This window comes from Pararhodobacter aggregans (assembly GCF_003075525.1).
Classification (GTDB): Bacteria; Pseudomonadota; Alphaproteobacteria; order Rhodobacterales; family Rhodobacteraceae; genus Pararhodobacter; species Pararhodobacter aggregans.
The window spans coordinates 1-112820 of record NZ_QDDR01000010.1; the positions used below are offsets into that span (position 1 = coordinate 1).

Below are 112820 nucleotides of genomic sequence, written 5' to 3' on the forward strand. Positions count from 1 at the left end.
CCGCCCGCCCTTCGTCTTTGTTCCAGAAATATCCTCGGGGTTTCCAAAGGGGGGCGTGCCCCCCTTTGGGCGGGGGGTGCGGGGGGCGGCAGCCCCCCGCCTCCGGTCGCCCGACGCCCAGACGCCCAGGGCGTCGGGGCCGAGGGCGAAACCCCTCCTCCTCTGGACCTTCGCCGCGCCGGGGTGTTTAACTCGCGCAGCATGACAGAGGGAGAGGCATGATGGCCGTCGGTTCGCGCATCCGCACCTGGTTCGAGGGAAGCTGGCACGAGGGCGATGTCCCGGTGATGAAGGCCGCCGATCACGGCGCCTGGCTGGGCAGCACGGTTTTCGACGGCGCCCGCTACGTGGACGGGCTGACCCCCGACCTCGACCTGCATCTGGCCCGCGTCAACCGCTCGGCCGAGGCGCTGATGATCCAGCCCTCGATGAGCGTCGAGCAGATGCTGGACATCACCCGTGAGGGGCTCGAAGGTTTCGCGCCTGCCGTCTATATCCGGCCGATGTACTGGTCGGTCCACGGCGGCCCCTCGGGCGTGCTGGCGACTTATGGCGACACCGGCTTCGCGCTCTGCCTCGAAGCCATCCCCATGGCGCCCGAGGAGGCGACGACCACGCTGACCACCACCCGCTTCCGCCGCCCGACGCTCGACGTGGCGGTCACCAATGCCAAGGCCGGCTGCCTCTATCCCAACAACGCAAGGATGCTGGCCGAGGCCAATGCCAAGGGCTTCGGCAACGCGCTGGTGCAAGACAGCAACGGCAATGTCGCGGAATCGGCCACGGCGAATGTGTTCATGGTCAAGGATGGCGAGGTCTTCACCCCCATCGCCAACGGCACCTTCCTCAGCGGCATCACCCGCGCCCGCCACATCAAGAACCTGCGCGCCGATGGCGTCACGGTGCATGAGGCGGTGCTCACCCTCGACGATTTCCGCGGCGCGGACGAGGTGTTCCTGTCGGGCAACATGTCCAAGGTCACCCCGGTCAGCGCCTTCGACGACGTGACCTATGCCATCGGCCCCGTCACCCGCCGCACGCGGCAGCTCTACTGGGATTGGGCGGCCTCGGCCCGGTGAGGGAACGCTCGCGCCTCTTCCGACGGGTGCGGATCCTCTACCGGGGGCGGACCGAATACGCCAAGCGCTTCCGCTACGGGCTGATCGTCTTCGACGTCGCCTCGATCCTCTATTTCATCATCGCCGCCGCCCTGCCCTATTCGGGCTGGGTGACGGCGATCAACCTCGGGCTCGGGCTGGTGATCCTGCTCGATTTCCTGGCCCGGCTCTGGGTCGACGACAACCGGCGGCGCATGCTGCTCAGGATCTACACCATCGCCGATATCGTGGTGCTGCTGTCGCTGCTCGTCGCGCCCTTCCTCAGCCATGACATCACCTTCCTCAGGATCCTGCGGGGCTTGCGGCTCCTGCATTCCTATCACCTGATCACCGACCTCAGGCGCGACTGGAAACTGTTCCGCCGGCACGAGGAGACCTTCGTCGCGGGCCTGCATCTGTTCGTTTTCCTGTTCGTGACGACCTCGCTGGCCTTCGCCCTGTTCTTTCCGGCCCATACCGGCTTTGCCGCCTATGTCGACGCGCTCTATTTCACCGTCGCCACGCTCACGACCACGGGCTTTGGCGACATCACCCTGCACACGACCGGCGGGAAACTCTTCTCTGTGGCGGTCATGGTGGTGGGCGTGGCGCTCTTCGTGCAATTCGCCCGCGCCCTCTTCCAGCCGCCCAAGGTGCGCTACGAATGCCCGACCTGCGGCCTCAACCGCCACGATCCCGACGCCGTTCATTGCAAGCATTGCGGCGAACAGCTGAAGATCACGACATCCGGCTATCGCGACTGACCGCCCACCCCGCCCGACGCCCGCCGCTTCTGGACAGCCCGCGGAGCATCCGCCAATATGGCCCGACCAACCGGAGACACTGAATGCGCAAGTTCCTCGTCGTGCTGGACGACAGCCGCGAATGCCTGAACGCGATCCGCTTCGCCGCACTCCGGGCTGCCCATACCGGCGGCGGCGTCACCATCCTGTCGGTCATCCCGCCCGAGGAATTCCAGCACTGGATCGGCGTGGCCGACCTGATGCGCGAGGAAGCGCGCGAGCGCATCGAGGCTCATTTCGAGGTCTTCGCCAAATGGATGCGCGACAAACACGGGATCCAGCCCGACCTGGTGATCCGCGAGGGCAAGCCCGTGGACGAGATCCTGGGCCTGATCGAGGAAGACCCCGAGATCGGGATCCTGGTCCTCGGCGCGGGTTCGGACCGGGCGGGCCCCGGCCCGCTGGTCACGCAGCTGAGCCGCAACTCGGGCTCGCTGCCGGTGCCGATCACCATCGTGCCCGGCACCATGGACAAGGCCCGGATGGAAAAGATCGCCTGATCAGCGCCAGCGCTCCAGCCTGAGACCCGCATCCCGCCCCTCGCCGAACCCCGCCTCGGGGCCGAGGCCGGTGGCGGGGTCGAGGAAGCGCTCGGCCTCGGCCTCGGCCTTCAGATGCCGGTCCAGGAACGCCGCGGCGAAATGCTGGGCGATGGCGTTCATCCGCACCGAGTCCCAGACCGCATCGGCGTAATGCAGGAAGGGCGCCCAGCCCAGCTTGGCGCTCAGCGCGTGGCTTTCCACGGGCGCGGGGATCGGCGCCGCGGCATTGTGGCCCGCGTTGAGGAAGGTCAGCAGCAGACCCCGCGCCGACTCGGCAATGCCGCGCATCCCGTCATAGCCCGAGGTCTCGTCCCGGTCCCCGGCCATCACCAGCACCGGCAACCCCGCCAGCGCGCCAAGACCCGCGGGCGACCAGAGCCCGTGGCTGTTACCGAAGGGACCGATGGCGATGACCGCTTTCAGCGCCTCGGGCGGCGGCGGTGCGGCACCTTCCAGATGGCCGGCCAGCAGGTCATGGGGCGGCGCATGCTCATGATCGCGGACGGCGGGGGCAAGCCCCGCCCCCGCCGTCACCAGCGCCCCGTAGCCGCCCATGGAATAGCCGATGATCGCCGCCTCGGCCCCGGCGTTCGGTAACTCCGCCAGCGCGCCCAGCAGGAAGCGCTGGTCGAGCGGCCGGTGGTGCAGCGTCGCGCCGAACGGGCCCTGATCCTCGTAGGTGCTGTCGGGATGGTCGGCGGCCGCCACCAGATACCCGCGCGAGGCCAGAGCCTCGGCCAGATGCGCCAGCAGGTAGCGGTTGCCCGGATAGCCATGCGAGATCAGCACCAGCGGAAACCGGCCCGGCGCCGGATTGGCATTGCGCGCGGCCCGGCCCTGCAGGGTGATCGGCGTCTCGCCGTCGCGCAAAAGCGTGCGATAGGTGCCGCCCGCCCGCGTGTTGGTCAGCGCCGGATACCAGAGCTCCGTCACCAGCGCCCGGGGCCTGCGCACCACCGCCTCGGTCGAGGCCGCGACATCCACGCGGTCGGGATCGGTGACGGTGAGGGTCCGCACGCCCACCGGCAGGGGACCGGGACCGGCCAGAGGCGGGGAATCGGGGCGGGTGGCGTCGACGCGGTTGTGCTGGCTCATGGCGCGAAGACTGCATCCCGATCCCGGCCTGCGCAAGGTTGCCCGGCCCGGTCAATCCGCGTATCAGCGGGCCAGCGCCCAAGACGGAGTCCCGCCCGATGTCCCAGCCCGCCCCCCTTCCCGCCGACGACCGCCTGATCGTCGCCCTTGATGTACCCAATGTGGTGCAGGGGCTCGAAATCGCCCGGCGCCTCGGCGATCAGGTCAGCTTCTACAAGATCGGCCTCGGCATGCTGACCGGCGGCGGGCTGGCGCTGGCCAACGAGATGAAGCAGGAGATGGGCAAACGCATCTTCCTCGACATGAAATTCTTCGACATCCCGGCCACGGTCGAAGCGGCGGTGCGCGGCATCGCCCGCTTCGACCTCGATTTCCTGACCGTGCACGGGGACCCGACTGTGGTCCGCGCCGCGCGCGAGGGCGCGGCGGGCAGCGGGCTGAAGATCCTGGCGGTGACGGTGCTGACGGCGATGGACCGCGCCGACCTCGACGCCGCGATGATCGTGCCGGGCGAGATGGCCGATATCGTCACCGAACGCGCCGAGCGCGCCTTCGCCGCGGGCGCCGATGGCGTGATCGCCAGCCCGCACGAAGCCGCCCGGATCCGCGCCCTGCCCGGCGCGGCGGGCCGGCTGATCGTGACCCCGGGGGTTCGGCCCGCCGGCTCGGCCGCCAACGACCAGAAACGCATCGCCACCCCGGCCGAGGCGGTGCGCGCCGGCGCCGACCACATCGTCGTGGGCCGCCCGGTCTGGAACGCCCAGGACCCGGCCGCCGCCGCCCGCGCCATCGTCGTGGAACTGGCGGGCACCTGAAAGGGGCGAGGGGTTTCGCCCTCGTTGCCCGCTGCCGCGAGCGCCTCGGGCGACCAGCGGCGCGGCTTCGCCGCGCCGAAGAAGGGGGGCTTTCTGCCCCCCTCTTGGCCCAAGGGCCAATTCACCCCCCGAGGATATTTAGGGCGCAAAGAAGGCGGCATAACGCCCTCTTAACCTTCATCTTTGTTCTCTAAATATCCTCGGGGGTTTCCAAAGGGGGCCCGAGGGTCCCCTTTGGCGGGGGGCGCGGGGGGCTGGCCCCCCGCCTCCTCCCGGCCCGCGCCAGTCACAGAGGCTCGATATCGCCCTCGGCACGGGTCGCATGGAATTCAGCCACGAAGGCCGCAAGCCGACCGCCTGCGATGGCGGCGCGCAGGCCTGCCATCAGGTCCTGATAATACTGCAGATTGTGCCAGGTCAGCAGCATGGAGCCGATGATCTCGTCGGCCTTCACCACATGGTGCAGATAGGCCCTCGAATAGGACCGGCAGGCCGGGCAGGTGCAGGCCTCGTCCAGGGGGCGGGGATCGTCGCGGTGGCGGGCGTTGCGCAGATTGACCGAGCCGCGGCGCGTCCAGGCCTGCCCCGTCCGCCCCGAACGCGAGGGCAGCACGCAATCCATCATGTCGACGCCGCGTTCGACCGCGCCCACGATGTCGTCGGGCTTGCCCACGCCCATCAGGTAGCGCGGCTTGTCCTCGGGCAGGAAGCCGGGCGCGTAATCGAGGACGCCGAACATCGCCGCCTGCCCCTCGCCCACCGCCAGCCCGCCGATGGCGTAGCCCTCGAAGCCGATCTCGCGCAGCGCCGCTGCCGATTCCTCGCGCAGGTCGCGGGTGACGCCGCCCTGCATGATCCCGAACAGCGCATGGCCCGGCCGGTCGCCGAAGGCCTCGCGCGAGCGGCGGGCCCAGCGCATCGACATGCGCATCGACTCGGCCACCACCTTGTCCTCGGCCGGCAGCGCCGGGCATTCGTCGAAGGCCATGACGATGTCGGAGCCCAGAAGCCGCTGGATCTCCATCGAGCGCTCGGGCGTCAGCATATGCTTGGAGCCGTCGATATGCGAGGCGAAACGCACCCCCTCCTCGGTCAGTTTGCGCAACGATGCCAGGGACATGACCTGGAACCCGCCGGAATCGGTCAGGATCGGCCGTTCCCAGTTCATGAACCTGTGCAGCCCCCCCAGCGCCGCGATCCGCTCGGCCGTCGGGCGCAGCATCAGGTGATAGGTATTGCCCAGCAGGATGTCGGCGCCGGTCGCGCGCACGCTTTCCGGCATCATCGCCTTGACCGTGCCCGCCGTGCCGACCGGCATGAAGGCCGGCGTGCGGATCTCGCCCCGGGGGGTGTGGATCACCCCGGTGCGCGCCGCCCCGTCCACCGCACTCAGCTCAAAGGAAAACCGCTCGACCATCCGTCACCTCGCTTTGGCCGCGCTTTTAGCCGCTCGCGGCTGCTCTTGCCAGCCCGGGCCGGGAGCGGCACACTCGCGCCCATGAGCACCCTGACCGAAAGCCGCGCGGGCGGCATCCTGACCCTGACGCTGGAAAACGGCGTCGCGCATCCCTTGTCGCTGGGCATGATCCGCGCCCTGCACCGGGCCATCACGGGCGCGCAGACCGACCCCGAGACCCGGGTGATCCTGGTCCATGGGCCGGGGCGCATCTTCAGCGCCGGGCACGATCTGAAGGAGATCGCCGCCCATCGCGCCGATCCCAACCGGGGCGCGGCCTATATCCGCGCGCTTTTCGAGGAATGCGCGGCGATGATGCAGGCGCTCGCCACCTCGCGCAAACCGACCCTCGCCCGGGTCGAGGGGCTGGCCACCGCCGCGGGCCTGCAACTGATCGCGTCCTGCGATCTGGCCTTCCTGTCCGAGAATGCCCGCGTCTGCCTGCCGGGCGTCAAGCGCGGCGGCTTCTGCACCACGCCGGCGGTCGGCGTCGGCCGCAAGGCCTCGCGCGCGGCGCTGATGGAGCTGGTGCTGACCGGCGCCGAGAAACCGGCCGATTGGGCGCTGCGGGCCGGGCTTGCGACCGAGGTCCTGCCCGAGGCGGAACTGGCCGGGCGCGTGGCCGAGGTGGCGGAAACGCTCGCCGGGCGCTTCTCGCCCATCTCGGAGGACGGGCTGGCCGCGACGAGGCGGCAGCTGGAACTGCCGCTCGATCAGGCCTATGCGCTGGCGACCGAGGCGATGATCGGCCATTTCATGGACCCCGCCCTGCCGGACCCGATCCTGCCGCGGAAGAATGCGGCGGCGGCGGAATGACAGGGGCCCCCTTTACGCACCCCCGGGGAAAACTTATATCTTCGCTCAGGAATACCTGAGCCCCGAGGAAGGCATGGACGCCTCGCAGAACCAAGAGCCCGCCGAAGGCACCCCGCTGATCGCGCCCTCGACCACCGAACACCCGCTTTACGAGCCGGTGGTCGATGCCTGTCGCACGGTCTTCGACCCCGAGATCCCGGTCAATATCTATGACCTGGGGCTGGTCTATACCGTGGCCATCGACCCCGAGAACAAGGTGAAGATCGTCATGACCCTGACCGCCCCGGGCTGCCCGGTGGCCGGCGAGATGCCCGGCTGGGTGCAGGATGCCGTGGGCTCGGTCCCCGGCGTGCAGGATGTCGACATCGACATGACCTTCGACCCGCAATGGGGGATGGAGATGATGTCGGATGAGGCCCGTCTTGAACTGGGGTTCATGTAAGTGTTCGGCATTCCCGGAAAATCCCCCGTCACCCTGACGCCCGCCGCCGAGCGGCACGTCGCGCGGCTGATGTCCAGGCAGGGCAAGATGGGCCTGCGGATCGGCGTCAAGAAGGGCGGCTGCGCGGGGATGGAATACACGATGGATTTCGCCGACGAGATCGAGCCGCATGAGGAGATCGTGCAGCAGGGCGAGGCCCGGGTGCTGATCGCGCCGATGGCGCAGATGTTCCTTTTCGGCACCGAGATCGACTACCAAACCGGGCTGCTGGAATCGGGCTTCAAGTTCCGCAACCCCAATGTCTCGGAGGCCTGCGGCTGCGGCGAGAGCGTGAAGTTCGAGGATGTCGAGACGCTGAAGGCCAAGCTCGACGCGGCCAGCAAGGCCGGGTGAGAATGTTCGGGTGAAGGCGGGGGGCGGCCGCCCCCCGCGCCCCCTGCTTCAAGGGGGTCTGCAACCCCCTTGAAAATCCCCCTGCGCGTATTTCCGGCAGAATGAAGAACGGGCGCGGCGTATGGCCGGGCCCGTGGGACTTTCTTGAGACATGGTGAACGGCAGGCGCCAAGTCCTCGATCTCTCAGGGCCTGGCCGGGTGTCCCGCGCGCGGGACACCCGCCTGGATCATTCCTCGCCCGGCAGGATCCGCACGCCGCCCTTGGCCGCCGAGGAGGCGAACATCGCATAGGCCTTCAGCGCGGTCGACACGGCGCGCTTGCGGGGGGCGGCGGGTTTCCAGGGCAGCGGGCCCTTGGCGGCGCGGCGGGCCTCCAGCGTGGCATCGTCCACCGCCAGGTTGATCGAGCGGTTGGGGATGTCGATCTCGATCCGGTCGCCGGTTTCCACGAGGCCGATCAGCCCGCCCTCGGCCGCCTCAGGCGAGGCATGGCCGATCGACAGGCCCGAGGTCCCTCCCGAGAACCGCCCGTCGGTCAGCAGCGCGCAGGCTTTGCCCAGACCTTTCGACTTCAGGTAGCTGGTCGGATAGAGCATCTCCTGCATGCCCGGCCCGCCCTGCGGCCCCTCGTAGCGGATGACGACCACATCGCCTTCCTTGACCTTGCCGGTCAGGATGCCGCTCACCGCGTCGTCCTGGCTTTCATAGACCCGCGCCGTGCCGGTGAATTTCAGGATCGACTCGTCCACGCCCGCCGTCTTCACGATGCAGCCGTTGAGCGCGATGTTCCCGAAGAGGACCGCCAGCCCGCCGTCCTTCGAAAAGGCATGCTCGACATTGCGGATCACGCCCTTGTCGCGGTCGGCATCCAGCGCCTTGTAGCGGTTGTCGGTCGAGAAGGCCTGCGTGGTCCGCACCCCGCCGGGGGCTGCGCGGTAGAACTGATCCACCGCCGGGTCATTCGCCGTCTTGATGTCCCAGGTCGCCAGCGCCTCGGCCATGGAGCCCGAATGCACGGTGCGCGCCGCGCCATGCAGGAGGCCCCCGCGATGCATCTCGCCCAGGATGCCCATGATGCCGCCGGCGCGGTGCACGTCCTCCATATGGACGTTCTGCGTGTTGGGCGCGACCTTGCACAGGCAGGGCACCTTGCGGCTCAGCCGGTCGATATCGGTCATGGTGAAATCGACCTTGCCCTCATAGGCGATGGCCAGAAGGTGCAGCACGGTGTTGGTGGACCCGCCCATGGCGATATCCAGCGACATGGCGTTCTCGAACGCCTCGAAGGTCGCCACCTCGCGCGGCAGATAGCCGGGCTCGTCCCCTTCGTAATGGGCCTTGGTGATCTCGACGATCCGGCGACCGGCGCGCAGGAAGATCTCCTTGCGGTCGGCGTGCGTGGCCAGCATCGAGCCGTTGCCGGGCAGCGCCAGACCCAGCGCCTCGGCGAGGCAGTTCATCGAGTTCGCCGTGAACATGCCGGAACACGAGCCGCAGGTCGGGCAGGCGTTTTCCTCGAATTCCTGCACCTGCGCGTCGGTGTAATTGTCATCCGCCGCCACGATCATCGCGTCGATCAGGTCGACCTTGCGCACGAGGTCACCGATCTGCACCTTGCCGGCCTCCATCGGGCCGCCGGACACGAAGATGGTCGGGATGTTCAGCCGCATGGCGGCCATCATCATGCCGGGGGTGATCTTGTCGCAGTTCGAGATGCAGACCATCGCATCGGCGCAATGGGCGTTGACCATGTATTCCACGCTGTCGGCGATCAACTCGCGCGAGGGCAGCGAATAGAGCATCCCGTCATGGCCCATGGCGATACCGTCATCGACGGCGATCGTGTTGAATTCCTTGGCCACGCCGCCCGCCGCCTCGATCTCGCGCGCGACCATCTGGCCGAGGTCCTTGAGGTGGACGTGACCGGGCACGAATTGCGTGAAGCTGTTGACGACGGCGATGATCGGCTTGCCGAAATCGCTGTCGGTCATCCCCGTGGCGCGCCAGAGGCCCCGGGCCCCGGCCATGTTGCGCCCATGGGTGGAACGCCTCGAACGGTATTGCGGCATGGTCAGGCTCTCCCTTGGCTGTTGGCCGTCCATAGCGTGTTTGCCGGGCAGAGGGAAGATCTGCGGCGCCTTGCCCGCTTGGCCCCGGGGCCGATCCGTGGTCTGTTGCGCGGCAAGAATGGGAGGACCCGATGAAGAAACTCGCCGCCGGAAACTGGAAGATGAACGGGCGCACCGCCCAGCTGACCGAGGCCATGGCGCTGGCCGCCGCCCATCCCTCCCCCACGGTCGATGTGCTGCTCTGCCCGCCCGCCACCCTGCTTGCCGCCATGGCGCAGGCGATGGTCGGCACGGCGGTGGCACTCGGCGGGCAGGATTGCCACGCCGCCGAGAAGGGCGCGCATACCGGCGACATCGCGGCGGCGATGCTGGTGGATGCGGGCGCCTCCCATGTGATCCTCGGCCATTCCGAGCGCCGCGCCGATCATGGCGAAAGCTCGGCGGATGTCGCGGCCAAGGTGCGCGCCGCCTGGGCGGCGGGGCTCACCGCCATCGTCTGTCTGGGCGAGACCGAGGCGCAGCGCGACGCGGGCGAGACGCTGGCGGTGATCGGCGCGCAGCTCGCGGGCTCCCTGCCCGAAGGCGCCAGCGCGGAAAACACCGTCATCGCCTATGAACCCGTCTGGGCCATCGGCACCGGCCGCACCCCCACGCCCGAGCAGATCGCCGAGGTCCACGCCTTCCTGCGCCAGAACGCGCCCGATGCGGGCATCCGGCTGCTCTACGGCGGTTCGGTCAATCCGGGGAACGCGGCGGCGATCTTCGCCCTGCCCAATGTCGATGGCGCGCTGGTCGGCGGCGCCTCGCTGAAAGCCGCGGATTTCGGCCAGATCATCACCGCCCTCGAAGCCGCCTGATCTTCATTCTGCCAAAAATACGCACGGAGGGGGTCCGGGGGAGGGGCGTGCCCCTCCCCCGCCTTTTGTTTCGGGACGGGAGGGGCGTGCCCCTGCCCCGCCTGTTTCAGTCCAGCGCCCCGGCGCGCCGCAGCGCCTCGGCGAAGGCGCGGGTATCCACCGCCAGATGCGACGAGGACATCTGCGGGAAGGGCGGCTGGGCGTCGAAGAACTGGCTGTCCACCGCCACCAGACGCCATTCCCCGTCCCGCAGGTGCATGATCGGCGAGCCGGAATCGCCCTGGGTCGTGTCGCAGGTATGGATCATCGAGCCGTCGCGATAGGCGGTCAGGATCTGGCAATCCATATGCCCCGAGGGGAAGCGCCCGGTATCCCAGCTATAGCCCATCTGGCTGACCAGATAGGTGCCGTTGCGGATCTCGGTCAGGTCGTCCTTGTTGAAGACATAGGGCCGGACATAGCCGATCTCATCGCCCAGATCGCGGTCCAGCGTCAGGATCGCCCAATCGTCGCCGTTGCCGCCATTGGGCGCGGCGCTCTGCGGTGAATAATCGGGCGCCACGACCGAGCTGACGACATGGGCGATGCCCTGTTCGGTATCGCCGTAGGCCCCGGCGCGGAAGCTGATGACCTTGGCCAGCTGCCCGTTCTCGCCCTGCATGCAATGCGCGGCGGTGGCGATCAGGCGCGGTGCGATCAGCGTCGCGGTGCAGGAGCCGTCCTCGAGCGTGAGCAGGCCCACGGCGCGCCACGGCATCTGCGTGACATCGGGATGCACCCGGTCGTCATGGCCGAAGTAATGGTCACGCAGCACCACCGGCCGGTCGCGGCCGATGCAATCGGCGGTATCGGTGAAGGCCCGGCAGGTGGCGCGGGCGCTGCCCGGCTCCTCGCAGATGCCGTTGAACGAGGTCTCGCAATTGTTCGAGCGGTTGCGCATCATGGCGACCGGCGCGCAATCGGTGCGGTCGGTGCCCGAGATGCAGGCGCCGGTGCCGATGCCCGGGTCGTCGCATTCGCCGTCATTGGCCCAGCGGCAGCTGTCGTCCGAGCCGATGGCCAGCGCCCGGCAATCCGAGGCATCGGTGCCGTTCTCGCAGGCGCCGGTGCCGCCGAAGCGGATGTCGTCGCATTCGCGGTCATTGGCCCAGCGGCAGGTATCGTTGCCCAGCTGGGCCCGGATCTCGGCCGGGACCGCATCCATCAGGCGCTGCCAGCTGGCGGCCTCGGCCCGGCAATCATTGGCGTCGGTGCCGCTTTCGCAGGCGCCGGTGCCGCCGAAGCGGGATTCGTCGCATTCGTTGTCATTGGCCCAGCGGCAGGTATTGGCCTGCGCAAGCACCGCCCCCGGCACGGCTGCCAGCAACAGCGCCGTCAGGATCAGGGGAAATCTGGTATTCCGAAATGTCTTCATGAACATGGCAAGCCCCACCGCCATAAGAATGAGGGGCCGCCCCCCGGCGAATACCCGGGGGGCGGCGGTCGCTCTCAGTGTTCGCGGTCCATGACCCATTGCGGCGAGGCGATGGTCACGCCCAGCGTCGCCATGCCACCCGCCCCCGCGTAGCTGCCGGCGAAGACCGCATAGGCCCCGGCCTGCGGGTTCGGGATCATGACGCCCGGGTTCAGCTGCTCGAAATCGTCGTTGCAATAGATCCGCCCGTCGGGCGCCACGACCGTCAGCGTGCCGTCGGTATCGGCGACCATGTAGACCATGAGCTGCGGCAGACCCTCGACCGCGTCGATCACCAGATCCGGCTGGCCGGGGGTGATGTAGCCCGCGCAGCCGTCGCCCATGCCGAAGGCCTCGGTCTGGCTGGGGGTGATGTCGAAGATCACCCGCGGGTCGATCCTTGTGTCCGGGCCGAAGCTCAGCCGCGCGACCGAGGGCTCGGCGGTGACATTGAGCGTCGAGGGCGCGGTCTGGCCACCGGCCAGCGCGGTGGCGTTCCAGTTGGGCTCTCCCATCGAGGCATAGAGGTTGTAGGTCCCCCCCGCCCCCGGCGCGTAGCTGCCGACATAGACCAGATAATCGCCCGGCTGGGCGGCGTTGATGCTGATGCCCGGGTTCAGCTGGAAGGCGTCGTCATTGCACGACCAGCTGCCATCGGGCGCCCGCACGGCCAGCACCAGATCGGTTTCCGACCGGGCATAGATCGACATCATCGATTGCGCACCATCGAGCGACAGCACCAGATCGGGGGCCGAAATATCGGTGAAACCGGCGCAATACATGCCGATCGGCAGCGATTCGACGGGATCTTGCGACGAGACCGGCGCGCTGGCCAGCAGCTGGCCCTGCAGCGCCTGATCGGCGTCGAAGGCGACATGGCCGGCGCGGGGCTCGGCGTCGAGGTTGACGACCGCATCCGAGAAGGCCGGCATCCCGGCCGAGGCATAGAGGTCATAGACCGACCCCGGCCCCGGGCTGTAGCCGCCGACAAAGACCTGATACTCGCCCGGCTGGGCCGCGTCGAAGGTGACGGCCGGGTTCAGGTTGTAGCTGTCGTCGTTGCAATGGACCTGACCCGCCGGGTCGATCACCGCCATCACCAGATCGCGTTCCGAGAGGGCGAAGACGCTGAAACGGTCGCTCGCCTGATCCAGCGTCAGGATCGCGTCGGCCGCGTCGAGGCGGCTGTAGCCCCAGCAATTGTCCTGGGCCAGCGGGCGCAGTTCCTCTTCGGCGTAAAGCGGTGCGCCGCTGACCAGCGTCTGGCGCGCGCTGTCGGGGCTGGGCGCAAAGGCGAAGCGGCCCGCGCGCGGCTCGCCCAGACGGGCAACGTCGAGGCCGAAAAGCTCGATGGCCGAGACCGGGGTCTCCGAGGCGAAGAGCCGCGCGTCGATGCTGCTGCCCTCGGCCGCACCCAGCCAGACCGTGTAGCGCCCGGGCGCGACATGGCCCAGCGAGGTGCTGACGAAGCCCTGGTCATCGGCCAGAGCGCAGCGATAGAGCCCGTCAGGCGTGCCCAGCACCAGGCTTTGCAGCCCCGCCCCGGCCCCGGTGAAGGAAAGCGTGTCCATCGGCGCCGTGACCTCGAAAGCCGCGCCCGCGCTTTCGGCCGGGACCACGCCCAGACAGCCCCGCACGAAGGACGCGGCGGGCTCGGTCACCGGGCCATAGACGCGCAGGCCGATGCGCTGGCGCAGGAAGGGATCGGTGGCGGGGCTCAGCTCGACGGCGAACCCGGCCTCTTGCGCCAGCGCCGCGCCGCTGGCGAGCGGCAGCATCAGGGTGGCCAGCGCGGTGGTAGCGGTCAATAACGGTCGATCAATGCGGGTCATTCTGCAATCCTTTGTCCTCGGACCTCGGTCCTGCGGTCGATACGCGCCCATTGACTTTCAGGCCCCGGGCGCCAGCGCGGCAAGAGTGCCCCGCCCCCGCCGCGCGCGTCAATCACATTGCAGGCCGCTCACGGCTTGGTGCAGCGCCGCCCCATCTGGGGATGGCAGCGGCGACGACCATGCTGTAAGGACAGGGCAATCCGGCCCCCGCCCGGCACGACGATCCGCACGACAGCCCGCACGACAGGAAGCCCGACATGGCGCGAATTCTCATCACCTCGGCGTTACCCTACATCAACGGGATCAAGCATCTGGGCAATCTGGTCGGCAGCCAACTGCCCGCCGACCTCTATGCCCGGTACATGCGCGCGCGGGGCCATGAGGTGATGTTCATCTGCGCCACCGACGAACACGGCACCCCGGCGGAACTCGCCGCCGCCAAGGCGAAGAAGCCGGTCGCCGAGTATTGCGCCGAGATGCACGAGGTTCAGGCGGATCTGGCCGCCGGGTTCCGGCTGTCGTTCGACCACTTCGGCCGCTCCTCCAGCCCGCAGAACCACAAGCTGACCCAGCACATGGCCGGTCGGCTGAAGGCGGCGGGCCTGATTTCCGAGGTGAGCGAGAAACAGGTCTATTCCAACGCCGACGGCCGTTTCCTGCCCGACCGCTATATCGAGGGCACCTGCCCGAACTGCGGCTATGACCGGGCCCGCGGCGACCAATGCGAGAATTGCACCAAGCAGCTGGACCCGACCGACCTTATCAACCCTCGCTCGGCCATCTCGGGCTCGACCGATCTGGAGGTGCGCGAGACCAAGCACCTGTTCCTGCGCCAGCGCGACATGCGCGACCAGCTGCGCGACTGGATCAAGTCCAAGAAGGACTGGCCGATCCTGACCACCTCGATCGCGCTGAAATGGCTCGATGACGGCGACGGGTTGCAGGACCGCGGCATCACCCGCGACCTCGACTGGGGGATCCCGGTCAAGGATGGTCAGGCCGAATGGCCCGGCATGGAGGGCAAGGTCTTCTATGTCTGGTTCGACGCCCCCATCGAATACATCGCCGCGACAGCGGAATGGGCCGAGGCCCAGGGCCTGGGCGATGACGCCTGGGAACGCTGGTGGCGCACCGACAAGGGCGCGGAGGACGTGCGCTATATCGAATTCATGGGCAAGGACAACGTGCCCTTCCACACGCTCAGCTTCCCGGCCACGCTGATGGGTTCGGGCGAGCCGTGGAAGCTGGTCGATTACATCAAGTCCTTCAATTACCTGAATTATGACGGCGGCCAGTTCTCCACCTCGCAGGGCCGGGGCGTGTTCATGGATCAGGCGCTTTCCATCCTGCCGCCCGATTTCTGGCGCTGGTGGCTGCTGTCGCACGCGCCAGAAAGCTCGGACAGCGAATTCACCTGGGAGAATTTCCAGGCCTCGGTGAACAAGGATCTGGCCGACGTGCTGGGCAACCTCGTCAGCCGCGTCACCAAATTCTGCCGCTCGAAATTCGGCGAAATGGTGCCCGAAGGCGGCAGCCTCGGCCCGCGCGAGGAGAAGCTGGTCGCCGACCTGACCGAGAAGCTGCGCAGCTACGAGGGCCTGATGGAGGCCATGGAAGTGCGCAAATCCTCGGCCGAGCTGCGCGCGCTCTGGGTTCTGGGCAACGAATACCTGCAAGAGGCCGCGCCCTGGTCGACCTTCAAGACCGACCCGGACCTGGCCGCCGCGCAGGTGCGCCTCGCGCTCAACCTGATCCGGCTTTACGCCGTCGTCTCGCAGCCCTTCATCCCCGATGCGGCGCAGGCGATGATGGACGCGATGGGTTGCAGCGACTGGTCCTGGCCCGGGGACGTGGGCGCGGCGCTGTCGCTGCTGCCCGCGGGCCATGCCTTCACCACGCCCGAAGTGCTGTTTGCCAAGATCACCGACGAGGCGCGCGAGGATTGGCAAAGCCGCTTCGCCGGGATCCGCACCTGAGACCGGCCGCCTGACACCCCAAAGGTTGACAGGCGACCAAGCGTGAACGACCCTGAATCCCGCCCGTCATTTTGGGGCGGGATTTTTCCAAAGGTCGTTTGCATGAAGCTCTCCATCCCCCTCGCGGCGGCACTGTGCCTTCTGGCCCAGTCCGCAATCGCCCAGACCGATCTGACCGCGATCAGCCTCAGCGCCCGCGCCTATGAGCAGGTGACAAGCTGGCAGGAACGCGGCTTCCGCCCCGCCGGCCTGAGCGAAGTGGTGCGCGTGCCGGGTCACATCCTCCTCGATGTGCGCGCGGTGCTGGACGGCCCCTGGTCCGACACCATCGAGCGGGCGCAGGCGGGGTCGCGTGACATCCGCCTCGTGCTGCCCGACGGGCGTGAACTGGAGCCCGAGGGCGGCTATCAGTACTGGGGGCAACTCGGCCTCATCCCCCGCACCATCTCGGCCCGCCGTCCCCGCGACTTCCCCGAGGCCGACGCCGATATCCACTGGAACGGCCTGTTTCTGGTGCCCGAGGGCGTGACCCAGGCGACCCTGACCATCGCCAGCGACGACATCCGCTTTTCCGGCGTGGTGAGCGTGCCCAAGACCTCGACGCCCGAAACCGCCGCCAGCTTCGCCCGGTTCGAGCCGCAGGGCATCCGCCGCTTCCGGGTGGCCGAATTGCAGGACGGCAATGGCGCGGGCGCCGTGCCCTCGACCATCACCGCGCTCCCCGGCACCGTGCTGGCCGAGATCGAGGTGCAGGTCACGGGCGTCGCGGGCAACAACGCCGATGGCGACGACCGCTTCAACTGGAGCACCTCGGATTTCCGCCTGACCGATCCTCAGGGCCAGACCCTGCCCCTGATCGGCGAACGCTTCATCCGCCGGGTGCTCGATTCCCAGTTCAACGGCGTCGATATCGGCGATTCTGCGGAACGGACCATGCTCTGGCTGGTGCCCGAGGGGCTGACCGAGGCAAGGCTCGTCTTCGGCGAGACCGAGGTGGCGACGGTCGCGCTGGCCAGCGCCGCCATCACCGAGACCGACTGAGCCCGGCGGCGGCCTGCCACCCCGCTTGCCGGCGGCGCGATTTCGATTGCGCCTGCCGGGGGCTGGGGTAGGCTGGCCGCATGTTCACCATCGAGCACGATTTCGACGCCACCGTCATCACCCTCATCGACGAGGGGGAGGCCCCCCTCAACGAGGATGTGGTGATCGAAAGCCATGAAGAGGGCGTGACCCTCACCCAGGTCGACCCCGACACCGACGAGGTGATGGTGGTCAACCTGTCGATGCACCAGCTGAAGGAACTGCGCGCCGCGCTGGACCTGCCGGAAGGGATCTACCGGCTGAAACGGCCCTCGGGCGATCAGTCCAGCTGAAACAGCTTGTCGCGCGCCGTCTGGCCCCTGAGCAGGGTCAGCCGGGTCGGCGCCACGCCCATCGCCTTGGCCAGCAGCTTGCGCACCGCCTCGTTGGCCCGGCCCTGATCGGCCGGCGCCGTCACCCAGATCCGCAAAGGATCGCCCGCCTCGATCGCCTCGCGCTTGGCCCGGGGCGTGGCGCGCACCGCCAGCTTCGCCCCCGGCACGGCCAGGGCCGAAAGGTCGGGCAGGCTCACCCCTGCAAGGCCCGGATCATCATCGCCCGGTCCACGTTCCCGCCCGAGGCCACCGCGATCACCGCCCCCGCACCCGGCCGGAACAACGCCGCCGCCAGCGCCACCGCGCCGCCCGGCTCCAGCACGATCTTCAGCCGGTCATGGGCCAGCGCCATCGCCCTTAGCGCCTCGTCCTCGGTCACCACCAGCCCCGGCCCGCAGAGGTCGCGCAGCAGGGGCCAGGTCAGGTCCCCCGTCACCGGCGTGATGATCGCATCGCAGATCGAGCCCGAGAGCCGCTCGTTCCTCAGCCGCTCCCCGGCCGCCTGCGACCGCGCCACATCGTCGAAACCCTCGGGCTCGACCGGATGCACCACCATGCCGGGCGCCCGCGCCTGCAGGGCCAGCGCGATGCCCGAGGTCAGGCCGCCGCCGCCGCAGGGCACCAGCACCACCGCCTCGGTCACGCCCGCCTCGGCCGCCTGTTCGGCGATCTCCAGCCCGGTGGTGCCCTGCCCCGCGATCACCTCGGCCATATCGAAGGGCTTGACCAGCGCCAGCCCCCGCTCCGCTGCGAGCCGCGCGCCCAGCGCGTCGCGATCCTCGGCCGCGCGGTCATAGGTTACGACCTCGGCCCCCAGGGCGCGGGTATTGGCGATCTTGATGGCGGGCGCGTCCGCCGGCATCACGATCACCGCCGGGATGCCGTGCATCTTCGCGGCCAGCGCCACCCCCTGCGCGTGATTGCCCGAGGAATAGGCGATGACCCCGCTGAGCGGCCCGGCCTCGACCAAAGCCGAGACCGCGTTCCAGCCGCCCCGGAACTTGAAGGACCCGGTGTGCTGCAGGCATTCGGCCTTCACGAAGACCCTCCGCCCGGCGATCTCGTCCAGAAAGGGCGAGGACAGCAGCGGCGTGCGCCGGGCATGGCCGGAAAGCCGCTTGGCGGCGGCCTCGATCAGGGCAATGGAGGTCATATCAGCAATCCCAGGAAACGGTGAATGGCGGTGACGGCCTCGGGCTCGTCAAGGAAGGGGATATGGCCGCGGTCGGGCACCTCGGCCAGGATCATGTCGGGGGCCCGCGCCGCCATCTCGTCGGCGGTGGCCTGGGTCAGCAGGTCGGAATTGGCGCCCCGGATCAGCGCCAGCGGCTTCGCGGCGCATAGCTCGAACAATGGCCAGGCATCGGCCGGGGGCTGCTTCATCGCCTCCAGGAAAGCGGTCCTGAGCGCCGGGTCGTAATTGATATCAAGTCCCTGATCAGTCTCGATATAATGGCGCTTCGCCTCGTCCATCCAGCGGCTGGCGGGGGCGTCGAACCCCTCCATCGACAGCTGCAGCGCCACCGCCGCCGCGGCATGGGTCCGCGCCGCCGGGCGGCGGCCGATGTAATCGCGGATCCGCTCCAGCCCCAGGGGCTCGATCACCGGCCCCACGTCGTTCAGGATCAGGCCCCGCACCCGCTCGGGCGCCACGGCGGACAGGTACATCCCGATCAGCCCCCCGCGCGAGGTGCCAAGAATCGCCGCGCTCTCGATCCCCAGATGGTCGAGCAGAGCCAGCGCATCGGCGCCCTCCTGCACGATGGTATAGGTCTCGGCCCCGGTCCAGTCCGACTTGCCGCGCCCGCGGTAATCCAGGCGGATCAGCCGCAGGGGCGGCAGATGCGGCGCCAGATAGTCGAAATCGCTGCCGTTGCGGGTCAGCCCCGCCAGGCACAGCAGCGGAATGCCGTGGCCTTCGTCCGTGAACCAGAGCCGGGCGCCATCGGCGGCGGAGAAATGGGGCATGCGCGGGGTCCGTGATTGTCGCCCTGCACTAGATCACGCGCGCCCGGGACGGGCAAGGATCACAGAAGCCCGCGCGCCGCCAGATCCGCCTCCAGCGCGGGGGGCGTGGTGAAAAGATGAACCTGCATCCCCACCGCCCGCGCGCCGGCGACATTGCCCGCGCTGTCGTCGATGAACAGGCAATCTTCGGCCGCCAGCCCGTGGCGCTCCAGCAGCAGCCGATAGATCGCCGCCCCGGGTTTCAACAGACCCACTTGCCCCGAGACGATGACATCCTCGAAATCCTCCCCCAGCCGCGGGTGGACGCGCAGCGCCACCGGCCAGGTCTCGGCGGCGAAATTGGTGATGGCGAAAAGGCGCAAACCCTTGGCCTTCAGCCGGTCGATCAGCGCCCAGGTCCCGGCGATGGGCTCGCGGATCGTCTCGCCGAAGCGCGCCGGATACTCGGCCAGCGCCTCGGCCTCGGCGCCATGGGCGGCGCGCAGCTCGGCCATGGCCTCGGCAAAGGGCCGCCCGCCGTCATTGGCCAGGTTCCAGGCGGCAAAGCCCATCCGCTCCAGATAGGCCAGCGCCGCCTCCCGCTCGGGATAGACATGCGCGACGGCCAGCTCCGGCCGCCAGCGGATCAGCACATTTCCTACATCGAACACCAGGTTCACCGCCGAAACCCCGAAATTTCCGCCACAAATCCCACCTTCTTTGCGCCGCAAATATCCCGGGGGGCGCGCGGCACGCGCGGCGGGGGGCAGCGCCCCCCGGGCGGGCCGAGGGGGCTCGATGCCCCCGAGGCCCGCCCCTCCCCGCTCACAGGGTCGTGTTCACCCCGCCGCCATCCAGCAGCAGGTTCTGCCCGACGATGAAGCCCGCGTGCTGCGAGCACAGGAACGCACAGGCCGCGCCGAATTCCGCCGCCGTGCCATAGCGCCCGGCCGGGATCGACGCCTCGCGCGCTTTGCGCGCGTCCTCCAGCGAGCCGCCGGCGGCCTTGGCCGCGCCCGTGTCCAGCGCCACGGCGCGGTCGGTGTCGTGGATCCCCGGCAGCAGGTTGTTGATCGTGACCCCGGTCTTCGCCACCTGGCGCGAGGTTCCCGCGACAAAGCCCGTAAGCCCGGTCCGCGCCGAATTCGACAGCCCCAGCACCCCGATCGGCGCCTTGACCGCCTGGCTGGTGATGTTGACCACCCGGCCCCAGCCGCGCGCCATCATCCCCGGCACCAGCGCCTGCATCAGCGCGATCGGCGTCAGCATGTTGCCGTCCAGCGCCTTGATGAAATCCTCACGCGCCCAGTCGGTCCAGGTGCCGGGGGGCGGGCCGCCCGCGTTGGTCACCAGGATATCGACCTCGCCCGCGGCCTCCAGCACCCGCGCCCGGCCCTCCTCGGTGGTGATATCGGCCGCGACCGCGATCACCTCGACGCCATAGCGCTCGCGGATCGCCGCCGCCGTCGCTTCCAGCGCCTCGGCGCCGCGGGCGTTCATCACCAGCGTGCAGCCCGCTTCCGCCAGGGCCTCGGCGCAGCCCCGGCCCAGCCCCTTGGACGAGGCGCAGACCAGCGCGCGTTTACCCCTGATCCCCAGATCCATGACGCATCTCCTCTTGTTGCCGGGCAGAGGTAACCTGCCCTCGTCCGGCCGACAACCCGGGCGCGATTGACCTCCGCCCGCGCCCCGCCCTAAGATCGCCGCTGCTCTGCCCTCCCGGAACCGCGATGGTCGCCCAATCCCCCAGCCCGCCCCTGCCCGCCGCCCATGCCGTGGCCGCCTTTCCGGCCGCCGCGCTCGCGGTCGTCTCGGGCGCCAATGCGGGCGACGCGCTGCCCGCGCCGGGGGACTCGGTCTGCGGCGACTACTACCGGCTGGACGAGGCCGCGGCGCCGCTGACCCTGATGCTCGACCTGGAGGGCGGCGCGGGCGGCCGTCTGGCCCCGGGCAGCGAGGCGGGGCGCCCCGGTGATCCGGTCCGGCTGGAGGGACGGCTTTCGCTGATGGCGCCCGATGGCGATCTGGTCGAGGTGCTGGTGCTGGCCCTGCCCGACGCCCGTGTCGCCCTGCCCCTGTCGCCCTTGCGCCCCAAGCTCACCTATTCGCTGATCGCCACCGATCCCACGCCCGGGCCGATCCGGCTGGCCGATGTGGTGGCCGGCGCCTTCGCCCAGGGCACGCGGATCGCGCTGGCGGACGGGCGGCAGGTCCCGGTCGAGGATCTGGCACCGGGCGAGCGGGTCATCACCCGCGACCACGGCGCCCAGGCGTTGCGCTGGAAGGGCGAGGTCACGCTCAGGGCCGAGGGCGGTTTCGCCCCGGTCACCGTGCTGCCCGGCGTCATGGGCAACCCCGGCGCGCTGATCGTCAGCCCCTATCACCGGCTGTTCCTCTATCGCCGCGACGCGCGGGCCCTGGCGGGCGCCGCCGAATTGCTGGTGCAGGCGCGCCATCTGGTCGACGGCCAGTCGATCCTGCGGCGCGAGGGCGGTTTCGTCACCTATCACTCGCTGGTCTTCGACGCGCATGAGGTGATCTATGCCGAGGGCGTCCCCTGCGAGAGCCTGATGGTCTGCCCCTCGGTCGTGACCCGCCTGCCCGAGGATCTGGCCCTGCCCCTGGCCGAGGCCTTCCCGGGCCTTTCCCAGCACGCCCATACCGGCGCCGATCTGCGCCCCGAGCTGGTCTCGCGCCTGCGCGACCGGCCGGGCAGCGCCTCCAGCGGGATCTGACCCATGCCCTTTGCCGCCATCCTCGCCGCCACCGACCTGACCGCGCGTTCCGCGCAGGTGCCCGGCCGGGCCCGGACCCTGGCGCAGGCCCCCGGTTCGCGGGTGCTGCTGGTCCATGTCCGGCCGGAGGACCGCAAGAAACCCCCGGCGGCCGAGGTCGAGGCAGAACTCGCCGACATCGCCGAGGCAAGCGGCGCCGATGGCTTCCGCCTGCTCACGGGCGAGGCTGGGCCGCAGATGGCGGCGCTGGCGCGCGAACAGGCGGCCGGGCTGATCGTGCTGGGGCTGCATCAGGAGCGGCGCGTGCTGGACCTCCTGCGCCTCACGACGATGGAGAAGATCGTGCTGGCCGCGCCCTGCCCGGTGCTGATCGCCCAGCTGCCGCCCGAACGCCCCTATCGGCAGGTGCTGCTGGCGACCGATTTCTCGCCCGCCTCGGCCGAGGCGCTGAAAGCCGCGGCCCGGGTCGCGCCGGGCGCCGAATTCCACGCCATCCATGCGCTGGAACTGCCGCTGGTCGGCGACCGCGAGGCGGCGCGGGAACGGGCCGAGGCCGCGCGGGCCGCCTTCCTCGCCACGCCCGGCCTGCCGACCCTGGCCGAGCGGCCCGAGATCGTGCCCGGCGGGGTGCATCAGGTGCTGGCCTTCCGGCACGAGGAACTGGGCGCGGATCTGTTGTGCCTTGGCGCGCAATCGGGCAAGGATCCGGGAACGCTGGGCAATTACGCGCGCGACCTGATGCGGGCGCCGCCCTCGGACATGCTGGTGGCGAAGGCACTGTGACGCCTCTCACGCCACCCGCCGCCCCGCCACCCAGGTGCCCCTGACCGCCGCCTCGGCCCCGAAACGCCGCACGCGGATCACATCGGCCCTCAGCCCCTCGACCAGCCGTCCGCGGTCCGCCAGCCCCGCCGCGCGGGCCGGGGCCGCGGTGACCGTGGCCAGCCCCCGAGCCAGATCGCCCCAGATCGCGCCCAGCATCAGCCCGCCGCTCAGCAGCGCCGAGGGCACGTAATCCGAGGACAGCACCTGCAGCACCCCCTGCCGGGCCAGCGCCTCGGCCGCGACATTGCCGGAATGCGAGCCGCCCCGGATCAGGTTCGGCGCCCCCATCATCACCGCGATCCCGGCCCGGTGGCAGGCAAGCGCCGCCGCCTCGGTCGTCGGGAATTCGGCGATGGTGGCGCCGTGCCGGGCCGAGGCCGCGACATGCGCTTCGGTCGTGTCGTCATGGCTGGCCAGCACCGCCCCCAGCCGCCCGGCCGCCGCCACGGCTGCGGCCTCGTGCGGCAGGCGCCGCGCCGCGCCCAGTGCCTGCTGGGCGTGCAGATGCTCCTGAAACTCCGCTTCGGAAAACCCGTGCTTGCCGCGCACGTAATGGCGGAAGATGGCGATATCGGCGAACTGGCGCTGACCGGGGGTGTGGTCCATCAGGCTGACGATGCCGACCCGGTCGGCGGGGCCGAAGCCGTCAAGCTCGCGCTCCAGCGTCTCGGAGCAGATCTCGGCCCTCAGGTGCAGGCGGTGGCTGACCCGCAGCGCCCCCGTCCGATGCGCGGCGAGGATCCGGTCGGCCACGCCCCGCGCGTATTCCCCGGCACCATACGGTCGGCTGACCAGTGCCCCCACCCGCAAAGCGTCGAAAACCGTGGTGATGCCGACCGCCGCCAGTTCCGCATCATGGGCCAGCAGCGCCGCCGCCTGCGGCCAGTTGACGCCCGGGCGGGGCTTGAGGTGGCGCTCCAGATTGTCGGTATGCAGTTCGACCAGACCGGGCATGACCAGATCGCCCTCGCAATCGACGGCGCCCGTCGGCAGGTCCGTCCCCGCCTCGATCCGCCGGATCACGCCGCCCGCCATCTCCAGCCAGCCCGGCAGGACCTCGCCCGGCAGGACCAGCCGGGCATTGGCAAGGATCGTCGTCTCGGTCATCCTGTCGGCGCTCCTGTCACAGCGCTGTGATCCCGGCTGCGCATGGTTGCTGCATGAAACGCTACGCCCTGTATTACGCCCCGCCGCCCGGTCCCTGGGCCGAAACCGCCGCGCGCTGGCTCGGCCGCGATGCTGTCAGTGGCGAGGCGCGGATGCAACCGCATCTCGCGCTGGCCGGCCTGACCGCCAGCGCCCGGCGTTACGGCTTCCACGCCACGCTGAAGGCGCCGTTCCGTCTGGCCGAAGGGTCAAGCGAGGAGGACCTGCTGGCCGCGGTAGAGGTCTTCGCCGCGGGCATCGCGCCCTTCTCGGTCGAGGGGCTGCGCGTCGCGGTCCTGGACGGGTTCCTGGCGCTGGTGCCCGCGGGCGATGCCTCGGCGCTGGACACCTTTGCCGCGCAGGTGGTGGTCCGGTTCGAACGCTTCCGCGCGCCGCTCGCCGCCGAGGACCGCGCCCGCCGCCGCCCCGAGCAACTCAGCGTGCGCCAGCGCGCCCTCCTCGATACCTATGGCTACCCCTGGGTGATGGAGGAATTCCGCTTCCACATGACCCTGACCGACCGGCTGACGTCCGAACAGAGCGCCCGCCTTCAGCCGCTGGCCGAGGCCGATTTCACCCCGGTCCTGCCACGGCCGTTCGTACTGGGTGCGCTCTCGGTCTTCGCCGAGGATGCCGAGGGCCTGTTTACCGAGATCCACCGCGCCCGGCTGGGCTGAGGTCAGGCGCGGCCGACCCTGAGCAGCACCGCGCCCGCCAGCGTCAGCGCGGTCGACAGCACCTTGGCGAGGCTCAGCCTTTCGCCCAGCAGGAAAACGCCGATCATCAGCGCGAAGATGATCGAGGTTTCGCGCAACGCCGTGACCAGCGCAATGGGCGCCTGGGTGAAGGCCCAGACCACCAGCGCATAGGCGATGAACGAAGCGCCGCCGCCCAGGAACAGGGTGCGTTTGAGGGCGATCGAGCGTCCCAGCAGACCCGGCCGCCAGACCCGGGCGAGCCCGGCGAAGATCACCGCATCCAGCGCCGACAGCACGCCGTAATAGCCGAGCGCCGTTCCCGCCTGCCGCGCGCCCAACCCGTCCGTCACCGAATAGGCGGCGATGAAGCAGCCGGTTATCAGTGCCAGCACCGCGGCCTTGCCCTGCACGATCCCGTCGCCCCGCCGGACCAGGCTGACCGAGGCGATGCCGATGGAGATCATCGCCACCGCAGCGATTTCAAGGCTGGAGAAGGTGACGCCGAGGATGAAGGCCGAGGTCAGCGCCACCAGCAAGGGCGCCACGCCCCGGGCGATGGGATAGACCTGCGTCAGGTCGCCGAAGCGGTAGGATTGCATCAGGAAGACCTGATAGAGCATGTGCAGGACGACGCTGCCCGCGAGGTACGGCCAGCTTTCCGCCGCCGGAAAGGGCACGAAGGGCAGAAGCGCCGCGCCGAACAGGCCCTGCCCCACCACCACCGCGACCATGGCCGCGCTCTTGTCGGCGCCGCCCTTGACCAGCGCGTTCCAGGCCGCGTGCAGGGCAGCGGCGAGGATCACCACGGCGAAGACGAGGCCGGTCATTGGCGACACCCTTGCAGCGGGGCGGGGGAAAGGCGCATGGGATTCGGTCCGGTTATCTAGACAACTAGACACTTTCTAGCGCCCGCCCCCCGGCGATGCACGCGAAATCTGCCGGATTCAGCCGCGTGAGGCCGCCAGAAACGCCGCGCTGACCTTGGCCAGCGCCTCGGCCCTGAGGCGCGGCAGGTCGGCCAGCACCACGGGCGGGCCGTCTCCCGGCACCATCCACGCCGCCCAATCGGCATCGCTCATCTCTCGCCACTCCACATTCAGATGAATGCGGCTGTGGTCGAAAAGGTGCCGCAGCGCCCGGGGCGGCAGATGGGCGGCGAAATCGACCTCGGCCGGGTCGGGGACCAGCGAGGGCACCCCCTGCCCGGCCCGATGCGCGGCAATCGCCTCGCCCATCCGCCTCGCTTCCAGCGACAGAAGCGCAATCCGCCAGCCGAGCGAGGGCTGGTCCGGGCGATAGAGCGCCGCGTCGGGCGTGTCGTTCAGCAGCCGCGCGACCTGCGCGGTCAGGCGGCGGGCCTGCAACAGGTCCCCGGCCGGGGCGCCGGGCGCGTCATAGCGTGCGCCCGCCCCCTGCCGCTCGATCAGCGCCTGACGCGCGGGGTCGGTCACGGCCTCAGTCCTCGACAAAGGCGGTGCGGTCGAAATGCAGCCGCTCCATGATCGGCGCATCCGAGAAGTGGAAAAGGTCGAACTGCGTCTCGGCCTGCAGTTTCCACGGCACCCAGGACGGCACGACGAACATGTCGCCGATATCGAGCGCGTGCTCGACGCCCCCCAGCACCACCGAGCCCCGGCCGGAAAACACCTGAAACACCGACGACCCCACATCCCGCCGCATCCGGCTGGCGGCCCCGGCCCTGAGGCGGTGGAACTGGCAGCGGATCGTCGGCATCACATCGCCGCCGGTGGTCGGATTGACGTAGCGGATGCCGGCATGGCCCAGACTGTAGGTCGCGGGCTGGCCCTCGTCCTCCAGCAGCAGCTGTTCGGTCAGGGCGCGGTCGGTGTGTTCCCAGCGGAAGGCGGCCAACGGGCTGGAGACGGTATTCTCCAGCTTTGACAAGGGCCTGAGCCCCGGATGCGCCCAGAGCCTTTCGCCCTGACTGAAGCGCGGCGTCGCGTAATCCGTCACCCTGTCGGCGCCGAACTCGAAGAAGCCCACGTCGTTTTGCTTGCTGAACGGGATGTCCAGCCCGTCGATCCAGGCCATCGGCGCGTCGGTATCGTTGTGGTGGCCGTGGAAATTCCAGCCCGGCGTCAGCAGCAGATCGCCCCGCGACATGCGCACCGGATCGCCGTTGACCACGGTCCAGACGCCCTCGCCCTCGACCACGAAGCGGAAGGCGTTCTGCGCGTGGCGATGCTCGGGCGCGGTCTCGCGCGGGCCGAGGTACTGGATCGCGGCCCAGAGCGTCGGGCTGACATAGGCCGCGCCGCCAAGGCCCGGGTTCGCCAGCCCGATGGCCCGCCGCTCGCCGCCCCGCCCGACCGGGACCAGCGCGCCCGAGGCCTCGGCCAGCGGCAGCAGATCCTTCCAGCGCCACAGATGCGGCACCGCCCTGGGTTTGGGATGCATCGGCATCAGATCGCCCGTCTGGGTCCAGAGCGGGATCAGGTGATGATCGGCAAAGCCCTGATAGAGCGCGCGCAGTTCCGGTGTATCCTCGGGCTGCATGCCATGGGCGACGGTTTCGTGGGTCAGATCCTTGGTCATAGCGCAGCCTCGCTGAGGCCCGCGCGGGGCCCGATGGTGGTTGTCAGATCGCCCAGCCCCTCGATGCTGACCACGCAGATATCGCCCGGCACCAGCGCCCCCACACCCGCGGGCGTGCCGGTCATGATGAGATCGCCCGCCTTCAGCGCCATGGAGCGCGAGAGGATGGCGATGATCTCGGGCACAGTCCAGATCAGTTCCGAGAGGTCGGCGTCCTGCATCACCTTACCGTTGACCGTCAGCCGGATCGAGCCCGTCGCCGGATGCCCGACCTCGGCCGCCTTGCGGATCGCCGCGATGGGGGCCGAGCGGTCAAAGGCCTTGCCCCAATCCCAGGGCCGCCCCTTGTCGCGCGCCTCGAGCTGCAGGTCGCGGCGGGTCAGGTCATTGCCCACGGCATAGCCATAGACGTGATCCAGCGCCTGCCCCTCGGGGATGTTCACCCCGTCCTTGCCGATGGCCACGACCAGCTCGGCCTCGTAGTGGAAATTCGCCGTCTCGGGCGGATAGGCGACGGTCTCGCCATCGCCCAGCACCGCATCGGCGGGCTTGGTGAAGAAGAAGGGCGGGTCGCGGTCCGGGTCCTTGCCCATCTCGCGGGCATGGGCGGCGTAGTTGCGGCCGACGCAGAAGATCCGGCGCACGGGGAAGCGCGCCGCCTCGCCCACCACGGGCAGGCTGGGCGTCGGCATCGGGGCGAAAACGTAGTCCATGGGCATTCCTTTCGGCGGCTCAGCGCGCGGCGAGCGTCTGGCGGTCGATCTTGCCGGTGCCGGTCTTCGGCAATCCGTCGCAATATTCGATCAGGCGGGGGTATTTGAACGGCTGCAACCGCTCCTTGACGAAGGCGCGTATCGAGTCGTCCATCGCCGGGCCGGGCCGGGCGCCGCTCCGCAAATGCACGAAGGCGCGCAATGCCATGCGCTTGTCCTCCAGCGCATGGGCGAGGACGGCGCATTCATGGATATCGGGATGCTCGGCCAGGCATTTCTCGACCTCGCCGGGCCAGACCCATTGGCCCGAGACCTTGATGAGTTCATCGGCGCGGCCCTGGAAGTAGTAATACCCGTCCCGCTCGACGAAGCGGTCGCCGGTATAGATCCAGTCGCCGCGCATCGTGTCGCGGGTCTTGTCGGGCCGGTTCCAGTAGCTCGGCGCCGAGGAATGGCCGCGGACCTGCATCACCCCCTCCTCGCCCGGTCTGGCGGGCTCGCCCTCGGGCGTCAGCAACCGGATTTCGTAGCCCGGCACCCGGGCACCGGCCGCGCCCAGCCGGTGATCGTCCAGCCGGTTGGACAGGTAGACATGCAGCATCTCGGTCGAGCCGAGGCCTTCGGTCGGGCCATGCCCGGCGAGGCGCACCCAGCTCTTGTAGACATCCTCGGACAGGATCTCGGCCGCCGACATGCTTTGCCTGAGCGAGGAGAAATCGGCGCCCTCGGCCCGGGGGCTGCGGGCGATGGCGGTGAAGAGCGTGGGCAGGCCGAAGAAGACGGTGGGCCGGAAGCGTTCAATCGTGTCGATCACCGCCTCGGCCCGGGGCTGGCCGGGCATCAGCACGGTGGTCGCGCCGACAGAGAAGGGGAAGGTGAAGGCGTTGCCGAAGCCATAGGCGAAGAAGATCTTCGGGACGGAAAAGCACAGGTCATCGGGCGTCAGCCGCAGCACATGCCGCCCGAACGAGAGGTCCGAATAGGCCATGTCGTGATGCAGGTGGACAATCCCTTTGGGCCGCCCGGTCGAGCCCGAGGAATACATCCAGAAGGCCATGTCATCGGGCGCGGTATCGGCAGCCTCCAGCGTGGTCGGCTGACCTTGCAGGAACGCCTCGGCCCCCTCGAACCCCTCGGCCGCGCCATTCACCGTGATGACCCGGGCCACGTCGGTCCCGGCCAGCACCTCAGGCCCGAAATGCGCCGCCAGCGAGGCCTCACACAGCGCGATCCGGGCGCCGGTGTCCTTCAGGAAATAGTTCAGCGTCTCGTCCGGGGTCTGGGTGTTCAGGAGCACCGGCACGAACCCCGCCCGCACCGCGCCGAAGAAGGCGGCGGGATAGGCGGGCGTGTCATCGAGGAAGAAGGGAATCCGCGCGCCCCGCTGCAACCCGGCCTTGGTGAAGGCATTCCCCCAGCGTGCGGCCTCGGCGATCAACGCGCGGTAGGTCAGCGTGCCGGCGGGGCCGGTGACGGCGGGTTTGTCGGGGTTGCGGGTCAGGTTCTGCCACAGGATGTCCGAGCAATTCGGATGCGCGGCCTTGTCGAAGCCGATCTCCAAAGCGCCCGGCGTCCCCTCGCCCACCGGGTCGGTGATCGCATCGGGATGCGCCCGCTTCTCGGCCTCGTAGCGGGCGGCGAAGCCGGGGGCGAGCTTGCGCAGCCGGTCCATGTCCACCCGGCCCGAGCGGGTGATGTAGTCGAAGGCGAAATCAAGCGGCGCCTTTTCCATCCGGGCGCCGAAATCCTCGTACCACCCGGCCGAGGTATTCGCCGCATCGACGATCTTGCGGGCAATCGGCAGGCGCGTGGCCTCGAACCGCGCCAGCCCCTCGCGCCAGTCGTCCGTCCCGGCCAGCGCCTCGACCAGTGCGATCACATCCTCGAAGGCCAGCCGCGTGCCCGAGCCGATGGAGAAATGCGCGGTATGCGCCGCGTCGCCGACGATGACGTAGCGGTCATGCACCCAGCGCCGGCACCAGAGACGCGGGAACTGCCGCCAGACCGACTTGTTGGTAATCAGCTCGGCCCCGTCCAGCACCTCGGCGAACAGTTCCTGACACAGCGCCGCGCTGGCCTTTTCGTCCATCTGCCCGAAGCCGTAGCGCTCGAAGGTCTCGTGTTCGCATTCGACGATGAAGGTCGAGCGGTCGGGCGCAAAGCGGTAGTGATGCGCGTTCATCGGCCCCTTGGGGGTGCGGATGAAGCTCTGGGTCAGGGTGTCGAAGGGCCGCGTCGCCCCGAACCAGGCGAAATGGCAGTTGAAATGCTCGATCTCGGGCGCGAAATCGGCCTTGAAACTGCGGCGCACCAGCGAATTCAACCCATCCGCGCCCAGCACCACATCCGCCTCCAGCGCCGAAAGGTCCGTGATCGTGGTGTCGAAGCGGATGTCGATGCCCAACCCCTCGGCGTGCGCGCGCAGGATCTCGATCAGCTCCAGCCGACCCAGCGCCGTGAAACCCACCCCGTCCAGGATCACCCGATCCTCGGGGTGGTTCAGCGTCATGTTCTGCCAGCGTTCCATATGCGGCACGATCAGCGCGTGCATCTCGGGGTCCGAGGCGCGCAGGAAATCGAGCGCCTGATCCGAGAAGACCACCCCGAAGCCGAAGGTCGCCCCCTTCGGGTTCTGCTCGTACACGGTGACCTGAACCTGCGGCATTTTCCGCCGCATCAGGATCGCCGCATAGAGGCCCGCGGGCCCGCCCCCCACAATCGCCATGCGCTTGAGCTGCGCCATCGTCTTCCCCTCCCGACCGAACACGTGTCGGGCGGGACGTTAGGAAATAATTCCTCAGGATGCAACCGATTCCGCATAGGGGAATTATGCCGACGGTTTCCGGCTGCCGGAGCGTTGTTTGTCGGGGCCGCCACTGGTATCAACGCCGGACCAGAACGGGGACCGGGCGGATGACGAAAGAGTCGAAGGACAGCGGCGCGGGCGGGGGCATCCAGTCGCTGGACGCGGCGCTCAAGGTGCTGGCGCATATGGCCCGCGCCGGTGGCCCGATCTCGCTGACCGATCTGGCGCGGGAAACCGACATGCCGCCCAGCAAGGTGCACCGTTACCTCGCGTCCTTCCTGGCGGCGGGATTGGTGGCGCAGGGCGGGCGATCGGGCAAATACGACCTCGGGCGCGGCGCCATCGACCTTGGCCTCGCCGCGCTGGACCGGCACGATTTCGTCAACGCCCCCTCGGCCCATCTGGGCGATCTGCGCGAGGAAACCGGGCTTACCGTGCTGCTGTCGGTCTGGGGCGCGGGCGGCGCGACCGTGGTCCGGTGGGAGCGCGCGGCCTCTCCCGTCGTCACCTCGATGGGGCTGGGCACCACCCTGCCGCTCCTCAATTCCTCGACCGGGCGGGTGTTCCTGGCCTATGGCCCCCGCCCGCCGATGGAGCATCAGCTGGGCCTGGAGCTGGCCCGCGCCCGCAAGACGCCCGAGATCCTGTCCGACGCCGAGCCCAGCCGCGCCGGGATCGAGGCGCTGGCCGAGAGGGTCCGCGCGCAGGGCTATGCCACGGTCTCGGGCGATTACATCCCCGGGCTGGCGGCGGTGGCGGCGCCGCTTCTGGACTGGCAGGGGCAGGCGCAGGCGGTCATCACCCTGATTGGCACCAGCCGCGAGACGATCCGCGAGGGTGCCCCGCCGATCGCCCGCCTGCTCGATTTCTGCCGCGCCCATTCCTTCGCGCCCCTCGGCGCGAAGGGCTGAGCGCCCTCAGGGCTGGCGTTGCAGGGACAAGCTGCCGCCATCAGGGGCGATCAGGGTGACGCCGGCCGTCGCCAGATCCAGAACGACCTCCAAGGGCTGCCCCAGCAGGCTGAAGATCGCCTGTTCCTGCTCGCCCAGCGCGCCCGGGCAGGCCATGCGGGTGCTGGCCAGCGGCCCCAGCGTCAGCACGCTGCCTTCCTGCGTGGCCTCGCCGCCGAAGCGGTTGCAGCCGCTGGTCCCCGAGACCCGCCCGCCCTCCTCGAACAGGATCGCCGGCTCATCGACCGTCGCCGCGCCCGAGACGGCGGTAATGGCCCAGCCGACGCCCGGCGCTTCCCGAGGCGCATCCTCGGCCCCGGCCCCCAGAGGCAGAAGCGCGAAAGCCCCCGCAACCAGCACTGTGATTGATTTCATGACGTAACCCTTTCCGTCTGCGTCCCTGGGACGATTGTGCGGGGGCAGACTGGCAGGTTCGGGACGATTCTTGAACGCGGACCGGCCGGGAGGGAGGGAATTCCGCTCATCGGCGGCCTCTGCCACCCTGATCCGCATGCACCTGACAGTCTCCTGCACCACCGAAGCCAGGACCAACCCTCGGCCGACAGACCGGGCCGGGCCCAACGCCAGCGCAGGGCAGAGGCCGGGCGAGAAAGACAGGCTGAACCGCGGAGAGAGAACGCTGACCCCGAAAGCATCGGCGTCCAGCGAAGTGATTGGTGCCCGAGGCGAGATTCGAACTCGCACACCCGTTAGGGCGGAGGATTTTGAATCCCCTGCGTCTACCGTTCCGCCACTCGGGCCCGATGCGGGGCTTAGCGCGGCCCGAGGGCGCGGTCAACGGGGCAACCGGGTCGGACCGCACTCGCCGCCCTTGACGTACCCCGGCGACTGGGGCACGGAGTGGGCGACCCGCTGACCGGAGCCATCATGCTGCGCCGCCTTTACGACTGGACCATCGCGCTTGCCGCGCATCCACGGGCGCTCTGGGCGCTCGCCTTCGTCGCCTTCATCGAGAGTTCGGTCTTTCCGATCCCGCCCGATGCGCTGATGATCCCGATGATCATCGCCACCCCGCGCCGGGCCTTCCTGATCGCCGGGGTCGCGACGATCTCGTCGGTGCTGGGCGGGCTTTTGGGCTATGCCATCGGCGCGCTGGCCTTCGACCAGCTCGGCTATCCGATCCTGCAGGCGCTGGGCAAGGGCGATGCGGTGCTCGAATTCAACGAGCGCTTCAACGACCTCAGCTTCTGGCCGGTGCTGATCGCCGGGCTCACGCCCTTCCCCTACAAGGTCATCACCATCATGTCGGGCTGGACCGGGCTGTCGCTGACCACCTTCGTCGTTACCTCGATCCTGGCGCGGGCCGGGCGCTTCTTCCTGGTCGCGACGCTGCTGCATTACTTCGGCGCACCGATTCGTGACTTCATCGAGCGTCGCCTGGGGTTGATGACCGTGCTGTTCGTGGTGTTACTCCTCGGCGGATTCTTTGCCGTGAGGTACCTGTGAGAGATTGGTCGCTCGCTTCGCTTGCGGGGCTCGGATCGGCGGCGCTGCTGGGCGGCGCGCTGTTCTTTCAATACGTTGTGGGGCTTGCTCCCTGCGAGCTCTGCATCCTGCAGCGCTGGCCGCATCTGGTGGCCTTCGTCATCGGCGTCATCGTGTGGTTCTTCCCCCGCGGCTGGCTGATGGGCCTCGGCGCGCTGGCCGCGGCCACCGCCAGCGGCCTCGGGATCTATCACACCGGGGTCGAGCGCGGCTGGTGGGAAGGTCCGACTGCCTGTTCGGGCACGGTGGACCTGACCACGCTGACCCCGCAGCAGGCGCTGGAGGCGATCATGGGCGCGCCCGTGGTCCGCTGCACCGATGTGGCCTGGGAGATGCTGGGCCTGTCGATGGCCAGCTGGAACGCGATCCTCTCGGCGGTGCTGGTCGGCGTCTGGATCATCGCCATGCGCCGGGCCTGAGGCGGGCGGTGCGTGCAAGCACGCACCCTACGGATGAGAACGGCCGCGCTTTCGGGCGCGGCCGTTTCCCGTTCCGCCGGTAGGGTGCGTGCTTGCACGCACCGTTCCACCTATCCCGTAGGGTGCGTGCTCGCACGCACCATCCCCCTCACCCGACCAAAGGATCCACCGCCGCCAGCACCGGGCGCGTCAGATCCGCGAGGCTCTGTTTCTGCCGCCCTGCCCCGTCGAAATTCGCCGGATCCAGCCAGGTCTCGAACGCCGCTTTCAGCGCGGGCCATTCGAGGTCGATCGCCGCGTACCAGGCCGTGTCGCGGTTGCCGCCCTTGACCACGCCCGCCTGCCGGAACACGCCCTCGAAACTCATCCCGAAGCGCTGCGCCGCCCGGCGCGAGGGCAGGTTCGCCGCGTGGCATTTCCACTCGAACCGCCGGTAGCCCGCGTCAAAGCTCCATTCCATCAGCCGGTAGACCGCCTCGGTCGCCTCGCGCGTGCGTTGCAGCCGGGGGGCGAAGGTCAGCCAGCCGGTCTCGGCCGAGCCCGCCCGCGGGTCGATCCGCATCAGGCTGAGCGTCCCGCCCAGCCGCCCGTCGGCCATCCGCACCGCGTAATGCAACGGGTCCCAGCCCAGCCGCGCGGCATCGAGCCAGCCGATGTAGGACCCCAGATCCTTGTGGGGTCCGGCGGGCAGGTAATCCCACATCGCGCCCCCATCCTCGGCATAGGCCGCGAACAGATCCGCCGCATGCTCGCGCCCCAGCGGTTCGAGGGTCACGTAGCGGCCCCTGATCGGCGTGCGGGGCGGCAGTTGCGGGGGGATCCAGGCGGTGAGATCGGTCATGGCGTCATTCCCTGTTGCCCCCCAGCGTTAGCGCAACCCCGGTCACAAGGAAAGGCCGCACCCCGACAGGGATGCGGCCCTCGGCTGGTGGCTTCATGGTGCCGCGAGGGGCGCGGCCTCACCAGCGTCCCTGCGGCCAGCTCGGGCAGAGCCCGAACAGCCGGTTTTCACATTCGCGGCAGCCTTCGGGCATGACGCGACGTTCCGGCGCCAGCGGCGCGGCGCGGCGGATGCGGGTCCGGCTCAGCACAGCACGCGCTCCATCTCGTCCCAGTCGTCGTGGCGCCAGCGGGGGTGGACGATGGCCGCGAACATCTGGCCGAAGACCTCGGTCGGCATCGCCGCCTTCATGCCGGTCACCGTGGCGATCCGCTCGCTGCGGGTCGCGGCGCCCAGCATGACGCGCATGAAGGGCACCATCACCTCGGGCGCGATGGACGAGACGATGGAATGCTCGATCCCGTCGATCTCCTCGGCCGAGAAATGCTGCGCGATCAGCGGCATGAGGCGGGTTTCCTCTTCGTGCATATGCTGGAAATCCTCGGCCACGAAGAGGGCGAAGCGCTGATAGAGGCGGCGCAAGGCCCCGGCGCGGGCGGCGGGCGCGGCCGCCGAGACCGCCGCCGCCAACTGGCGCAGCTCGATGAAGCTCTCGAGGTGATGCTCGTGATCCTCGTCGGCATGGTCCGAGCCGCCGGGCACGCGACGGTCGACCAGGGCGTGGATCTTGGCATTCTCGTGCTTGAGGTGGATGAGGCAGGTGTCGAGGTGCTGCGAGAGCCGCCCCAGCACCGCCCCGACCTCGCCGTCGTCGGCAGCGTCCGACTGGCCCAGCGCGATCAGCATGCGCGCATTGGCCAGCCGGAGCCCCTTGTGCACCGCGTAATACAGATCGCGGACCGCGGATTCAGCGGGTTTGAAATCGGTCTTGGCGTTCATGGTTTTCTCCTAAGGATTTCCCGTTGCCGGGCGAATGCCGGGGAGGTACAGGGCTTTCCTCCTCCGGGAAACGGTGACAAACCGGAATCAGTCTCCGGTAGAATCGGACAATCACGATGGACCATCTGCGCGCCATGCGCCTCTTCCTGCGGATCGCCGAGCTTGGCACCCTGACCGCCGCCTCGACCGACCTCGGCTATGCCAAGGGCGCGGGCTCGGCGGTGCTGGCCGAGCTGGAAAGCTATCTCGGCGTGCAACTGGTCGAGCGCACGACGCGGCGCCTGAGGATCACCGAGGACGGGCTGCTCTACCTCGAACGGGCCCGCCGCATCCTGGCCGAGGTCGAGGATATGGAGGCCGAGATCGGCAGCGCCGAGCGCGCCGTGCGGGGCACGCTGCGGGTGCAGCTGCCGGCCGGGATCGCCCGGCTGATCGCCCCCAACCTGCCCGCCTTCATGGCCGAGCATCCGGGCCTCTCGCTGGAGATCCTGTCGCGCAACGAATTGCCGGATTTCGTGGGTCAGGGGCTGGATGCGGCGGTCTATGTCGGCGAGGTGCCCGATCTGGGCGTGGTCGCCCGCCCCGTCGGCCGCCTGCCGATGCTGACCGTCGCCACGCCGGAATACCTGGCCCGCCACGGCACGCCGCGCCGCGTCGAGGATCTGAAAACCCATCAATGCATCGGCTTCCGCTCGCCCCGCTCGGGCGAACAGATGGGCTGGCGGTTCATGGTGAACGGGCAGGAAATCAGCTTCGTCCCCGTCAGCCGCCTGACCTTCGAGGCCGCCGATGCCGCCCGGGCGGCGATCTTCGGCCATGGCGGGCTGATGCAGATCGGCAGCTACATCGTCTATCGCCAGATCCGCAACGGCACCCTGGTCAGCGTGCTGGACGAGTTCCGCGCGGCGGGCGGCATGGCCCATCTGCTGCACCCGCGCCACCGGCACAAGCCCCGCAAACTCAAGGTGTTCGAGGATTTCCTGCTGCGCCAGAACCGCGATTTCCGCCGCCGCTGGAACATCCGCAGCGAGTGAAATTCAGAAGCTGAAACCCGGCGGGTAATCGTGCAGCCCGTCGATGTCGGCCTTGCCGACCTCGGCCCCGGCGGCGCGCAAGAGCGCATAGGCCGTGGTCAGGTGGAACCAGAAATTCGGCAGGCCGAAGCGCACCAGAAAGTCACCGGCGCTCAGGTCCAGATCGGCAAAGCCCGCGCGTTCGCGGTAGCGCCGGGTCGCCGCGCCCTCGAAGGCCACGTCCGGCAGGTCCAGCGCCCCCCGTGCCGCAGCGATCCGGCGGCGCAAATCGTCGAGGTCGGGCGTGGCCGCGGGCGGCTCGGGCAGCGGCTGGTCGGCCAAGGGCAGCGCGATGCGCAGGGCGAATTGCACCGCCGTGCGCACCTGCTGGGCGAAGGTGAACATGTCGGGCGCGAGGCGGCTGGACAGCAGCGCCGCCAGCCTGTCCTCGGGCCAATCCGCCACCCGCCCCAGCATCCCGTCGAGCCGCATCAAGGCCTCGTCGAGGCTGCGCACGGCGTCGAGGAACAGGCGGTCGGCCGGGCTCAATCCTTGGGCACCACCCGGAGGCGCAGCTCACGCAGCTGCTCGTTGGTGGGATCGGACGGCGCGTTCATCATCAGATCCTCGGCCCGCTGGTTCATCGGGAACATGATGACCTCGCGGATGTTCGCGGTATCGGCCAGCAGCATGACGATCCGGTCGATGCCCGCCGCGCAACCGCCGTGCGGAGGGGCGCCGTATTTGAACGCCTTGACCATGCCGCCGAAGCGTTTCTCGACCTCGGAGGCGGGATAGCCCGCCAGTTCAAAGGCCTTGAACATGATCTCCGGCTTGTGGTTGCGGATCCCGCCCGAGATCAGCTCGTAGCCGTTGCAAGCGAGGTCGTATTGATAGGCATGGACCTTGAGCGGGTCGCCCATCAGCGCCTCCATGCCTCCCTGCGGCATCGAGAAGGGGTTGTGCGAGAAGTCGATCTTGCCGGTTTCCGGGTCCTTCTCGTACATCGGGAAATCGACGATCCAGGCGAAGCGGAAGCTGTTCTCGTCCGCCAGACCCAGTTCGCGGCCGATCTCGTTGCGGGCCCGGCCGGCGACGGATTCGAACTGCTCGGGCTTGCCGCCGAGGAAGAAGGCCGCATCGCCCTCGCCCAGACCCAGTTGTTGGCGGATCGCCTCGGTCCGCTCGGGGCCGATGTTCTTGGCCAGCGGCCCCGCGGCTTCCATCGCCCCGTCATCGCCCTTGCGCCAGAAGATATAGCCCATGCCGGGCAGCCCCTGCTGTTGCGCAAAGGCGTTCATCCGGTCGCAGAACTTGCGGCTGCCGCCGGTGGGCGCCGGGATGGCGCGGATTTCGGTGCCCTCATTCTCCAGCAGTTTGGCGAAGATGGCGAAGCCCGAGCCGCGGAAATGTTCGGAAACCACCTGCATCTTGATCGGGTTGCGCAGGTCGGGCTTGTCCGAGCCATACCACAGCATCGAATCCTTGTAGGCGATGCGCGGCCAGTCGGCATCGACCGTCTTGCCCTCGCCGAACTCCTCGAAGAGGCCCTGAATGACCGGCTGCACGGCGGCAAAGACATCTTCCTGCTCGACAAACGACATCTCGACGTCGAGCTGGTAGAAATCGGTCGGCGAACGGTCGGCGCGCGGGTCTTCATCGCGGAAACAGGGCGCGATCTGGAAATAGCGGTCGAAGCCCGCCACCATGATGAGCTGTTTGAACTGCTGCGGCGCCTGCGGCAGGGCGTAGAACTTGCCGGGATGCAGGCGCGACGGCACCAGGAAGTCGCGCGCCCCTTCGGGCGAGGAGGCGGTGATGATCGGCGTCTGGAATTCGTTGAAACCCGCGTTCCACATCCGGTTGCGGATCGAGCGGACGACATTCGAGCGCAGCATCATGTTCTTGTGCAGCCTGTCGCGGCGCAGGTCGAGGAAGCGGTAGGTGAGGCGCGTCTCCTCGGGGTAGTCGGGCTCGCCGAAGACGGGCAGCGGCAGCTCGCCCGCCTCGCCCAGCACGCGCAGGCCCTGGGCATAGACCTCGATCTCGCCGGTCGGGATCTTGGCGTTGACCAGCGCGGCATCGCGCGCCTTCACCCGCCCGTCGATCGAGATGACCCATTCGGCGCGGACCTTCTCCAGATCCTTGAAGGCCGGGCTGTCGCTGTCGGCCAGCACCTGGGTGATGCCGTAATGGTCGCGCAGGTCGATGAACAACACGCCCCCGTGGTCGCGGACCCGGTGGACCCAGCCCGCCAGCCGGACGGTATCGCCGACATGCGCCTTGTTCAGATCGGCACAGGTATGGCTGCGGTAGGGGTTCATCGCGGGCTCCGGGGGCTGGAAACAGACTGCCCGGATACACTCCGTCAGGCCCCGGAAGTCAAGCCCGGCCCCCGTTCGCAGGCCTTATTCCGATGCGGTATCGCCTGCGCCGAAGAAGACGCCGTCGCTGAGAACCTGCGCCACCGTGTCGCGCTTCACCATGCCGGCCTTGGCGGCATAGGCATAGGTCAGCGCCAGATCGCAGAGCTGGTTGATGAGCCGCGGCACGCCGCCCGTCGCCTCGTGGATCAGTTCCGCCGCCTGACGGCTGAAGATGTTGGGATTGCCCCCCGCCTGCCGGATGCGCGAGGCGATGTAGCCCGCGGTCGAGGCCGCATCGAGCCGCGGCAGGTGGTAGCTGGCCGAAACCCGCTGCGCGAATTGCACGAGGTCGGGGCGGCGGACCACGGCACGGAGTTCCGGCTGGCCGACCAGCAACAGTTGCAGCACCTCGTCGCGCCCGGCGTTGATGTTGGTCAGCATGCGCAGGTCTTCCAGCGCGTCGCGGTTGAGGTTCTGCGCCTCGTCGATGACCAGCAGCACCCGGTTGCCGCGCCGATGTTCGCCCAGCAGGAATTCCTGCACCACGGCGAAGACATCGGCGCTGTCGCCGCCCGGGGGCACCGTCAGCCCCAGCGCCGCGCAGACCCGGCGCAGCACGTCGTTCACCCCCGGCCGCGCGTTCGAGATCATGCCGATCGTCACGCCCTCGCCCAGGCTGTCGATGAAATGATGCAAAAGCGTGGTCTTGCCCGCGCCGATCTCGCCGGTCAGCAAGGTGATGGGCGCGCGCGTGGACAGGCCGTAATCCAGCATCGCATAGGCGCCGCGATGTTCGGGCGACCAGAACAGGAACTCGGGATCGGGGGCCAGCGCGAAGGGACGTTCGCGCAACCCGAAATGCTCCAGATAGTAATTCAGCGCCTGTGCCATGCCCATTCCGGTGGTGTTGCCGGTTATCGTTGCCCCCGCCGACCCCACCCCCGAGGGGGGCCAGGAAGCGGACGTCTTGATCCGGGGATATAGGGCAAGTTTGTCACCAATACCAAATTCTCAAGGCGCTTTCAGGGCAGGGCTCCAGCGGGAGTGATTCGCGCGCTCCCGCATTAGATGTAAATTTTTCATATTTTCCCGTTGCACGGGTATCCGCTTCGACGGGGCTCCGCGCCGGCCCTCGGGCTTGACGCAACGGCATTGTCGCGGCCCTCCGAACGATCCCTGCAATACAGACAGATCTTTGCAGAGTGAGGCGCAGTCTGCAGCGCCGCCCGCTGGTTCCCATCTGGAAACAAACCGTTTTCTATGCAATTTAGACAATCTCGCCTCAATTTGTTTTTTTCGTGGCACGTCTGCGGCTAAAAGGGGGGCGAGACTGTCGGAAGGCGCCTGGGGGGGTGTCCGGCCGATCCCGAAACCTCTTTGGGTGCTGCCATGACCCTTCATTACCGGGCCTTGCCCGACCTCACCGGGGTCGATCTCGGTCCCCTGCCTGCGTCCTCGGTCTTTCCGGTCTGGGGCGACGGAGCTTCGACCCATTCCCACCGGCATCTGCCGCAACCGGCCGCCCTGCTGCCGGCGCTGAAGGGCGATTACGCGCTGGTCGTCAAACGCCTGCTCGACATCGCGCTGGCTTCGGTGGCGCTGGTTCTGGCCGCGCCCGTCCTGGTGCTGCTGGCGCTGGCGCTCTGGGCCGAAAGCGGCAACCCCGTCTATTCGCAGCTGCGGCTGGGCAAGGACGGGCGGCTCTTCCGCATGTACAAGCTGCGCACCATGGTGCCCGGCGCCGAGGCCCGGTTGCAGGAATATCTGGACCGCGACCCGGCGCTCAGGGCCGAATGGGAGCTGACGCAGAAGCTGAAGAAAGACCCCCGCATCACCCCGGTGGGTCGACTGCTGCGCAAGACCTCGATGGATGAGCTGCCGCAACTGGTCAATGTGCTGCTGGGCGACATGAGCCTGGTCGGTCCGCGGCCGATGCTGCCCGAACAGATGCCGCTCTACCTGAACCCGCCCGCCTATCTGGGCCTGCGCCCGGGGATCACCGGCCTGTGGCAGGTGTCCGCCCGCAACGAGGAAAGCTTCGAGCTGCGCGCCATCATCGACCTGCGCTATGCCCAGCGGCTCTCGTTCTGGACCGACGCCAGGATCATCGCCGCCACGGTCAAGGCGGTGTGGCGGGCCACGGGCTATTGATCGCGCGCCGCGGGCCGCGGCCCTTGCCGTCGCCCGCCGCGCCTGCCATGCCTGTGCCATGACCGACCGCCCCGTCCTTCCCGCCGCACCCCGCCCGGCCCCGATCGTTCTGGCGATCGCCGGGCTTTGCGCGCTTTTCGAACTGGCCTTCACCCTCGCCGACCTGCCGATGGTCGGATACGAGGGGCTGCGCCGCGCGGCGCTGGTCTATGGTGCCTTCTGGCCGGGCCTGTTGCAGGATTGGGAGCCGGTCTTTCCCGGCCAGCCCGTCACCATGTTCATCAGCTACGCCTTCCTGCACGGCGGCTTCCTGCACATGCTGTTCAACATGCTGGTGATGATCGCCCTGGGACGCGAGGCGGTGGCCCGGCTCGGTCAGGGCGGGTTCCTGCTGGCCTTCCTCATCACCGCCATCGGCGCGGCGGGGACCTATTACCTTCTCGACAGCACCGGTACGCCGATGCTGGGTGCCTCGGGCGCGGTCTTCGGCTTTTTCGGCATGCAGGTCTATTGGGACGTGCAGATCCGCCGCGCGCGCGGGCTGTCGCTGGATCAGCCGGTCCGGCTGGTCATCGGGCTGGTCGTCATGAACGTGCTGCTCTGGGCGCTGGTCTCGGGAATGCTGGCCTGGCAGGCGCATCTGGGCGGTTTTGTCACCGGGGTGGTGCTGGCCGCGCTGGTCACGCCGACGCTGAACCACCGGCACCGGAGCGGCCGTCGCGGCAATTGACAAACCGGCATTCCACCGTTGCAATCGTCGGTGAAATGCGCCCTAGTATCAGAATATGATCAAATAATGTCGGAGTCCCCTTGACCACCGCGCCCAACGCCGCCCCTGCCCCCGCCCCGACCGCCGTTCCGGTGATCGCGATACAAGGGCTGCACAAGGCCTATGGGACGCTCGAGGTGCTCAAGGGCGTCGATGTCAAGGCGATGCCCGGGCAGGTCATTTCGCTGATCGGCTCTTCGGGCTCGGGCAAATCCACGCTGCTGCGCTGCTGCAACCTGCTGGAGGACAGCCAGCAGGGCGAGATCCTGTTCGAGGGCGAGGCGGTGCGCTGGCGCGGCGCCGGGCTGGAGCGTCACCCCGCAGACCGCGCCCAGGTCGCGCGGATCCGCACCAACCTGTCGATGGTGTTCCAGAACTTCAACCTCTGGTCGCACATGACCGTGCTGCAGAATGTCATGGAAGCGCCGGTGACGGTGCTGAAACAGGACCGCGCCACGGTCGAGGCCCGGGCCCGCGCCCTGCTGGCCAAGGTCGGCATCGGCGACAAGGCCGATGTCTATCCGGCGCAGATGTCGGGCGGCCAGCAGCAGCGCGCGGCCATCGCCCGCGCGCTCTGCATGGAGCCGCGCGCGCTGCTCTTCGACGAGCCGACCTCGGCCCTGGACCCTGAGCTGGAACAGGAGGTCGTGCGCGTCATCAAGGCGCTGGCCGACGAGGGGCGGACGATGCTGATCGTCACCCATGACATGCGGCTCGCCGCCGACGTCTCGGATCACGTCATCTTCCTTCATCAGGGCCTGATCGAGGAGGAAGGCCCGCCCGGCACCCTGTTCGGCGCGCCGAAATCGCAGCGCCTGCAGCAATTCCTCAGCGCCAGCCAACCGGCCTGAGGCAACAAGAACAACAAACCGTCCAACAGAGGAAACACACTCATGAAGAAACTGCTTCTTTCGGCCGCGATCCTCGCGCTGGGCACGAGCGGCGCGCTGGCCCAATCCGTCATCCGGCTTGCCACCGAGGGCGCCTACCCTCCCTATAACTTCGTCAACGAATCCAACCAGCTGGAAGGTTTCGACATTGATGTCGGCAATGCGGTCTGCGAACGGGCCGGGCTCACCTGCGAATGGGTGCAGAACGATTGGGATTCGATCATCCCCAACCTGGTCAGCGGCAATTACGACGCCATCGTCGCCGGGATGAGCGCGACCGAGGCCCGCGCCGAAGTCATCTCCTTCTCGCAGGCCTACAAGCTGCCCGATCCCTCGGCCTATATGGCGCTGGCCGGCACCGATGCCTCGGTGATGACCGAGGGCGTGATCGCGGCCCAGTCGAACACCTTCCAGGCCGACATGGTCGCCGAAACCAGCGCCACGCTGGTCGAATTCGCCAGCCCCGACGAGACCATCGCCGCGGTGCGCAACGGCACCGCCGATGCGGTGCTGGCCGACCGCGAATTCCTGATGACCTATGTCACCGATTCGAACGGCGAGTTCGAACTGCTGGCCACCGTCCCCTCGCCGGGGGATGGCGTGTCGATCGGCCTGCGCCAATCCGACACCGAACTCCGCGCAACCTTCGACGCGGCACTTGACGCGATGAAGGCCGACGGGTCGCTGAACGCGCTCCTCGTCCAATGGTTCGGCGAAGAAACGCTGCTCTTCGACTGATCCCCAGAGACGGCCCCGGCCCGGCATCGCCGCGACCGGGGTCAAGCCTCGGTGCCCGATGTTTTCGTTCTGCGCTGACCCCTCGACCCTGTCGGACTGGCCGTGGATGGCCTGTTACCTGACCACGGCCTCGCATCTGGCGCTCTATCGCTCGGTGCTGGTCGTGCTGGTCCTGCTGGCGCTGGCGGCGCCGCTGGCGCTGGGCATCGGCTTTCTGGGCGCGCTGGCCATGCGCTCGCGGAACGCGCTGCTGCGGCCGCTCGGCACGCTCTATGTCTCGATGGTCCGGGGCGTGCCGGACATCATCTTCTTCCTCTTCGTGCCCTTCGCCATCGACCAGGGCGTCGAATACGCCCGCCACCGGATCCTGTGCCCCGACTGGGACCAGCCGGTGCGGCAAGGCAATGATTTCATCGTCTGCGCCGCGGCCAAGATGCCGCTGGCGACCGATCCGGCCTGGGTGCATGACCTCTGGGGCTTCCTGCTGGCGCTCGCCGCCTTCGCGCTGGTCTTCGGCGCCTTCGCCGCCAACACGCTGCAGGGCGCCATGGCGGCCGTGCCGCGCGGCCAGCTGGAAACGGCCGAGGCCTATGGCATGACCCCGGGCCAGGCCTTCCGCCGGATCCTGCTGCCGCAGATGTGGGTCTATGCCCTGCCGGGCCTGTCGAACCTGTGGATGATCCTGACCAAGGCCACGCCGCTTCTGTTCCTGCTCGGCATCCAGGATGTGGTCTATTGGGCGCGCGAGCTCGGCGGGCAGAAGACCGGGGTCTATGCCTATCCGCATCCCGACTGGCGGGTGTGGTATTTCATGGGCGTGCTGGCCTTCTACCTGCTGCTGACCTGGTCCAGCCAGAAGGTCTTCGACCGGCTGATGGTGCGGATGAGCCACGGCCAGGCGACCGCGGGCGGCGAAGCGCTGCGGAGGGCCGGCGCATGACCTTCGAGAGCTGCGCCGAGAGCTTCCGCGGCCTGATCCTGCGCTCGATGGGGCGGGAATTCGGCGACCGGCTCCTGCCCCGGGGGCTGGAGATCGACACCTGCGATCAGGTGTTCCTGATCGCCTCGGGGCTGGTGTGGAACGTCTATTTCGCCACCCTCGCGCTGTTTTTCGGCTTCTTCCTCGCCACCGCCGTGGCGCTGGGCAAGGCCAGCCCCCGCGCCTGGGCCCGCAAACCGGCCGAGGCCTTCGTCTTCCTGTTCCGCGGCTCGCCGCTCTTCGTGCAATTCTTCTTCATCTACGAGGCGCTGGTCCTGCTCCCGCGTGAGGGGATCACGCTGGCCGGCATCACCCTCGACACGCAATGGACCACCCGGGCCTGGGCCGGGGCGCTTTTCGTCCTCTTCCTCAATACCTCGGCCTATACGGCCGAGATCTTCCACGGCGCGCTGAAGGCCATCCCCAAGGGGGATCTGGAAGCCGCCGACGCCTACGGCCTGACCGGCTTCGCCAAGTTCCGGCGGGTGGTCTGGCCGACGATGCTGCGCCTTGCCTGGCCCAGCTACACCAACGAGGCCATCTTCCTGTTGCACGCCACGACCTTGGTGTTCTTCTCGGCCTTTCCCGCCTGGCAGCAGATGGGCGACGCCCTCTATTATGCCAATTACTTCGCCGCGCAGACCTTCAACCCGTTCATCGCCTACCCGCTCGTCGGACTCTATTTCATCCTGATGACCCTGGCGGTGATCGGCCTTTTCGGCGCGGTCAACCGGCGGCTCAACCGGCATCTCCCGCGCGAGGCGCGGGCCCGTTTCCGGTTCCGTCCGCAATATATCAGGTGAATCATGCGTGATTGGCTCCGCCATCACCCCGACGTCCGTACCATCCGCGTTGCCGCCGCCGACCTCAACGGTCAGGCGCGGGGCAAGCGCATCCCGGTCCGCTTTGCCGACAAGATCGTCGAGGAGGGCACGCGCTTTCCCTTCTCGGTCATGAACCTCGATATCTGGGGCGAGGATATCGAGGACAGCCCGCTGGTCTTCGATTCGGGCGATGCCGATGGCGTGCTGAAACCCACGGAACGCGGCTTCCTGCCCATGCCCTGGCTCGAGGCGCCGACCGCGCTGCTGCCGATCTGGATGTTCCACGAGGACGGCAGCCCCTTCGCGGGCGATCCCCGCCACGCGCTGGCCCGGGTGGTCGAGCAATTCCACGAGCGCGGCATGTTCCCGGTCTGCGCCACCGAGCTCGAATTCTACCTGATCGACGATTCGGGCCGCGAGCTGCGCGTGCCGCCCTCGCCCCGTTCCGGCAAACGCAGGCCCGGTGCCGATACGCTGGCCCTGCGCGCGCTCGACGCGTTCGACCGTTTCTTCACCGATCTTTACGATTGCTGCGAGGTGATGGACATCGACGCCGACACGGCGATTTCCGAGGCCGGGCCCGGCCAGTTCGAGGTCAACCTGCTGCACTCGGCCGATGTGCTGAAGATCGCCGACGATACCTGGTTCTTCAAGATGCTGGTCCGCGGCCTCGCCCGCCGCCACGGCTTTGCCGCCAGTTTCATGGCCAAACCCTACGAGGATTGGCCGGGCAACGGCATGCACATGCATTTCTCGGTCACCGACGGGGCGGGCAAGAACCTGTTCGATGACGGCACGCATGGCGGCTCGCATCTGCTGCATCAGGCGGTCGCCGGGTGCCTCAAGGCGATGCCCGGCACGACGCTGCTGCTGGCGCCCCATTACAACAGCTACGACCGTTTCGAGCCCGGCGCCCATGCGCCCACCGGCATCGCCTGGGCCTATGAAAACCGCACGGCCGCGGTGCGCATCCCCTCGGGCAGCCTCAAGGCACGGCGGATCGAGCATCGCGTGGCGGGGGGCGACATCAACCCCTATCTGATGATGGCGGGCGTCCTGGGCGCGGCGCTGATCGGCATCGAGGACGGGCTCACCCCGCCCGCGCCCATTAGCGGCAATGCCTATGAACTCGATCTTCCGCAGATGCCGACAACGTGGCAGGATGCGATCGACACCTTCGAAAGCAGCCCCGAGATGAAGCGCATCTTCGCGCCGCAACTCATCGAGAACCTTGTCCGGACCAAGCGCCAGGAACTCCGCTACATGGCGGAGATGACGCCGACGGAAGTGCTTGACCTCTATCTCGACACCGTTTGAGGACCCTATGAAGATCGGCATTCTGCAAACCGGCGACGCCCCCCAGGGGCTGGAATCCCACGGCACCTATCCCGACATGTTCGAGACGCTGCTGGCGGGTCAGGGCTTCACCTTCGCCCGCTGGCGGGTCAATGCGATGGCGTTTCCGGCCTCGGTCACCGAGTGCGACGGCTGGCTCATCACCGGCTCGCGCCATGGCGTCTACGAGGATCACCCGTTCATCGCGCCGCTGGAGCAGTTCATCCGCGACGCCATCGCCCGCGACATCCCGGTGGCCGGCATCTGTTTCGGCCATCAGATCATGGCCCAGGCGCTGGGCGGCAAGGTCGAGAAATACCAGGGCGGCTGGGCCGTGGGCCCGACCGAGTACGATTTCGGCGGCGAGACGGTCACGCTGAACGCCTGGCATCAGGACCAGGTGACCGAGTTGCCGCCCGGCGCCCGGGTCACCGCGACCTCGCCCTTTTGCCAATACGCAGGGCTGGCCTATGGCAAGACCGGCTATTCGGTGCAGCCCCATCCCGAATTCGGCGATGGCTTCGTCGGCGATCTGATCGATGCGCGCGGGCGCGGGGTGGTGCCCGACCCGCTCCTTGACGCGGCGCGGGCCCGTCTGGGCGCGGGACCCGACAGCGCCGTCATCGCCCGGCAACTCAGCGACTTTTTCAAGGCCGCCCATGCGGAGCGGCAACAGACCGTCAAATGACGGATTTCCACAGGACTGACCCATGACCAACTGGACCACCAAGATCCCCGAGGCGGCCCGTGATTTCCTCGCCGGGCGCCGCCTGGACGAGATCGAATGCATCCTGCCCGATATCGCCGGCGTGGCGCGGGGCAAGGCGATGCCCGCCTTCAAATTCGACAAGCAGACGCATTTCTATCTGCCGACCTCGATCTTCCTGCAGACCATCACCGGCGAATGGGCCAATGCCCCGGGCGGCGAGGACGAGTACAAGGAACCGGACATGACGCTGGTCCCGGATTTCTCGACCGCCACCGCCGCGCCCTGGACCGCCGACATCACGCTGCAGATCATCCATGACGCGATGACCCAGACCGGCGCCCCGGTGCCGACCGCGCCGCGCAACGTGCTGAAACGCGTCCTCGACCTCTATGCCGCCGAGGGCTGGAAGCCGGTCGTGGCGCCCGAGATGGAATTCTATTTCGTCGAGCGCAACACCGACCCCAACATGCCGATTTCCCCGCCCATGGGACGTTCCGGCCGCAAGGCCGCGGCGAAACAGGCCTATTCCATGTCGGCGGTCGATGAATACGGCAAGGTCATCGACGACATCTACGATTACGCCGAGGCGATGGGGCTGGAGATCGACGGCATCCTGCAGGAAGGCGGCGCCGGTCAGGTCGAGATCAACCTCGCGCATGGCAACCCGGTCGATCTGGCCGACCACATCTTCTTCTTCAAGCGGATGATCCGCGAGGCGGCGCTGCGCCACGATTGCTTTGCCACCTTCATGGCCAAGCCGATCGAGGGCGAGCCGGGCTCGGCCATGCATATCCATCACTCGGTGGTGGATCTGAATACCGGCAAGAACATCTTCTCGGCCGAGGACGGGTCGGAAACGCCTGCCTTCCTGCATTTCATCGCCGGGATGCAGAACCACCTGCCCGCCGCGGTGGCGCTGCTCGCGCCCTATGTGAACAGCTACCGCCGCTACGTCCCGGATTTCGCCGCGCCGATCAACCTGGAATGGGGCCGCGACAACCGCACCACGGGGCTGCGGGTGCCGATCTCGGGCCCCGAGGCGCGGCGGGTGGAGAACCGGCTCGCGGGGATGGATTGCAACCCTTACCTCGGCATCGCGGCGTCCCTCGCCTGCGGCTATCTGGGGCTGAAGGAGAAGAAGGACCCGCGCCCCGAATGCCGGATCAACGCCTATATGGGCGAGGACGAGCTGCCGCTGACCCTGGGCGACGCCATCGACCTGCTGGTCGAGGACACGGCGATGACCGAGGTGCTGGGCCCGGATTTCGTGGCGCTCTATGCCTCGGTCAAGCGCGACGAATACAAGGAATTCCAGCAAGTGATCTCGCCCTGGGAGCGCGAACATCTGCTTTTGAACGTGTGACGAAAGCGGGGGGCTGCTCGCCCCCCGCACCCCCTCGCCAGAGGGGGGAGCACGCTCCCCCCTCTGGACACCCCCCGTGCGTATTTGGGACAAGATGATGCAGGGGCGTGGTTTGGCTTGGCGGGGTCCGGCGCTTCGGCTATGCGGGTTTCATGGAATTGCGCGTGACGGATCTGGCCTGCGCCCGGGGCGGGCTGCCCTTGATCGAGGGGCTGAGCTTTGCCGTCGCAAGCGGCGAGGCGCTGGTGCTGCGCGGGCCGAACGGGTCGGGCAAGACCACGCTGCTCAGGACGCTCGCCGGGTTGCAGCCGGCGCTGAAGGGCGAGATCACCTGCCCGCCCGAAGAGATGGCCTATGCCGCCCATGCCGACGGGCTGAAATCCACCCTGACCGTGGCCGAGAACCTGTCGTTCTGGGCGGAGATCCATGGGCAGAGGGACATCACCGGGGCGCTTGAGGCGATGAACCTGACCGATCTCGCCGGGCGGCAGGCGCAGCATCTGTCGGCCGGGCAGAAGCGGCGTCTGGGGCTGGCGCGGCTTCTGGTCACCGGGCGCTGGCTCTGGGTGCTGGACGAGCCGACGGTCTCGCTGGACGCGGCATCGGTCGCGCTGTTCGCGGGCGTGGTGCGGGATCATCTGGCTGCGGGCGGCGCGGCGCTGCTGGCCACGCATATCGACCTCGGCCTGCCCGAGGCGCGGGTCTTGGACCTCGCCCCCTACCGGGCCGAGCTGCCGCCGGACCTCGGCTTCGATGAGGCCTTCCTGTGACCGCGCTGCTGATCCGCGACCTGAGGCTGGCAATGCGCGCGGGCGGCGGCTTCGGGCTGGGGCTGGGGTTCTTCCTGATCCTCGCCGTGCTGGTGCCGCTGGGCGTCGGTCCCGATACCGGCACGCTGGCGTTGATCGCGCCCGGGATCCTCTGGGTCGGGGCGCTGCTCGCGTGCCTCCTGTCGCTGGACCGGCTGTTCGCGCTGGACCATGAGGACGGCTCGCTCGACCTGCTGGCGACCTCGCCCATCCCGCTGGAGGGCGTGGTCGCGGTGAAGGCGCTGGCCCATTGGCTGACCACCGGGCTGCCCTTGGCGCTGGCTGCGCCGGTGCTGGGCATCCTGCTGAACCTGCCGGGGCCCGCCTTCGCCCCGCTGATGCTGTCCCTGCTGCTGGGCACCCCGGCCCTGAGCGTGATCGGCGCTTTCGGTGCGGCGCTGACCGTGGGGCTGAAACGCGGCGGGCTGCTCATGTCGCTGCTGGTGCTGCCGCTCTATGTCCCGACGCTGGTCTTCGGCGCTCAGGCGGTAAGCCGCGCCGCGCAGGGGCTCGACGGCTCGACCGCACTGCTGCTGACCGCCGGGATCACCGCCGGATCCGCCGCCCTGCTACCCTTCGCCGCAGCCTTCGCGCTGCGCATCAATCTGCGCTAGGATCACGCCCGTGTGGCTTGAGCCCCGCCCCCGGACACATTAGGAAACCTGCATGGCATCGCTCTGGGAATACGCCAATCCGGTCAAGTTCATGCGGCTCTCGGGCTGGCTGATGCCCGTGAGCGCGCTGCTCGCGGCCGGGCTGATCGTCACCGGGCTGGTCTGGGGCTTTTTCTTCACCGAGGCCGATTACCGCCAGGGTGCCAGCGTCAAGATCATCTTCCTGCATGTCCCCTCGGCGCTGATGGCGATCAATGCCTGGGCCATGATGCTGATCGCCTCGCTGATCTGGCTGGTCCGGCGCCACCATGTCAGCGCGCTGGCCGCCAAGGCCGCCGCCCCCATCGGCGCCACCATGACGTTGATCGCGCTCATCACCGGGGCGATCTGGGGCCAGCCGATGTGGGGCACCTGGTGGGAATGGGACCCGAGGCTGACCTCGTTCCTGATCCTGTTCCTGTTCTACCTCGGCTATATCGCGCTCTGGTCCGCCATCGAGGATACCGATACCGCCGCCGACCTGACCGCCATCCTCTGTCTGGTCGGCTCGGTCTTTGCCGCGCTCTCGCGCTATGCCGCGCTCTTCTGGAACCAGGGCCTGCACCAGGGGGCCTCGCTCAGCGTGGCGCCCGGGACGCGGATGGACTGGGCCTACAAGGCGCCGCTCTATCTGTGCATGGCGGGCTTTGCCCTGCTCTTCCTGGCGCTGGTTCTGGCCGGCACGCGGACCGAGATCCGCGCGCGGCGCGCCCGCGCCCTCATGACCCGTGAAAGGGCCCGTGCCTGATGCCCGACCTTGGCCCCTATGCCACCGAAGTGACGCTCGCCTATGCCGTATCGCTGGGCCTGATCGCGGCGCTGATCCTGTGGAGCTGGGCCCGCGCGCGCCGTGTCAGGCGCGAGCTGGCCGCCCTCGAAACCCGAACGCCCCGAGGCTGAGATGAAGATCAACCCCCTCCTGCTGCTGCCGCCCGTCCTGCTGGCCGGTTTCGTCGCCTTCGTTGCCGTCGGCAATTTCCGCGAGGACCGCAACGACCTGCCCTCGGCCCGCGCCGGGCATCAGGCGCCCGCCGTGGCCCTGGCGCCGCTGGAAGAGCTGCCGCTTTTCACCGACGACATGCTGCGCACCGGCGAGGTGACGCTGGTCAATTTCTGGGCCTCGTGGTGCCCGCCCTGCCGGGCCGAGGCCCCGGTGGTCGAGGCGCTGGCCCATGAAGGGCTGACCGTGCTGGGCGTGAACTATCGCGACGAGCCCGACCGGGCGATGGATTTCCTTGACGAACTGGGCAACCCCTATGCCGCGATCGGCGCCGATCCCCGGGCCCGCATGGGCCTCGACTGGGGCGTGGTCGGCCTGCCCGAGACCTTTGTGGTCGATGGCGAGGGCAATATCCTGATGCGCCACGCCGGCCCCCTGACCGAGGAGGTGGTGGAGCAGCGCCTGCGCCCGGTGATCGAACGCGCCCAGGGCCGGGCCAGCTGAGATGGAGCGCCCCTCGGACCAGCGCCTGACGACCGAGGGGATGCAAGCGCCGCGCGAGGGCCGCCTGCTGGCCCTGGCCTGCGGCGCGCTCGCCCATGAGATCCTGGCGATCAAGGCGGCCAATGGCTGGACCCATCTGGACCTGCATTGCCTGCCCGCCAACCTGCATCTCTGGCCCGACCGGATCCCCGACGCGGTCGAGGCCGCGGTGACCAAATACCGCGAGGCCTATGACGAGATCCTGGTGGTCTATGCCGATTGCGGCACCGGCGGCCTGTTGCAGGCCCGCTGCGCGGCGCTGGGCGTGCCGATGGTCGAAGGCCCGCACTGCTATTCCTTCTTTGCCGGCAACGCCGATTTCGCCGCGAGGGCCGAGACGGAATTCACCGCCTTCTACCTGACCGATTTTCTGGTCAGGCAATTCGAGGCCTTCGTCTGGCGGCCGATGGGCTTTGACCGCCACCCCGAACTGATCGCCATGATGTTCGGCAATTACGAAAAGCTGGTCTATCTGGCGCAGGTCGACGACCCGGCGCTCGACGCCAAGGCCGCCGAATGTGCCGCCCGCCTCAACCTCGCCTATGAGCGCCGCCTGACCGGCTATGGCGACCTTGTCCCGGCGCTCTCGGCGCTGGCCGGGCGCACGGCGCGGTGATCGGCCGGCCTCGGGCATTGTAACCGGGGGCGGCGCGGCCTAATCTCGACGAAACCCCCTTTTTCTGGCACCGATGACCCCGCACGAGATCGAACACGCCGCCGCCGAGCCGCAACCCGCCAACCGCCTGTCGCTGGTCGATCGCTACCGGCTGCAGACCTGGTTCCTGGGGATCATCGCCTTTTCGATGATCCTGTTCCTGCTGGTGCAGGCGCGGTTCATCCTGATCTCGCTGGTCATCGCCATCATCCTCTTCTCGCTGACGGCGGATGCGATCACCGCCTTCTCGCGGCTCAGGATCGGGTCGTGGAAGATCACCAACTGGCTGGCCTCGGTCGGGGCCTTCGCCATGATCGCGGTGATCCTGCTGACCCTCACCGGCATCATCATCAGCCAGATCAACACGGTGGTGACGACGACGCTGGGCTATACCGACCAGGCGATTGCCGCCATGGCGCGGCTCGCCGCCTGGATCTCGCCCGAGGCCGAGCAGATGGTCGAAACCTCGATCCGCTCGATCCAGGTCTCGACCTATATCAGCACGCTGGCCGGGCAGGCCTCGAACCTGCTCAGCGCGACGACGCTGGTCATCCTGTTCGTGGGTTTCCTCTTTGCCGAGCGGCTGTGGTTCAACACCAAGCTGGAGAACCTGCTGCACGACAAGGCGCAGGCCAAGCGCGTGGGCCGCATCATCCATTCCATCGTCCGGCGGGTGAACCATTACCTTCTGGTCAAGACCGGTGTCTCGCTGGCGACCGCGCTGGCGGTCTATCTGCTGATGGAGGGGTTCCGCCTCGATTTCGCCGGGCCCATGGCGATCCTGACCTTCGTGCTGAACTACATCCCCTCGGTCGGCTCGATCATCGCCACGATCCTGCTGGGGCTGGTGGCGCTGATCCAGGTGACGGAACCGGCGACGGCGCTGCTGGTCTTCGTGCTGGCGGGGATGATCCAGTTCGTGCTGGGCTCGGTCATCGACCCGATGCTGATGGGCCGGGCGCTGAGGGTGTCGTCCTTCGGCATCATCATCTCGCTCGCCTTCTGGGGGGCGCTCTGGGGGATCGCCGGGATGTTCCTGGCGGTGCCGATCATGGTCGCGGCGATGATCGTCTGCTCGCATATCCCCGCCGCAAGGCCGGTGGCGGTGCTGCTGTCGCGCGAGGGGCTGCCGGAGATCGAGGAAGCGGGAACCGTCACGGACGAGGGCGAACCGATCCGCCGCGCGGCAGAGTGACGTAGGGTGCGTGCTTGCACGCACCGATCCCGCCGGTGGTGCGTGCGAGCACGCCCCCTGCGTTAAGCCTTCTCTCACCGGTTTCCGCGTTGATCGGGGCATGTCCTCGTATCTCCGCCCCCGCGTTCCCGGTGCCACGATCTTCTTCACCGTCCGTCTGGACGCGGCCGGCGGCACGCTGCTCACCGACGAGATCGACCGCCTGCGCCACGCCGTGGCAGCCACGCGACGGGAGCGGCCGTTTACCATCGACGCTTTCGTGGTGCTGCCGGACCATCTGCATTGCGTCTGGACCCTGCCCGAGGGGGATTGCGAGTATTCGGAGCGGTGGCGGTTGATCAAATCCCGCTTCTCGATGGGATTGCCACCGGGCCCTCGGCGGCATTCCCACCTTGCCCGGAACGAGAGGGCGATCTGGCAACGCCGCTTCTGGGAACACCATATCCGCGATGCGGAGGATTACCGCGCGCATGTCGCGTATTGCCGGGCCAATCCGGTCAAGCACGGGCTCGCGACATCGCCCGAGGATTGGCCCTTTTCCTCGGTCCACCGCGACCGCCGCCTCGGCCTGCTGTAGGGTGCGTGCTTGCACGCACCGTCGGGGCGGATTCGGGTCGGGGGACGGTGCGTGCAAGCACGCACCCTACGGGGCGCCGTGCCTCACCGGATGCGGCCGCAGGTTTTTGACGAAACCCGCTTGCCCGCGCCTGCCTTGAGGATGGACAGCCTCAGCTGTCCATCTTCAACGCCGAGATGAACGCCGCCTGTGGGATCTCGACCTTGCCGAACTGGCGCATCTTCTTCTTGCCGGCCTTCTGCTTGTCCAGCAGCTTGCGCTTGCGGGTCGCGTCGCCGCCGTAGCACTTGGCCGTCACGTCCTTGCGCATCGCCGACAGCGTTTCGCGGGCGATCACCCTTCCGCCGATGGCCGCCTGGATCGGGATCTTGAACATGTGGCGCGGGATCAGGTCCTTGAGCTTCTCCACCATCGCCCGGCCGCGCATCTCGGCCCGGTCGCGGTGGACCATCATCGACAAGGCATCGACCGGCTCGTCATTGACCAGGATCGACATCTTGACCAGGTAATCCTCGGCATAGCCGGTCAGCTGGTAGTCGAAGCTGGCATAGCCCTTGGTGATCGATTTCAGCCGGTCGTAGAAGTCGAAGACCACCTCGTTCAGCGGCAGGTCGTATTCCACCATCGCCCGGTTGCCGGCATAGGTCAGGTTCAGCTGCACGCCGCGGCGGTCCTGGCAGAGCTTCAGCACGTCGCCGAGGTATTCGTCGGGCACCATGATGGTGGCCTTGATCCGCGGCTCCTCGATATGGTCGACATGGGTCAGGTCGGGCATGTCGGCGGGGTTGTGCAATTCCTGCATGGTCCCGTCGCGCAGGAAGATCTTGTAGACCACCGAGGGCGCGGTGGTGATCAGGTCGAGGTCGTATTCGCGTTCCAGCCGGTCGCGGATCACCTCGAGATGCAAGAGCCCGAGGAAGCCGCAGCGGAAGCCGAAGCCGAGCGCCGCCGAGGTCTCCATCTCGGAGCTGAAGCTGGCGTCGTTCAGCTGCAGCTTCTCGATGGCGTCGCGCAGATCCTCGAAATCATTGGCATCGACCGGGAAGAGGCCGCAGAACACCACCGGCTGGGCGGGTTTGAAGCCCGGCAGCGGGGTCTCGCAGCCCTTCTTCTCGGTGGTGATCGTGTCGCCGACCCGGGTGTCACGGACCTGCTTGATCGAGCCGGTCCAGATGCCGATCTCGCCCGGGCCGAGCTCCTCGATATCGACCATCTGCGGCTTCAGCACCGCCAGCTTGTCGACGCCGTAGATCGCGCCCGTTTGCATCATCTTGATCCGGTCGCCCTTGCGGATCACGCCATCCATGACGCGGATCATGACGACGACGCCCAGATAGGGGTCGTACCAGCTGTCGACCAGCATGGCCTTCAAGGGCGCGTTGCGGTCGCCCTTGGGGGCGGGCAGGCGGGTGACGATGGCTTCCAGCACCTCGGGGATGCCGAGGCCGGATTTGGCCGAGATCAGCACCGCGTCATGCGCGTCGAGGCCGATCACATCCTCGATCTGCTCCTTCACCCGCTCGGGCTCGGCCGCCGGAAGGTCGATCTTGTTGAGGACCGGCACAATCTCGTGCCCCGCGTCGATCGCCTGATAGACGTTGGCGAGCGTCTGCGCCTCCACCCCCTGCGAGGCGTCAACGACCAGCAGCGAGCCCTCGACCGCACGCATCGAGCGCGACACTTCATAGGCGAAGTCGACGTGGCCGGGCGTGTCGATCAGGTTCAGCACATAGGTCTTGCCGTCCTTGGCCGGGTAATCGATGCGGACGGTGTTGGCCTTGATGGTGATGCCGCGCTCGCGCTCGATATCCATCGAGTCGAGGATCTGCTCCTTCATGTCGCGTTGCGCCACGGTGCCGGTCAGCTGGATCAGCCGGTCGGCGAGCGTGGATTTGCCGTGGTCGATATGCGCCACGATGGAGAAGTTGCGGATTCTGTCGAGCTCGGTCATGGCGGGCATATGAGCAGGTTTCTTCGAGCCGTCAATGCTTGCTTTGGGCCCTAGAGCTGCGCGTCGAGCGTGGCGTGGTAAAGCCGGGCATAGGCCGTGGCCTCGGCCGCATCCGAGCTTTGCCAATCGGCGCGGGACAGCCAGTCGGGATGCGGCTCGGTCCCCCAGCCGGGCAGGTCGGGGACGCCGAGATGCCCCGCCTCGACCCGGAACGGGTCGGTGGTGAAAAGGCCCCGCTGCCAGGGGTAGTAATCCTCGCCCTCGATCGAGAATTCGAGGTATTTGCCGGCATTCGGGATGGCCCGCATCAGATGCATCGTCGCCAGCGTCACCAGACCCAGATTGGCGGCATGGGGCGTGACCGCCAACCCCTCGGCCGAGGCCAGCCGGGCGACATGCAGCGTCTTCGCCAGCCCGCCCAGATAGAGGATATCGGGCTGCACCACATCGACCGCCCGGTCGCGGATCATGCGGGCGAAGGTGGTGACCTCCACCTCTTGCTCGCCGCCGGTCACGTCGATGTCCAGTGCCTCGGCCACGGCGGCGGTGGCGTCGAGGTCCCACCAGGGCACCGGCTCCTCGTAATGGCCGACGCCATTATCCTCCAGCATCCGGCCCACGGCGATGGCGCGCGGCACGGAGAAACCCGAATTGGCGTCGACCAGCGTGTCGAGGCCGCGCAGCGCCCCGGTCACGGCGGGGATGATCGCCTCGGTCCGGCCCTCCCATTGGTCGCGGTCCTCGCCCATCTCGGCGCCGATGCGGAACTTGGCGGCGGTGAAACCCTGCTCGCCGCAGATCCGCTTCAGGCGCTCGGCCTCCTCATCCGGGGTCAGGTCACGGCGCATAGAGCTGGCATAGGCGCGCACCGGCCCGGCGCTGCCGCCCAGAAGTGCGGCCACCGGCTTGCCGGCCCGCCGCCCCGCCATGTCCCACAGCGCCGTGTCGAGCCCGGCCAGCGCCCGGTTGCGATAGGAGCCGGGGAATTTGTGCTCGGCCCGCTCGATCCGGGCGACCAGCGCGGCGATGTCGGCCGAATCCTGGCCCAGGGCCCAGGGGGTGATCTGGCGGTGAAAGACGCGGGCGGTGAGATCGGCGTTATAGGTCGCGGTCTGGCCCCAGCCGATGGCGCCATCCTCGGCCGTCGCCTTGACGAAGCAGACGAATTCGTCGTGGAAAGTCTCGAGGCGGATCAGGCGCATGGGCAGGTCCCGGCTGTTTCGCATCAGACTAGCCGCGCCCTGCCCCGCCGTCCATGGCGGCGTAGGATGGGCAATATTGCCCATCCTGCCGGGCGTTAGAGCCGCAGGCCGCCGGTCTGTTCCAGCCAGAAGGCCAGGCGTTCCTTCAGGATCCGGGGCTGGCTCAGCGCCTCGGTCTCGGGGTCGAGGCGTTCGAGGATCTCGACCCGGTAGCCTGCCGTCGACGCGGCCTGCAGGCCGGCATGGGGATGGGCACCCTGCCCCAGCGTGAAGCGCAGCCGGTTCTCGACCGTGTCGAGCCGGGGCGCGGCGGCGATCCAGAGATGCCCGCCCGCGTGGATGGCGTAGATCCCGGCCTGCGGTCTGGCCTCGCGATAGGACGAGGCGGCGGCTTTGCGGTCCTGACGGTTCATGGCGCGACTCCTTTGATGCGGTTGATAGCAGAGCTCTGCGCCTCGCACAATATTACCCGGGTAATATTGACAAACGATCCCGCCCGGTGTTCATGGCGCCATGGAACAGAATGATACATGCACCGCCTTTCTGGGGCTCGAGATCGTGGCCGAGGGGCCGCTGGCGCAGGTGGCGCCGGTGGCCCTGGCCAAGGGGGCGCTGGTCTTCGATGACCGGACGGGGCGGGTCGTCGACCTTGACCCGCGCGATTGGGTCGTGCCGCCCCCGCCCCGGCGCGGACGGCCGAAGCTGGGGGTGGTGGCGCGGGAAGTCACGCTGCTGAAACGCCATTGGGACTGGCTCGGATCGCAGCCGGGCGGGGCCTCGGCCACGATCCGGCGGCTGGTCGAGGCCGCGCGCGCCGACGAGGGCGGCGCGGCCGAGCGGCGCGACGCCTGCTGGCGGGCGATGAACGCGCTGGCGGGGGATCTGCCGGGCTTCGAGGAGGCGAGCCGGGCGCTTTACGCCGGTGATCTGGTGGGCTTCGCGGCAAGGGTCGACGGCTGGCCCGAGGGCATCCGGGGTTATGTGCGGCGGATGGCGGGGGTGGGTGCCTAGGGGGTCAGGTGCGTGCGAGCACGCACCCTACGGGTGTTTTCGAGTAAGGCCCGGATTCTCCCTTTCCCTGCAGGGTGCGTGCTTGCACGCACCATCCGCTCAAAAGTCAGACCTTACCACTCCGCCGGCACATTGTTGAAAAAATGCAAATAGGGCCGGCATTCCCCTAAGAACCCCGACCCCCAATGTTGAAAAAGTATCAGCCTGCTCAGGCCATATCAGGCGGCGTCGCCTCGGCGGCAAGCGCCGGGACCAGGGCGTCCAGCGCCATCGTCTCGGTCCGGTTGTCGCCCAGCCGCCGCACCGACACCGTGCGCTCGGCCACCTCGCGCGCGCCCAGCGCCAGGATCACCGGCACCTTGGCCAGCGAATGCTCACGGACCTTGTAGTTGATCTTCTCGTTGCGGATGTCGGCCTCGACCCGCAGACCCGCCTTGCGCAGGGCATCCACGACCTCGGCGACATATTCATCCGCCTCGGAGACGATCGAGGCCACCACCACCTGCTGCGGCGCCAGCCACAAGGGCAGCTTGCCTGAATAGTTCTCGAGCAGGATGCCGATGAAGCGCTCGAACGATCCCAGACAGGCCCGGTGCAGCATCAGCGGCCGGTGCTTGGCACCGTCCGCGCCGACATAGCTCGCGTCCAGCCGCTCGGGCAGGTTCGGGTCGACCTGGAACGTGCCGCATTGCCAGTCGCGGCCGATGGCATCGGTCAGCACGAATTCCAGCTTCGGCCCGTAGAAGGCCCCCTCACCCGGGAACAGCTCATAGGCATAGCCCGCCGCGGTCACGGCATTGGCCAGCGCGGATTCGGCGTAATCCCAGCTTTCCTCGGTGCCGATGCGCTTATCCGGCCGCGTCGACAGCTTGATGCGCCATTTGTCGAAGCCAAGTTCGGCATAGACATCGGCCAGGAATTCGATGAAGCGCTTGGCCTCGCCCTCGATCTGCTCTTCGGTGGCGAAGATATGCGCGTCATCCTGCGTGAAGCCGCGCACCCGCATGATCCCGTGCAGCGCGCCCGAGGGCTCATACCGCGCGCAGGAGCCGAATTCGGCCATGCGCAGCGGCAGGTCGCGGTAGGACTTCAGCCCGTGATTGAAGATCTGCACGTGACACGGGCAGTTCATCGGCTTCAGGGCATTGATGGTCTTTTCCTTGGCGCCCTCTTCGTCCACCTCGACGATGAACATGTTCTCGCGGTAATTCTCCCAATGCCCCGAGGCTTCCCAGAGCTTGCGGTTCACCACCTGCGGCGTGTTCACCTCGACATAGCCGCCCGCCCGCTGCTTGCGGCGCATGTAATCCTGCAACGTGGCATAGATCGTCCAGCCGTTCGGATGCCAGAAGATCTGGCCGGGGGCCTCTTCCTGCATGTGGAACAGATCCATCTCGCGGCCCAGCTTGCGGTGGTCGCGCTTGGCGGCCTCCTCGAGCATGTGCAGATGCGCTTTCAGGTCGTCGCGGTTCTTGAAGGCCACGCCATAGATGCGCTGCAGCATGGGGCGCGAGGCATCGCCCAGCCAATAGGCGCCCGCCACATGCGTCAGCTTGAAGCCATCGGCCGGAACCTGACCCGTGTGCTGCAGATGCGGCCCGCGGCAGAGGTCCTGCCAGTCGCCGTGCCAGTACATGCGCAGGTCCTGATCCTCGGGGATGCGGTTGACCAGCTCGACCTTGTAGGGCTCGTTGTTCTGCTCGTAATAGGCGATCGCATCGGCGCGCGACCAGACTTCGGTCCGGACCGGCTCGCGGGCGTTGATGATCTTCTTCATCTCGGCCTCGATGGCGCCCAGATCCTCGGGCGTGAAGGGCTCGGCGCGGTCGAAGTCATAGAACCAGCCGTAATCACGCACGGGGCCGATGGTGACCTTCGTATCCGGCCAGAGCGCCTGCACGGCGCGGGCCATGATATGCGCGAGGTCGTGGCGGATCAGTTCCAGCGCCGGGCCGTCATCCTTCAGCGTGTTGATCGAGAGGGTGGCGTCCGACGGGATCGGCCAGGCCAGATCCCAGTGCTGGCCGTTCACCTGGGCCGAGATCGCGGCCTTGGCCAGCGACGGCGCGATGGATTTCGCGACCTCGCCGGGCGTGATGCCGGCGGAGTATTCACGCACATTGCCATCGGGGAATTTCAGGGAAATCTGGCTCATCGGCCAAGCTCCTCGTCGTTTCGGCGCCCACGGAACGCCCGGTTGCGGGTTATGTCGGGGTTATGTGCCGCGCGCCGCGGGCCTTGTCAACGTTGCATGAAAACGCCGCCGCCCGGGTGGGGCGGCGGCGCCATGGCGAGGGGTCGCGCCCTTATTCCTTGCCCGGCGCCGCGGCCCGGCGGGACTTGATCCAGGGCGAGAGATACGGCCAGACGATGGAGAAGGCCGCGACCAGCAGCAACAGGGCCGAGATCGGGCGGGTGAAAAAGGGCCAGACCCCCTCGTCCGTATAGGTGATGCCGCGGCGCAGGTTCAGCTCCAGCATCGGGCCGAGGATGAAAGCCAGGATGAAGGGGCCGACCGGCAGTTTCACCTTGTCCATCAACAGGCCCAGCGCGGCGAAGCCCAAGAGCAGCACATAGTTGAACGCGGTGGAGGAGCCGACGAAAACGCCGATGAAGCCCAGCACGACGATGGCCGGATAGAGGTAGTGGTACGGGATCTTCAGGATCGCCGGGAACAGGCGCATCCCGAAGTATTGCAGGACCAGCGTGATGACCGCAGCCAGGATCGCCGTCAGGAACAGCGCATAGACGATGTCGGGGTTGTTGGCGAAAAGGAGCGGCCCCGCCTGAATCCCGTGGATCATCAGCCCGCCCAGCAGGATCGCCGTGGTGCCGTCCCCGGGGATGCCCAGCGCCACCATCGGGATCAGCGCGCCGCCGACCGAGGCGTTGTTCGAGGTTTCCGAGGCGAAGACGCCGTCGACGCAGCCCTTGCCGAATTTCTCGGGGTGTTTCGACGCGGATTTGGCCTGCGCATAGGCCACCATGTTGGACAGGGCCGAGCCCATGCCGGGCAAAAAGCCGATCCAGAGCCCGATCATGAAGGACCGGACGATGTTCCAGGCGTTGTCGATGTATTCCCTCAGCGTCACGCCGAAGCCCCTGATCTGCGAGACATCGACCTCGGGGATCTGCTGTTCGCCCCGGGCGTGGTCCTGCACGATCTGCTTCAGCGCGAAGAGGCCCAGCATCAGCGCGATCAGGTCGATGCCGCCCGACAGGTAGATCGAACCGAAGGTGAAGCGCGCGTAGCCGTCGATCGGCGCGAAGCCCACCGTCGACAGCAAGAGCCCCAGCGCCGCCGCCGCCATGCCGTGAAAGATCGAGCCCCGGGCCAGCGCCGCGACCAACGCGATGGCGCAGAACCCGAGCGAGAAATACTCCCACGGCCCCAGTTTCAGCGCCATCCGGGCCATGAAGGGCGACAGGAACATGGCGATCAGGATCGAGAAGGCGGTGCCGATGAAACTGGCGACGATGGCCGCGCCCAGCGCTTTGACCGCCTCGCCGTTGCGGGTCATCGGATAGCCGTCGAAGGTCGTGGCGATCGACGAGGGAGAGCCGGGAATGCCCAGCAGGATCGAGCCGATCATCCCCCCCGACACGCCGCCGATCCAGATGGAGACCAGCATGGCCAGCCCGATATGGGGGTCCATGCCGAAGGTGATGGGCAGCAAAAGCGCCACGCCCAGACCGCCCGAAAGGCCCGGAATGGCCCCCAGGATGATGCCCAGCGCGGTTGCGGCCAGGATAATCAGCAGCGTCGTGGGCTGCAGAAGCGACAGGAAAGTGTCGAACATGGCCGGGTCCTCAGAACAGGATGCCGCGGGGCAGGAAGGCGTTGAGCGCGGTGTGGAACAGCAGATGCACCGATCCCGTCACCGCGGCGGCATAGATCAGGCCCCGCCACCAGACGCGGCGCTGGGGCCCGGCAATGATCCAGTAAAGGCCGAAGACCGCGCTCAGGCTGGCGAGGTAGAAACCCACGAGCCACAGCGCCAGGGCGTAGAACAGCAAGAGCCCCGCCATGGTGAGGCCGCGGATCATGGCCTCGGGGTCCATCTTGCGGCCCTGATCGGTGGGCTTGGTCAGGATCAGACCCAGCCCGCAGATCACCAGAATGGTGCAGGCGAAGATCGGGAACAGCTTGGGGCCGGGGTCGTCGTTGAAGGTGCGCACGGTGATCTGCGAGGCGACGGCGATGCCCGCCACGCCCAGCGCCAGCAGACCCGCACCAAGGGGGCGATCGGTGTTCATGTCTCTCTCCTGCCGGGGACGGGGCGCGCGGGGTCTCCGCCCGCGCGCCCTGCCGGGTTCATTGCGCCGCAAGGCCGAGGTGGCGCGCCAGCTCGGCGATATGCTGGTCTTCCTGCTGGACGATGGCATTGGCCTCGGCAAGCGAATGCGCAACGAAGCTGCTGTCGGCCGCCGCCAGCGACTGGGCGACCTGCGGGTCATCCCCCATGGCCTGAATCGCGGCGTTGATGGTCTCGGCCACCGCCGGGTCGATCCCGGCCGGGCCCAGCACCAGAAGCGGCGCGATCCAGGACACGTTCACGCCCTGATCGAGGCAGGTCTGGAATTCGGGATAATCGGGATCGGCCACCGGATCGACCATGCAGAGCACCCGCATGTCGCCCGATGTCACGTATTGCCGCGCCGAGCCCGCGCCGAGGTTGCCCAGCGTGATATGCCCGCCCTGAATGCCCGCGACCTTGTCGACCTCGGCCGAGGCCTCGACCAGCCGCAGGTCGACGCCTTCGTTCATCATGATCGTGCCGGCGATGAAATGCGTGGCCTGCCCCAGCGAGACGCCGACCGTGTATTGCCCGGGATGGGCACGGGCATCGTCCACGAACTCGCGCATCGTCTGCCAGGGGGCGTCGGGCGCCACCGCATAGACCTGCGGCGGATAGCTCTGGGCGATGCCCAGCACGCTGAATTCGTCCAGCCCGTGGCTGTAGCGGCCGGTCTGGATACCCACCAGCATCCCGGTATGCTGGAAGAGCAGCGTCTGGCCATCGGGCGCGGCGTTGCGCACCGTCTCCTGCGCCACGACGCCGCCGCCTTCGGGCTGGTTGATGACCGCCACCGCCGCGCCGGTGTGGCGTTGCAGGAAATCGGCAAAGATGCGGCCCATGACGTCGGTGCCGCCCCCGGGGCGCGAGGGGATAATCAGCTGGACCGGGCCGTTCGGCCAGCTCTGGGCACCGGCGGCACCGGCGGTCAGCGCCAGCGCCAGGGCGGCGGCCAGGGACGTCTGCAGTTTCATGTCATGTCCTCCCGAATGATCTTGGCGTTGCTCGTGTCACTGCGCGTAAAGCGCGCGCAGCCAGTCGACGATCAGCCCCCGGGCCTCGCGAAAGCGCGAGTGGCAGGCGATCAGAAACCCGTGGTCGGCGTCGGCGTATTCCTTGACCACCACGTCATTGCCCGCCTCGACCAGCCGCGCGGCATAGGCGCGCGCCTCGAAGCGCAGCGGGTCCAGCCCGGCGGTGATAATCAGCGCGGGCGGCAGGCCCTTGATCGCCGCCTCCGGGGCCAGCACCGGCGACAGAAGCGGGTTGCGCAAATTCTCCTCGACGCCCGCGTAGCAGACGGAGAAGGCGTGCAGCCGCGCGGCCGGGAAGATCGACTGCGGCTCCAGCTTGTCCTCGGGCGCGGTCACGGCATCGAGGAACGGATAGGACAACAGCTGCCCCAGCACGCGGAAATCCCCCGTCTCCTGCGCCATGAGGCAGATCGCAGCGGTTAGGTTGCCGCCCGCCGAATGGCCGCCAAGGGCGATCCGCGCCGGATCGCCCCCCAGCGCGGCGGCATTGGCAAAGGCCCAGGCGGTGATGTCATAGCCTTCATGCAGCGCCGTCGGGAACGGATGTTCCGGCGCCAGCCGGTAGTCGAGGTCGATGACCACGGCATCCAGACGGCTGGCCAGATACGCGCAGAACACCGTGTCCCGCTCCTGATAGCCGCGCACGAAGCCGCCGCCATGGATGTTGACGAAGATCGGCCGCGGCCCGGCGGCGGGCGCCTTGGGCGTGACGATCACGATCCGGGTGTCGCCCGCGCGGGTCGGGATGAACCGCTCCTCGGCCGTGCAGAGGTCGAGGTCGGCCATCAGGTCCGGGGTCAATTGGGTGGCAACCAGATTGGTCGACCGCAATTGCCCGGCCAGGATCAGCCGCTCGGCCTGCGTCAGCGAGAAATCTGGAACCGGCCCGGTCACGCGGCCTTCTCCAGGATCTTGCGGATCCCCTCGATCCGCTGATCCATGAGCCGGGGCCAGACCGCCCGGTCGACGAAGGGATTGTGCCCCTCGGCGATGGCGTCCACCCGGTCCATCATCGCCACCTGCGCCGGATGCGAGCCGAGGGTGATCGCCACCGGCATGTCCCGCAGCCTGAGCAGCGAATCGAGGTAATCCTGTTGCAGGCTGAAGGGCAGGTTGTTGTCGCGCAGATACTCGTCGGTCACGGTAATCAGCCCGATCCCGCCATGCATGCCCACCAGCAGCGTCTCGCCCCCCTCCTCGACCTCGAAGAAGAAGCTGGTGGTGCCCGGCGTGTGGCCCGGGGTCAGCAGCGTGCGGATGCTGCGGTCGCCGAACACCACCGGCTGGTTGTCGGAATAGAAATCGTCAGGCTCGAACGGGCCCCAGGGATAGCCGTCGTTCAGCAATTGGTCGGGCCGCTCGTTGAGGAAGTGCCAATCCTCGCGGCTCATCATCACTTTGGCGCCCGAGGCCTCGACCAGCGGGCGCACGCCGCCCAGATGGTCGTAATGCATGTGGCTGACCAGAATCAGCTTCAGATCGGCAATGTCGAAGCCCAGTTTGCGGATCGCCTCGAACACCAGATAGACCTGCGGCTGCATGGTCGTGTCGATCAGGATCAGCCCCTCGGTCGATTGCAGCAGATAGGCGCCGACCCAGTTGTTGCCGACATACCAGGTGCGGGGCGCGACCGGGAAGGGATCCACAGCCACCTCCCAGGGACGTTCGCAGCCCTGGATCAGGCAGTCTTGGGGGGCGAGGGGCAGCGGGGGCAGTTGGCGGCGGGCCATCGGAAGCGTCCATTCAGCAGTCACGGGGGGGGGCACGGGGCGGCGAACCGCCCCGCGCCGTCTCGGGGGAGAAAAGGCTCAGTTCAGGCCCAGCAGCTCGGCGGTGGCGGCGACCCGGGCGTCGATCCCTTCGAGCCGCGCCTGCATCGCCTCCTGCGGCACCATGCTCAGCGCGAACCCCATGCCGGTGAGCTGGGCGTCGATCGCCTCGTTCGCGACCACGGCGGCAAAGGCGTCATGGATCGACTGCACCACGGCCGGGTCGGTGCCGACCGGCGCCAAGATCAGGAAATCGAGACCGTAGAGGGCGTTGGGATAGCCCGCCTCGACCATCGAAGGCACGTCGGGCAGCACCGGATCACGCGCGGCATCGCTGCCGATCGTGGCCAGAACGCGCAGGTCGCCATTCTCGACATATTGCAGCGTTCCCGGGGTGTTGACCATCGCCGCGTCGATCTGGTGGCCCTGCAGCTGCACCATCTTGTCGGCGTCCGAGCCCGCATCGACGATGCGGAACCGCGCCCCGCTGTCCGAGGTCAGCAGCCCGGCCATGAAATGCGAGGACCCGCGGACCTGCACGCCCATCGACACGCTGTTGGGATTGTCGATCGAGGCCTGCACCAGATCCTGCAGCGTCTGGTAGGGCGAATCGGCGGCCACGGCCAGGGCATAGGTCCCGCCCACCGCCATCTCGGCGGCGACGGCGAAGGCGGTCATCGGATCGGGCGCGTAGGAGCCGGTGTGATGCATGGCCAGGACGCCGGTGTGGAAAAACAGCAGCGTCTGACCGTCGGGGGTCGCGTTGCGCACTTCCTCGGCCGCGACCACACCGCCGCCGCCCGGGTTGTTGACCACCACGAAGGGCTGGCCGGTCTGTTCCTGCAACGCGCCCGCGATGATGCGCGAGACGGCATCGGTGCCGCCCCCCGCCCGGGCCGGAACCACCAGCTGCACCGAGCCCGAAGGCCAGCTCTGCGCCAGCGCCGCCTGCGGCAGCATCAGCGCGGCGCCAGCCAGCGCCAGCAGGCTGCGGCGCGCGATGGGAAATTGAGTCATGATATGTCCTCCCAGACCTCTCCTCTGGCCTTCAGCCTATTGACATCGGGCGCGTTCAGGAAATTGGATATGAGGGCAAGGTATAAGGAATGCTTTTGGCATGGCGCTCAATGCCCAGACCCTTCTTCTGCGGCTGACGACCCGCGCGCGGCTGCGGCACATGCAGGCGCTGGTGGTGCTGGATGACCTGCGGTCGATGACAAGGGCGGCGCAGGCCATGGGTATGACGCAGCCCGCCATGACCCAGCTGGTGGCCGAGATGGAGCAGCTGCTGGAGACCCGGCTCTTCCTGCGCCACTCGCGCGGGGTCGATCCCACGCCGGTGGCCGAGGACCTGCTACCGGTCGCCCGCCGGATCCTTGCGGCAATGGAGGAAGGGGCCGAGGCGATCGCCACCCGCATCCGCCGTGACAGCGGACCGATCCGCGTGGCGGTGACGGTGGCGGCGGTGGGTGCGCTGCTGGACCGGCTGCTGCCGGACTTCAGCCAGCGGCATCCGACGCTGCAATTGATGGTCGAGACGGTGATGGGCTTGAGCCTGTCGGCCTCGTTCAACGGCGAGGATTACGACCTCGTCCTCTGCCGTCGCCAGCGCGTCGTGCCCGAGGGCTGGACCTTTGCCCCCTGTTATGACGACGCGCCGGTCATCGTCGCGGGCAGGCGCCATCCTCTGGCCGGCAAGGCCGTGGTGACGGCCGCCGATCTGGGGCAATGCATCTGGCTGCAGAACCATGTGGCGACGCTGGCGCGGCACGCATTCGACGCGCTGCGCGAGGAGTACGGCTGGGACAACCTTAAGGAAATCAACATGATTTCCCGCATTCCCGAGGTGATGTGGTCGATGCTGCGCCCGGGAACGGCGGTCTGCCTGTCCCCGCGCAGCGTGGCGCTGCCGCGCCTTGCCGACGGCTCGCTGGTCGAGCTTCCCTTCCCGGTCGAGGCCCCGCTGGAGCCGATGGGATTCTACTGGAAACCCGCCGATGCGACCCCCTCGCTGAGGCTCGTCGCGCAAGGCCTGCTGGCCCTGCGCGACGCGCCGTGACGGCTCAGCCCAGCAGATCCGCGGGCAGCAGAGCCTCGGGCAGGTTCTGGTAGCAGACCGGCCTGAGGAAGCGGCGGATCGACAGAGTGCCGACCGAGGTGGCGCCGAAATTGGTGCTGGCCGGATAGGGCCCGCCATGGACCATGGCGTCGCAGACCTCGACCCCGGTGGGGAAGCCGTTGGCCAGAAGCCGTCCGGCCTTGCGCTCCAGCACCGGCATCAGCTGACGGGCCAGCGCGGTGTCGCCCTCATCGAGATGCAGGGTGCAGGTCAGCTGCCCCTCCAGCGCACGGGCGATTTCCAGCATCTGATCGGCGTCGCGGGCGCGGACGATCATGCCGAGCGGGCCGAAGACTTCCTCGCCCAGTTCGTGGTTTGCCAGCCAGTCGTCGCCCGAGACTTCGTAGAGATACGGCGTCGCGTTGCGCAGGTCGCAGACCGAGGTCAGCACCTCGCGCACGCCCGCCGAACCGCGCACGCGGTCGCGGCCCTTGCGATAAGCATCGGCTATGCCGTCCGTCAGCATGACCTGCGGTCCGACAGCCCCCAGCGCGGCGCTGGCGGTGGCGGAGAAGGCCTCGGCCTCGGGGCCGTCGATCACCACGGCAATGCCGGGATTGGTGCAGAACTGGCCCGCGCCCATGCTGAGGCTGCCGGCCCAACCCTGCGCAATCGCCTCGCCCCGCGCTGCCATGGCCGAGGGCAGCAGTAACATCGGGTTGACCGAGCCTAGTTCGCCGAAGAACGGGATCGGATCGGGCCTGCGCGCGCAGAGGTCGAAGAGCGCGCGCCCCCCGGCCAGCGAACCGGTGAAGCCGACCGCCCGGATACGCGGGTCCTGCACCAGAGCCTCGCCCACGTCGCGCCGGCCGCCCTGCACCAGGCTGAAGATACCCGGGTCCATCCCCTGCCCCGCCACGGCCTCGGCGATGGCGTCGGCGACGATCTCGCCGGTGCCGGGATGGGCCGAATGGCCCTTCACCACGACCGGGCACCCCGCCGCCAGCGCCGCCGCCGTGTCCCCGCCCGCGACCGAGAAGGCCAGCGGGAAGTTCGACGCGCCGAACACCGCGACCGGGCCGATGGGCCGCTGCATCATCCGCAGCTCGGGGCGCGGGGGCTGGCGGTCGGGCAGCGCGGCGTCGAAGCGGCGGTCGAGGTAATCGCCCTTCAGGATATGCTCGGCGAACAGGCGAAGCTGGCCGGTGGTGCGCCCGCGCTCACCCTCCAGCCGGGCCGCGGGCAGGCCGGATTCGCGCGTGCCGATATCGGTGATCTCGGCGCCCCGGGCCTCGATGGCGTCGGCGATCGCATGCAGCAGCGCCGCCCGTTCCGCGCGGGTGGCATGGCCGAAGGTCCAGAAGGCGCGTTCGGCCGCCGCGCAGGCCTGCGCGACCAACGCGGGCGTGCCGGTCGAGAAGGCATGCGCCGGGCCCGAGGCCGGGGACGAATGCCAGGTCGCCTCGGTCCCGATCCGCTCACCGGCGATCAGGTGCTGGCCGTGGGGCTGATAGCTCATCGGCCGTTCCTTTCGCGCCAGGCCTGATATTTGGTGAGATTCTCGTCCTTCGTGGCCGGGTAAAGGCCGATCACGCCTGCCCCGCCAGTCACCTCCTCCAGCACGAAATCCTCGAAGGATTCCATACCGGTGCATTCCTCGGCGATCTCGTCGGCCAGATGCGCTGGGATCACCATCACCCCATCGTTGTCGCCGAGCAGCACGTCGCCCGGGAACACCGGCGCGTCGCCGCAGGCGATGGGGCCGCCGATTTCGATGGCCTCGTGCAGGGTCAGGTTGGTCGGCGCCGAGGGGCCGGCGCAATAGGCCGGCATGTCCAGCGCGCCGATGCCGGTCACGTCGCGCAGGCCGCCGTCGCTGACCAGCCCCGCCGCCCCCCGCAACGCCAGCCGGGTGACGAGGATCGACCCGGCGGTCGCGGCGCGGGCATCCTTGCGGGCGTCCATCACCAGCACCCAGCCGGGCGGGCAGGTCTCGATGGCGACGCGCTGCTTGTGCTCGGGGTCGCGGAAGATGGTGATCGGGTTGCGGTCCTCGCGCGCGGGGATGTAGCGCAGGGTGAAGGCCTGACCGACCATCGTACCCTTGCCGGGCTGCACGGGACGCACGCCCTGGATGAACTGCTGGCGCAGCCCACGCTTGTAAAGCGCCGTCGCGACCGAGGCGGTGGAGACCTTCCCCAGTTTCTCGCGCGTGGCGTCAGACAGGATGTAATCGGTCATTTCGGGCCTCGGATCAGTCGGTTGTCGGTCAGGAAACGGGTCATGCGGGCGGTCTGGTCCGGCGTCAGCGGCCAGGCCGAGGGGGGGCGCGTCGGGCCGCAATCGAGGCCCTGGGCGATCAGCGCGGATTTCACGCCGGTCACGTTGGTGCCGCCCATCTCCTCGGCGCGGATGTCCTCGAAGACGCGCATGTCGGCGATCAGCGCGTTGGCCGTGGTGTAATCCCCCGCCTCCAGCGCCGCATGGATCGCCAGCGAGCGTTCCGGCCAGACGTTGATGAGCCCCGAGGTGAAGCCCCGCGCGCCGACCGCGTAGAACGAAGGCGCCCAGACTTCGGCCAGGCCCCCGACCCAGACGATGCCGGGATCGCAGGCGGCCTTGGCCTCGGCCAGTTTCATCGGGTTGGGCGTCGCCCATTTCACGCCCTTGACGCCCGGCAGGGCGCAGAGCGCGGCGATGGCCCCGGTGCCGATCGTGTCGTTCCTGAGGTACAGCATCATCGGCAACCCGCCCGAGGCATCGCTGACCGCGTTCAGGTAATCGACGATCCCGCGCGGGCTGACGAAGGGATCGGGCGGCTGGTGGATCATCAGCGCCGCCGCCCCGGCCTCGGCCGAGGCCCGGGCCAGCCGTTGCGCATCCCTGAGGCCCCGGCCCACGCCCGCCAGCAGCGGCGCGCGTCCGGCGACCAGCGCGGCCACCTCCTGCACCATGGTCACGGCCTCGTCGGTGGTCAGCGCGTAGAACTCGCCGGTGTTGCCGTTGACCACCGGCATGTGCAGCCCCGCCGCCAGCGCCCGGTCGATAATCGGCGAAAGTCGCGCGGGGGCCACGTCGCCCCTGTCGTCGAAGGGGGTCACGAGGATGCCGGAAATGCCGGTCAGCGCCTGATCGAGGGTCACTGTCATCAGTAGATATCCGGTTCGCCAGCGGGTTTGCCGAAGCCGCGTTCCAGGAAGTCGAAGTCGCAGCCCTTGTCGGCCTGCGTCACGTGTTTGGAGAACATCCAGCCCCAGCCGCGTTCGAACCGCGGTTCCGGCGCGCGCCAGGCGGCGGCGCGGGCTTTCAGCTCATCCTCGGGCACCAGCATGTCGAGCCGCCGGTTCGGCAGGTCCAGCCGCACGATGTCGCCCGTCTTCAACAGCGCCAGCGGCCCGCCGACATAGGCCTCGGGCGCGACATGCAGGACGCAGGCGCCATAGGACGTGCCGGACATCCGCGCGTCCGAGATCCTGAGCATGTCCCGGTGGCCCTGCCGGATCAGCGCCTTGGGGATCGGCAGCATCCCCCATTCGGGGAATCCCGGCCCCCCCAGCGGCCCCGCGTTGCGCAGGACCATGACGTGATCGGGGCTGACTTCGGCCTTCTCGTCATCGACGAAGCTCTTCATCTCGGCATAGCTGTCGAAGACCAGCGCCGGGCCTTCGTGCACATGGTAGGCCGGATCGCAGGCCGCGGGCTTGATGACCGCGCCGTCGGGGCAGAGGTTGCCGCGCAGCACGGCCAGCGAGCCCTCCTTGTAGACCGGGTTCGACAGCGGGCGGATCACGTCGTCATTGAAGACCCTGGCGCCTTCGAGGTTCTCGCCCATCGTCCGGCCGGTCACGGTCATCGCCGTCAGGTCCAGCCGTTCGCTGATCTGCGCCATCAGGGCCCTGAGGCCCCCGGCATAGAAGAAATCCTCCATCAGGTAATCCTTGCCCGCGGGCCGGACATTGGCGATCAGCGGCGTCTCGCGCCCCAGGGCGTCCAGATCGTCCAGCGTCAGGTCCACGCCCGCGCGCCGCGCCATGGCGATCAGATGGACCACGGCGTTGGTGGAACAGCCGGTGGCCATGGCGACGATGGCGGCGTTCCTGACCGCGGCCCCGGTGACGATCCGGTCGGGGGTCAGATCCTCCCACACCATGTCGACGATCCGGCGCCCGCAATCGGCGGCCATGCGCTGGTGGCCCGAGTCCACCGCGGGGACCGACGAGGCCCCGGGCAGCGTCAGCCCCATGGCATCGGCAATCGCCGTCATGGTGCTGGCGGTGCCCATCGTCATGCAGACCCCGGCCGAGCGCGCGATACCGCCCTGCAGGCCCTGCCATTCAGCCTCGGAAATATTGCCGGCGCGGCGTTCGTCCCAGTATTTCCACGCATCCGACCCCGAGCCCAGTTTCTGGCCCGCATAATTGCCGCGCAGCATCGGGCCCGCGGGCAGGTAGATCATCGGCACATTGGCGGTGATCGCCCCCATCACCAGCCCCGGCGTGGTCTTGTCGCAACCGCCCATCAGCACCACGCCGTCCAGGGGATGCGCGCGGATCTGCTCCTCGGTCTCCATCGCCAGCATGTTGCGGTAAAGCATCGAGGTGGGCTTGGTGAAACTCTCGTCCACGCTGAGCGACGGCAGTTCCACCGGGAACCCCCCGGCGGCCAGAACGCCGCGCTTCACGTCCTGCGCCCGCTCGCGGAAATGCGCGTGGCACGAGTTCAGTTCCGACCAGGTGTTGAGGATGCCGATCAGCGGCTTCCCCATGAAATCGGCCTCGGAATAGCCCAGCTGCATCATCCGCGAGCGATGCCCGAAGCTGCGCAGATCATCCGGCGCGAACCAGCGCGCGGACCGCAGCGTGTCGGGGGATTTCCGGGTCGGAGACAAGGCAGGCACCTCATGTATTCGCATTCATTGGCGATGTATGCGCAAACATTGATCCCTGTCAACGCCCTTTGCGGTGGCCATGACCACGGCATATGCGTCGCAAAACCTTGGAACACGGCAATACCACCGTTGTTTCCCGGCCCTGTAAGCGCATACACTGCCCTGATCGGAAAGGCGCACTGACCACCGGCACCGCCCGACCTTGCGCCGGGCCGCCGATCCAAGGAATATGCCCGCATGACGCGCAAGTCGCCCCTCCAGCCCCCCTCCCTGACCGAGGCCCGCAGCCCGGCCCGCCGTATCACCATGGAGACCGTGGGCCGCATGGCGGGCGTCAGCCAGGTGACGGTCTCGCGCGCGCTGTCGGACCCCTCCAAGGTCTCGCCCGAGACGCTGAGCCGCATCCAGGAGGCCATCGCCGCCACCGGCTTCGTGCCGAATGCGCTGGCGGGCGCGCTGGCGTCGAAGAAATCCATGCTGATTTCGGCGCTAGTCCCCTCGATCACCAACATCGTCTATTCCGGCATGCTCGCCACCTTCAGCGCCGAATTGCGGGCGCGGGGCTATCAGATCCTGCTGTCCGAAACCGGCTTCGACCGCGAGGACGAGGCGGCGACGGTCGAGGCGCATCTCTCGCGCCGCCCCGATGCCATGCTGCTGACCGGCGTCCACCATGCCGACCGCACGCGCCGCATGCTGCTGGGTGCGGGCGTCCCGGTGGTCGAGGTCTGGGACATCACCGACACGCCGATCGACCTCTGCGTCGGCTTCTCGCACCCCGAGGCCGGGCGGGCGATGGCCGATTACGCCCGCGCCCGGGGCTACCGGCGGGCGGCCTTCATCACCGCGGGCGACGAACGGGCGCTGCGGCGGGGCGCGGCCTTTGCCGGGCGCTTTGCCCAGGCGGGGGGCGAAGGGCCGGTGCCGATCCGGGGCGACGCCCCCGCCAGCCTCGCCGGTGGCCGGGCCCTGACCGCGGCGCTGCTGGACGAGGGCTTCGCCGCGAGCGACGGCGCGCTCATCGCCGCCAGCTCGGACGTGCTGGCCCAGGGCGCGCTGATCGAACTGGCGGCGCGCGGGCTTGCGGTGCCGGGCCGGGTGGCAGTGATGGGCTTCGGCGATCAGGAGATGGCGGCCGCGCTCTCGCCGACGCTGACCACGGTGCGGGTCAACCGGGACGCGCTGGGCCGGGCCGCGGCGCAGGCGCTGCTGACGCGGATCGGTGGCACGGCGCCCGAGCGGCAGGTGATCGACGTGGGCTTCGCGCTGGTCGAACGGCAGTCCGCCTGAGGCGCGACCCCGGTAGGATGGGCAATATTGCCCATCCTACGCCAGCAGCGACTCGCGCAGGACGCGACGCCCCTGCCCCGCACACGCCCGCCCCGGACCGCCAGTAATATTCTGATTTCAGGATATATTCCCGGAAACCATCGACCCCTCCGCCAAAATGATTGACGTCTATCAATTCCATCCCTAGCCTGAGCGGAGGGAGGATTCCATGAAAGCACCGACGCTGGCGGATGTCGCGCGGCGGGCTGGCGTGAGCTATGCCACCGCCGACCGCGTGGTGAACGCGCGGGGCGGCGTGGCCGATGCCCGCGCCGACCGCGTGCGCCAGGCGATTGCCGATCTGGGCTATGTCCGCAATGTCGCGGCCGCGAACCTGTCGCAGGGGCGCGTCTACCGCTTCGTCTTCGTCATCCCCACCGGCACCAACGCCTTCTTCCTGCATCTGCGCATGATCCTCGGCGCCGTCGCGCCCCGGCTGCGGCTGGAAAGGACCGAACTCAGGATCGAGGATGTGGCGGCCTTCGACGCGCCCTCGCTCGTCGCGGTGCTGCGCGCCCTCGCCCTGTCGCCGCCCGACGGCATCGCCCTGGTCGGCATCGACAGTCCCGAGGTGGCCGCCGCCGTCGCCGATCTGACCGCCGCCGGGGTCGCGGTGGTGACGCTGGTCTCGGACATGCCCGATTCCGCGCGCCACGCCTATGTCGGCATCGACAATTGCTCGGCCGGGCGCACCGCCGCGCGGCTGATGGGGCTGGCCCATGCGCGGGGCCCCGGCCGCGTGCTGCCGGTCCTCGGCTCGCTCTCCGCCCGCGACCACCGCGAGCGTCTGGCGGGCTTCCGCGCCATCCTGGCGCAGGATTTCCCGCAGATCGCGCTGCTGCCCGAATTCGAGGGCCGCGACCGCGCCGAGCTGGTGGAACAGGCGGTCGAGCGCCTCTTCGACCGGGGCGAGGCGATCTCGGGCATCTACAGCCTCGGCGCGGGGAACAGCGGTCTTGCCCGGGCGCTGGCCCGGTTCGAGGGCACCGACCGCCGCCCCGTGGTCATCGTCCATGAACTCACCCCCCGCACGCGCGAGGCGCTGGGTTCGGGCAATTTCGACGTGGTGATCGACCAGCGCCCCGGGGCCGAGATCGCGCTTGCCCTCGCCACGATGCGGCAGATCTCGGACCGGCTGCCCGCAGCGCCGATCCGGCCGATCATCCCGGCCATCATCTTTCAGGACAACATGCCCGAACCCGAGGACAGCGCCCTGCCGGAGGCGGCCGGGCTCGACCACACCACCGCGCCCCCCGGGCGCCAAGGAGGATTGACATGAAGACCATCAAGGGACCGGCGCTGTTTCTGGCGCAATTCGCGGGCGATACCGCGCCCTTCGACACCTGGGACAACATCACAAAATGGGCGGGCAGCATCGGCTACAAGGGGGTGCAGGTGCCGTCCTGGGTCTCGGGCTTCATCGACCTGCGGAAGGCCGCCAGCAGCAAGGATTACTGCGACGAGCTGAAAGGCGTGGCCGAGGCGAACGGCGTCCAGATCACCGAGCTGTCGACTCATCTTCAGGGCCAGCTGGTCGCGGTCCATCCGGCCTATGACATCGGCTTCGACGGTTTCGCCGACCCCTCCGTGCGCGGCAATGCGCAGGCGCGGCAGGAATGGGCGGTGGAGCAGGTCTCGCTGGCGCTGTCGGCGTCGAAGAACCTCGGCCTCACCGCCATGGCGTCCTTCTCGGGCGCGCTGGCCTGGCCCTATCTCTACCCCTGGCCGCAGCGCCCGGCCGGTCTGGTCGAGATGGCCTTCGACGAACTGGCCCGCCGCTGGCGTCCGATCCTTGACCATGCCGAGGATTGCGGGGTCGACATCTGCTACGAGATCCACCCCGGCGAGGATCTGCACGACGGCGTCACCTACGAGATGTTCCTCGAACGCGTCGGCAATCACGCGCGGGCGAACATGCTTTACGATCCGTCGCATTATGTCCTGCAATGCCTTGATTATCTGGACAATATCGACATCTACAAGGACCGGATCCGCATGTTCCACGTCAAGGATGCCGAGTTCAACCCGACCGGGCGGCAAGGCGTCTACGGCGGTTATCAGCCCTGGGTCAACCGCGCCGGGCGCTTCCGCTCGCTCGGCGACGGGCAGGTCGATTTCGGCGCGGTGTTCTCCAAGATGGCGGCCAATGATTTCGACGGCTGGGCAGTCGTGGAATGGGAATGCTGCCTGAAACACCCCGAGGACGGGGCGCGCGAGGGCGTGGAATTCGTGAAGAACCACATCATCCGCGTGACCGAGAAAGCCTTCGACGATTTCGCCGATGGCGGCACGGATGACGCTGCCAACCGCCGCATGCTGGGTCTGTGAGGGGGCGATCATGACCATCGAAGGACGCAAGGAAACCCTCTCGGGCCGGATCCCGCTGGGCATGGTGGGCGGCGGGGCCGATGCCTTCATCGGCGGGGTGCACCGCATCGCGGCCCGCATCGACGACCGCTTCTCGCTGGTGGCGGGGGCCCTGTCCTCGACACCCGAGAAAGCGCGCGCCTCGGGCGCCGCGCTGGGGCTCGACCCCGCCCGCACCTACGGCAGCTTCGCCGAAATGGCCGCGGCCGAGGCCGCCCGCCCCGACGGCATCCGCGCCGTGTCGATCGTGACGCCGAACCACATGCATTACCCCGCCGCCAAGGCGTTCCTTGAGCGCGGCATCCATGTCATCTGCGACAAGCCGCTGACCGCGACGATGGAGGATGCGGCGGCGCTGGAGGCCGCGGTCAGGGCCTCGGGCGCGCTCTTCATCCTGACGCATAATTACACCGGCTACCCGATGGTCCGGCAGGCCCGCGCCATGATCGCCGCCGGCCAGATCGGCAAGATCCGCGTGGTGCAGGTCGAATATCCGCAAGGCTGGATGACCGAGAGTGTCGAGGCCGACGGCACCAACAAGCAGGCCGTCTGGCGCACCGATCCGGCCCGCTCGGGCGCGGGCGGGGCCACGGGCGACATCGGCACGCATGCCTATAACCTCGCCTGTTTCGTGACCGGGCTTGCCGCGCAGGAACTGGCCGCCGATCTGCAATCCTTCGGCCCCGGGCGCCAGCTCGACGACAACGGCCATGTCATGCTGCGCTTTGCCGAAGGGGCGCGCGGGATGCTCTGGTGCTCGCAGGTGGCGCCCGGGCACGAGAACGGTCTCCGGCTGCGGGTCTATGGCGAGAAAGGCGGGCTTGAGTGGTCGCAGGAAGAGCCCAACGTCCTGTGGTTCACCCCCCAAGGCCAGCCCAAGCAGCAGATCCAGCGCGGCGGGGCGGGCATCTGGCCCGAGGCGGCCGCCGTCAGCCGCATCCCGTCCGGGCACCCGGAAGGGTATCTGGAGGCCTTCGCCACCCTCTACGCCAGCGCCGCCGACGCCATCCGCGCCGTCGAGGGCGGCAACGCGCGTGAGGATGCAATGGGCCTGCTGCCCGGGATCGCCGACGGCATGGCGGGGATGAATTTCGTCCGCGCCTGCGTCGAGTCATCGCGCGGGAATGCCGCCTGGGTGAGGCTCTGATGGCGGACCCGATCCTCTCGCTCCGGGGGATACGCCGCAGCTTCGGCCCGGTCGAGGTGCTGCACGGCATCGACCTGGACCTGGCCCCGGGCAAGGTGCACGCGCTTCTGGGCGAGAATGGCGCGGGAAAATCCACGGCGATGAAGATCCTGGCGGGCTATCAGCCCGCCAGCGCCGGGCGCATCCTGCTGGACGGGGCGGAGACGCAGTTCCACTCGCCCCATGACGGGGAAAGCGCCGGGATCATCATGATCCACCAGGAATTCGCCCTGGCCGAGCAATTGACGGTCGAGCAGAACATCTTCCTCGGCCGGGAACTCAGGAAGGGCCTCCTGCTGGACAAGGCCCGGATGCGGCAGCTCAGCCGCGAGTATCTGGCCCGGGTCAACAGCCAGGTCGATCCCGACACCCTCGTCTCGCGGCTGTCCAATTCCGAAAAGCAGATGGTCGAGATCGCCAAGGCCCTGTCGCGCAACGCCCGCGTGCTCATCATGGACGAGCCGACCGCTGTCCTGACCTCGCGCGAGGTCGAGATCCTGTTCGCCCAGGTCGATGCCCTGCGCGCCGCCGGCACCGCCATCCTCTTCACCTCGCACAAGCTGGATGAAGTCGCGCGGCTCGCCGACCGGGTGACGATCATGCGCGACGGCGCGGTCGTCCATTCGGGCCCCGCCGACCAGATCACCGAGGACGGCATGGCCACCGCCATGGTCGGGCGCGAGATGTCGGACCTCTACCCCGCGAAACCCGGCATTCCGCCGGGCGCCCCCGTCGTGCTGAAGGTCCGCGACCTGAGCGTGGCGCGCTATGCGCAGGGCATCGGCTTCGACCTGCATCAGGGCGAGATCCTGGGTCTCGCCGGCCTCGTTGGCGCGGGACGGACCGAGGCGATGGAAGGCCTCTGCGGCATCCGGCCCAAGACCGGCGGCATTGTCGAGATCAAGGGCACCCCCGTCACCATCCGCAAACCCGCCGACGCGCTGGCCCATCGGCTGTGCTACCTGACCGAGGACCGCAAGCTGCGCGGGCTTCTGCTGGACATGCCGATGCGGCCCAACCTGACGCTTCAGGCCCTGGCCGATTTCGCGGGCCTCCTGATCGACCGCAAGGCCGAGGACAAGGCGCTGGATCAGGCGATCCAGGACTTTGACATCCGGGGCAGCCGGACCGTCAGGGTCGGCAACCTCTCGGGCGGGAACCAGCAGAAACTGTTGCTCGCCAAGATCATGCTGTCCGAGCCGCAGATCCTGGTGGTGGATGAGCCGACCCGCGGCATCGACATCGGCACCAAACAGCAGATCTACGCCTTCCTGCGCCGCCTTGCCGCCGAAGGCCACGCGATCATCGTCATCTCGTCCGAGATGCAGGAACTCATCGGCCTCGCCGACCGCATCCTGGTGATGCGGGCCGGGCGGCAGATGGGGATCCTGTCGGGCGCGGCGCTTTCCGAAGATTCCATCGTCCGCCTCGCGCTTGGCGTGAGCGACGCCAAGTCGGCCGCCGAGACGGCCCCAGAGGTCCCAGCATGAGCGACACCACCGCCCCGCCGCGCCGCGGCTTCACCCTGCCGCCGATGACCGTGATCGGCCCGGTCCTGGCGCTGGTCCTGCTGATCGTGCTGGGGGCCTCGCTGAACTCGAACTTCCTCAGCGCCGCCAATGTGACCAACGTGCTGGCGCGCTCGGCCTTCATCGGCATCATCGCCGTCGGCATGACCTTCGTCATCACCGCAGGCGGGCTCGACCTGTCGGTGGGCTCGATGGCGGCCTTCGTCGCCGGGCTGATGATCCTGGTGATGAACGCGGCCCTGCCGACGCTGGGGATCGGCCTGCCGCTTGTCCTGCTGGGCATGGGCGTGGCACTGCTGGCCGGTCTTTGCGCCGGGCTTCTGAACGGGCTTCTCATCACCAAACTGGGGATCGAGGCCTTCATCGTCACGCTGGGCTCGATGGGCATCTACCGCAGCCTCGTCACCTGGCTGGCCGATGGCGGCACGCTGTCCCTGAACTTCGAGCTCCGCCGCTTCATCCGGCCGATCTATTTTGACGGGCTCTTCGGCGTCACCTGGCCGATCATCGTCTTTGCCCTGGTGGTCATCATCGGCGAGATCGTCATGAGCCGCACCTCCTTTGGCCGCCACGCCGCCGCGGTCGGCAGCAACGAGCATGTCTCGCATTACTCCGGCATCAGCGTGGCCCGGGTGCGGCTTGTCACCTATGTCATGCTGGGCCTTCTGGTCGGCATCGCCACCATCCTCTACGTGCCCCGCCTCGGCTCGGCCTCGTCCTCGACCGGCGTGCTGTGGGAGCTGGAGGCGATCGCCGCCGTCATCATCGGCGGCACGGTGCTGAAAGGCGGTTTCGGCCGCGTCTGGGGCACGGTGATCGGCGTGCTGATCCTCAGCCTCATCGACAACATCCTGAATCTGACCTCGCTGGTCTCGCCCTATCTCAACGGCGCGATCCAGGGGGTCATCATCGTTCTCGCTGTGATCTTGCAGCGCGGAAGAAAGGCGTCGAGCTGACGCCCCCTAGGGAGGAGAGAAAGAAATGACCTTCATGAAAATGACCCTCAGCGCCACGGCGCTGGCCCTGATGACGGGTTCGGCCATGGCACAGACGCAGGTGATCGGCGTGTCGATCCCGGCGGCGACCCATGGCTGGGCGGGGGGGATGAACTTCTTCGCGCAGGACGCCATCAACCGGCTGGAAGAGGTCTATCCCGACCTCGATTTCGTCCTCGCCACGGCGTCCGACCCGGCGCGGCAGGTCAATGACATCGAGGATATGGTCGCCACCCGCAACATCAGCGCGCTGGTCGTCCTGCCCTTCGAATCCGAGCCCCTGACCGCCCCGGTGCAGGCCGTGTCCGATGCCGGGATCTGGGTCACGGTGGTTGACCGCGGCCTCTCGGTCGAGGGGATCGAGGATCTCTATGTCGCGGGCGACAACCCCGGTTTCGGCCGCGTCTCGGGCGAATACATGGTCTCGGCCATGCCCGAGGGCGGCGATATCGTGGTCTTCCGCGGCATCGCCTCGACCATCGACAACGAGCGGGTCGACAATTTCATGGCCGCCATCGAGGGCTCGAACATCAACGTTCTGGCCGCCGAACACGGCAACTGGAACCGCGACACCAGCTTCGAGGTGATGCAGGACTTCCTGTCGCGCTTCCCCAACATCGACGCGGTCTGGGCCTCGGACGATGACATGGCGCTGGGCGTTCTGGCCGCCATCGAGGCCGCGGGCCGCACGGACATCCGCTTCGTTCTGGGCGGCGCCGGCATGAAAGAGATGATCGCCCGCACCCGTGACGGCGACCCGATGATCCCGGCGAACGTCACCTACCCGCCGGCGATGATCGCCACCGCCATCGAGCTGACCGCGGTCGGCCTGACCTCGAACGCGCCGGTCGCGGGCGAGTTCATCATCGGCTCGGTGCTGGTCACCCCCGACAACGCGGCCGATTTCTACTTCCCCGACAGCCCGTTCTGATCCGGGCGTCGCGAAGAGACCGGCCCGGCAGCGCAGGCTGCCGGGCCTTTTGCTGCCCGGCCCTCCGCCGACCCATTCCGCATCCCGGGCCTTGTCGCTTTCGCGCCGCCATCGGTCGGGTGCCTTTCATCGCGCCCCCGCATAACCTGCGAAACCAAGGCCAAATAGTCAGCGGAGCCCTGCGCCATGAAAACCCATGTGAGAGCCCTTGTCGTCGGCGGCGGTGCGGTCGGCACCGGCATTGCCTATCACCTCGCCAAGGCCGGCTGGGACACGATGCTGGTCGAACGCGACGAGCTGACCTCGGGCTCGACCTGGCACGCGGCCGGTCTGCTGCCCCTCTTCAACATGAGCTACGCCACCACCCATATCCACAAGTATTCGGTGGATTTCTACAAGTCGCTCGAGGCCGAGACCGGGCTCAACGCCGGCTTCTCGGTCTGCGGCAACCTGCGCATGGCGCAGACCTCTGACCGCATGGACGAATACATGCTCTATTCGTCCGTGGCCGAAACCGCCGGGGTCTACCACGAATTCCTGACGCCCCAGCAGATCAAGGACCGCTGGCCGCTGGTGCGCACCGACGACCTGAAAGGCGCGCTTTTTCACCCGCAGGACGGCTACATCAACCCCGCCGACGTGACGCAGGCCATGGCCAAGGGCGCCCGCCAGCACGGCGCGCATATCGAGCGCAAGGTGCAGGTGGACAGCTATTTCTGGACCGGCGACGAATGGATCGTCTCCTGCACAAGGATGGTCGACAAGGGCGGGATGCTGATCCCGTCCGACGAGAAATTCGAGATCCGCGCCGAGCATGTGGTGACCGCCACCGGCAACCACGCCCAGCGCACCGCCCGCCTGCTGGGCATCAAGATCCCGGCGATTCCGGTCGAACACCAGTACATCGTCACCGAACCCGACCCCGCGCTGCAAAAGTGGCGCGCGGCCGGCAACCCCGAACACCCGGTCCTGCGCGACGCCGACGCCAAATGGTATGTGCGCGAGGAACGCGGCGGCTGGATCCTCGGCCCCTATGAGCGGAACGCCCCCGCCCGCTTCCTCTATGACGTGCCGGAAAGCTTCCGCGCCGACCTCTTCCAGCTCGATCTGGAGCGGATCGAGGAAGAATACATGTCCATGATCCACCGCCTTCCGACCTCGGAAACCGCCGGTCTGAAGGACGATTTCAACGGGCCCATCTGCTACACGCCGGACGGCAACCCGCTGGTCGGCCCCGCGCCCGGCCTCAGGAACATGTGGCTGGCCGAGGGCTTCTCGTTCGGCATCACCGCCGCGGGTGGCACCGGCCATTACCTCGCCCAGCTGATGACCGAGGGCGAGGCCGAGATCGACATGGCCAGCCTCGATCCCAAGCGCTATGGCGCCTGGATGACCACCGAATACGCCGCCCGCAAGAACGAGGAATGCTACGAGCACGTCTTCATCCTGCACCACCCGGACGAGGAACGCGAAGCCTGCCGTCCCTTGCGTACCGCCCCCGCCTATGACCGCCAGATCGCCCTTGGCGCGCAGATGGGCCAGGTCAACGGCTGGGAACGCCCGAACTATTACGGCCCCGTCGATGCCCCCGCGGATTTCGACCACAATTCCCGCAGCTTCCGCCGCGGCGCCTGGTGGCAATACGCCGAGGCCGAGGCCCGCGCCGTGCGCGAGACCTGCGGCATCATCGACGCCTCGGCCTTCACCAAGCACCGCGTCTGGGGCCCGGGCGCGACCGCCTTCCTCGACCATTTCACTTGCAACAAGCTGCCCAAGGTCGGCCGAATCAACCTGACCTACGCCCTGACCGACCACGGCACGACGCGCACCGAATACACCATCGTCCGCTTGGCCGAGCACGACTACTACCTGATCTCGGCCGGCGCCTGGACCGCCTATGACGCCGATTTCCTGCATAAGGCCATCGAGGATTTCCACGCCGCCGGCGGCGCGCATGTCGAGGCGATGGACATCACCACCCAATGGGGCGTCTACGCGCTGGCCGGTCCCAACGCCCGCGCCATCCTCAACGAGATCGTCAAGGACGCGACCCCGGAAACCGCCCTGTCGAACAAGCGCTTCCCCTGGCTTTCCTACCGCGACATCGAACTCGGCATGTGCCCGGTCCGCGCGATCCGCGTGGCCTATACGGGCGAACTCGGCTGGGAACTGCATTATCCGATCGAATTCGGCCGCTACCTCTGGGATCTGCTGATGAAGGCGGGGGCCAAGCACGGGTTGAAGCCGGTCGGCGCCCGCGCCCAGAACTGGCTGCGGCAGGAGAAGAGCTACCGCGCCTTCGGCACCGAACTCGGCCGCGACGCGACGCCCGCCGAGGCAGGGCTGGACCGCTTCATCGACCTGACCAAGGATTTCCGCGGCAAGCAGGCGATGATCGACACCGGCATCCGCGCCAAATGCGTGACGCTCTTGATCGACGGCCCGGCTGATACCGACCCCTGGGGCAAGGAAGCGCTGCTGCTCGACGGCCGCAAAGTCGGCCGCCTGACATCGGGCGGCTACTCGGTCGCCTTCGGCAAGCAGATCGGCATGGGCTATGTCGAACCCGCCCTGGCCGAGCCCGGCACGAAGCTGAAGGTCAAGATCCAGTTGCAGGAATGGGACGCGGTGGTGACCGAGGACTCGCCCTACGACCCCTCGAACGCCGTGATCCGCAAGGACGGCTGACCGGCGCCCGTCCCCCACGGACACCCGTAGGGTGCGTGCTCGCACGCACCATCCCGGAACAAAGAAAGGGCCGCCCGCGCGGCCCTTTCTTGCCCTCGACGCGCGGCGCCAAAGCGGCTGGCTGCTGGGGCGGCTTGAAGTGCCTACGAGCCGTCGCTTCGCAAACCCAGGTCCGCCCGGTCATAAACGTGCCGCCCGTCCGGGGACGGCAACGTCGTCTTCAGCGCCCATATCCGGCGCACATCGGCCATTCCCAGATCAGGATTGTCGGCCAGAAAATCCCGCGTGTATTGATTGAACTGGTTGTGGCTCTTGATGTCGGTCTTGAAGCCCGGCGTGTTGGCCAGAGCCTGGATGCTGCGGTAGGCGTCGCAGGCATCGTCCAGGGTGCGGCCGACATTGCTGGTCATCCATTCCATGAAAGCAATGTTGAACCGGAAATCGGGCCCGATCCGCGCCTGAAAGAACCGGCGAACGTTCTGCGAATTCTTGTAATTGTCCGTGATCGTCGTCTCGGGGCTCAGCGGCTCGCGATGCCAGTCGAACCTCGACCTTGGCTTGGCCCCCTCGGCCACGGGCAACGTCCGTTCTCCCGTATCGAGGAAATGGGCGATGCGGTCGAGGATCGCGAATTTGCCGCCGCTCGCCGTCAGGCCAAGCGAGCGGGCATGGGCGGTCAGCTCATCCTTGCGCCAATACCACCGCCTGATTTCCGCCCCGGAGGTGAGGGTTCCGATGTCGGGTCGTGTTTCCATGGGATACTCTCTGGACAGGCGCCCGCCGCCATGGCGAGGCTAACCACGCCGCCTGGGCAAGTAAACCGCCGCGCGTTCGCTTCGGCACTCCCCCTTGGCCACCCGCCCCAATCCCGCATACACCGAAGGCGTCAGCGGTTGCCCGAGGTTCCCGTGTCCCCCTATGTCATCGCCCTGCCGATCCTTGCCATCGTCGCCGCGCTTCTCGGCGCCTTGCTCAACTCCCCCAGCAGAATCGGCGCGGCCGGCGAGCGGCTTGTCGCGCGGTGGTTGGCGAAGAACCTCCCGCCCGAGGAATACCGGATCGTCAACGATCTCATCCTGCCCCACCGCGACCGGACGACGCAGATCGACCATGTGGTCCTCTCCCGCTTCGGCATCGCGGTGATCGAGACCAAGACGATGTCGGGCTGGATCTTCGGCGACGGGACCGAGGGACGATGGACGCAGGTGATCTACGGCCGCAAGTACCGGATGCAGAATCCGCTCCATCAGAACGCCCTGCACGTCCGGGCGCTGTGCAGGCTGCTCGGGATTCCCGCGGCCAATGTGGACAGCTTCGTGGTGTTCATGGGCTCTGCCCGGCCCAAGACTGCGATGCCCCCGGCGGTCGCCTGGGGCGCGCGGGCGCTCGGCCAGCGGATCCGCGCCCGACGCGAGCCGGTCTTCACCGACGCGCAGCTGGCGGCGTTCGAGGCCCGGCTGCGCGCCCCGGATCTGGCCAGCACGCGCGCCACGCAGCGGGCGCATGTGCTGGGCGTCAAGGCGACGCTCAAGGACCGGGCCGAGGCGGTCCAGCGTTGCCCCGAGTGCGGCGCGCCGCTCGTCCAGCGTATGCCGCGCAGTGGGGGCACGGGTTTTCTGGGCTGTTCGACCTTCCCGAAATGCCGTGGAACACGCCCCTTGGCTCCCCCGCCGGTTCGTCCGACGGTTCGTCCGGCGGCCGGTGCCGACACGCCGCCAGCCGACGCCGACTCCCATGGGACAATCCTGCCAAATCCTTAGCGCGACCACCTAACCCTTTGGAATCGTAAAGCCGGGAAGCCTCTCCCACATTTGGGACACCCCGTAGGGTGGGGTTTCACCCCACCGCCGCGCGCCTCCGGCGCCCCCTCACGCCCCGTCCGACAGATCCAGTTTCAGCCGCAGGAACCCCGCGCGCGTCAGGCCCCGCGCCTCGGGGTGGAAACCCGCGATCTCGTCGAGATGGGCACCGGCCCCCGGACCCGTCTCGAAAATCACCGTGGTTCCCGGCATCGCCTTGAACCGGAACGAGCCCTGCCCGCCCCGCACCAGTGCCCCGTGCCGGGTCACGTATTGGCGCAGGATGTCGCGGGTCACGCGCTCGTCCGACAGCACCAGATTGCGGGCCTGCGCCCCGGCGAAGCGCCCGGCGCCGCCGGCCCGGTAGCTGTTGGTGCAGAGGATGTAGCGCCCCTCGGGATCCAGCGGGCGGCCCTCCAGCATCACCGAGACCACGCGATGCGCCCGGGGATCCGCGAGCCCTCCGGCATGGTCGTAGCGGGACGGCTGCGACAGGTCGTAGACCACGTCCAGCGGGTCGATCACCTCGAAATTATAGCCCGGAACCTCGGGGTTCCTGAGCGGCGTCCCCTGCGAGCCCGGGCGCACCCGGTTGAAGGCCGCGGCCGAGCGTTCCAGCCATTCCACCACCTCGGCCCCGGTCAGGCAGAGCGCGGCGATGGCGTTCGGAAAGGGATAGAGGTCGGCGATGTGGCGCAGGGCCACCGGCCCCTCGAGCACGTCGGTATAGCCCGCAGGCCCGCCCCTTCCGCCCGATTTGAAGGGCGCGACCGCGGAAAGGATCGGCAGCTCGGCCAGCTCGGGATCGGCCAGGCGCTGGCGGACGTAATCGCGCTGCGCCTCGGCCACCACCTGCAGCGAGCCGGTCACGCCCAGATGCGAGAAATAGGAATGCAGCGCCTCGCGGGACTGGCCGACCGGGCGGCGGATCGCGGCCAGCGTGTCGGCATGCAGCCCCGCCACGGCGTCGGCGATGCGGCGGTCGGATTTCAGCCCGTCGCTCGGCAGGGCCCGGACTTCGGAGCGGGTGCCCAGCACCTGCCATTCCCCGCCCTCGCGCATCAGCAGCATGTCGATCAGCCCGACATGCGCCCCCCAGCAGCCGCCCATCACCGCCGGTTTGCCGCCGATCGTGCCGGTGGCGATGTCGACATCGGGCATCGAGGAGAACATCGGCGAGGGGAAGATCAGATGGGTATGCCCGGTGAGCAGCGCGTCGATGCCCGGGGTCCGGGCGAGCGGCACGGCGGCATTCTCCATCCCCTCGGCATAGCGGGCGCTGCCGATGCCGGTATGGGCCAGCGCCACGATCAGCTCTGCCCCCGCCTCGCGCATTTCGGGGACCCAGGCGCGGGCCGATTGCACGATGTCGCGGGCCTGAAGGCGGCCGTCGAGCGCGTGATTGTCCCAGTCGATCACCTGCGGCGGGGCGAAGCCGATCACGCCGATGCGGATCGGATGGGCGAAGCCCATCTCGTCGGTGACCATCCGGTCGAGGATCACATAGGGTTTGACCAGCGTCCGGTCCGCGCGCGGCCCGGCGCCGAGCCGCGTGCTCAGATTGGCCGAGACGACCGGGAAGGCGGCGCCCTCCAGCGTGGTCATCAGGAAGTCGAGCCCGTAGTTGAATTCATGGTTGCCCAGCGTGATCGCGTCATAATCGAGCGCGTTCATCGCCGCCATCACCGGATGCAGGTCGCCACGCCGCAGGCCCCGCTCATGGGCGACGTAATCGCCCATCGGCGTGCCCTGCAGGAAATCCCCGTTGTCGAACAGGAGCGTGTTGGGCGCCTCGGCCCGGGCCACGTCGATCAGCCGCGCCGCCGAGGCCAGACCGATCCCGGCCGAGGGCCGGTCGGCGTAGTAATCGTAAGGCAGCAGATGCAGATGCAGATCCGTCGTTTCGATCAGGCGCAGATGCACGCCGCGCTGGCCGGTGGTCAGACCGCTGAAGGAAAGGGAGTTGAGCAACGCATTGCCTCGAACGATCACGGTTTTCGGTCCCGGTGCAGCCTTTGGTCGGAGGATACGCAGGCGCATCGGTCACGCCTTTGGTCTTGGGGATACTCGATGGCACAAGTTAGGCGAAACGCTGGCTCGCACAGGGCAAGTATTCACAGCTTAGAGTTGCAATTCAACCGGGAAACGCGGACCCCTGTCGCGCTGCGGTGTTTCCTGTCGTCTGAAAATGCCATAAACAGCCGTCATTCCAAAGGGGGTAGCCGTGCCGCGCGAGATTGTCTTTGCTTCCGAATGGGATGACCGACTGGCCGAGCGCCGCGCCGATGCCGAGGCCATGGCGGCGATGCGGGCCGATTCGTCCAGCCGCGTGCTGCCTCTGTGGCGCGGTCGGCCGCTGATCGCGGGCGCGGATGCGGCGCAGGCCGTGTGGCTGGCGCCCGACCATCCGGTTCTGGCCGATGCGGGCCCCGACTGGATCTTCCTCGGCCAGCATGAGGGCGTCACCCGCTTTGCCGCCGATACCTCGTCCTGGGTTCCCGCCGGGATGGACGAGGCGGCGATGTCGGGCTTTTTCGACGCGACCGAATACCACCACCCCGCCCTGCCCGAGGATCACCGCTATGCCGAGTTGCGCGGGCTGATGATGCGGCTGGGCGGGATCGAGGCCTCGATGGCCTCGACCGCGCGGGGGTTGATGAACTGGCATGCCTCGCACCGCTTCTGTTCGGCCTGCGGCCAGCCCAGCGTCGCGGCGCTGGCCGGGTGGCAGCGCGTCTGCCCCGCCTGCCGCGCCGTGCATTTCCCGCGCACCGACCCGGTGGTCATCATGATCGTCGAGCGGGGCGACCACGTGCTGCTGGGCCGCTCGCCCGGCTGGCCCGAGGGGATGTATTCGACGCTGGCGGGTTTCGTCGAACCCGGCGAGTCGCTGGAGGCCGCGGTCCGGCGCGAGGTCTTCGAGGAGACGAGCGTGCGCGCGGGTCGGGTCGGCTACGTCGCCTCGCAGCCCTGGGCCTTTCCGAACTCGCTGATGCTGGGCTGCGTGGCCGAGGCGCTGAGCGAGGAGATCATCCTCGATCACGAACTGGAGGACGCCGTCTGGCTGAGCCGGGCGGAGCTGGCACAGATGCTGGCAGGGGAACATCCCCGCATCCGCCGCCCGCGCCGTGGCGCCATCGCCCAGGAATTGATGGTGCGCTGGCTGGAGGGCAGTATCGGCTTTGCCCGCAGCGGGACGGATGCCGCGGCCCATGCAGTTTAAGGCGACCCGGGATTTTGTCCGGCAGCGGGCGCAGGTGCTGGAGAAATTCCGCAGCCCTGCCCGGTTCGAGGAGGTGATGGAGGGCATGAACGTCGCCGCCCGCCGCACCGCCGAGGCGCCCGGCCCGGGCTGGGATTGCGCGATTCACTGGCACGAGGCCGAACGCCGCTTCACCGCCCGGATGCAGGAGCCCGCGCCGGGCGAGACCCTGCTGCTGTCCCTGGCTTCGGAGCTTGCCGATGCGGCGATCACCCTGGACTTCCAGGACCGGCCCGAGGGCGGCTGCCGCGTCACCGCGACCGCCGACATCAGCGCCCATACCGTGCTGGCGCGGCTGGCGCTGCAATCGCTGCGGCTGGTGCGCGGCAGGGGCGAGGACCGGCTGACCCGGCTGATCGCGGCGCTCGGCCGTCCCTGAGCCTGGCTCAGCCCGCCGCGATGGCTGCCGCCACGGCGCGGCGCCAGGCGTCATAACGGGCCTCGCGCGCGGCATTGTTCATCTCGGGCTCGAAGCGGCGTTCCAGCGCCCAGCGCGCGGCGAAACCCTCGACCCCCGGCAGCAGCCCCGCCTTGTGGCCCGCCAGCCAGGCCGCGCCCAGCGCCGTCGTCTCCAGCACCGGCGGCCGGTCGACCGGCGCCCCCAGGATATCGGCCAGCGCCTGCATGGTGTAATCGCTGGCGCTCATGCCGCCATCGACCCTGAGCACGCCGACCTCGGCCTCGACGCCCGAGGCCGCCCAGTCGCCCCGCATCGCCTCGGCCAGATCGCGGGTCTGGAAGGCCACGCTCTCCAGCGCCGCGCGGGCGAATTCGGCGGGGCCCGAGTTGCGGGTCAGGCCGAAGACCGCGCCCCGCGCCTCGGGCCGCCAATAGGGCGCGCCGAGCCCGGTGAAGGCCGGAACGATGATTACCCGCTGTTCGGGATCGGCCTTTTCGGCCAGCGCCTGGGTCTGGTCGGCGCGCTCGATGATCCCCAGCCCGTCGCGCAGCCATTGCACCACCGCCCCGGCGATGAAGATCGAGCCCTCCAGCGCATAGGTCACCTGCCCGTCCAGCCGGTAGGCGATGGTCGTCAGCAAGCGGTTTTCCGAGGCCACCCGCGTCTCGCCCGTGTTCATCAGTGCGAAACAGCCGGTGCCATAGGTCGATTTCATCATCCCCGGCCTGAAACAGGCCTGGCCGATGGTCGCCGCCTGCTGGTCGCCCGCCACGCCCAGAATCGGGATCGGCGCACCGAAGAGCCGCGTCTCGCCGAACTCGGCGTTGCAGTCGCGGACCTCGGGCAGCAGCGCCATCGGCACCTCGAACAGACGGCAGAGCTCTTCGTCCCACGCGCCCGTGCCGATGTTGTAAAGCATGGTCCGCGCGGCATTGGTGGCGTCGGTCGCATGCACCCGCCCCTCGGTCAGGCGCCAGATCAGGAAGCAATCGACCGTGCCCAGCGCCAGTTTCCCGGCCTCGGCCTTGTCGCGCGCGCCCGGCACCCGGTCCAGCAGCCATTTCGCCTTGGTCGCGCTGAAATAGGGATCAAGCAGCAGGCCGGTGCGCTCGGTCACCTCGGCCTCGTGCCCGCCCGCGCGCAGATCCTCGCACAGATCCGCCGTCCGCCGGTCCTGCCAGACGATGGCCCGGTGGATCGGCTCGCCCGTCTCGCGGTCCCAGATCACCAGCGTCTCGCGCTGGTTGGTGATGCCGATCGCCTCGGCGCTGCCCTGTTCCAGAACCTCGCGGCAGGTGGCGAGGGTGGTCTGCCACAGGTCCCCGGCATCGTGCTCGACCCAGCCAGACGACGGAAAATGCTGCGGAAATTCCTGCTGCGCCGTGGCCAGCACCTTGAGATCGGCGTCAAAGAGGATGGCCCGGCTCGAGGTCGTGCCCTGGTCGATGGCGAGGATCGGCATGCAAGTCTCCCTTTGGCGCGAAAGGTGGCGCGCGGCGCGGGGGCCGTCAACACCTGCCGTGGAAAGGGATTCTTTACCCGGCGCCGCCATGCTGACCAGGGTTATGGCGGAGAGACGGATGCGGCAGCTCACTCGACGGATCGGAATGGCGCTGGCGGCGGCCCTGCTGGCGCTGGGGATGGTCACGGCCCAGGCACAGGATGGCGGCCCCGCCGATCCGCTGCCCGAATTGCGCGACATCGGCCAGACGCTCGACTGGCAGGCGATGGCCGAGGGGCCGCGCCCCGCCTCGGTGCCGCTGGGGCCGATAACGGCGCTGGGCGGGATCGCCGATTGGGTGCATCTGACGGGCGCGGGCAGCCGGACCTGGTACACCCGCCGCGGCACCCTGCGGCAGATGGAGGGGATCTATCGCCGCCAGCGCGAGCTGCTGGAAAGCGCCGGGTTCGAGATCCGCACCGCCGGTTTCACCGCCGACCGCGCCGGTCTGGGCGTCGGCAGCAATGCCTGGATCGGCCTCTATCTGGGCGCCAATCCCCTGCCGGCCGAAGCGCCCGTGCTGCAGGGCACGGACCAGCCCGCGCAGGGGGCCATCGTCGCCTCGCGTGAGGGGGCGGAGGGCATCCTCTGGGTGGTGATGCTGGTGACCCAGCCCGCCGCGCAGCAGATCGGCGTCCTCTTGGATCTGACGCAGACCCAACGCAGCGGCCCGGCCCCGCCCCTCGGCCTGCAGGCGTTGGACCAGGGCATCGCCCGGCGCGGCCGCGTGGTCCTCGACGGGCTGCATTTCAACGAGGCGGGGGGGCTTGCGCCTGAATCGGAGCCGGTGCTCGCCGCGCTGGCCCATTACCTGCGGGCCAACCAGCGGCAGGAATTCCGCCTCGTCGGCCATACCGAGGAGCGGGGCAGCCTCGCCGACGCCGCCCGCCTGTCGCAGGTCCAGGCCGAAGCGGTGATCGCCGCCCTGATCGAGCGTCACGGCATCCCCCGCGATTCGCTGCGCGCCTTCGGGCTGGGGCCGCTGTCGCCGCTCTTTCCCAACGATTCCGAAGCCGGCCGCGCCCGCAACCGCCGGGTGGAACTGGTCGCGGGACCATAGGCTGCGGCGTAGGGCACCGGCCCTGAACCCGATGTCAGCGGGGGAAGGGCCGCGAGGCAAGGTGCGAAGGGGGCGTCGAAATCGGTACCGTTGCGGAGGACCGCCTCAGCTGGCGAGAGGACCGGCCGACGGCGGCGCGCGGAGCCGCCTCGGGCCACACCGGCCGCAACTACCTCCCTGTCCGGCCTCGGCGGGCGCACAGCGCGGCAGCGCAGCGCCATCATGCCCGCAATGAGGGACGACCGGTGCGGACATGATGGCACCGAGAGGCACCGAGAGGCACCGAGAGGCACCGAGAGGCACCGAGAGGCACCGAGAGGCACCGAGAGGCACCGAGAGGCACCGAGAGGCACCGAGAGGCACCGAGAGGCACCGAGAGGCACCGAAGCCGTCGCCCCATCACTCTGTCAAGGGTGTATGCCCTCGCTTCTGCGACGGTCGCCCGGATCGCTCCCAACCGGAATGTCACGCGTCGCGCCGCCGCGAAGACGGCCAAGCGCGCAGTCAGCCCCCCTCCCTTGCCACGCCAGGCGGCTGACCGGCGCCGAGGACGGACATGTCGATGATCTGCGCCGATGGCCCGGAACACTCGGCCGGTTCCCCGGTTGCTCGCCGCAAGACGCCCATCGCGGCCGGGGCACAAGGCTGACAGGCCGCCGAGGCGCCGGTCCGGCGCGCGGACGATACCGTTTGGCTGCCGGTTACCCCCGGGGTTGGTCGGAGCCGGACCGGGGCAAGAGCGGGCCTACCTTCCTCCATGCATCGTACTCGGATCAGCGCCCTGTCCATCACCCCACACGGTTGCCGGGCGCCCTCGAACGAACCGAGGGGCCGGGGCGGAGGCGGCGGCCAAGGGCAGTACCTGTCCCGGGCCCGGGGGGAGCGGGGCAACATACCCCCCCAATGCATCGTGCCCGGATCAGCGCCCTGTCCATCACCCCACACGGGAGCCGGGGGCAATCGAGCGAACCAAAGGGGCCGGGGCGGAGTTGGCAGCCAAGGGCTGTGCCTGTCCCGGGCCCGGGGAGATTGGGGCGAAATACCCCCATGCATCGTACTCGGAGCAGCGCCCTTTCCATCACCCCACACGGGAGCCGGGCGCAATCGAGCGAACCGAAGGGGCCAGGGCGGAGATGGCGGCCAAGGGCTGTGCTTGTCCCGGGCCTGGGGAGAGCGGGGCGACGAAGGGTTGTTCCAAATTGCCCGCCTTCGCGCGCGCCCCGTCCTGCCTTGCCATGCCGCGACGCGACGGAACCGACAGCGACAGCGACAGCGACAGCGACAGCGACAGCGACAGCGACAGCGACAGCGACAGCGACAGCGACAGCGACAGCGACAGCGACAGCGACAGCGACAGCGACAGCGACAGAACGATGCGGGCCGAGCGGAGGCAACGGGAAACGAGGCGAAGCGCCACAACGTCGCGAAGACCCCGGGATCTGGCCCCTACCGCTTCCAGCGGATGGCGCGGCGCATGGCGCCGAGGCCCTTCCGCGCGCGGGTCAGGTTGCCGCGCAGCCCCTCGCCGGCCGCGGCCTCCAGCCGCAGCCGGTTGCGGCGGGTCATGCGGGCCTCGGGCAGCACCCGGTCGATGGCCTCGCGCAGCGCGTCGATGTTCCAGTCGGGCGCCTCGGCCCGGATCGGCAGCACCTCGGCCACGCCCATCGCCCGGGCGATCGCCCCCGTCGCCGCCTCCAGCCGCTGGCGATCCTCGGGCGTCAGCGCGTTTTCAGGCCGGGGCCAGCCCGGCAGCAACAGGTCCGCGGCATTCGCCACATGGATCACCGGCGGCTGGCGGCGGGCCGGGTCGCGGGCCATGGCCTCGGCAAAGGCGCGGGCCAGTGCGGTATCGGCCGCCCTGCCCGGCCGGTTCGCCCGATGCAGCCAGAGCACCAGATCCGCCGTCACCATCTGCGCCGCCACCGCCCGGGCCATGCGTTCCGACCCGTCGAGTCCCGGCGTGTCGATGATCCGCAGATCCTCGTCCAGCGCATGCCCCGCCGCGCGGTCGGTGGTCGGCGCGGCGTCGGTCTCGGCCGCCTCGCGCCCCAAAAGCGCGTTGACCAGCGTCGATTTCCCCGCCGCGGTCTGGCCGACGATGACGATCTCGACCGCGCCTTCGGCCGGGGCGTCGGGCACCGTGACCCGGGCGCCGCGGCGGCTGAGGTCGGCTTCCGACACTTTCAGCCGGCCGGAATAGAGGTCGATCGCCGCCTGCGCCGCCTCCTCCAGCAGGATCGCCTGCGCGTCGCGGCGGAATTTCTCGGTCAGGCGGTCCTGCAGGCCGGTGGCCAGCACCCTCTCGGCCTCGCGCAGCAGGCCCACCGCCGGGTTCAGCACCAGCCGCACCCCGCGCCAGGCCAGGAAACCCGTCTCCCAGGCGGTCAACGCGGTATCCTGCTGGCGCCAGAGCCAATGCATCGTCCGGACCGAGAGCCGGTCGGAATAGGGCACGTTCTCCAGCAGGAAGGCGCGATAGCGCAGCGCCACCTGGTCGATCAGCAAGAGCGCCTCGGGCAGGGTGAAATCCAGCGCCGAACGTTTGCCGGTCGAGAGGTCCGCCGCCACTTCCTCGACCACGGCCAGCGCCTCTTCGGGCAGCTTGTCCCAGGGCAGCGGCTCGCGCAGGCGGCGGTCGATGCGGGCGCGGGCGCGGGCGAAGGCGGCTTTCTCGGTGTCCGACCATTCGGGGTCGGGCTTCGGCCCCTCCAGGGTGCGCGGCTCGCGCTCGCCCGCCACGCGGGTGCGCCAGCGGGCCAGCAGCACGGCGCCCCGGAACACGGCGTAGAACACCGCCGAGCCCAGCGCGAACCACAGCAGATAGCCGTGTTCGTTCAGCCACAGGAAACCCAGCAGCGTCGAGACGGTCAGCGGCAGCGCCAGCACCGCCGCCAGCCCCAGCCGGTCCCAGCGCAGCAGCGTATGCCTGAGCCGGTCAGCCAGACGCATGCCGCGCGCCCTTCAGCGCCTGATCGTAGAGCGCACGCAGCGTCGCCCCGTCCGGCGCCTTGCCCTGCGCCGTGCCATGGAGCCAGGCCGAGGCCGCGCGGCCCAGCGCATAGGTCGTGGCAAACGAGGTCCCCGCCGCCGCCGCCGCGCCCAGCGTCTGGCCCGCCACCGGCACCAGCTTGACCCCCTGCCGGACCAGAAGCCCGGTGCCCATGCGGACCAGCGAGCCGATCCCCATGGCCGAGGCCAGTAGCCCCAGCCGGGCGGGCGTCAGGTCGACCTTGTGCTTGCGCGCGAGCGCATGCAGCATCGCGCCCTGTGCGGCGGGAACCGTCGCAAGCCCCGCCAGCGGCACGATGTCCGTCGCCCCCGCCATCGCGGCGTACCGCAGGACCAGACCCCGCACGGCCAGAAAGGCACGGGCCTCGTCGGCGCGGCGCAGCGCGGCGGCAGCGCGGGGCAGGAAACTGTCCAGCGCGTCGAGCAGCGCCTCGAGCCCCGTCACCAGCCCCTCATGCGGCATCGACAGCGTGACCGAGGGCAGGTCGCGGCCGATCAGCTCGGTCATATGCGCCTTGGCGCGGATCTGCGCCCCGGGATCCGGCACGAGGTCGGCGCCGGTATGGACCAGCAGCACCGGCAATTTCGTCTTGCGCAGGATTTCGGCCACCGGGGCCTGCACCGGATCGTCAAGCCGCATCACCGCCAGGATCGCCTGGGCGCTGACCTGGGCCGCGGCGATATCCGCCGAGGGGTCGTAACCATCCTCGCCCAGCCCCCGCGTATCGAGAAAACGCACCGCGGGCGCGTTGGCCGGGAAATCATGGGTCGCGGCCCCGCGCGTGCCGGGGGCAAAGCCGTTGCCGATCTCGCCCTCGCCGGTCAGGGCGCGGACGAGCGAGGTCTTGCCCGCCCCCGTCTTGCCCAGGAGCCAGATCACCGGCACCGCCGGTTCCACCTGTTGCTTGCGCTCGTCCGTCACACCGTCAGCCCTTTGCCGTTCCTCTCCCGAAAGATGGGAACGATGGGGCGCGGATGCAATCGCTCAGCGATTGACCACCACGTCCACCAGCTCGCTGGGTCCCGTCTGCAGGTCGTCATCCGAGACCATCAGCAGGCGGATCCGGCCGTTCCAGTCGCGGAACACGCTGATCCCCTCGAGATTGCCGAATTGCCCGTAGTCCGAGCGCATCACCCATTGCCCGGCGCTGATCCCCTCGCCGTTGACGGTGAAGCGGCGGACCTGGCTGCGGAAGCCGCGCGGACCGTGTTCACGCTCAAGGACATAGAGCAGGCCGTCCGGCCCGAACGAGGCGCCGACCGGCAGGAATTGCAGGTCCATCGGCAGGCGGAAACCGTCCCCCCAGCCGCCGCGCGGGTTCCAGACATAGCTGGGAAAGCCATAGGTGGCGCGGGCCGGGCGTTCGGGGATGGCATAGACCCGGCCGTCGGGGGCGGCGGCGACCGCCTCCAGCCCGCGCCCGGCGCGCAGCCGGGCGAAATCGACATGCGCGCCCAGATCCTCGCCCCGCCCGCCCAGCTGGCGGTAGCGCATGACGCGGTTGTGCTGCTCGAACGAGACATAGAGCGCGCCGTCGCGGCCGATCGTCACCCCCTCGGCGTCACGCATCGAGCCGGTCAGCGGATGGCCGTTCTCGTCGTTGAGAAGCGCGACCTGCCGGATCTCCACCCCGTCGATCCGCTGGCCATAGCCGCGTTGCAGGCGGGCACTGACGATGAAACCGTGGTCCGAGACCATGTAGACCGTGTTGCCATCCGAGGTGGCGATACCGGAAAAGTCGTTGATGCCCCCCGACATCAGCGGCAGCCGGTAGCGCGCCACGACCTGGGTGGCGGGAATGGAGGCGGGCTCGTGCTGGACGACCCCGGCGTAATAGGTGGCGGGCTGGGCCTGAAGCGCCGCGGGCAGAAGCGCGGTCAATCCCAGCAGGGCGGAAGCAATGACGCGGGCAGCTTTCATTCTCTTTCCAATACCTGGGCACATTGGCGGGGTAGATCGGCCATGATCATCTCACGGGCCGACCGGCGGCGGGGTTGTGGCGGCTCGGGCGAGGGTTCGACCGGCGTGGTCCGGCGCGGCGGGTTCAGATAATCCGTCACCCACCAGGTCAGCGTATCATCACAACCGTTACCCCCGTTGGAAAGTTCCGCCACGGTGGGCGATTGTGTCTCGCAATGGCGCGATCCGGCGGGGCAGCGCAACCGGACGTGGAAGTGATAGTTGTGCCCCGCAATCGGGCGGATGCGCTGCAGCCAGGCGGTATCGGCGGGCGTGGCGGTGCGGCACATCTCGATCTTGACGGCGGCCGCCACGAACACCCGGTCGACCCGCGGATCGCTGGCCGCGGCGCGCAGAAGCGCCGCGTGCTGCGCGGTCCAGTTCGAGGTGACGCCGCGCTGATCCTCGGTCCGCACGCTGATCGACGAGATATTCTCGCGCTCGGTCCGGCTGAGGGTCAGGCTGCCCGGCGGCAGCATCCAGATATCGGCGTCGAGGCCCAGCTGGTGGCTGGCGTGCCCCGATGTCATCGGCCCGCCGCGCGGCTGGCTGATGTCGCCGACATAGAGACCGTTCCAGCCGATCGCCACCGCCTGACGGCTCAGGTCCTGCAGGAACGAGATCGTCTCGGGATGGCCCCAGTTGCGGTTGCGGCTGAGGCGCATCGCCTGCCAGGTCGGTCCCGTCTCGGGCAGTTCCACCAGCCCGTCGGCGCAGCCCCGCGCATAGCTGCCATAGGCCTCGGCCGGGGCGCTGGTCCCGCGCGTCGCCGCCCCGAACAGCTGGTTGGCCAGTTGCTGGGCGGTGGCGGAATTGGTCCCCGCCCCGCTGCCACAGGCCGCCAGGATCAGGGTGCCGAGGACGAGACCGAGTTTTTTCATGAAGCAAGCGCCTTTGGTTGCGAGCCTTCGGGATGGACGAAGGCCAGAAGGATGAGGCCCAGGATGAACAGCACCACCACCGGCAGGATGCCGATCTGCTGGCTGTCCGACAGGTCGGTGACGATGCCGATGGAGAGGGGCGCGAGGAAGGCCGTGGCCTTGCCGGACAGGGCATAAAGCCCGAAGCCCTCGGTCATCTTGTCCTGGTCGCCCTGCCGCACCATCATCGTGCGACTGGCCGATTGCATGGCGCCGCCCGCCGCGCCGACGATGGCGCCGAGGATGTAGAACAGGATGTCGGGCAGGCCCGAGTCCGCCGCCACCGGCATGCCGAACACCGAATTGCGCGAGACAAAGACGATGGCCAGCGCGGTCAGCGCCAGCGCCACCACGTTGAAGACGATCACGGGCTTGGGGCCGAAGCGGCTGTCCGCCTTGCCGCCCAGCCAGGCAAAGATCGCGCCGGTAAAGGCGGCGAGGATGCCGAAGATGCCGACCTGCACCACGCTCCAGCCCAGCACCCCCGCGGCATAGATGCCGCCGAAAGTGTAAACGCCGTTCAGCGCGTCGCGGTAGAACATCGAGGATCCGAGGAAGGCGAAAAGGCTGCGGTTGCGGGGCAAACCCCTCAGCGTCTCTTTCAGTTCCGGCCAGGCGCCGGAAATCGCCGCGCCGATGCTGACCGCGCCGGGTTTGCGGGGCTCTTTCACCCAGATGAAGAAGGGGATCATAAAGACCACATACCAGATCGCCGTCAGCGGCCCGACCGAGCGCGTGCCCTCGCGAGTGGCGGGGTCGAGGCCGAAGATCGGGTCGATGCCGATCAGCGTCTTGCCGGTCGAGCCCTCGGCCAAAAGCGTCAGCATCAGGATCAGCGCCACCAGCCCGCCGACATAGCCCCAGGCCCAGCCCGAGCCCGAGCCCGAGACCTTGCCCAGTTCCTCGCGCGGGGCGAGGTCGGGCAGCATGGCATTGGTGAAGATCGTGGCGAATTCCATCCCCACGAGGCCGATGCAGAACATCAGCATCACGAACCAGATGTTGAAATCCTCGGGCGCCGAATACCACACCCCCCAGGCGCCGATCACATAGAGCGCCGAGAAGAACCAGATGAAGCCCATGCGCTTGCCGCTCTTGTCGGCGACCGCGCCGAGGAGGGGCGCGCAGATCGCCAGCAGGATCCCGGCAAAGCCGATGCCGTAGCCCCAGATCGCCTGCGCGCGCGAGCCGTCGCCCACCACGCCCACCACATAGGGGCCGAAGATGAAGGTGATCAGCAAGGTGTTGTAGGGCTGGCTGGCCCAGTCGAACCACCACCAGCCCCAGATGCGTTTGCGAGCCGCGGCAAGCGTCGCGGGATCGACCGCGGCTGCGGTCGTGAAATCGGTCATATCTTGCCCCCCCAGGCTATCGACCGATCAAGACCTGATGCCGCAGATTCGGGCAAGTCACGAATCTACAAGGGTTTTCACCTGTGGCGGATTCGCCGATGGCTCAGCGCTTTTTCAGCGCGTCCAGCAGCGCGGCGCCGAAAGCCCCGGTGTCGTCCTTCTTCGCCGGCCCGGCCGAGGCGCTGCGCGGCGGCGGTGCCCCCCGGCCTTTCGGCGCCCCCTTGTCGCGCATGTTGTCCTGCGGGCGGGTGTCGGCGTTGTCCTTGCGCATGGTCAGGCCGATGCGCTTGCGGGCCACATCGACCTCGACCACCCGGACGCTGACCACATCGCCCGCCTTCACCACCTCATGCGGGTCCTTGACGAAGCGGTCAGCCAGCTGGCTGACGTGGACGAGGCCGTCCTGATGCACGCCGATGTCGACAAAGGCGCCGAAGGCCGCGACGTTGGTCACCGTGCCCTCCAGCCGCATCCCGGGTTTCAGGTCGCGGATCTCGTTCACGCCCTCGGCGAAGGTGGCGGTCTTGAACTCGGGGCGCGGGTCGCGGCCGGGTTTCTCCAGTTCCGCCATGATGTCCTTGACGGTCGGCAGGCCGAAGGTCTCGTCGGTGAAGTCGCGCGGCTCCAGCCGTTTCAGCGCGCCCGGCTCCTTCATCAGCGCGGCCACGTCCTTGCCGGCTGCCTTCACGATTTTCCGCGCCAGATCATAGGCTTCCGGGTGGACGGAGGAGGCGTCGAGCGGTTCCGACCCGCCCCGGATGCGCAGGAAACCCGCCGCCTGCTCAAAGGCTTTCGGCCCCAGCCGCGCGACTTTCAGCAGGTCGCGGCGCTTGGCGAAGGGCCCGTTGGCGTCGCGATGCGCCACCACCGCCTCGGCCAGCCCCGGGCCGAGGCCCGAGACACGGGCGAGCAAGGGCGCGGACGCCGTGTTCAGCTCCACGCCGACCGCGTTCACCGCGTCCTCCACGACGCCATCGAGCGCCCGGCCCAGCGCCGATTGGTTCACGTCATGCTGATACTGGCCGACGCCGATGGCCTTGGGCTCGATCTTGACCAGTTCGGCCAGCGGGTCCTGCAGGCGCCGGGCAATCGACACCGCGCCCCTGAGCGACACGTCCAGATCGGGAAACTCCCGCGCGGCGAGTTCGGACGCGGAATAGACCGAGGCCCCGGCTTCGCTGACCACCACCTTGACCGGGCGGGGGCTGGGCAGTTTCGACAGCAGTTCCGCGACCAGCGCATCCGTCTCGCGGCTGGCGGTGCCGTTGCCGATGGCGATCAGCCCCACGCCATGCTTGCGCACCAGCGCGCCCAGCACGGCCAGGGTCCCCTGCACATCCATGCGCGGCTGGAAGGGATAGACCGTCGCCGTCTCCAGCAGTTTCCCGGTCGGATCGACCACGGCGACCTTCACGCCGGTGCGGATCCCCGGGTCCAGCCCCATCGTCGCCTTGGCCCCGGCGGGGGCCGCCAGCAGCAAATCCTTGAGGTTGCGGGCGAAAACGCGGATCGCCTCGGCCTCGGCCTTTTCGCGCAGGTCGGTCATCAGGTCGATGGTCAGCGAGAGTTTCAGCTTCACGCGCCAGACCCAACCGGCGACGGTGCCGAGCCATTGATCGGCCTTGCCCGCGTTCCCCACGTTCAGCGCCGTCCGCACCATGGCCTCGGCCCGCGACTGGCCCGGCGCCGCCTCGGGCTCGACGGCGAGGTCCAGCGCCAGAAAGCCCTCGTTGCGGCCCCGGAACATGGCCAGCGCCCGGTGGCTGGGCACACCCGACAGCGCCTCGGAATGGGCGAAGTAATCCGAGAACTTGGCGCCCTCGGCTTCCTTGCCCGGCATCACCTCGGCGGTCAGCCGCCCGACCGCGGCCATGTGGGCGCGAAGCCCCGCCTTCAGCCCCGCATCCTCGACCAGCCGCTCGGCCACGATCTCGCGCGCGCCTTCCAGCGCGGCTTTCCCGTCCGGCACCGCCTCGGACAGATAGCCCGCCGCCAAAGCCTCCGGATCCGCCGTCCGGTCGGCCAGAATCGCCTCCGCCAGCGGCTCCAGCCCGTTCTCCCGCGCGATCATCGCCTTGGTGCGGCGCTTGGGCTTATAGGGGAGGTACAGATCTTCCAGCACCGCCTTGGTCTCGGCCGCGCCGATTGCCTTGGCCAGATCGTCGGTCAGCTTCCCCTGCCCGGCGATCGAGTCCAGAATCGCCGCCCGCCGCGCCTCCATCTCGCGCAGATAGGACAGGCGTTCGGCGAGGTTGCGCAGCTGGGTGTCGTCCAGCCCGCCCGTCACTTCCTTGCGGTAGCGCGCGACGAAGGGGACCGTCGCGCCCTCGTCCAGCAGCGCCACCGCGGCGGTCACCTGCTCGGGCCGGGCGCCGATCTCGGCGGCGATCTGGCGGGGGATGCGAAGCTGGGCGGCGGGGGACAGGGTCACGGGTCAGGCCTCTCGGGTCGGTGGGGAGGGCGACACTAGCCCCCCCACCGCCCGGTTCCAACCCCCCTCAGGGCCGGTTGCGCGGGCTCTTGTAGTCGGGCCCGGTCACGGTGAGCGGCGCGCTGCCGACGGCGATGTATTCGGTGCCCCGCGTCACGACATAGCGCAGCTCCCATTCCCCGGCGGTGGCGGGGGCGTTGATCTGCGCCGACCCCTCGGCGGGAACCACGACATAGCCGCCGCTGTAATCGCCCGGCCCCGCGCCCGGCCGCGCGATATAGAGGTAATCGCCCTGCGCCCGGGGGGCGTCCGGCCCCAGCGCCACGCTCAGCGCCGCCCCTTCGGGCGCGGTCATGGCGGGCAGGACCACGCTGGGCAGGGTGCCGGGCGCGACGGTCAGCGGGATCGAGAGCAGGATCTGCCCGCCCCCGGTCACGTAGCGCAATTCATAGCTGCCGCCGTCGATGGGCAAGCCGATCTGCACCGGATTGGCGGCGCTGGTATAGGCGTAGGAAGAGCCGACCCAGCTGCTGGCCGCGCCCCCGACCGGCGCCAGGCCGATCCAGTCGCCCTGCCCGTTCGGGCCGTTCCAGCCGACGCTCAGCACCGCGCCGCCCAGCAGCGCGCCGACCGGCTGCAGGGCTGCCTCGCCCGGCGCCACCCCGCCCGCCCCCTGGGGCGCGGCGAGGGTCACGGCCTGCGCCGCCAGAACCTCGTTGCCGCCGCTGACATAGCGCAGCTCGTAGGCACCGGCGCTCAGGGGCAGCGTCAGGGTGAGCGGGTTGCCGGCATTGGTATAGGCCCAGGCGCCGCTGACCCAGCTGCTGCCCGCGGCGCCCGGCTCGGCGAAACCCACCCAGTCGTTCTGGCCATCGGGGCCGGTCCAGGCCACGCTGACATGGCCGCCCGCCACCAGATCGCCGGTCACGCTGACCCCGGCCACCTGCGCCTGCAGGGCGCCCGCCCAGCACAGGCCCATCAGGAAAACAAAGAGCTTCATGGAACTCCTCCGTCGAAAAACAGCGCGGCCCAAGGCCTTGCAGACCCTGCCAGAGGCCCCCTTCCCCGTCCAGCGCTTCCATGGCGCCGCCGGGCGCGCTATCACCGCGCCATGATAACCCGCACCCATACCAAGGGCGACGCGCCCTCGACCGCCGTCTATTCACCCTGCGAGGCCTACCGCTACACGCTGACCCGCACCTGGGATCCGGCGGGGCGCAAGGTGCTGTTCGTCATGCTCAACCCCTCGACCGCGACCGAGGTGCAGAACGACCCCACCGTCGAGCGCTGCGAGCGTCGGGCGCGGGCCTTGGGCTTCGGCGCCTTCCGGGTGTGCAATATCTTCGCCTATCGCGCCACCGATCCCAAGGTGATGCGGGCGCAGGCCGATCCGGTCGGGCCGGGCAATGACGCGGCGATTGCCGACAGCGCGCTTTGGGCCGATGCCGTGGTCTGCGCCTGGGGCACGCATGGCGCGCATCTGAACCGGGGCGCCGCGGTCGAGGCCGTCTTGCGCGCCACCGGCAAGCCGCTCAGCCACCTCGGCCTCAGCAAGGACGGGCACCCCAAGCACCCGCTCTATATCGGCTACGCCCACCAGCCCGAAGCGTGGTGAGGCTTAGCGATAGGTCTGTCCCTCGCCCGGGAAGGCGCGGGATTTGACCTCATCGGCGTAGTCCTTGACCGCCTGTTCGATCATCCCGCCCAGCGCGCCGTAAACCTTGACGAATTTCGGCGGCTTGGGGTTCAGGCCCAGCATGTCCTCCAGCACGAGGATCTGCCCGTCGCAATCGGCGCTGGCGCCGATGCCGATGGTCGGGATGTCCACGGCCCGGGTGATCTCGCGCGCCAGCGGCTCCACGACCCCCTCGACCACCACGGCAAAGGCGCCCGCCTCGGCCACGGCGATGGCGTCGGCGATGTGGTGCTTCCAGGTGGCCTCGTCCCGCCCCTGGGTCTTGAAGCCGCCCATGACGTTGGTGGATTGCGGCGTCAGGCCGATATGCGCCATTACGGGCACGCCGCGATCCACCAGAAAGCGGATCGTCTCGGCCATGCGGGCGCCGCCTTCCAGCTTCACCGCCTGACACTGGGTGTCCTGCATGACCTTCGCGGCATTGCGGAAGGCCACGCCGGGCGATTCCTCGTAGCTGCCGAAGGGCATGTCCACCACGACCAGCGCCCGCTTGGTGCCCCGCACCACGGCCTTGCCGTGCGCGATCATCATGTCGAGCGTCACGCCCACGGTCGAGTCCATCCCGTGCATGACCATGCCCAGGCTGTCGCCCACCAGAATGAAATCGGCGTAGCGGTCCACGATGGCCGCGGTATGCGCGTGGTACGAGGTCAGCGAGACGATCGGCTCGCCACCCTTCTTGGCGCGGATCTGCGGCGCGGTGATGCGGCGGATGGGGGCCTGCGGTTCGGTGGACATGGGGTGTTCCTTTCCTCAGGGGGTGACGACGCGCTGGTCGATCAGCAGGACCTTGCCGAAGCGCACCGCCAGCAGGATCACGGCGGGGCGTTGCAGGGGGCCCGAGATACTGGCCAGCGTCGCCGCGTCGCGAATGTCGGCCGATTGCAGATCGGCGCGCGGGTTGGCCTGAATATTCGCCGCGACCCAGGCCCTGAGGCGCGAGGCGGTGATGCCGGTCTTCGCCATCTCCTCGGCCGCGAACAGCGACTGGCTGAGAATGACCGCCGCCGCCCGATCCTCGGGCGTCAGGCGGACGTTGCGGCTGGAGAGCGCGAGGCCGTCCGCTTCGCGCACCGTGGGGACCCCCTCGATCCGCAGCGGCATGTCGAGGTCGCGCACCATCTGCCGGATGATGCAGAGCTGCTGGTAATCCTTCTCGCCGAAAACGGCGACATCGGGCTGCACGATGTTGAAAAGCTTGGTGACAACCGTTGTCACGCCCCGGAAATGCCCCGGGCGCAGCTTGCCGATCAGCATCCGCGCAAGGTCGGTCGTCTCGACAATGGTCTGGGCGCCGGGCGGATAGACCTCCTCGACCGAGGGCAGGAAAACCCCGTCCACCCCGGCGTCCCGCAGCATCGCCAGATCGCGGTCGGCATCGCGCGGATAGGTCGCCAGATCCTCGCCCGGGCCGAATTGCAGGGGGTTGACGAAGATCGAGGTGACCACGCGGTCGGCCTGCGCCTTGGCCCGTTCGACCAGCGCCATATGGCCCCGGTGCAGATAGCCCATGGTCGGCACCAGCGCCACGCTCTGCCCCGCGGCGCGCCAGTCGCGAACGCTGTCGCGCACCGCCGCCTTGGTGGTGAAAACCTGCATCGCGCCCCTCCGCTGCCCGCCATCCGGCGGCGCAAGACATAGCGGGTGACGCAGGGGCGGGCAAGCCGCCGGACATTTCATTGCGCTGCGTCGCAGAAAGTTCAGCCGCTCAACCGGTCCTGCCCAGAGGCGCCGCCGGCGCCATGCTCAGCATCTCCGCCGTCAGGCGGTAATGCTCGTCCAGCAGGCAGGTCGCCAGCGCCTCGTCCCGGGCCAGCGCCGCATCGGCGATCGCCCCGTGCTCGGCCATCAGGTCGCGCGCCGGGGTGGATTGCCGGTTGCTGAGGCTCGGCATCCGGTAGCGCACCGAGCCGACATAAAGGCTGTCGATGATCTGCTCCAGCCGCCGCGAGCCCGAGGCCGAGACCAGCGCGAAATGAAAATCGCGGTGCCGTTCCTCGAGCGCCGCCAGGCTCTCGGGCTGGTCGGGGCCCGAGCGCTCGAACTGGCGGCCCAGCGCGTGCAGGCTGGACACGATCCGCGCCTCCCAATCGTCATCGCCCCGCCGGATCGAGCGGCGCAAAGCCTCGGTTTCGACGAAGGCGCGGGTTTCCATCGTGTCGCGCAGATCCTCCTGCGACAGGGGCGCGACGCGGAACCCCCGCATCGGCTCCGAGGTCACCAGCCCCTCGGCGGTGAGACGGGTCAGCGCCTCGCGCAGGGGCGAGAAGCCGACGCCGAACCGCTCCTGCAACTGGGCCAGCCGCAAGGGCTGCTCGGGCGCGAAAGCGCCGCTGATGATCTGGTGCCTGAGCATCGCATGGGCCTGTTCGCCCATCGACTTCGCGGTCTTGCTCATCCTCGCAGCCCCCTCGCCCGGCCCGCCGGGCGGTCGATCCCGTCCCCTCCCCTTCTCGCCCGCCGCCAGAAAAAAATCAAGAATGCAAGATTTGCGAAAATCTGTTGATTCCATAAAATCTCGCCGTAGGATCGGGCCAGACAGCCAGGAGGGATTCCGATGACCAAAGCGCGGGACCAGTATCGCGAGGACGTGGCCGGGCGGGCCAATGTCGAGGACACGCCGGAATTGCTGGCCTATTACGACGAGCTGGAGCGTTTCGACGCCGGCGCCCTCTGGACCGTGGCCAACAAGATCGAACCCTGGGAGCCGGTCAGCAGCTCGCACCCCGTCCTCTGGCGCTATCAGGACCTGCGCGCGCATGTGCTGCGCTCGGTCGATCTGGTGACGCCGGAAAAGGCCGGGCGGCGGGTGATCTACCTCAACAACCCCGGCCGCAGCGACGTGGCGGCGGCGGTGGGCTGGATCTATGCCGGGCTGCAGGTGATGCACCCGGGCGAACAGGCCAGCGCCCACCGCCATTCGGCCAGCGCCATCCGCTTCATCATGGAGGGCACGGGCGCCTATACCGTGGTTGACGGCCACAAGATGACGCTGGGCCACAACGATTTCGTCCTGACCCCGAACGGCACCTGGCACGAGCATGCGGTCGCCTCGGACGGAACGCCCTGCATCTGGCAGGACGGGCTGGACATCCCCTTCGTCAACGCGATGGAGGCGAATTTCTACGAGGTTCACCCGGATCTGACCCAGGCCGTGGCCTATCCGGTCGACGACATGACCAAGACCTGGGGCAATCCCGGGCTGACCCCGCGGGACGGCAACTGGTCCAAGGGCTACAGCCCGATGTTCAAATACGAATGGGCCCCGACCTATGAGGCGCTGTCGAAGCTGGCCGGTTGCTCGGACGGATCGCCCTTCGACGGAATCCTGATGGATTACGTGAACCCGGTGACCAACGGGCCGGTGATGAAGACGTTGGGCGCCAGCATGCAGATGCTGCGCCCGGGCGAACGGACCCAAGCCCACCGCCACACCGGCAGCTACCTTTACCACGTCGCCAAGGGCCGCGGCCATTCGGTGATTAACGGCAAGCGCTTCGACTGGGCGGAACACGACATCTTCTGCGTGCCCTCCTGGGCCTGGCACGAACATGCCAATGCCTCGGCCAGCGAGGACGCCGTGCTTTTCTGCCTGAGCGACCTGCCGGTGATGCGGGCGATGGGGCTTTATCGCGAACAGGCCTTCGGGGAGAATGGCGGTCATCAACCAGTGATGCCGTAACCCGAAGGACCCTTCCCCATGCCCTTTTCCCTGACCAGCGCCGAGATGGCGGATATCGCGCTGCTGGCTGTTCCGGTGGTGATCGCCGCCCTTCTGGTGATCCTCTGGCGCCGCTCCCGGGCGCGGTCCCGGCTCACATGGGTGGTGCTGGACGGCTCCAACGTCATGCATTGGAAGGACAATACGCCCGACCTCGGCCCGGTCCGCGACGTGCTGCGCCAGCTCGACGCCCGGGGCTATGCCGCCTGCGTCATCTTCGATGCCAACGCGGGCTATCTGCTGTTCAACCGCTACGGCCGCGAGAGCGATTTCAGCGCCCTGCTCAAGATCCCGCAGAAGCGGGTGATGGTGGTGCCCAAGGGCACGCCGGCCGATCCCTATATCCTCACCGCCGCCCGCGATCTGGGGGCGCTGATCGTGACCAATGACCGCTACCGCGACTGGGCCGACAGCTTCCCCGAATTGCGGGGCGACAGCCCCCTGATCCGCGGCGGCTATCGGGGCCGGTCGCTCTGGCTGGACCTGCCGGAACCGGGGCAAGCCCCCGGCCGCCAAGACAAGACCTCAAGGAGAGCTTCATGAAACTTGTGACCTACCGCGCCTCGGTCGAGGGCGAGGCCCGGCTGGGCGTGATCGCAGGCGACCTCTGCGTCGATGTGGCCGCACTCGGCGCCGCCTTCGAGGTGGATCTGCCCGACAGCATGCTGGGCCTGATCGACGCCGGACGCCCGGGGCTGGAGACGCTGGCCGACTGTCTTGAGGAATGCGACGGCCGCTTCCCCCTCGGCACCGCCACCGCGCTCGCCAATGTCCGCCTGCTGGCGCCGATCCCGCGGCCGCGCAAGAACATCTTCGGCATCGGCCTGAACTACACCGAACACGTCGCCGAAAGCGCCGCGACGCTGGACACCAACCCCGACCTGCCACGCGAGCCGGTGGTCTTCTCGAAGCCGCCGACCGCCGTCATCGGCCCGAACGAGCCGATCCTGCACGACCGCAGCATGACCAAGCAGCTGGATTGGGAGGTCGAGCTGGCCGCGATCATCGGCACCCGCGCCCATCGCGTGAGCCGGGACGCAGCGTTGGCGCATGTCTTCGGCTATTCGGTGATGATCGACGTCTCGGCCCGCGACAACCGCCGCGCCGGGCAATGGATCTTTTCCAAGGGGATGGACAGCTACGCCCCCTTCGGCCCCTGCATCGTCACCGCCGACGAGATCCCCGACCCGCAGGGGCTGGACCTGTGGCTCACTGTCAACGGCGTGGAGAAGCAGCGCTCGAACACCTCGAAAATGCTGTTCAAGGTCAATGAGCTGATCGCCGACATCAGCCGCGGGATCACGCTGGAACCGGGCGACATCATCGCCACCGGCACGCCCGAGGGCGTGGGCGCCGGCCGCGTGCCGCAGGAATGGCTCTGGCCGGGCGATGTGGTCGTGGCCTCGGTCGAGGGGATCGGCACGATCCGCCATCCGGTGGTGGACAACAGCCCGGCGGAGGCCTGAAGGATGACGGGCCGGGAACCGGCACAGGGGATGTCATGCGCTACGACATGACCCCCGAGAACCGCGCGCTGGGCTACAAGCTGCTCACCGCGACGGTGACGCCCCGGCCCATCGCCTGGGTCACCAGCCTCTCGCCCGGGGGGCTGGTCAATGCCGCGCCCTACAGCTTTTTCAACGTGATGGGGAATGACCCGCCGGTGGTGGCACTGGGGATCATGGCGAAACCCGACGGCACGCTGAAGGACACCGCGCGCAACATCCTCGCCACCCGCGCCTTCGTGGTCAACCTGGTCAGCCGCGCGCAGGCCGAGGCGATGAACCACACCTGCATCGACGCCCCGCCCGAGGTCAGCGAGATCGACCTCGCCGGGCTGGAAACGCTGCCCAGCGCCCAGATCGCCCCGCCCCGGATCGCGGGCGCGCCGGTCGCGCTGGAATGCCAGCTGCTGCAGGGGGTCGAGACGGGGCCCGCGCAGATGCTGATGATCGGCGAGGTCAAGGCGATCCATATCGAGGATGCCTGCCTGCTGGACGCCGGGCGCGGCTATGTCGATACACCCGCGCTGGACCTGATCGCCCGGATGCACGGGGCGGGCTGGTATGCGCACCGGCCCGCGCTGTTCGAACTGGAACGGCCGCGCTACGCGCCGAAGGGCTGAGCCCTTCAGCGCAGGATCGTCTCCTGCCCGTCTGCGAGCCGGATCACCACGCCCTGCGGCGCCTCAAGCCGGTGCAGCGCGCCACGGTCGAGGCCGCGCAGCAGGCCCCGCATGACGATCAGCACCACCTTGTGGGCGACGACCACAGCGGGGCCGTCGAGGCCGTTCAGGAAATCCCGGACCCGGGCCTCGACCCCGGCCAGCCCCTCGCCCCCCGGCGCCTTGTCATAGAGCGCGAGGTCGCTGTCGCAGTCGGCGGCAAGCGCGGGCCAGCCCGCCGCGCGCTCGGCGGGCGTCAGCCCCTCCCAGGCGCCGCAGGCGATCTCGGTCAGGCGCGGGTCGAGGGTCTGGGCATGGTCCGGCAGCGCGATCCCGGCGGTCAGCCGCGCGCGCAGCAACGGGCTGACGAAGAGCGGCAGGTCCCGGGTCTCCAGCCGCGCCAGGATCGCCCGCTGTTCCCTCGCCTGTTCAAGGCCGCGCGGGGTCAGGGGCGAATCCAGACTGCCCTGGATGCGGCCCGCGTGGTTCCATTCGGTCTCGCCATGGCGAAGCAGCAGCAGCGGCGGCATTCCCTCAGCCTTCCTGTGCGATCAGCACCGCGTCGCGGGTATTGGCCGCCAGATGCACCCGCGCGCCCGGGTCGAGCCAGATCTCGCCCGCGCGGTGGCTCTGGTCCACCACGATCTCCGTCCCCGCCGCGCGCACCAGATAGCGTACCTGCGAGCCGAGGAATTCGCGGTGCAGCACCTCGCCCGGCAGGGTTCCGGCGCCCGCCTGCTCCTCGATGCGGATGTTCTGCGGGCGCAGCACGATGGAGGTGGGGCCCGCCCGCCCCTCAACCGGCAGGCTCAGCACGTCGCCGGTGGCGGTGCGGAACCGCGCGGCGCCTGCCTCGACCTCGACCCGGCCCTCCAGGATATTGGCGGTGCCCAGGAAGCGGGCGACGAACAGGTTGACCGGCCGGTCATACAACTCCTGCGGGGTGCCGATCTGCTGGATCACGCCGCCATCCAGCACCGCCATCCGGTCCGAGGTGGTGTTCGCCTCTTCCTGATCGTGCGTCACGAAGATCGTGGTCAGGCCGAGCTTGCGCTGCAACGCCAGCAATTCCCGCCGCATCTGCACCCTGAGCGAGGCATCGAGGTTCGACAGCGGCTCATCAAGCAACAGCACCTTCGGCTCGATCACCACGGTCCGGGCCAGCGCGATCCGCTGCTGCTGGCCGCCCGACAGCTGGTTCGGCATCCGGTCGGCCAGATGCGAGAGGCCCACGAGCGCCAGCGCCTCATCGACCCGCGTGCGGATCTCGGCCCGCGGGACTTTGCGTTCCTCAAGGCCGAAGGCCACGTTGTCGCGCACCGACATATGCGGCCAGAGGGCATAGGACTGGAACACCATCCCCACGTCGCGCTTCCAGGGCGGCAGCGTGGCGATGTCGCGCCCGCCGATCAGGATCTCGCCCCTGGGCTGCGGGCCGAACCCGGCGATAGCGCGCAGAAGCGTCGACTTGCCCGAACCCGAGGGGCCGAGAAAGGCGAAGAACTCGCCCGGTTTGATCGACAGGTTGATGCCGGTCAGCACCCGGGTCTCGCCGAAGGACAGGTGCAGGTCGCGGATCTCGATGCCGGCCATTTCGGTTTTCATGATGTCTCTCCTGATCTTTCGGTCACGCGCGGCCCGCGGTGCGCAATTTCTTGTCCCGTTCGATGATGATCTGCGACAGCACCGTCCCCAGCGCGACGATGACCACCGCCAGCACGCCCAGCGCCGCCCCCGCCCCGCGCCCCGAGGGCGTCTGCATGAACAGGTAGATGCCATAGGCCAGCGGGCTGTCGCGGTCGTTCGAGACCAGCATGATCGTCGCCGACAGCTCGACCGCGGCGGTGGCGAAGCTGGTGACGAAGCCCGCCAGGATCCCCCCCGCCATCAGCGGCACGACGATCCGGCGGATGGTGCGGAACTTGCCCGCGCCGAGGCTCTCGGCCGCTTCCTCCAGCGCCAGGCTCACCTGTTGCAGCGCCGCCATGCAGGCGCGGAGCGCATAGGGCAGACGGCGGATCATCAGGGCGATGGCGATGATGACCCACCAGCTGGCAAGGGGTTTGCCGACCAGCGGCACATCGACGTTCTGGAAGGTCCTGAGATAACCGATGCCCAGCACCACGCCCGGCACCGCCAGCGCCGCGGTGGCCATGTAATCGAGCCATTTCCGCCCGGCGATGCCGGTCCTGAGCACGATATAGGCGATGGCCGTGCCGATGATGACGTCAAGCGTCGCGGCGATCCCGGCATAGAGCAGCGTGTTCATCACGTATTGCTGCGAGCCCTCCCACATGCGGACATAATTGGCCAGCGTGTAGCCATCGGGCAGCGGGGCGAAGGACCAGATCGTACCGAAGGACAGCAGCAGCAGGCCGATATGCGGCGACAGCACGATCAGCAGGATGAAGAGGACGACGCCATAGGCGAGGATCTTCTCGCGCAGCGCGAGGTCGCGCTTGGCAAGACCCCCGCCGCCCTTCTGCACCGTCGCGTAATCCTTGCCCCGCATCACCAGGAACGAGGCCCAGAGCGACAGGATCGAGAAGGCCACGAGAATGACCGAGATCACATAGCCCATCGGGTCGTTCAGCCCGACCGAAGTGATCCTGAGATAAGCCTGCGGCGCCAGCATGTTGTTGACGTTCAGCAGCAGCGGCGTGCCGAGGTCGTCGAAGACCTTGATGAAGACCAGTGCCGCGCCCGCGACATAGCCCGGTGTCGCCAGCGGAAAGACGATGCGGCGGAACAGCCTCAGCCCATGCGCGCCGAGGTTCTGCGCGGCTTCCTCCATCGAGCGGTCGATGTTCCTGAGGCTGGCCGAGAGGTTAATCAGGATGAAGGGGAAATAATGGATCGACTGCACCAGGATCACCCCGTTCAGCCCCTCCATGAAGGGAATGGTGATCCCGAAATGGTCGCGCAGCAGCAGGTTGATCGTGCCATTGCGGCCGAAGATCAGCTGCATGGCCACGGCGCCGACGAAGGGCGGCATGATGAGCGGGATGAAGCCCAGCGACTGGATCAGGATCGAGCCCGAGAAGTTGAAGCGCGTGGTGATATAGGCCAGCGGCAGCGCGATCACCGTCGCCACGATCACCGACAGCGCCGAGACGTAGAACGAGTTGAAAAAGCTCTGCCGGAACAGCGACGAATTGAAGAAATCGCCGAAATTCTCCAGCGTCAGGGCCCCGGTCACCGGGTTCTGGAAGGCCACGGCGATGACCTGCAGCACCGGATAGATCAGGAAGCCCACCAGAATGAGGGCGATGAACAGGCCCACCAGCGCGATCGGGCTCAGCCGGGGGAAGAGGAAGGCAGGAAGCCGGTCGGCAAGCGACATCGGCCTGCCGGAGGGCTGGGGACCTTGGGTCATGAACGTCTCCGCTGGGATCTGGGCGGCGGACAGGGCCGGCCGCGGGGGCGCCCTGTCTGAAAGGTCGGGATAGGCTCAAGGGGGCGGGCAGGCCCGCCCCCCCCTTCGCCTCACATCGCGGCGGCGCGGTCGGCCAGTTCGCGGGCGCGGGCGTAGTTCTGGGTCGCGAAGGCGTCCCATTGCTGCTCAAGCTCGGCCTGGCGCTGTTCCACCTGGTCCGAGGCGGCGCGGCGGGTGGCGGTGAAGGCCCCGCTGAAGGCCGGATCGAGGCTTTGCTCCTCGGTGATCGGCATGGCGTCGATCAGCGCCCGGGCCTCGGCGATCAGCGCCATGGCCTCGGCGTTCGAGCCATCGGCGTGACGCTCCTCGGCCAGCTGCACGGCGCGGACCGCGGCGCGCAGATCGTCGAGCCGATAGGTAATCAGCACATCGAAAAGCGAGCTGACCACGTAGTAACGCGCGCCCGAGGTATCGACGTCGAACAGCACCTCGGCACCGAGCGAGGTATCCTCGAACGGGTTCGGCAGCCCTTCGGGCGCGGCGTCATAGGCGGCCGGGTTGACCGGCAGACGCATGATCGCCGGATCGAAGAGGGTCTGCTGGCCCGCGGGCGACAGCAGGAACTCGACGAAGGCCCGCGCCCCCTCGGGGTTCGGCGCATTCTCGATCACGCCCACGTTGGCCGGGACCAGCGCGGTGACGGTCGGATAGGCGAACTCGACCGGGAAGCCCGAGGCCTGCGAGGAAAAGCCGAAGAAGTCGATGACGATCCCCAGCCCGAAATTCCCGGTGTTCACCCCGTCCGGAACCCCGAACGAGCGTTCGGTCACACTGGCGAAATTGCCCGCGATCCATTTCCATTCGGACCAGCCCGCCTCCCAGCCTTCGCCCTGAAGCACCGTCTCGACGGTCAGATGGGTGGTGCCCGAGCGCGAGGGCGAGGACATGCCGACATGGCCGTAATATTCGGGCCGCGCCAGATCCGACCATTCCCGCGCCGGTTCCAGCCCGTTGGCGGACAGGTAGCGGGTGTTCCACATGATCCCGTAACCCGAGGCGGCGAAGCCGTAGTAATAGCCGTCCGGGTCGTTGATCGGATAGGCGCCGATCATGTCCGGGATGCCCTCGGTCGCGATCCCGGCCTGGGCCAGCAGATGGTTCGACTTCAGCACCTCGAAGGCGTCGGGCGCCGAGGCCCAGAAGATGTCGGCGGTGTTGTTGGCGGCGATCTCCTGCACGTAGCGCACGCCCGACGAGGTGCTGCGGTTCAGGATCTCCAA

The 112820-nt window shown here is 68.5% G+C and carries 109 protein-coding genes and 1 tRNA gene (1 of these 110 running past the window's edge); 54 read left to right on the forward strand and 56 right to left on the reverse strand.

What is annotated here, in order from left to right; all coding sequences use genetic code 11:
- Positions 1 to 221: 221 nt before the first annotated feature.
- From DDE23_RS17545 to DDE23_RS17555, 3 genes are all read left to right on the forward strand, one after another.
- On the forward strand, positions 222 to 1079 hold the full coding sequence (locus DDE23_RS17545; RefSeq protein ID WP_107751989.1) for a branched-chain amino acid aminotransferase: 858 nt from the start codon (positions 222 to 224) through the stop codon (positions 1077 to 1079).
- On the forward strand, positions 1076 to 1861 hold the full coding sequence (locus tag DDE23_RS17550) for an ion channel (RefSeq protein WP_107751988.1): 786 nt from the start codon (positions 1076 to 1078) through the stop codon (positions 1859 to 1861). The genes DDE23_RS17545 and DDE23_RS17550 overlap by 4 nt, the downstream gene beginning before the upstream one ends.
- An 83-nt stretch (positions 1862 to 1944) precedes the next feature.
- Positions 1945 to 2400 (forward strand): universal stress protein, encoded by a 456-nt coding sequence (locus DDE23_RS17555; RefSeq protein WP_107751829.1) that lies wholly within the window; start codon positions 1945 to 1947, stop codon positions 2398 to 2400.
- Here the strand turns inward: DDE23_RS17555 and DDE23_RS17560 are convergent, their stop codons facing one another.
- On the reverse strand, positions 2401 to 3537 hold the full coding sequence (locus DDE23_RS17560; RefSeq protein ID WP_107751830.1) for an alpha/beta hydrolase family protein: 1137 nt from the start codon (positions 3535 to 3537) through the stop codon (positions 2401 to 2403).
- A 98-nt stretch (positions 3538 to 3635) separates the two neighbouring features.
- Between DDE23_RS17560 and pyrF the strand changes: the two genes are divergently transcribed.
- Positions 3636 to 4352, forward strand: a complete 717-nt coding sequence (gene pyrF, locus DDE23_RS17565) for an orotidine-5'-phosphate decarboxylase (protein WP_107751831.1) — start codon at positions 3636 to 3638, stop codon at positions 4350 to 4352.
- A 286-nt stretch (positions 4353 to 4638) separates the two neighbouring features.
- On the opposite strand, the gene tgt is transcribed toward pyrF, so the two are convergent.
- On the reverse strand, positions 4639 to 5769 hold the full coding sequence (gene tgt, locus DDE23_RS17570; RefSeq protein ID WP_107751832.1) for a tRNA guanosine(34) transglycosylase Tgt: 1131 nt from the start codon (positions 5767 to 5769) through the stop codon (positions 4639 to 4641).
- Positions 5770 to 5850: 81 nt separating this feature from the next.
- On the opposite strand from tgt, the gene DDE23_RS17575 reads away from it, so the two are divergent.
- The 3 genes from DDE23_RS17575 (at position 5851) to DDE23_RS17585 (ending at position 7459) form a co-directional block, all read left to right on the forward strand.
- The gene (locus DDE23_RS17575) at positions 5851 to 6624 is read left to right on the forward strand and encodes an enoyl-CoA hydratase-related protein (protein ID WP_107751833.1); all 774 of its coding nucleotides are present in this window, start codon (positions 5851 to 5853) and stop codon (positions 6622 to 6624) included.
- Between the two features lie 73 nt (positions 6625 to 6697).
- Entirely contained in the window at positions 6698 to 7066 is a 369-nt protein-coding gene (locus DDE23_RS17580) for an SUF system Fe-S cluster assembly protein (RefSeq protein ID WP_107751834.1), read from the forward strand.
- Complete coding sequence (locus DDE23_RS17585) at positions 7067 to 7459, forward strand: HesB/IscA family protein (protein ID WP_107751835.1); 393 nt, start codon at positions 7067 to 7069, stop codon at positions 7457 to 7459.
- Between the two features lie 228 nt (positions 7460 to 7687).
- Here the strand turns inward: DDE23_RS17585 and ilvD are convergent, their stop codons facing one another.
- A complete protein-coding gene (gene ilvD / locus DDE23_RS17590; protein WP_107751836.1) occupies positions 7688 to 9529 on the reverse strand; it encodes a dihydroxy-acid dehydratase in 1842 nt (613 codons plus the stop codon).
- Positions 9530 to 9660: 131 nt separating this feature from the next.
- On the opposite strand from ilvD, the gene tpiA reads away from it, so the two are divergent.
- On the forward strand, positions 9661 to 10386 hold the full coding sequence (gene tpiA / locus DDE23_RS17595; protein ID WP_107751837.1) for a triose-phosphate isomerase: 726 nt from the start codon (positions 9661 to 9663) through the stop codon (positions 10384 to 10386).
- Between the two features lie 106 nt (positions 10387 to 10492).
- Here the strand turns inward: tpiA and DDE23_RS17600 are convergent, their stop codons facing one another.
- On the reverse strand, positions 10493 to 11806 hold the full coding sequence (locus tag DDE23_RS17600) for a trypsin-like serine peptidase (RefSeq protein WP_157958066.1): 1314 nt from the start codon (positions 11804 to 11806) through the stop codon (positions 10493 to 10495).
- Between the two features lie 68 nt (positions 11807 to 11874).
- A complete protein-coding gene (locus tag DDE23_RS17605; protein ID WP_133239585.1) occupies positions 11875 to 13671 on the reverse strand; it encodes a hypothetical protein in 1797 nt (598 codons plus the stop codon).
- A 257-nt stretch (positions 13672 to 13928) separates the two neighbouring features.
- Here DDE23_RS17605 and metG point away from each other — a divergent pair, with 257 nt between their 5' ends.
- The 3 genes from metG (at position 13929) to DDE23_RS17620 (ending at position 17020) form a co-directional block, all read left to right on the forward strand.
- Entirely contained in the window at positions 13929 to 15647 is a 1719-nt protein-coding gene (gene metG / locus DDE23_RS17610) for a methionine--tRNA ligase (protein ID WP_107751840.1), read from the forward strand.
- A 102-nt stretch (positions 15648 to 15749) separates the two neighbouring features.
- Positions 15750 to 16688, forward strand: coding sequence for a hypothetical protein (locus DDE23_RS17615; protein ID WP_107751841.1), 939 nt, complete (start codon positions 15750 to 15752; stop codon positions 16686 to 16688).
- Between the two features lie 80 nt (positions 16689 to 16768).
- Positions 16769 to 17020 (forward strand): hypothetical protein, encoded by a 252-nt coding sequence (locus tag DDE23_RS17620; RefSeq protein WP_107751842.1) that lies wholly within the window; start codon positions 16769 to 16771, stop codon positions 17018 to 17020.
- Here the strand turns inward: DDE23_RS17620 and DDE23_RS17625 are convergent.
- The 5 genes from DDE23_RS17625 to DDE23_RS17645 all read right to left on the reverse strand — a co-directional run bounded on the left by DDE23_RS17625 (position 17008) and on the right by DDE23_RS17645 (position 20614).
- Complete coding sequence (locus DDE23_RS17625; RefSeq protein WP_107751843.1) at positions 17008 to 17259, reverse strand: DUF167 domain-containing protein; 252 nt, start codon at positions 17257 to 17259, stop codon at positions 17008 to 17010. The two genes, DDE23_RS17620 and DDE23_RS17625, sit on opposite strands and share 13 nt — an antisense overlap.
- Complete coding sequence (locus DDE23_RS17630) at positions 17256 to 18215, reverse strand: threonine ammonia-lyase (RefSeq protein ID WP_107751844.1); 960 nt, start codon at positions 18213 to 18215, stop codon at positions 17256 to 17258. The genes DDE23_RS17625 and DDE23_RS17630 overlap by 4 nt, the downstream gene beginning before the upstream one ends.
- Positions 18212 to 19030 (reverse strand): alpha/beta fold hydrolase, encoded by an 819-nt coding sequence (locus tag DDE23_RS17635; RefSeq protein WP_107751845.1) that lies wholly within the window; start codon positions 19028 to 19030, stop codon positions 18212 to 18214. The genes DDE23_RS17630 and DDE23_RS17635 overlap by 4 nt, the downstream gene beginning before the upstream one ends.
- Positions 19031 to 19089: 59 nt before the next feature.
- Positions 19090 to 19680, reverse strand: coding sequence for an HAD family hydrolase (locus DDE23_RS17640; RefSeq protein WP_238150041.1), 591 nt, complete (start codon positions 19678 to 19680; stop codon positions 19090 to 19092).
- 154 nt (positions 19681 to 19834) lie between these two features.
- Positions 19835 to 20614, reverse strand: coding sequence for an SDR family oxidoreductase (locus DDE23_RS17645; RefSeq protein WP_107751847.1), 780 nt, complete (start codon positions 20612 to 20614; stop codon positions 19835 to 19837).
- 125 nt (positions 20615 to 20739) lie between these two features.
- Between DDE23_RS17645 and DDE23_RS17650 the strand changes: the two genes are divergently transcribed.
- A complete protein-coding gene (locus DDE23_RS17650; protein WP_107751848.1) occupies positions 20740 to 21744 on the forward strand; it encodes a Hint domain-containing protein in 1005 nt (334 codons plus the stop codon).
- A 3-nt stretch (positions 21745 to 21747) separates the two neighbouring features.
- Positions 21748 to 22527: a universal stress protein gene (locus DDE23_RS17655; RefSeq protein WP_107751849.1), complete on the forward strand. Its 780-nt coding sequence runs from the start codon at positions 21748 to 21750 to the stop codon at positions 22525 to 22527.
- Between the two features lie 6 nt (positions 22528 to 22533).
- On the opposite strand, the gene DDE23_RS17660 is transcribed toward DDE23_RS17655, so the two are convergent.
- Positions 22534 to 23676: an alpha-D-ribose 1-methylphosphonate 5-triphosphate diphosphatase gene (locus DDE23_RS17660; RefSeq protein WP_107751850.1), complete on the reverse strand. Its 1143-nt coding sequence runs from the start codon at positions 23674 to 23676 to the stop codon at positions 22534 to 22536.
- A 53-nt stretch (positions 23677 to 23729) separates the two neighbouring features.
- Between DDE23_RS17660 and DDE23_RS17665 the strand changes: the two genes are divergently transcribed.
- On the forward strand, positions 23730 to 24392 hold the full coding sequence (locus tag DDE23_RS17665) for a DUF1045 domain-containing protein (RefSeq protein ID WP_107751851.1): 663 nt from the start codon (positions 23730 to 23732) through the stop codon (positions 24390 to 24392).
- Between the two features lie 2 nt (positions 24393 to 24394).
- Here DDE23_RS17665 and DDE23_RS17670 read toward each other — a convergent pair whose 3' ends face one another.
- The 5 genes from DDE23_RS17670 to DDE23_RS25740 all read right to left on the reverse strand — a co-directional run bounded on the left by DDE23_RS17670 (position 24395) and on the right by DDE23_RS25740 (position 30425).
- Complete coding sequence (locus DDE23_RS17670) at positions 24395 to 25240, reverse strand: DMT family transporter (protein WP_107751852.1); 846 nt, start codon at positions 25238 to 25240, stop codon at positions 24395 to 24397.
- A 117-nt stretch (positions 25241 to 25357) separates the two neighbouring features.
- The gene (locus DDE23_RS17675; protein ID WP_157958068.1) at positions 25358 to 25864 is read right to left on the reverse strand and encodes a maleylpyruvate isomerase N-terminal domain-containing protein; all 507 of its coding nucleotides are present in this window, start codon (positions 25862 to 25864) and stop codon (positions 25358 to 25360) included.
- Between the two features lie 4 nt (positions 25865 to 25868).
- On the reverse strand, positions 25869 to 26969 hold the full coding sequence (locus DDE23_RS17680) for a cupin domain-containing protein (protein ID WP_107751854.1): 1101 nt from the start codon (positions 26967 to 26969) through the stop codon (positions 25869 to 25871).
- Positions 26966 to 27682, reverse strand: a complete 717-nt coding sequence (locus DDE23_RS17685; RefSeq protein ID WP_107751855.1) for a fumarylacetoacetate hydrolase family protein — start codon at positions 27680 to 27682, stop codon at positions 26966 to 26968. The genes DDE23_RS17680 and DDE23_RS17685 overlap by 4 nt, the downstream gene beginning before the upstream one ends.
- A 19-nt stretch (positions 27683 to 27701) precedes the next feature.
- Positions 27702 to 30425: a benzoate-CoA ligase family protein gene (locus DDE23_RS25740; RefSeq protein ID WP_107751856.1), complete on the reverse strand. Its 2724-nt coding sequence runs from the start codon at positions 30423 to 30425 to the stop codon at positions 27702 to 27704.
- Between the two features lie 170 nt (positions 30426 to 30595).
- Here DDE23_RS25740 and DDE23_RS17695 point away from each other — a divergent pair, with 170 nt between their 5' ends.
- Entirely contained in the window at positions 30596 to 31399 is an 804-nt protein-coding gene (locus DDE23_RS17695; protein WP_107751857.1) for an IclR family transcriptional regulator, read from the forward strand.
- 6 nt (positions 31400 to 31405) lie between these two features.
- Here the strand turns inward: DDE23_RS17695 and DDE23_RS17700 are convergent, their stop codons facing one another.
- On the reverse strand, positions 31406 to 31813 hold the full coding sequence (locus DDE23_RS17700) for an META domain-containing protein (RefSeq protein WP_157958069.1): 408 nt from the start codon (positions 31811 to 31813) through the stop codon (positions 31406 to 31408).
- 300 nt (positions 31814 to 32113) lie between these two features.
- Positions 32114 to 32199, reverse strand: a tRNA-Leu gene (locus DDE23_RS17705).
- Between the two features lie 127 nt (positions 32200 to 32326).
- On the opposite strand from DDE23_RS17705, the gene DDE23_RS17710 reads away from it, so the two are divergent.
- Positions 32327 to 32905: a YqaA family protein gene (locus DDE23_RS17710; RefSeq protein ID WP_107751990.1), complete on the forward strand. Its 579-nt coding sequence runs from the start codon at positions 32327 to 32329 to the stop codon at positions 32903 to 32905.
- Positions 32902 to 33363, forward strand: coding sequence for a disulfide bond formation protein B (locus DDE23_RS17715; protein WP_107751859.1), 462 nt, complete (start codon positions 32902 to 32904; stop codon positions 33361 to 33363). The genes DDE23_RS17710 and DDE23_RS17715 overlap by 4 nt, the downstream gene beginning before the upstream one ends.
- 148 nt (positions 33364 to 33511) lie before the next feature.
- On the opposite strand, the gene DDE23_RS17720 is transcribed toward DDE23_RS17715, so the two are convergent.
- From DDE23_RS17720 to DDE23_RS17725, 3 genes are all read right to left on the reverse strand, one after another.
- Positions 33512 to 34204 (reverse strand): GNAT family N-acetyltransferase, encoded by a 693-nt coding sequence (locus tag DDE23_RS17720; protein WP_107751860.1) that lies wholly within the window; start codon positions 34202 to 34204, stop codon positions 33512 to 33514.
- A 118-nt stretch (positions 34205 to 34322) separates the two neighbouring features.
- On the reverse strand, positions 34323 to 34454 hold the full coding sequence (locus DDE23_RS25745; RefSeq protein WP_272947888.1) for a hypothetical protein: 132 nt from the start codon (positions 34452 to 34454) through the stop codon (positions 34323 to 34325).
- Positions 34448 to 35143, reverse strand: a complete 696-nt coding sequence (locus tag DDE23_RS17725; RefSeq protein WP_107751861.1) for a hemerythrin domain-containing protein — start codon at positions 35141 to 35143, stop codon at positions 34448 to 34450. Before DDE23_RS17725 ends, DDE23_RS25745 begins: the two co-directional genes overlap by 7 nt.
- A 116-nt stretch (positions 35144 to 35259) precedes the next feature.
- Here DDE23_RS17725 and DDE23_RS17730 point away from each other — a divergent pair, with 116 nt between their 5' ends.
- Positions 35260 to 36177 (forward strand): LysR family transcriptional regulator, encoded by a 918-nt coding sequence (locus DDE23_RS17730; protein WP_107751862.1) that lies wholly within the window; start codon positions 35260 to 35262, stop codon positions 36175 to 36177.
- Between the two features lie 3 nt (positions 36178 to 36180).
- Here DDE23_RS17730 and DDE23_RS17735 read toward each other — a convergent pair whose 3' ends face one another.
- From DDE23_RS17735 to DDE23_RS17745, 3 genes are all read right to left on the reverse strand, one after another.
- Complete coding sequence (locus DDE23_RS17735) at positions 36181 to 36705, reverse strand: DUF1993 family protein (protein WP_107751863.1); 525 nt, start codon at positions 36703 to 36705, stop codon at positions 36181 to 36183.
- A complete protein-coding gene (gene aspS / locus DDE23_RS17740) occupies positions 36702 to 38480 on the reverse strand; it encodes an aspartate--tRNA ligase (RefSeq protein WP_107751864.1) in 1779 nt (592 codons plus the stop codon). The genes DDE23_RS17735 and aspS overlap by 4 nt, the downstream gene beginning before the upstream one ends.
- Before the next feature lie 84 nt (positions 38481 to 38564).
- Positions 38565 to 39413 (reverse strand): ExeA family protein, encoded by an 849-nt coding sequence (locus tag DDE23_RS17745; protein WP_107751865.1) that lies wholly within the window; start codon positions 39411 to 39413, stop codon positions 38565 to 38567.
- Between the two features lie 498 nt (positions 39414 to 39911).
- Between DDE23_RS17745 and DDE23_RS17750 the strand changes: the two genes are divergently transcribed.
- The 17 genes from DDE23_RS17750 (at position 39912) to DDE23_RS17830 (ending at position 53652) form a co-directional block, all read left to right on the forward strand.
- On the forward strand, positions 39912 to 40673 hold the full coding sequence (locus DDE23_RS17750) for a sugar transferase (RefSeq protein ID WP_107751866.1): 762 nt from the start codon (positions 39912 to 39914) through the stop codon (positions 40671 to 40673).
- A 58-nt stretch (positions 40674 to 40731) separates the two neighbouring features.
- On the forward strand, positions 40732 to 41403 hold the full coding sequence (locus DDE23_RS17755; protein WP_157958071.1) for a rhomboid family intramembrane serine protease: 672 nt from the start codon (positions 40732 to 40734) through the stop codon (positions 41401 to 41403).
- A gap of 80 nt (positions 41404 to 41483) precedes the next feature.
- Positions 41484 to 42293, forward strand: a complete 810-nt coding sequence (locus tag DDE23_RS17760; RefSeq protein ID WP_107751868.1) for an ABC transporter ATP-binding protein — start codon at positions 41484 to 41486, stop codon at positions 42291 to 42293.
- Positions 42294 to 42335: 42 nt separating this feature from the next.
- On the forward strand, positions 42336 to 43070 hold the full coding sequence (locus DDE23_RS17765) for a transporter substrate-binding domain-containing protein (protein ID WP_107751869.1): 735 nt from the start codon (positions 42336 to 42338) through the stop codon (positions 43068 to 43070).
- Positions 43071 to 43128: 58 nt separating this feature from the next.
- Positions 43129 to 44010, forward strand: coding sequence for an ABC transporter permease (locus tag DDE23_RS17770; RefSeq protein ID WP_107751870.1), 882 nt, complete (start codon positions 43129 to 43131; stop codon positions 44008 to 44010).
- Positions 44007 to 44852 (forward strand): ABC transporter permease, encoded by an 846-nt coding sequence (locus tag DDE23_RS17775; protein WP_107751871.1) that lies wholly within the window; start codon positions 44007 to 44009, stop codon positions 44850 to 44852. Before DDE23_RS17770 ends, DDE23_RS17775 begins: the two co-directional genes overlap by 4 nt.
- Before the next feature lie 3 nt (positions 44853 to 44855).
- Positions 44856 to 46190, forward strand: coding sequence for a glutamine synthetase family protein (locus DDE23_RS17780; RefSeq protein WP_107751872.1), 1335 nt, complete (start codon positions 44856 to 44858; stop codon positions 46188 to 46190).
- A gap of 7 nt (positions 46191 to 46197) precedes the next feature.
- Entirely contained in the window at positions 46198 to 46896 is a 699-nt protein-coding gene (locus DDE23_RS17785; RefSeq protein WP_107751873.1) for a type 1 glutamine amidotransferase, read from the forward strand.
- Between the two features lie 22 nt (positions 46897 to 46918).
- Positions 46919 to 48280 (forward strand): glutamine synthetase family protein, encoded by a 1362-nt coding sequence (locus DDE23_RS17790; protein WP_107751874.1) that lies wholly within the window; start codon positions 46919 to 46921, stop codon positions 48278 to 48280.
- A 152-nt stretch (positions 48281 to 48432) separates the two neighbouring features.
- Complete coding sequence (gene ccmA / locus DDE23_RS17795) at positions 48433 to 49050, forward strand: heme ABC exporter ATP-binding protein CcmA (protein ID WP_107751991.1); 618 nt, start codon at positions 48433 to 48435, stop codon at positions 49048 to 49050.
- Entirely contained in the window at positions 49047 to 49703 is a 657-nt protein-coding gene (gene ccmB / locus DDE23_RS17800; protein WP_107751875.1) for a heme exporter protein CcmB, read from the forward strand. The genes ccmA and ccmB overlap by 4 nt, the downstream gene beginning before the upstream one ends.
- A gap of 52 nt (positions 49704 to 49755) precedes the next feature.
- Positions 49756 to 50490 carry a heme ABC transporter permease CcmC gene (gene ccmC / locus DDE23_RS17805; protein WP_107751876.1) on the forward strand — a complete coding sequence of 245 codons (735 nt, stop codon included), beginning with the start codon at positions 49756 to 49758 and terminating at the stop codon, positions 50488 to 50490.
- Complete coding sequence (gene ccmD, locus DDE23_RS17810; RefSeq protein WP_107751877.1) at positions 50490 to 50642, forward strand: heme exporter protein CcmD; 153 nt, start codon at positions 50490 to 50492, stop codon at positions 50640 to 50642. The genes ccmC and ccmD overlap by 1 nt, the downstream gene beginning before the upstream one ends.
- 1 nt (position 50643) lies before the next feature.
- Positions 50644 to 51186, forward strand: coding sequence for a DsbE family thiol:disulfide interchange protein (locus DDE23_RS17815; protein ID WP_107751878.1), 543 nt, complete (start codon positions 50644 to 50646; stop codon positions 51184 to 51186).
- A gap of 1 nt (position 51187) precedes the next feature.
- The gene (locus DDE23_RS17820) at positions 51188 to 51841 is read left to right on the forward strand and encodes a DUF1638 domain-containing protein (RefSeq protein ID WP_107751879.1); all 654 of its coding nucleotides are present in this window, start codon (positions 51188 to 51190) and stop codon (positions 51839 to 51841) included.
- Between the two features lie 73 nt (positions 51842 to 51914).
- Positions 51915 to 53075 (forward strand): AI-2E family transporter, encoded by a 1161-nt coding sequence (locus tag DDE23_RS17825; RefSeq protein ID WP_107751880.1) that lies wholly within the window; start codon positions 51915 to 51917, stop codon positions 53073 to 53075.
- A 100-nt stretch (positions 53076 to 53175) separates the two neighbouring features.
- Complete coding sequence (locus DDE23_RS17830; RefSeq protein WP_107751881.1) at positions 53176 to 53652, forward strand: REP-associated tyrosine transposase; 477 nt, start codon at positions 53176 to 53178, stop codon at positions 53650 to 53652.
- A gap of 151 nt (positions 53653 to 53803) precedes the next feature.
- Here DDE23_RS17830 and lepA read toward each other — a convergent pair whose 3' ends face one another.
- The 3 genes from lepA to DDE23_RS17845 form a co-directional block, all read right to left on the reverse strand.
- The gene (gene lepA / locus DDE23_RS17835; protein ID WP_192883739.1) at positions 53804 to 55603 is read right to left on the reverse strand and encodes a translation elongation factor 4; all 1800 of its coding nucleotides are present in this window, start codon (positions 55601 to 55603) and stop codon (positions 53804 to 53806) included.
- A 50-nt stretch (positions 55604 to 55653) separates the two neighbouring features.
- Positions 55654 to 56805 (reverse strand): mandelate racemase/muconate lactonizing enzyme family protein, encoded by a 1152-nt coding sequence (locus DDE23_RS17840; RefSeq protein ID WP_107751883.1) that lies wholly within the window; start codon positions 56803 to 56805, stop codon positions 55654 to 55656.
- A 95-nt stretch (positions 56806 to 56900) separates the two neighbouring features.
- Entirely contained in the window at positions 56901 to 57218 is a 318-nt protein-coding gene (locus tag DDE23_RS17845) for a GIY-YIG nuclease family protein (protein WP_107751884.1), read from the reverse strand.
- Positions 57219 to 57318: 100 nt separating this feature from the next.
- Between DDE23_RS17845 and DDE23_RS25750 the strand changes: the two genes are divergently transcribed.
- Positions 57319 to 57816, forward strand: a complete 498-nt coding sequence (locus DDE23_RS25750; RefSeq protein WP_107751885.1) for a DUF2239 family protein — start codon at positions 57319 to 57321, stop codon at positions 57814 to 57816.
- A gap of 208 nt (positions 57817 to 58024) precedes the next feature.
- Here the strand turns inward: DDE23_RS25750 and thrS are convergent, their stop codons facing one another.
- From thrS to DDE23_RS17885, 7 genes are all read right to left on the reverse strand, one after another.
- On the reverse strand, positions 58025 to 59971 hold the full coding sequence (gene thrS, locus DDE23_RS17855) for a threonine--tRNA ligase (RefSeq protein WP_107751886.1): 1947 nt from the start codon (positions 59969 to 59971) through the stop codon (positions 58025 to 58027).
- Between the two features lie 151 nt (positions 59972 to 60122).
- Positions 60123 to 61616, reverse strand: coding sequence for a tripartite tricarboxylate transporter permease (locus DDE23_RS17860; protein WP_107751887.1), 1494 nt, complete (start codon positions 61614 to 61616; stop codon positions 60123 to 60125).
- A 10-nt stretch (positions 61617 to 61626) separates the two neighbouring features.
- Complete coding sequence (locus DDE23_RS17865) at positions 61627 to 62073, reverse strand: tripartite tricarboxylate transporter TctB family protein (RefSeq protein ID WP_157958072.1); 447 nt, start codon at positions 62071 to 62073, stop codon at positions 61627 to 61629.
- Between the two features lie 58 nt (positions 62074 to 62131).
- A complete protein-coding gene (locus DDE23_RS17870; RefSeq protein ID WP_107751889.1) occupies positions 62132 to 63088 on the reverse strand; it encodes a tripartite tricarboxylate transporter substrate binding protein in 957 nt (318 codons plus the stop codon).
- A 36-nt stretch (positions 63089 to 63124) separates the two neighbouring features.
- Complete coding sequence (locus DDE23_RS17875) at positions 63125 to 64042, reverse strand: alpha/beta hydrolase (RefSeq protein ID WP_107751890.1); 918 nt, start codon at positions 64040 to 64042, stop codon at positions 63125 to 63127.
- Positions 64039 to 64878 (reverse strand): MBL fold metallo-hydrolase, encoded by an 840-nt coding sequence (locus tag DDE23_RS17880; RefSeq protein WP_107751891.1) that lies wholly within the window; start codon positions 64876 to 64878, stop codon positions 64039 to 64041. The genes DDE23_RS17875 and DDE23_RS17880 overlap by 4 nt, the downstream gene beginning before the upstream one ends.
- Positions 64879 to 64956: 78 nt before the next feature.
- Positions 64957 to 65934, reverse strand: coding sequence for a tripartite tricarboxylate transporter substrate binding protein (locus tag DDE23_RS17885; RefSeq protein WP_107751892.1), 978 nt, complete (start codon positions 65932 to 65934; stop codon positions 64957 to 64959).
- 100 nt (positions 65935 to 66034) lie between these two features.
- On the opposite strand from DDE23_RS17885, the gene DDE23_RS17890 reads away from it, so the two are divergent.
- Positions 66035 to 66976, forward strand: coding sequence for a LysR family transcriptional regulator (locus DDE23_RS17890; protein WP_107751893.1), 942 nt, complete (start codon positions 66035 to 66037; stop codon positions 66974 to 66976).
- A 4-nt stretch (positions 66977 to 66980) separates the two neighbouring features.
- On the opposite strand, the gene DDE23_RS17895 is transcribed toward DDE23_RS17890, so the two are convergent.
- Genes DDE23_RS17895 through araD form a run of 4 tightly spaced genes read right to left on the reverse strand, consistent with a single transcriptional unit; the run spans position 66981 to position 71864 of the window.
- Positions 66981 to 68495 carry an aldehyde dehydrogenase (NADP(+)) gene (locus DDE23_RS17895; RefSeq protein WP_107751894.1) on the reverse strand — a complete coding sequence of 505 codons (1515 nt, stop codon included), beginning with the start codon at positions 68493 to 68495 and terminating at the stop codon, positions 66981 to 66983.
- Entirely contained in the window at positions 68492 to 69217 is a 726-nt protein-coding gene (locus DDE23_RS17900) for a ribonuclease activity regulator RraA (protein ID WP_107751895.1), read from the reverse strand. Before DDE23_RS17900 ends, DDE23_RS17895 begins: the two co-directional genes overlap by 4 nt.
- The gene (locus DDE23_RS17905) at positions 69214 to 70125 is read right to left on the reverse strand and encodes a dihydrodipicolinate synthase family protein (protein WP_107751896.1); all 912 of its coding nucleotides are present in this window, start codon (positions 70123 to 70125) and stop codon (positions 69214 to 69216) included. The genes DDE23_RS17900 and DDE23_RS17905 overlap by 4 nt, the downstream gene beginning before the upstream one ends.
- Positions 70125 to 71864, reverse strand: coding sequence for an L-arabinonate dehydratase (araD, locus tag DDE23_RS17910; protein ID WP_238150042.1), 1740 nt, complete (start codon positions 71862 to 71864; stop codon positions 70125 to 70127). Before araD ends, DDE23_RS17905 begins: the two co-directional genes overlap by 1 nt.
- A gap of 237 nt (positions 71865 to 72101) precedes the next feature.
- Here araD and DDE23_RS17915 point away from each other — a divergent pair, with 237 nt between their 5' ends.
- The 8 genes from DDE23_RS17915 (at position 72102) to DDE23_RS17950 (ending at position 82889) form a co-directional block, all read left to right on the forward strand.
- Complete coding sequence (locus DDE23_RS17915; protein ID WP_238150043.1) at positions 72102 to 73154, forward strand: LacI family DNA-binding transcriptional regulator; 1053 nt, start codon at positions 72102 to 72104, stop codon at positions 73152 to 73154.
- Positions 73155 to 73362: 208 nt separating this feature from the next.
- Entirely contained in the window at positions 73363 to 74472 is a 1110-nt protein-coding gene (locus DDE23_RS17920; RefSeq protein WP_107751898.1) for a LacI family DNA-binding transcriptional regulator, read from the forward strand.
- Positions 74469 to 75521: a sugar phosphate isomerase/epimerase family protein gene (locus DDE23_RS17925; RefSeq protein ID WP_107751899.1), complete on the forward strand. Its 1053-nt coding sequence runs from the start codon at positions 74469 to 74471 to the stop codon at positions 75519 to 75521. The genes DDE23_RS17920 and DDE23_RS17925 overlap by 4 nt, the downstream gene beginning before the upstream one ends.
- Positions 75522 to 75531: 10 nt before the next feature.
- The gene (locus DDE23_RS17930; protein ID WP_202863282.1) at positions 75532 to 76707 is read left to right on the forward strand and encodes a Gfo/Idh/MocA family protein; all 1176 of its coding nucleotides are present in this window, start codon (positions 75532 to 75534) and stop codon (positions 76705 to 76707) included.
- Positions 76707 to 78236, forward strand: coding sequence for a sugar ABC transporter ATP-binding protein (locus DDE23_RS17935; protein ID WP_107751901.1), 1530 nt, complete (start codon positions 76707 to 76709; stop codon positions 78234 to 78236). The genes DDE23_RS17930 and DDE23_RS17935 overlap by 1 nt, the downstream gene beginning before the upstream one ends.
- Positions 78233 to 79231 (forward strand): ABC transporter permease, encoded by a 999-nt coding sequence (locus DDE23_RS17940; protein WP_107751902.1) that lies wholly within the window; start codon positions 78233 to 78235, stop codon positions 79229 to 79231. The genes DDE23_RS17935 and DDE23_RS17940 overlap by 4 nt, the downstream gene beginning before the upstream one ends.
- A gap of 34 nt (positions 79232 to 79265) precedes the next feature.
- Positions 79266 to 80201, forward strand: coding sequence for an ABC transporter substrate-binding protein (locus tag DDE23_RS17945; protein WP_107751993.1), 936 nt, complete (start codon positions 79266 to 79268; stop codon positions 80199 to 80201).
- Between the two features lie 186 nt (positions 80202 to 80387).
- Positions 80388 to 82889 (forward strand): GcvT family protein, encoded by a 2502-nt coding sequence (locus tag DDE23_RS17950; protein WP_107751903.1) that lies wholly within the window; start codon positions 80388 to 80390, stop codon positions 82887 to 82889.
- A gap of 143 nt (positions 82890 to 83032) precedes the next feature.
- Here the strand turns inward: DDE23_RS17950 and DDE23_RS25340 are convergent, their stop codons facing one another.
- Positions 83033 to 83644 (reverse strand): DUF6434 domain-containing protein, encoded by a 612-nt coding sequence (locus DDE23_RS25340; RefSeq protein WP_170121837.1) that lies wholly within the window; start codon positions 83642 to 83644, stop codon positions 83033 to 83035.
- 153 nt (positions 83645 to 83797) lie between these two features.
- Between DDE23_RS25340 and DDE23_RS25345 the strand changes: the two genes are divergently transcribed.
- Positions 83798 to 84649 carry an NERD domain-containing protein gene (locus DDE23_RS25345; protein WP_170121838.1) on the forward strand — a complete coding sequence of 284 codons (852 nt, stop codon included), beginning with the start codon at positions 83798 to 83800 and terminating at the stop codon, positions 84647 to 84649.
- A gap of 108 nt (positions 84650 to 84757) precedes the next feature.
- On the opposite strand, the gene DDE23_RS17960 is transcribed toward DDE23_RS25345, so the two are convergent.
- Positions 84758 to 86659, reverse strand: coding sequence for a bifunctional 2',3'-cyclic-nucleotide 2'-phosphodiesterase/3'-nucleotidase (locus DDE23_RS17960; RefSeq protein WP_157958074.1), 1902 nt, complete (start codon positions 86657 to 86659; stop codon positions 84758 to 84760).
- Positions 86660 to 86912: 253 nt separating this feature from the next.
- Here DDE23_RS17960 and nudC point away from each other — a divergent pair, with 253 nt between their 5' ends.
- Entirely contained in the window at positions 86913 to 87911 is a 999-nt protein-coding gene (nudC, locus tag DDE23_RS17965) for an NAD(+) diphosphatase (protein WP_238150044.1), read from the forward strand.
- Positions 87901 to 88329 carry a hypothetical protein gene (locus tag DDE23_RS17970; RefSeq protein WP_107751906.1) on the forward strand — a complete coding sequence of 143 codons (429 nt, stop codon included), beginning with the start codon at positions 87901 to 87903 and terminating at the stop codon, positions 88327 to 88329. Before nudC ends, DDE23_RS17970 begins: the two co-directional genes overlap by 11 nt.
- A 7-nt stretch (positions 88330 to 88336) precedes the next feature.
- Here DDE23_RS17970 and glpK read toward each other — a convergent pair whose 3' ends face one another.
- Complete coding sequence (glpK, locus tag DDE23_RS17975) at positions 88337 to 89812, reverse strand: glycerol kinase GlpK (protein WP_107751907.1); 1476 nt, start codon at positions 89810 to 89812, stop codon at positions 88337 to 88339.
- A 118-nt stretch (positions 89813 to 89930) separates the two neighbouring features.
- Between glpK and DDE23_RS17980 the strand changes: the two genes are divergently transcribed.
- Entirely contained in the window at positions 89931 to 90911 is a 981-nt protein-coding gene (locus tag DDE23_RS17980; protein ID WP_157958076.1) for an OmpA family protein, read from the forward strand.
- 1078 nt (positions 90912 to 91989) lie between these two features.
- On the opposite strand, the gene DDE23_RS25350 is transcribed toward DDE23_RS17980, so the two are convergent.
- From DDE23_RS25350 to DDE23_RS18020, 8 genes are all read right to left on the reverse strand, one after another.
- A complete protein-coding gene (locus DDE23_RS25350) occupies positions 91990 to 92328 on the reverse strand; it encodes a hypothetical protein (RefSeq protein WP_192883737.1) in 339 nt (112 codons plus the stop codon).
- Between the two features lie 29 nt (positions 92329 to 92357).
- Positions 92358 to 93860, reverse strand: coding sequence for a GTPase family protein (locus DDE23_RS25610; protein WP_107751910.1), 1503 nt, complete (start codon positions 93858 to 93860; stop codon positions 92358 to 92360).
- A complete protein-coding gene (locus tag DDE23_RS17995) occupies positions 93847 to 94842 on the reverse strand; it encodes a GTPase (RefSeq protein WP_157958078.1) in 996 nt (331 codons plus the stop codon). Before DDE23_RS17995 ends, DDE23_RS25610 begins: the two co-directional genes overlap by 14 nt.
- 63 nt (positions 94843 to 94905) lie before the next feature.
- The gene (locus DDE23_RS18000) at positions 94906 to 95841 is read right to left on the reverse strand and encodes an esterase-like activity of phytase family protein (protein WP_157958080.1); all 936 of its coding nucleotides are present in this window, start codon (positions 95839 to 95841) and stop codon (positions 94906 to 94908) included.
- Positions 95838 to 96761: a penicillin-insensitive murein endopeptidase gene (gene mepA / locus DDE23_RS18005; protein WP_107751913.1), complete on the reverse strand. Its 924-nt coding sequence runs from the start codon at positions 96759 to 96761 to the stop codon at positions 95838 to 95840. Before mepA ends, DDE23_RS18000 begins: the two co-directional genes overlap by 4 nt.
- Positions 96758 to 98152, reverse strand: coding sequence for an MFS transporter (locus DDE23_RS18010; RefSeq protein WP_107751914.1), 1395 nt, complete (start codon positions 98150 to 98152; stop codon positions 96758 to 96760). Before DDE23_RS18010 ends, mepA begins: the two co-directional genes overlap by 4 nt.
- A 103-nt stretch (positions 98153 to 98255) precedes the next feature.
- Entirely contained in the window at positions 98256 to 100577 is a 2322-nt protein-coding gene (locus DDE23_RS18015) for a Tex family protein (RefSeq protein WP_107751995.1), read from the reverse strand.
- A 73-nt stretch (positions 100578 to 100650) separates the two neighbouring features.
- Positions 100651 to 101583 carry a hypothetical protein gene (locus DDE23_RS18020; protein ID WP_107751915.1) on the reverse strand — a complete coding sequence of 311 codons (933 nt, stop codon included), beginning with the start codon at positions 101581 to 101583 and terminating at the stop codon, positions 100651 to 100653.
- A 111-nt stretch (positions 101584 to 101694) separates the two neighbouring features.
- Between DDE23_RS18020 and DDE23_RS18025 the strand changes: the two genes are divergently transcribed.
- Positions 101695 to 102198: a DUF1643 domain-containing protein gene (locus DDE23_RS18025; RefSeq protein WP_107751916.1), complete on the forward strand. Its 504-nt coding sequence runs from the start codon at positions 101695 to 101697 to the stop codon at positions 102196 to 102198.
- A 3-nt stretch (positions 102199 to 102201) separates the two neighbouring features.
- Here DDE23_RS18025 and panB read toward each other — a convergent pair whose 3' ends face one another.
- From panB to DDE23_RS18040, 3 genes are all read right to left on the reverse strand, one after another.
- Positions 102202 to 103017: a 3-methyl-2-oxobutanoate hydroxymethyltransferase gene (gene panB / locus DDE23_RS18030; RefSeq protein WP_107751917.1), complete on the reverse strand. Its 816-nt coding sequence runs from the start codon at positions 103015 to 103017 to the stop codon at positions 102202 to 102204.
- 15 nt (positions 103018 to 103032) lie between these two features.
- Positions 103033 to 103878: a pantoate--beta-alanine ligase gene (gene panC, locus DDE23_RS18035; RefSeq protein WP_107751918.1), complete on the reverse strand. Its 846-nt coding sequence runs from the start codon at positions 103876 to 103878 to the stop codon at positions 103033 to 103035.
- A 109-nt stretch (positions 103879 to 103987) separates the two neighbouring features.
- The gene (locus DDE23_RS18040; RefSeq protein WP_170121839.1) at positions 103988 to 104677 is read right to left on the reverse strand and encodes a GntR family transcriptional regulator; all 690 of its coding nucleotides are present in this window, start codon (positions 104675 to 104677) and stop codon (positions 103988 to 103990) included.
- A 159-nt stretch (positions 104678 to 104836) separates the two neighbouring features.
- Between DDE23_RS18040 and DDE23_RS18045 the strand changes: the two genes are divergently transcribed.
- The 4 genes from DDE23_RS18045 to DDE23_RS18060 are packed head-to-tail and all read left to right on the forward strand — an operon-like array spanning position 104837 to position 108125.
- The gene (locus DDE23_RS18045; RefSeq protein ID WP_107751920.1) at positions 104837 to 105961 is read left to right on the forward strand and encodes a cupin domain-containing protein; all 1125 of its coding nucleotides are present in this window, start codon (positions 104837 to 104839) and stop codon (positions 105959 to 105961) included.
- 18 nt (positions 105962 to 105979) lie between these two features.
- Positions 105980 to 106543 carry an NYN domain-containing protein gene (locus tag DDE23_RS18050; RefSeq protein ID WP_238150045.1) on the forward strand — a complete coding sequence of 188 codons (564 nt, stop codon included), beginning with the start codon at positions 105980 to 105982 and terminating at the stop codon, positions 106541 to 106543.
- On the forward strand, positions 106540 to 107466 hold the full coding sequence (locus DDE23_RS18055) for a fumarylacetoacetate hydrolase family protein (protein WP_107751921.1): 927 nt from the start codon (positions 106540 to 106542) through the stop codon (positions 107464 to 107466). Before DDE23_RS18050 ends, DDE23_RS18055 begins: the two co-directional genes overlap by 4 nt.
- Before the next feature lie 35 nt (positions 107467 to 107501).
- Complete coding sequence (locus DDE23_RS18060) at positions 107502 to 108125, forward strand: flavin reductase family protein (RefSeq protein ID WP_107751922.1); 624 nt, start codon at positions 107502 to 107504, stop codon at positions 108123 to 108125.
- Positions 108126 to 108130: 5 nt separating this feature from the next.
- On the opposite strand, the gene DDE23_RS18065 is transcribed toward DDE23_RS18060, so the two are convergent.
- The 4 genes from DDE23_RS18065 to DDE23_RS18080 all read right to left on the reverse strand — a co-directional run.
- A complete protein-coding gene (locus DDE23_RS18065) occupies positions 108131 to 108694 on the reverse strand; it encodes a histidine phosphatase family protein (RefSeq protein WP_107751923.1) in 564 nt (187 codons plus the stop codon).
- 4 nt (positions 108695 to 108698) lie between these two features.
- Positions 108699 to 109769: an ABC transporter ATP-binding protein gene (locus DDE23_RS18070; protein ID WP_107751924.1), complete on the reverse strand. Its 1071-nt coding sequence runs from the start codon at positions 109767 to 109769 to the stop codon at positions 108699 to 108701.
- 22 nt (positions 109770 to 109791) lie between these two features.
- Complete coding sequence (locus tag DDE23_RS18075) at positions 109792 to 111540, reverse strand: ABC transporter permease (RefSeq protein WP_107751925.1); 1749 nt, start codon at positions 111538 to 111540, stop codon at positions 109792 to 109794.
- Positions 111541 to 111650: 110 nt separating this feature from the next.
- Positions 111651 to 112820: the 3' portion of an ABC transporter substrate-binding protein gene (locus tag DDE23_RS18080; protein WP_107751926.1), read on the reverse strand. 159 nt of this gene lie beyond the right edge of the window; only the last 1170 of its 1329 coding nucleotides appear in the window; its start codon lies beyond the right edge, outside the window — the gene reads right to left on this strand; its stop codon occupies positions 111651 to 111653.

Coding starts and splice junctions, on each gene's coding strand:
- DDE23_RS17545 (WP_107751989.1), top strand. CDS start 222: ATGGCCGTCGGTTCGCGCATCCGCACCTGGTTCGAGGGAAGCTGGCAC.
- DDE23_RS17555 (WP_107751829.1), top strand. CDS start 1,945: ATGCGCAAGTTCCTCGTCGTGCTGGACGACAGCCGCGAATGCCTGAAC.
- DDE23_RS17560 (WP_107751830.1), bottom strand. CDS start 3,537: ATGAGCCAGCACAACCGCGTCGACGCCACCCGCCCCGATTCCCCGCCT.
- pyrF (WP_107751831.1), top strand. CDS start 3,636: ATGTCCCAGCCCGCCCCCCTTCCCGCCGACGACCGCCTGATCGTCGCC.
- tgt (WP_107751832.1), bottom strand. CDS start 5,769: ATGGTCGAGCGGTTTTCCTTTGAGCTGAGTGCGGTGGACGGGGCGGCG.
- DDE23_RS17575 (WP_107751833.1), top strand. CDS start 5,851: ATGAGCACCCTGACCGAAAGCCGCGCGGGCGGCATCCTGACCCTGACG.
- DDE23_RS17580 (WP_107751834.1), top strand. CDS start 6,698: ATGGACGCCTCGCAGAACCAAGAGCCCGCCGAAGGCACCCCGCTGATC.
- ilvD (WP_107751836.1), bottom strand. CDS start 9,529: ATGCCGCAATACCGTTCGAGGCGTTCCACCCATGGGCGCAACATGGCC.
- tpiA (WP_107751837.1), top strand. CDS start 9,661: ATGAAGAAACTCGCCGCCGGAAACTGGAAGATGAACGGGCGCACCGCC.
- DDE23_RS17600 (WP_157958066.1), bottom strand. CDS start 11,806: ATGTTCATGAAGACATTTCGGAATACCAGATTTCCCCTGATCCTGACG.
- DDE23_RS17605 (WP_133239585.1), bottom strand. CDS start 13,671: ATGACCCGCATTGATCGACCGTTATTGACCGCTACCACCGCGCTGGCC.
- metG (WP_107751840.1), top strand. CDS start 13,929: ATGGCGCGAATTCTCATCACCTCGGCGTTACCCTACATCAACGGGATC.
- DDE23_RS17615 (WP_107751841.1), top strand. CDS start 15,750: ATGAAGCTCTCCATCCCCCTCGCGGCGGCACTGTGCCTTCTGGCCCAG.
- DDE23_RS17620 (WP_107751842.1), top strand. CDS start 16,769: ATGTTCACCATCGAGCACGATTTCGACGCCACCGTCATCACCCTCATC.
- DDE23_RS17630 (WP_107751844.1), bottom strand. CDS start 18,215: ATGACCTCCATTGCCCTGATCGAGGCCGCCGCCAAGCGGCTTTCCGGC.
- DDE23_RS17635 (WP_107751845.1), bottom strand. CDS start 19,030: ATGCCCCATTTCTCCGCCGCCGATGGCGCCCGGCTCTGGTTCACGGAC.
- DDE23_RS17645 (WP_107751847.1), bottom strand. CDS start 20,614: ATGGATCTGGGGATCAGGGGTAAACGCGCGCTGGTCTGCGCCTCGTCC.
- DDE23_RS17650 (WP_107751848.1), top strand. CDS start 20,740: ATGGTCGCCCAATCCCCCAGCCCGCCCCTGCCCGCCGCCCATGCCGTG.
- DDE23_RS17655 (WP_107751849.1), top strand. CDS start 21,748: ATGCCCTTTGCCGCCATCCTCGCCGCCACCGACCTGACCGCGCGTTCC.
- DDE23_RS17660 (WP_107751850.1), bottom strand. CDS start 23,676: ATGACCGAGACGACGATCCTTGCCAATGCCCGGCTGGTCCTGCCGGGC.
- DDE23_RS17665 (WP_107751851.1), top strand. CDS start 23,730: ATGAAACGCTACGCCCTGTATTACGCCCCGCCGCCCGGTCCCTGGGCC.
- DDE23_RS17670 (WP_107751852.1), bottom strand. CDS start 25,240: ATGACCGGCCTCGTCTTCGCCGTGGTGATCCTCGCCGCTGCCCTGCAC.
- DDE23_RS17680 (WP_107751854.1), bottom strand. CDS start 26,969: ATGACCAAGGATCTGACCCACGAAACCGTCGCCCATGGCATGCAGCCC.
- DDE23_RS17685 (WP_107751855.1), bottom strand. CDS start 27,682: ATGGACTACGTTTTCGCCCCGATGCCGACGCCCAGCCTGCCCGTGGTG.
- DDE23_RS25740 (WP_107751856.1), bottom strand. CDS start 30,425: ATGGCGCAGCTCAAGCGCATGGCGATTGTGGGGGGCGGGCCCGCGGGC.
- DDE23_RS17695 (WP_107751857.1), top strand. CDS start 30,596: ATGACGAAAGAGTCGAAGGACAGCGGCGCGGGCGGGGGCATCCAGTCG.
- DDE23_RS17700 (WP_157958069.1), bottom strand. CDS start 31,813: ATGAAATCAATCACAGTGCTGGTTGCGGGGGCTTTCGCGCTTCTGCCT.
- DDE23_RS17710 (WP_107751990.1), top strand. CDS start 32,327: ATGCTGCGCCGCCTTTACGACTGGACCATCGCGCTTGCCGCGCATCCA.
- DDE23_RS17720 (WP_107751860.1), bottom strand. CDS start 34,204: ATGACCGATCTCACCGCCTGGATCCCCCCGCAACTGCCGCCCCGCACG.
- DDE23_RS17725 (WP_107751861.1), bottom strand. CDS start 35,143: ATGAACGCCAAGACCGATTTCAAACCCGCTGAATCCGCGGTCCGCGAT.
- DDE23_RS17730 (WP_107751862.1), top strand. CDS start 35,260: ATGGACCATCTGCGCGCCATGCGCCTCTTCCTGCGGATCGCCGAGCTT.
- aspS (WP_107751864.1), bottom strand. CDS start 38,480: ATGAACCCCTACCGCAGCCATACCTGTGCCGATCTGAACAAGGCGCAT.
- DDE23_RS17745 (WP_107751865.1), bottom strand. CDS start 39,413: ATGGCACAGGCGCTGAATTACTATCTGGAGCATTTCGGGTTGCGCGAA.
- DDE23_RS17750 (WP_107751866.1), top strand. CDS start 39,912: ATGACCCTTCATTACCGGGCCTTGCCCGACCTCACCGGGGTCGATCTC.
- DDE23_RS17755 (WP_157958071.1), top strand. CDS start 40,732: ATGACCGACCGCCCCGTCCTTCCCGCCGCACCCCGCCCGGCCCCGATC.
- DDE23_RS17765 (WP_107751869.1), top strand. CDS start 42,336: ATGAAGAAACTGCTTCTTTCGGCCGCGATCCTCGCGCTGGGCACGAGC.
- DDE23_RS17770 (WP_107751870.1), top strand. CDS start 43,129: ATGTTTTCGTTCTGCGCTGACCCCTCGACCCTGTCGGACTGGCCGTGG.
- DDE23_RS17775 (WP_107751871.1), top strand. CDS start 44,007: ATGACCTTCGAGAGCTGCGCCGAGAGCTTCCGCGGCCTGATCCTGCGC.
- DDE23_RS17780 (WP_107751872.1), top strand. CDS start 44,856: ATGCGTGATTGGCTCCGCCATCACCCCGACGTCCGTACCATCCGCGTT.
- DDE23_RS17785 (WP_107751873.1), top strand. CDS start 46,198: ATGAAGATCGGCATTCTGCAAACCGGCGACGCCCCCCAGGGGCTGGAA.
- DDE23_RS17790 (WP_107751874.1), top strand. CDS start 46,919: ATGACCAACTGGACCACCAAGATCCCCGAGGCGGCCCGTGATTTCCTC.
- ccmA (WP_107751991.1), top strand. CDS start 48,433: ATGGAATTGCGCGTGACGGATCTGGCCTGCGCCCGGGGCGGGCTGCCC.
- ccmC (WP_107751876.1), top strand. CDS start 49,756: ATGGCATCGCTCTGGGAATACGCCAATCCGGTCAAGTTCATGCGGCTC.
- ccmD (WP_107751877.1), top strand. CDS start 50,490: ATGCCCGACCTTGGCCCCTATGCCACCGAAGTGACGCTCGCCTATGCC.
- DDE23_RS17815 (WP_107751878.1), top strand. CDS start 50,644: ATGAAGATCAACCCCCTCCTGCTGCTGCCGCCCGTCCTGCTGGCCGGT.
- DDE23_RS17820 (WP_107751879.1), top strand. CDS start 51,188: ATGGAGCGCCCCTCGGACCAGCGCCTGACGACCGAGGGGATGCAAGCG.
- DDE23_RS17825 (WP_107751880.1), top strand. CDS start 51,915: ATGACCCCGCACGAGATCGAACACGCCGCCGCCGAGCCGCAACCCGCC.
- DDE23_RS17830 (WP_107751881.1), top strand. CDS start 53,176: ATGTCCTCGTATCTCCGCCCCCGCGTTCCCGGTGCCACGATCTTCTTC.
- lepA (WP_192883739.1), bottom strand. CDS start 55,603: ATGACCGAGCTCGACAGAATCCGCAACTTCTCCATCGTGGCGCATATC.
- DDE23_RS17840 (WP_107751883.1), bottom strand. CDS start 56,805: ATGCGCCTGATCCGCCTCGAGACTTTCCACGACGAATTCGTCTGCTTC.
- DDE23_RS17845 (WP_107751884.1), bottom strand. CDS start 57,218: ATGAACCGTCAGGACCGCAAAGCCGCCGCCTCGTCCTATCGCGAGGCC.
- DDE23_RS25750 (WP_107751885.1), top strand. CDS start 57,319: ATGGAACAGAATGATACATGCACCGCCTTTCTGGGGCTCGAGATCGTG.
- thrS (WP_107751886.1), bottom strand. CDS start 59,971: ATGAGCCAGATTTCCCTGAAATTCCCCGATGGCAATGTGCGTGAATAC.
- DDE23_RS17860 (WP_107751887.1), bottom strand. CDS start 61,616: ATGTTCGACACTTTCCTGTCGCTTCTGCAGCCCACGACGCTGCTGATT.
- DDE23_RS17865 (WP_157958072.1), bottom strand. CDS start 62,073: ATGAACACCGATCGCCCCCTTGGTGCGGGTCTGCTGGCGCTGGGCGTG.
- DDE23_RS17870 (WP_107751889.1), bottom strand. CDS start 63,088: ATGAAACTGCAGACGTCCCTGGCCGCCGCCCTGGCGCTGGCGCTGACC.
- DDE23_RS17880 (WP_107751891.1), bottom strand. CDS start 64,878: ATGGCCCGCCGCCAACTGCCCCCGCTGCCCCTCGCCCCCCAAGACTGC.
- DDE23_RS17885 (WP_107751892.1), bottom strand. CDS start 65,934: ATGACTCAATTTCCCATCGCGCGCCGCAGCCTGCTGGCGCTGGCTGGC.
- DDE23_RS17890 (WP_107751893.1), top strand. CDS start 66,035: ATGGCGCTCAATGCCCAGACCCTTCTTCTGCGGCTGACGACCCGCGCG.
- DDE23_RS17895 (WP_107751894.1), bottom strand. CDS start 68,495: ATGAGCTATCAGCCCCACGGCCAGCACCTGATCGCCGGTGAGCGGATC.
- DDE23_RS17900 (WP_107751895.1), bottom strand. CDS start 69,217: ATGACCGATTACATCCTGTCTGACGCCACGCGCGAGAAACTGGGGAAG.
- DDE23_RS17905 (WP_107751896.1), bottom strand. CDS start 70,125: ATGACAGTGACCCTCGATCAGGCGCTGACCGGCATTTCCGGCATCCTC.
- DDE23_RS17915 (WP_238150043.1), top strand. CDS start 72,102: ATGACGCGCAAGTCGCCCCTCCAGCCCCCCTCCCTGACCGAGGCCCGC.
- DDE23_RS17920 (WP_107751898.1), top strand. CDS start 73,363: ATGAAAGCACCGACGCTGGCGGATGTCGCGCGGCGGGCTGGCGTGAGC.
- DDE23_RS17925 (WP_107751899.1), top strand. CDS start 74,469: ATGAAGACCATCAAGGGACCGGCGCTGTTTCTGGCGCAATTCGCGGGC.
- DDE23_RS17930 (WP_202863282.1), top strand. CDS start 75,532: ATGACCATCGAAGGACGCAAGGAAACCCTCTCGGGCCGGATCCCGCTG.
- DDE23_RS17935 (WP_107751901.1), top strand. CDS start 76,707: ATGGCGGACCCGATCCTCTCGCTCCGGGGGATACGCCGCAGCTTCGGC.
- DDE23_RS17940 (WP_107751902.1), top strand. CDS start 78,233: ATGAGCGACACCACCGCCCCGCCGCGCCGCGGCTTCACCCTGCCGCCG.
- DDE23_RS17945 (WP_107751993.1), top strand. CDS start 79,266: ATGAAAATGACCCTCAGCGCCACGGCGCTGGCCCTGATGACGGGTTCG.
- DDE23_RS17950 (WP_107751903.1), top strand. CDS start 80,388: ATGAAAACCCATGTGAGAGCCCTTGTCGTCGGCGGCGGTGCGGTCGGC.
- DDE23_RS25340 (WP_170121837.1), bottom strand. CDS start 83,644: ATGGAAACACGACCCGACATCGGAACCCTCACCTCCGGGGCGGAAATC.
- DDE23_RS17970 (WP_107751906.1), top strand. CDS start 87,901: ATGCAGTTTAAGGCGACCCGGGATTTTGTCCGGCAGCGGGCGCAGGTG.
- glpK (WP_107751907.1), bottom strand. CDS start 89,812: ATGCCGATCCTCGCCATCGACCAGGGCACGACCTCGAGCCGGGCCATC.
- DDE23_RS17980 (WP_157958076.1), top strand. CDS start 89,931: ATGCGGCAGCTCACTCGACGGATCGGAATGGCGCTGGCGGCGGCCCTG.
- DDE23_RS25610 (WP_107751910.1), bottom strand. CDS start 93,860: ATGCGTCTGGCTGACCGGCTCAGGCATACGCTGCTGCGCTGGGACCGG.
- DDE23_RS18000 (WP_157958080.1), bottom strand. CDS start 95,841: ATGAAAGCTGCCCGCGTCATTGCTTCCGCCCTGCTGGGATTGACCGCG.
- mepA (WP_107751913.1), bottom strand. CDS start 96,761: ATGAAAAAACTCGGTCTCGTCCTCGGCACCCTGATCCTGGCGGCCTGT.
- DDE23_RS18010 (WP_107751914.1), bottom strand. CDS start 98,152: ATGACCGATTTCACGACCGCAGCCGCGGTCGATCCCGCGACGCTTGCC.
- DDE23_RS18020 (WP_107751915.1), bottom strand. CDS start 101,583: ATGAAGCTCTTTGTTTTCCTGATGGGCCTGTGCTGGGCGGGCGCCCTG.
- DDE23_RS18025 (WP_107751916.1), top strand. CDS start 101,695: ATGATAACCCGCACCCATACCAAGGGCGACGCGCCCTCGACCGCCGTC.
- panB (WP_107751917.1), bottom strand. CDS start 103,017: ATGTCCACCGAACCGCAGGCCCCCATCCGCCGCATCACCGCGCCGCAG.
- panC (WP_107751918.1), bottom strand. CDS start 103,878: ATGCAGGTTTTCACCACCAAGGCGGCGGTGCGCGACAGCGTTCGCGAC.
- DDE23_RS18040 (WP_170121839.1), bottom strand. CDS start 104,677: ATGAGCAAGACCGCGAAGTCGATGGGCGAACAGGCCCATGCGATGCTC.
- DDE23_RS18045 (WP_107751920.1), top strand. CDS start 104,837: ATGACCAAAGCGCGGGACCAGTATCGCGAGGACGTGGCCGGGCGGGCC.
- DDE23_RS18050 (WP_238150045.1), top strand. CDS start 105,980: ATGCCCTTTTCCCTGACCAGCGCCGAGATGGCGGATATCGCGCTGCTG.
- DDE23_RS18055 (WP_107751921.1), top strand. CDS start 106,540: ATGAAACTTGTGACCTACCGCGCCTCGGTCGAGGGCGAGGCCCGGCTG.
- DDE23_RS18060 (WP_107751922.1), top strand. CDS start 107,502: ATGCGCTACGACATGACCCCCGAGAACCGCGCGCTGGGCTACAAGCTG.
- DDE23_RS18065 (WP_107751923.1), bottom strand. CDS start 108,694: ATGCCGCCGCTGCTGCTGCTTCGCCATGGCGAGACCGAATGGAACCAC.
- DDE23_RS18070 (WP_107751924.1), bottom strand. CDS start 109,769: ATGAAAACCGAAATGGCCGGCATCGAGATCCGCGACCTGCACCTGTCC.
- DDE23_RS18075 (WP_107751925.1), bottom strand. CDS start 111,540: ATGACCCAAGGTCCCCAGCCCTCCGGCAGGCCGATGTCGCTTGCCGAC.